Annotated in this window: 103 protein-coding genes, 1 pseudogene, 1 riboswitch and 2 other annotated features (1 of these 107 running past the window's edge); of the genes and pseudogenes, 31 read left to right on the plus strand and 73 right to left on the minus strand. The window is 38.9% G+C overall.

The window, feature by feature from the left end; genetic code table 11:
- From nrdR to citZ, 14 genes are all read right to left on the minus strand, one after another.
- Window positions 1-241 carry the 5' portion of a transcriptional regulator NrdR gene (gene nrdR / locus DKZ56_RS11885; RefSeq protein ID WP_208650186.1) on the minus strand. 227 nt of this gene lie to the left of the window's left edge, so 241 of the gene's 468 nt are visible here — the first part of the coding sequence; the start codon lies at window positions 239-241; its stop codon lies beyond the left edge, outside the window.
- A gap of 256 nt (window positions 242-497) precedes the next feature.
- Window positions 498-1517: a glyceraldehyde-3-phosphate dehydrogenase gene (locus DKZ56_RS11890; protein WP_208650187.1), complete on the minus strand. Its 1020-nt coding sequence runs from the start codon at window positions 1515-1517 to the stop codon at window positions 498-500.
- Window positions 1518-1727: 210 nt separating this feature from the next.
- On the minus strand, window positions 1728-2321 hold the full coding sequence (coaE, locus tag DKZ56_RS11895; RefSeq protein ID WP_208650188.1) for a dephospho-CoA kinase: 594 nt from the start codon (window positions 2319-2321) through the stop codon (window positions 1728-1730).
- 13 nt (window positions 2322-2334) lie between these two features.
- The gene (mutM, locus tag DKZ56_RS11900) at window positions 2335-3207 is read right to left on the minus strand and encodes a bifunctional DNA-formamidopyrimidine glycosylase/DNA-(apurinic or apyrimidinic site) lyase (RefSeq protein ID WP_208650189.1); all 873 of its coding nucleotides are present in this window, start codon (window positions 3205-3207) and stop codon (window positions 2335-2337) included.
- 12 nt (window positions 3208-3219) lie between these two features.
- Window positions 3220-5847: a DNA polymerase I gene (polA, locus tag DKZ56_RS11905; protein ID WP_208650190.1), complete on the minus strand. Its 2628-nt coding sequence runs from the start codon at window positions 5845-5847 to the stop codon at window positions 3220-3222.
- 124 nt (window positions 5848-5971) lie between these two features.
- Entirely contained in the window at window positions 5972-6394 is a 423-nt protein-coding gene (locus DKZ56_RS11910) for a DNA polymerase I (protein WP_208650191.1), read from the minus strand.
- A gap of 421 nt (window positions 6395-6815) precedes the next feature.
- Window positions 6816-7823: a protease modulator HflC gene (gene hflC, locus DKZ56_RS11915; protein ID WP_208650192.1), complete on the minus strand. Its 1008-nt coding sequence runs from the start codon at window positions 7821-7823 to the stop codon at window positions 6816-6818.
- On the minus strand, window positions 7820-8791 hold the full coding sequence (gene hflK / locus DKZ56_RS11920) for an FtsH protease activity modulator HflK (RefSeq protein ID WP_208650193.1): 972 nt from the start codon (window positions 8789-8791) through the stop codon (window positions 7820-7822). Before hflK ends, hflC begins: the two co-directional genes overlap by 4 nt.
- A 356-nt stretch (window positions 8792-9147) precedes the next feature.
- Window positions 9148-10599: a two-component system histidine kinase PnpS gene (gene pnpS, locus DKZ56_RS11925; protein WP_208650194.1), complete on the minus strand. Its 1452-nt coding sequence runs from the start codon at window positions 10597-10599 to the stop codon at window positions 9148-9150.
- Complete coding sequence (locus DKZ56_RS11930; RefSeq protein ID WP_208650195.1) at window positions 10596-11303, minus strand: response regulator transcription factor; 708 nt, start codon at window positions 11301-11303, stop codon at window positions 10596-10598. The genes pnpS and DKZ56_RS11930 overlap by 4 nt, the downstream gene beginning before the upstream one ends.
- A 48-nt stretch (window positions 11304-11351) precedes the next feature.
- A complete protein-coding gene (locus DKZ56_RS11935; protein ID WP_208650196.1) occupies window positions 11352-11801 on the minus strand; it encodes a MaoC/PaaZ C-terminal domain-containing protein in 450 nt (149 codons plus the stop codon).
- An 83-nt stretch (window positions 11802-11884) separates the two neighbouring features.
- On the minus strand, window positions 11885-12823 hold the full coding sequence (gene mdh, locus DKZ56_RS11940) for a malate dehydrogenase (RefSeq protein ID WP_208650197.1): 939 nt from the start codon (window positions 12821-12823) through the stop codon (window positions 11885-11887).
- A 134-nt stretch (window positions 12824-12957) separates the two neighbouring features.
- Complete coding sequence (gene icd / locus DKZ56_RS11945; protein ID WP_208650198.1) at window positions 12958-14223, minus strand: NADP-dependent isocitrate dehydrogenase; 1266 nt, start codon at window positions 14221-14223, stop codon at window positions 12958-12960.
- Between the two features lie 104 nt (window positions 14224-14327).
- On the minus strand, window positions 14328-15443 hold the full coding sequence (citZ, locus tag DKZ56_RS11950; RefSeq protein WP_208650199.1) for a citrate synthase: 1116 nt from the start codon (window positions 15441-15443) through the stop codon (window positions 14328-14330).
- A 274-nt stretch (window positions 15444-15717) separates the two neighbouring features.
- On the opposite strand from citZ, the gene DKZ56_RS11955 reads away from it, so the two are divergent.
- Complete coding sequence (locus tag DKZ56_RS11955; RefSeq protein WP_208650200.1) at window positions 15718-16686, plus strand: AI-2E family transporter; 969 nt, start codon at window positions 15718-15720, stop codon at window positions 16684-16686.
- Here the strand turns inward: DKZ56_RS11955 and DKZ56_RS11960 are convergent.
- The 8 genes from DKZ56_RS11960 to DKZ56_RS11995 all read right to left on the minus strand — a co-directional run bounded on the left by DKZ56_RS11960 (window position 16673) and on the right by DKZ56_RS11995 (window position 27144).
- Entirely contained in the window at window positions 16673-17062 is a 390-nt protein-coding gene (locus DKZ56_RS11960; RefSeq protein WP_208650201.1) for an FxsA family protein, read from the minus strand. The genes DKZ56_RS11955 and DKZ56_RS11960 overlap by 14 nt on opposite strands.
- Window positions 17063-17537: 475 nt before the next feature.
- On the minus strand, window positions 17538-19298 hold the full coding sequence (gene pyk / locus DKZ56_RS11965; protein WP_208650202.1) for a pyruvate kinase: 1761 nt from the start codon (window positions 19296-19298) through the stop codon (window positions 17538-17540).
- Between the two features lie 19 nt (window positions 19299-19317).
- Window positions 19318-20277, minus strand: a complete 960-nt coding sequence (gene pfkA / locus DKZ56_RS11970) for a 6-phosphofructokinase (RefSeq protein WP_208650203.1) — start codon at window positions 20275-20277, stop codon at window positions 19318-19320.
- 159 nt (window positions 20278-20436) lie between these two features.
- Window positions 20437-21402, minus strand: a complete 966-nt coding sequence (gene accA / locus DKZ56_RS11975) for an acetyl-CoA carboxylase carboxyl transferase subunit alpha (protein WP_208650204.1) — start codon at window positions 21400-21402, stop codon at window positions 20437-20439.
- Entirely contained in the window at window positions 21395-22267 is an 873-nt protein-coding gene (accD, locus tag DKZ56_RS11980; RefSeq protein WP_208650205.1) for an acetyl-CoA carboxylase, carboxyltransferase subunit beta, read from the minus strand. The genes accA and accD overlap by 8 nt, the downstream gene beginning before the upstream one ends.
- A gap of 20 nt (window positions 22268-22287) precedes the next feature.
- The gene (locus DKZ56_RS11985; RefSeq protein ID WP_208650206.1) at window positions 22288-22935 is read right to left on the minus strand and encodes a FadR/GntR family transcriptional regulator; all 648 of its coding nucleotides are present in this window, start codon (window positions 22933-22935) and stop codon (window positions 22288-22290) included.
- Between the two features lie 176 nt (window positions 22936-23111).
- On the minus strand, window positions 23112-26180 hold the full coding sequence (dnaE, locus tag DKZ56_RS11990) for a DNA polymerase III subunit alpha (RefSeq protein ID WP_208650207.1): 3069 nt from the start codon (window positions 26178-26180) through the stop codon (window positions 23112-23114).
- Window positions 26181-26199: 19 nt separating this feature from the next.
- On the minus strand, window positions 26200-27144 hold the full coding sequence (locus tag DKZ56_RS11995) for a DHH family phosphoesterase (protein ID WP_208650208.1): 945 nt from the start codon (window positions 27142-27144) through the stop codon (window positions 26200-26202).
- Window positions 27145-27245: 101 nt separating this feature from the next.
- On the opposite strand from DKZ56_RS11995, the gene DKZ56_RS12000 reads away from it, so the two are divergent.
- Entirely contained in the window at window positions 27246-27554 is a 309-nt protein-coding gene (locus tag DKZ56_RS12000; protein ID WP_208650209.1) for a YtpI family protein, read from the plus strand.
- Between the two features lie 61 nt (window positions 27555-27615).
- Here DKZ56_RS12000 and DKZ56_RS12005 read toward each other — a convergent pair whose 3' ends face one another.
- Both DKZ56_RS12005 and DKZ56_RS12010 read right to left on the minus strand, forming a co-directional pair.
- Window positions 27616-28923, minus strand: coding sequence for a DRTGG domain-containing protein (locus DKZ56_RS12005; RefSeq protein WP_208650210.1), 1308 nt, complete (start codon window positions 28921-28923; stop codon window positions 27616-27618).
- Between the two features lie 163 nt (window positions 28924-29086).
- Window positions 29087-29767 carry a metal-dependent hydrolase gene (locus DKZ56_RS12010; RefSeq protein ID WP_208650211.1) on the minus strand — a complete coding sequence of 227 codons (681 nt, stop codon included), beginning with the start codon at window positions 29765-29767 and terminating at the stop codon, window positions 29087-29089.
- A 128-nt stretch (window positions 29768-29895) separates the two neighbouring features.
- Between DKZ56_RS12010 and DKZ56_RS12015 the strand changes: the two genes are divergently transcribed.
- Complete coding sequence (locus DKZ56_RS12015) at window positions 29896-30990, plus strand: M24 family metallopeptidase (protein WP_208650212.1); 1095 nt, start codon at window positions 29896-29898, stop codon at window positions 30988-30990.
- Between the two features lie 61 nt (window positions 30991-31051).
- Here the strand turns inward: DKZ56_RS12015 and ald are convergent, their stop codons facing one another.
- Entirely contained in the window at window positions 31052-32176 is a 1125-nt protein-coding gene (gene ald, locus DKZ56_RS12020; RefSeq protein ID WP_208650213.1) for an alanine dehydrogenase, read from the minus strand.
- 284 nt (window positions 32177-32460) lie between these two features.
- Between ald and DKZ56_RS12025 the strand changes: the two genes are divergently transcribed.
- Both DKZ56_RS12025 and DKZ56_RS12030 read left to right on the plus strand, forming a co-directional pair.
- Window positions 32461-32907 (plus strand): universal stress protein, encoded by a 447-nt coding sequence (locus DKZ56_RS12025; protein WP_208650214.1) that lies wholly within the window; start codon window positions 32461-32463, stop codon window positions 32905-32907.
- A 216-nt stretch (window positions 32908-33123) separates the two neighbouring features.
- Entirely contained in the window at window positions 33124-34107 is a 984-nt protein-coding gene (locus DKZ56_RS12030) for an acyltransferase family protein (protein ID WP_208650215.1), read from the plus strand.
- A 44-nt stretch (window positions 34108-34151) separates the two neighbouring features.
- On the opposite strand, the gene DKZ56_RS12035 is transcribed toward DKZ56_RS12030, so the two are convergent.
- The 9 genes from DKZ56_RS12035 to ezrA form a co-directional block, all read right to left on the minus strand.
- On the minus strand, window positions 34152-35096 hold the full coding sequence (locus DKZ56_RS12035) for a class I SAM-dependent methyltransferase (protein WP_208650216.1): 945 nt from the start codon (window positions 35094-35096) through the stop codon (window positions 34152-34154).
- 142 nt (window positions 35097-35238) lie between these two features.
- Window positions 35239-35742 (minus strand): thiol peroxidase, encoded by a 504-nt coding sequence (tpx, locus tag DKZ56_RS12040; protein WP_208650217.1) that lies wholly within the window; start codon window positions 35740-35742, stop codon window positions 35239-35241.
- Between the two features lie 124 nt (window positions 35743-35866).
- A complete protein-coding gene (locus DKZ56_RS12045) occupies window positions 35867-36559 on the minus strand; it encodes an RDD family protein (protein WP_245989456.1) in 693 nt (230 codons plus the stop codon).
- A gap of 13 nt (window positions 36560-36572) precedes the next feature.
- Window positions 36573-37583, minus strand: a complete 1011-nt coding sequence (gene sppA, locus DKZ56_RS12050; protein ID WP_208650218.1) for a signal peptide peptidase SppA — start codon at window positions 37581-37583, stop codon at window positions 36573-36575.
- A gap of 163 nt (window positions 37584-37746) precedes the next feature.
- Window positions 37747-39333 carry an acyl-CoA synthetase MbcS gene (mbcS, locus tag DKZ56_RS12055; protein WP_208650219.1) on the minus strand — a complete coding sequence of 529 codons (1587 nt, stop codon included), beginning with the start codon at window positions 39331-39333 and terminating at the stop codon, window positions 37747-37749.
- 168 nt (window positions 39334-39501) lie between these two features.
- Window positions 39502-39714, minus strand: coding sequence for an alpha/beta-type small acid-soluble spore protein (locus DKZ56_RS12060; RefSeq protein WP_208650220.1), 213 nt, complete (start codon window positions 39712-39714; stop codon window positions 39502-39504).
- 100 nt (window positions 39715-39814) lie between these two features.
- Entirely contained in the window at window positions 39815-41023 is a 1209-nt protein-coding gene (gene thiI, locus DKZ56_RS12065; protein WP_208650221.1) for a tRNA uracil 4-sulfurtransferase ThiI, read from the minus strand.
- Window positions 41024-41027: 4 nt separating this feature from the next.
- Window positions 41028-42167, minus strand: a complete 1140-nt coding sequence (locus DKZ56_RS12070) for a cysteine desulfurase family protein (RefSeq protein WP_208652250.1) — start codon at window positions 42165-42167, stop codon at window positions 41028-41030.
- A gap of 168 nt (window positions 42168-42335) precedes the next feature.
- Window positions 42336-44057 carry a septation ring formation regulator EzrA gene (gene ezrA / locus DKZ56_RS12075; RefSeq protein WP_208650222.1) on the minus strand — a complete coding sequence of 574 codons (1722 nt, stop codon included), beginning with the start codon at window positions 44055-44057 and terminating at the stop codon, window positions 42336-42338.
- A gap of 134 nt (window positions 44058-44191) precedes the next feature.
- On the opposite strand from ezrA, the gene hisJ reads away from it, so the two are divergent.
- The 6 genes and pseudogenes from hisJ to istB all read left to right on the plus strand — a co-directional run bounded on the left by hisJ (window position 44192) and on the right by istB (window position 48694).
- The gene (gene hisJ / locus DKZ56_RS12080; protein WP_208650223.1) at window positions 44192-44983 is read left to right on the plus strand and encodes a histidinol-phosphatase HisJ; all 792 of its coding nucleotides are present in this window, start codon (window positions 44192-44194) and stop codon (window positions 44981-44983) included.
- 14 nt (window positions 44984-44997) lie between these two features.
- Entirely contained in the window at window positions 44998-45477 is a 480-nt protein-coding gene (locus DKZ56_RS12085; RefSeq protein WP_208650224.1) for a GAF domain-containing protein, read from the plus strand.
- A gap of 255 nt (window positions 45478-45732) precedes the next feature.
- Window positions 45733-46335: a 30S ribosomal protein S4 gene (rpsD, locus tag DKZ56_RS12090; protein ID WP_208650225.1), complete on the plus strand. Its 603-nt coding sequence runs from the start codon at window positions 45733-45735 to the stop codon at window positions 46333-46335.
- A gap of 92 nt (window positions 46336-46427) precedes the next feature.
- Window positions 46428-46667 (plus strand): annotated as a pseudogene (locus tag DKZ56_RS12095) (transposase domain-containing protein); the annotation flags it as partial.
- 180 nt (window positions 46668-46847) lie between these two features.
- Window positions 46848-47987, plus strand: a complete 1140-nt coding sequence (istA, locus tag DKZ56_RS12100; RefSeq protein ID WP_208650226.1) for an IS21 family transposase — start codon at window positions 46848-46850, stop codon at window positions 47985-47987.
- On the plus strand, window positions 47975-48694 hold the full coding sequence (gene istB, locus DKZ56_RS12105; RefSeq protein WP_208650227.1) for an IS21-like element helper ATPase IstB: 720 nt from the start codon (window positions 47975-47977) through the stop codon (window positions 48692-48694). Before istA ends, istB begins: the two co-directional genes overlap by 13 nt.
- 93 nt (window positions 48695-48787) lie before the next feature.
- Here the strand turns inward: istB and DKZ56_RS12110 are convergent, their stop codons facing one another.
- On the minus strand, window positions 48788-49078 hold the full coding sequence (locus DKZ56_RS12110; protein ID WP_208650228.1) for a hypothetical protein: 291 nt from the start codon (window positions 49076-49078) through the stop codon (window positions 48788-48790).
- A 560-nt stretch (window positions 49079-49638) separates the two neighbouring features.
- On the opposite strand from DKZ56_RS12110, the gene DKZ56_RS12115 reads away from it, so the two are divergent.
- Window positions 49639-50211, plus strand: coding sequence for a hypothetical protein (locus DKZ56_RS12115; protein WP_208650229.1), 573 nt, complete (start codon window positions 49639-49641; stop codon window positions 50209-50211).
- Between the two features lie 310 nt (window positions 50212-50521).
- On the opposite strand, the gene DKZ56_RS12120 is transcribed toward DKZ56_RS12115, so the two are convergent.
- Window positions 50522-51700, minus strand: a complete 1179-nt coding sequence (locus DKZ56_RS12120) for a phospholipase D family protein (protein WP_208650230.1) — start codon at window positions 51698-51700, stop codon at window positions 50522-50524.
- Window positions 51701-52386: 686 nt separating this feature from the next.
- Between DKZ56_RS12120 and DKZ56_RS12125 the strand changes: the two genes are divergently transcribed.
- From DKZ56_RS12125 to DKZ56_RS12135, 3 genes are all read left to right on the plus strand, one after another.
- Window positions 52387-52599: a hypothetical protein gene (locus tag DKZ56_RS12125; RefSeq protein WP_208650231.1), complete on the plus strand. Its 213-nt coding sequence runs from the start codon at window positions 52387-52389 to the stop codon at window positions 52597-52599.
- Window positions 52600-52802: 203 nt separating this feature from the next.
- Window positions 52803-53513 (plus strand): hypothetical protein, encoded by a 711-nt coding sequence (locus DKZ56_RS12130; protein ID WP_208650232.1) that lies wholly within the window; start codon window positions 52803-52805, stop codon window positions 53511-53513.
- Between the two features lie 276 nt (window positions 53514-53789).
- The gene (locus DKZ56_RS12135) at window positions 53790-54104 is read left to right on the plus strand and encodes a hypothetical protein (protein ID WP_208650233.1); all 315 of its coding nucleotides are present in this window, start codon (window positions 53790-53792) and stop codon (window positions 54102-54104) included.
- Here DKZ56_RS12135 and tyrS read toward each other — a convergent pair.
- Entirely contained in the window at window positions 54036-55307 is a 1272-nt protein-coding gene (tyrS, locus tag DKZ56_RS12140) for a tyrosine--tRNA ligase (protein ID WP_208650234.1), read from the minus strand. The genes DKZ56_RS12135 and tyrS overlap by 69 nt on opposite strands.
- A gap of 98 nt (window positions 55308-55405) precedes the next feature.
- Window positions 55406-55592, minus strand: a binding site (T-box leader).
- Window positions 55593-55755: 163 nt separating this feature from the next.
- On the opposite strand from tyrS, the gene DKZ56_RS12145 reads away from it, so the two are divergent.
- The 3 genes from DKZ56_RS12145 to DKZ56_RS12155 all read left to right on the plus strand — a co-directional run bounded on the left by DKZ56_RS12145 (window position 55756) and on the right by DKZ56_RS12155 (window position 60228).
- Window positions 55756-58593 carry a transglycosylase domain-containing protein gene (locus tag DKZ56_RS12145; protein WP_208652251.1) on the plus strand — a complete coding sequence of 946 codons (2838 nt, stop codon included), beginning with the start codon at window positions 55756-55758 and terminating at the stop codon, window positions 58591-58593.
- Between the two features lie 143 nt (window positions 58594-58736).
- Window positions 58737-59582, plus strand: coding sequence for a transposase (locus DKZ56_RS12150; protein WP_208650235.1), 846 nt, complete (start codon window positions 58737-58739; stop codon window positions 59580-59582).
- A gap of 19 nt (window positions 59583-59601) precedes the next feature.
- Window positions 59602-60228 carry a transposase gene (locus tag DKZ56_RS12155; RefSeq protein WP_245989659.1) on the plus strand — a complete coding sequence of 209 codons (627 nt, stop codon included), beginning with the start codon at window positions 59602-59604 and terminating at the stop codon, window positions 60226-60228.
- Here the strand turns inward: DKZ56_RS12155 and DKZ56_RS12160 are convergent.
- The 5 genes from DKZ56_RS12160 to acsA all read right to left on the minus strand — a co-directional run bounded on the left by DKZ56_RS12160 (window position 60225) and on the right by acsA (window position 66316).
- The gene (locus DKZ56_RS12160) at window positions 60225-61361 is read right to left on the minus strand and encodes an acetylornithine transaminase (protein ID WP_208650236.1); all 1137 of its coding nucleotides are present in this window, start codon (window positions 61359-61361) and stop codon (window positions 60225-60227) included. The two genes, DKZ56_RS12155 and DKZ56_RS12160, sit on opposite strands and share 4 nt — an antisense overlap.
- A complete protein-coding gene (argB, locus tag DKZ56_RS12165; RefSeq protein WP_208650237.1) occupies window positions 61358-62137 on the minus strand; it encodes an acetylglutamate kinase in 780 nt (259 codons plus the stop codon). Before argB ends, DKZ56_RS12160 begins: the two co-directional genes overlap by 4 nt.
- Window positions 62100-63320, minus strand: coding sequence for a bifunctional ornithine acetyltransferase/N-acetylglutamate synthase (argJ, locus tag DKZ56_RS12170; protein ID WP_208650238.1), 1221 nt, complete (start codon window positions 63318-63320; stop codon window positions 62100-62102). Before argJ ends, argB begins: the two co-directional genes overlap by 38 nt.
- Before the next feature lie 39 nt (window positions 63321-63359).
- Window positions 63360-64394, minus strand: a complete 1035-nt coding sequence (argC, locus tag DKZ56_RS12175; protein WP_208650239.1) for an N-acetyl-gamma-glutamyl-phosphate reductase — start codon at window positions 64392-64394, stop codon at window positions 63360-63362.
- 191 nt (window positions 64395-64585) lie between these two features.
- Window positions 64586-66316: an acetate--CoA ligase gene (gene acsA, locus DKZ56_RS12180; protein WP_390261389.1), complete on the minus strand. Its 1731-nt coding sequence runs from the start codon at window positions 66314-66316 to the stop codon at window positions 64586-64588.
- 165 nt (window positions 66317-66481) lie between these two features.
- Between acsA and DKZ56_RS12185 the strand changes: the two genes are divergently transcribed.
- The 3 genes from DKZ56_RS12185 to DKZ56_RS12195 are packed head-to-tail and all read left to right on the plus strand — an operon-like array spanning window position 66482 to window position 68940.
- The gene (locus DKZ56_RS12185) at window positions 66482-67114 is read left to right on the plus strand and encodes a GNAT family N-acetyltransferase (RefSeq protein WP_208650240.1); all 633 of its coding nucleotides are present in this window, start codon (window positions 66482-66484) and stop codon (window positions 67112-67114) included.
- Window positions 67115-67129: 15 nt separating this feature from the next.
- Window positions 67130-67777 carry an acetoin utilization AcuB family protein gene (locus tag DKZ56_RS12190; protein WP_208650241.1) on the plus strand — a complete coding sequence of 216 codons (648 nt, stop codon included), beginning with the start codon at window positions 67130-67132 and terminating at the stop codon, window positions 67775-67777.
- Entirely contained in the window at window positions 67774-68940 is a 1167-nt protein-coding gene (locus DKZ56_RS12195; RefSeq protein ID WP_208650242.1) for an acetoin utilization protein AcuC, read from the plus strand. The genes DKZ56_RS12190 and DKZ56_RS12195 overlap by 4 nt, the downstream gene beginning before the upstream one ends.
- A 45-nt stretch (window positions 68941-68985) precedes the next feature.
- Here DKZ56_RS12195 and ccpA read toward each other — a convergent pair whose 3' ends face one another.
- Together ccpA and DKZ56_RS12205 are read right to left on the minus strand one after the other, a co-directional pair.
- Complete coding sequence (gene ccpA / locus DKZ56_RS12200) at window positions 68986-69996, minus strand: catabolite control protein A (protein ID WP_208650243.1); 1011 nt, start codon at window positions 69994-69996, stop codon at window positions 68986-68988.
- Between the two features lie 175 nt (window positions 69997-70171).
- Window positions 70172-71260: a bifunctional 3-deoxy-7-phosphoheptulonate synthase/chorismate mutase gene (locus DKZ56_RS12205; protein ID WP_208650244.1), complete on the minus strand. Its 1089-nt coding sequence runs from the start codon at window positions 71258-71260 to the stop codon at window positions 70172-70174.
- 173 nt (window positions 71261-71433) lie between these two features.
- Here DKZ56_RS12205 and pilM point away from each other — a divergent pair, with 173 nt between their 5' ends.
- Window positions 71434-73587 (plus strand): pilus assembly protein PilM, encoded by a 2154-nt coding sequence (pilM, locus tag DKZ56_RS12210; RefSeq protein WP_208650245.1) that lies wholly within the window; start codon window positions 71434-71436, stop codon window positions 73585-73587.
- Between the two features lie 244 nt (window positions 73588-73831).
- Here pilM and DKZ56_RS12215 read toward each other — a convergent pair whose 3' ends face one another.
- The 8 genes from DKZ56_RS12215 to DKZ56_RS12250 all read right to left on the minus strand — a co-directional run bounded on the left by DKZ56_RS12215 (window position 73832) and on the right by DKZ56_RS12250 (window position 82973).
- Entirely contained in the window at window positions 73832-74257 is a 426-nt protein-coding gene (locus DKZ56_RS12215; RefSeq protein WP_208650246.1) for a YtxH domain-containing protein, read from the minus strand.
- Window positions 74258-74272: 15 nt separating this feature from the next.
- Window positions 74273-74728 carry a DUF948 domain-containing protein gene (locus tag DKZ56_RS12220; protein ID WP_208650247.1) on the minus strand — a complete coding sequence of 152 codons (456 nt, stop codon included), beginning with the start codon at window positions 74726-74728 and terminating at the stop codon, window positions 74273-74275.
- Between the two features lie 138 nt (window positions 74729-74866).
- Complete coding sequence (murC, locus tag DKZ56_RS12225; protein ID WP_208650248.1) at window positions 74867-76174, minus strand: UDP-N-acetylmuramate--L-alanine ligase; 1308 nt, start codon at window positions 76172-76174, stop codon at window positions 74867-74869.
- A 163-nt stretch (window positions 76175-76337) separates the two neighbouring features.
- The gene (locus tag DKZ56_RS12230; RefSeq protein WP_208650249.1) at window positions 76338-79292 is read right to left on the minus strand and encodes a DNA translocase FtsK; all 2955 of its coding nucleotides are present in this window, start codon (window positions 79290-79292) and stop codon (window positions 76338-76340) included.
- Window positions 79293-79522: 230 nt separating this feature from the next.
- Window positions 79523-80140, minus strand: a complete 618-nt coding sequence (ytpR, locus tag DKZ56_RS12235) for a YtpR family tRNA-binding protein (RefSeq protein WP_208650250.1) — start codon at window positions 80138-80140, stop codon at window positions 79523-79525.
- 15 nt (window positions 80141-80155) lie between these two features.
- Window positions 80156-80947 carry a DUF1444 domain-containing protein gene (locus tag DKZ56_RS12240; protein WP_425471027.1) on the minus strand — a complete coding sequence of 264 codons (792 nt, stop codon included), beginning with the start codon at window positions 80945-80947 and terminating at the stop codon, window positions 80156-80158.
- A gap of 111 nt (window positions 80948-81058) precedes the next feature.
- Window positions 81059-81574, minus strand: a complete 516-nt coding sequence (locus DKZ56_RS12245) for an LptM family lipoprotein (RefSeq protein WP_208650252.1) — start codon at window positions 81572-81574, stop codon at window positions 81059-81061.
- Window positions 81575-81896: 322 nt separating this feature from the next.
- Window positions 81897-82973 (minus strand): M42 family metallopeptidase, encoded by a 1077-nt coding sequence (locus DKZ56_RS12250; RefSeq protein ID WP_208650253.1) that lies wholly within the window; start codon window positions 82971-82973, stop codon window positions 81897-81899.
- A 228-nt stretch (window positions 82974-83201) separates the two neighbouring features.
- Between DKZ56_RS12250 and DKZ56_RS12255 the strand changes: the two genes are divergently transcribed.
- Complete coding sequence (locus DKZ56_RS12255) at window positions 83202-83516, plus strand: hypothetical protein (RefSeq protein ID WP_208650254.1); 315 nt, start codon at window positions 83202-83204, stop codon at window positions 83514-83516.
- 313 nt (window positions 83517-83829) lie between these two features.
- On the opposite strand, the gene DKZ56_RS12260 is transcribed toward DKZ56_RS12255, so the two are convergent.
- The 5 genes from DKZ56_RS12260 to pepV all read right to left on the minus strand — a co-directional run bounded on the left by DKZ56_RS12260 (window position 83830) and on the right by pepV (window position 88934).
- On the minus strand, window positions 83830-84699 hold the full coding sequence (locus DKZ56_RS12260; RefSeq protein ID WP_208650255.1) for a YtnP family quorum-quenching lactonase: 870 nt from the start codon (window positions 84697-84699) through the stop codon (window positions 83830-83832).
- A gap of 80 nt (window positions 84700-84779) precedes the next feature.
- Window positions 84780-85427 carry a tRNA (guanosine(46)-N7)-methyltransferase TrmB gene (gene trmB / locus DKZ56_RS12265; RefSeq protein ID WP_208650256.1) on the minus strand — a complete coding sequence of 216 codons (648 nt, stop codon included), beginning with the start codon at window positions 85425-85427 and terminating at the stop codon, window positions 84780-84782.
- A gap of 95 nt (window positions 85428-85522) precedes the next feature.
- On the minus strand, window positions 85523-86518 hold the full coding sequence (locus DKZ56_RS12270) for a nuclease-related domain-containing protein (protein WP_208650257.1): 996 nt from the start codon (window positions 86516-86518) through the stop codon (window positions 85523-85525).
- A 159-nt stretch (window positions 86519-86677) separates the two neighbouring features.
- Window positions 86678-87529, minus strand: a complete 852-nt coding sequence (dat, locus tag DKZ56_RS12275) for a D-amino-acid transaminase (protein ID WP_208650258.1) — start codon at window positions 87527-87529, stop codon at window positions 86678-86680.
- A gap of 13 nt (window positions 87530-87542) precedes the next feature.
- A complete protein-coding gene (pepV, locus tag DKZ56_RS12280; RefSeq protein WP_208650259.1) occupies window positions 87543-88934 on the minus strand; it encodes a dipeptidase PepV in 1392 nt (463 codons plus the stop codon).
- Between the two features lie 277 nt (window positions 88935-89211).
- Between pepV and DKZ56_RS12285 the strand changes: the two genes are divergently transcribed.
- Complete coding sequence (locus tag DKZ56_RS12285; RefSeq protein ID WP_208650260.1) at window positions 89212-89433, plus strand: DeoR family transcriptional regulator; 222 nt, start codon at window positions 89212-89214, stop codon at window positions 89431-89433.
- A 61-nt stretch (window positions 89434-89494) separates the two neighbouring features.
- Here DKZ56_RS12285 and DKZ56_RS12290 read toward each other — a convergent pair whose 3' ends face one another.
- The 3 genes from DKZ56_RS12290 to asnB all read right to left on the minus strand — a co-directional run bounded on the left by DKZ56_RS12290 (window position 89495) and on the right by asnB (window position 93900).
- On the minus strand, window positions 89495-90220 hold the full coding sequence (locus DKZ56_RS12290) for a pseudouridine synthase (protein ID WP_208650261.1): 726 nt from the start codon (window positions 90218-90220) through the stop codon (window positions 89495-89497).
- Between the two features lie 9 nt (window positions 90221-90229).
- Window positions 90230-91843, minus strand: coding sequence for a putative polysaccharide biosynthesis protein (locus DKZ56_RS12295; protein WP_208650262.1), 1614 nt, complete (start codon window positions 91841-91843; stop codon window positions 90230-90232).
- Window positions 91844-92046: 203 nt separating this feature from the next.
- Window positions 92047-93900, minus strand: coding sequence for an asparagine synthase (glutamine-hydrolyzing) (gene asnB / locus DKZ56_RS12300; protein ID WP_208650263.1), 1854 nt, complete (start codon window positions 93898-93900; stop codon window positions 92047-92049).
- A 247-nt stretch (window positions 93901-94147) separates the two neighbouring features.
- Here asnB and DKZ56_RS12305 point away from each other — a divergent pair, with 247 nt between their 5' ends.
- Window positions 94148-95404 carry a BaiN/RdsA family NAD(P)/FAD-dependent oxidoreductase gene (locus DKZ56_RS12305; protein WP_208650264.1) on the plus strand — a complete coding sequence of 419 codons (1257 nt, stop codon included), beginning with the start codon at window positions 94148-94150 and terminating at the stop codon, window positions 95402-95404.
- Between the two features lie 120 nt (window positions 95405-95524).
- Here the strand turns inward: DKZ56_RS12305 and cysI are convergent, their stop codons facing one another.
- The 6 genes from cysI to leuS form a co-directional block, all read right to left on the minus strand.
- The gene (gene cysI / locus DKZ56_RS12310) at window positions 95525-97264 is read right to left on the minus strand and encodes an assimilatory sulfite reductase (NADPH) hemoprotein subunit (RefSeq protein ID WP_208650265.1); all 1740 of its coding nucleotides are present in this window, start codon (window positions 97262-97264) and stop codon (window positions 95525-95527) included.
- Window positions 97254-99056, minus strand: coding sequence for an assimilatory sulfite reductase (NADPH) flavoprotein subunit (locus tag DKZ56_RS12315; protein ID WP_208650266.1), 1803 nt, complete (start codon window positions 99054-99056; stop codon window positions 97254-97256). The genes cysI and DKZ56_RS12315 overlap by 11 nt, the downstream gene beginning before the upstream one ends.
- Before the next feature lie 30 nt (window positions 99057-99086).
- Window positions 99087-99233: a YezD family protein gene (locus DKZ56_RS12320; RefSeq protein WP_208650267.1), complete on the minus strand. Its 147-nt coding sequence runs from the start codon at window positions 99231-99233 to the stop codon at window positions 99087-99089.
- 1 nt (window position 99234) lies between these two features.
- Window positions 99235-99978 (minus strand): sirohydrochlorin chelatase, encoded by a 744-nt coding sequence (locus DKZ56_RS12325; protein WP_208650268.1) that lies wholly within the window; start codon window positions 99976-99978, stop codon window positions 99235-99237.
- Between the two features lie 14 nt (window positions 99979-99992).
- The gene (gene cobA, locus DKZ56_RS12330; RefSeq protein WP_208650269.1) at window positions 99993-100760 is read right to left on the minus strand and encodes a uroporphyrinogen-III C-methyltransferase; all 768 of its coding nucleotides are present in this window, start codon (window positions 100758-100760) and stop codon (window positions 99993-99995) included.
- Window positions 100761-101180: 420 nt separating this feature from the next.
- Window positions 101181-103595, minus strand: coding sequence for a leucine--tRNA ligase (gene leuS / locus DKZ56_RS12335; protein WP_208650270.1), 2415 nt, complete (start codon window positions 103593-103595; stop codon window positions 101181-101183).
- A 135-nt stretch (window positions 103596-103730) separates the two neighbouring features.
- Window positions 103731-103945: a binding site (T-box leader), on the minus strand.
- Between the two features lie 262 nt (window positions 103946-104207).
- On the opposite strand from leuS, the gene mnmL reads away from it, so the two are divergent.
- Both mnmL and mnmM read left to right on the plus strand, forming a co-directional pair.
- Window positions 104208-105164 carry a tRNA modification radical SAM protein MnmL/YtqA gene (gene mnmL, locus DKZ56_RS12340; protein WP_208650271.1) on the plus strand — a complete coding sequence of 319 codons (957 nt, stop codon included), beginning with the start codon at window positions 104208-104210 and terminating at the stop codon, window positions 105162-105164.
- Window positions 105161-105736 carry a tRNA 5-(aminomethyl)-2-thiouridylate-methyltransferase MnmM gene (mnmM, locus tag DKZ56_RS12345; RefSeq protein WP_208652254.1) on the plus strand — a complete coding sequence of 192 codons (576 nt, stop codon included), beginning with the start codon at window positions 105161-105163 and terminating at the stop codon, window positions 105734-105736. Before mnmL ends, mnmM begins: the two co-directional genes overlap by 4 nt.
- Window positions 105737-105755: 19 nt before the next feature.
- Here mnmM and DKZ56_RS12350 read toward each other — a convergent pair whose 3' ends face one another.
- Window positions 105756-107216 (minus strand): alanine/glycine:cation symporter family protein, encoded by a 1461-nt coding sequence (locus tag DKZ56_RS12350; protein WP_208650272.1) that lies wholly within the window; start codon window positions 107214-107216, stop codon window positions 105756-105758.
- A gap of 141 nt (window positions 107217-107357) precedes the next feature.
- Entirely contained in the window at window positions 107358-108155 is a 798-nt protein-coding gene (locus DKZ56_RS12355; protein WP_208650273.1) for an alpha/beta hydrolase, read from the minus strand.
- A gap of 117 nt (window positions 108156-108272) precedes the next feature.
- On the opposite strand from DKZ56_RS12355, the gene DKZ56_RS12360 reads away from it, so the two are divergent.
- Window positions 108273-108785 (plus strand): gamma carbonic anhydrase, encoded by a 513-nt coding sequence (locus DKZ56_RS12360; RefSeq protein ID WP_208650274.1) that lies wholly within the window; start codon window positions 108273-108275, stop codon window positions 108783-108785.
- A 330-nt stretch (window positions 108786-109115) separates the two neighbouring features.
- Here DKZ56_RS12360 and metK read toward each other — a convergent pair whose 3' ends face one another.
- Window positions 109116-110312 (minus strand): methionine adenosyltransferase, encoded by a 1197-nt coding sequence (gene metK, locus DKZ56_RS12365; protein WP_208650275.1) that lies wholly within the window; start codon window positions 110310-110312, stop codon window positions 109116-109118.
- A 218-nt stretch (window positions 110313-110530) separates the two neighbouring features.
- A riboswitch (SAM riboswitch) is annotated at window positions 110531-110645 on the minus strand.
- A 242-nt stretch (window positions 110646-110887) separates the two neighbouring features.
- On the opposite strand from metK, the gene pckA reads away from it, so the two are divergent.
- Window positions 110888-112474, plus strand: coding sequence for a phosphoenolpyruvate carboxykinase (ATP) (gene pckA / locus DKZ56_RS12370; protein ID WP_208650276.1), 1587 nt, complete (start codon window positions 110888-110890; stop codon window positions 112472-112474).
- A gap of 82 nt (window positions 112475-112556) precedes the next feature.
- On the opposite strand, the gene DKZ56_RS12375 is transcribed toward pckA, so the two are convergent.
- From DKZ56_RS12375 to DKZ56_RS12390, 4 genes are all read right to left on the minus strand, one after another.
- Window positions 112557-113354: an alpha/beta hydrolase family protein gene (locus DKZ56_RS12375; protein ID WP_208650277.1), complete on the minus strand. Its 798-nt coding sequence runs from the start codon at window positions 113352-113354 to the stop codon at window positions 112557-112559.
- Window positions 113332-113805: an NUDIX domain-containing protein gene (locus DKZ56_RS12380; RefSeq protein ID WP_208650278.1), complete on the minus strand. Its 474-nt coding sequence runs from the start codon at window positions 113803-113805 to the stop codon at window positions 113332-113334. Before DKZ56_RS12380 ends, DKZ56_RS12375 begins: the two co-directional genes overlap by 23 nt.
- Window positions 113806-113855: 50 nt before the next feature.
- Window positions 113856-114176, minus strand: a complete 321-nt coding sequence (locus DKZ56_RS12385; RefSeq protein ID WP_208650279.1) for a transposase — start codon at window positions 114174-114176, stop codon at window positions 113856-113858.
- Between the two features lie 103 nt (window positions 114177-114279).
- The gene (locus DKZ56_RS12390; RefSeq protein ID WP_208650280.1) at window positions 114280-114723 is read right to left on the minus strand and encodes a Dps family protein; all 444 of its coding nucleotides are present in this window, start codon (window positions 114721-114723) and stop codon (window positions 114280-114282) included.
- Between the two features lie 174 nt (window positions 114724-114897).
- Here DKZ56_RS12390 and DKZ56_RS12395 point away from each other — a divergent pair, with 174 nt between their 5' ends.
- On the plus strand, window positions 114898-115062 hold the full coding sequence (locus DKZ56_RS12395; RefSeq protein WP_222837114.1) for a hypothetical protein: 165 nt from the start codon (window positions 114898-114900) through the stop codon (window positions 115060-115062).
- A complete protein-coding gene (yidD, locus tag DKZ56_RS12400) occupies window positions 115059-115292 on the plus strand; it encodes a membrane protein insertion efficiency factor YidD (protein WP_208650282.1) in 234 nt (77 codons plus the stop codon). The genes DKZ56_RS12395 and yidD overlap by 4 nt, the downstream gene beginning before the upstream one ends.
- The last annotated feature ends 51 nt before the right edge of the window (window positions 115293-115343 follow it).

Consider the following 115343-nt stretch of genomic DNA (forward strand, 5'->3'; position numbering starts at 1 on the left):
ATGGCACAGGGCGTTTCTCGCAAGCCCGAATCAGTCCGCGAAGCACCTTTTCCCGGCTGAATTCTTCCCTCGAACCATCCTTTTTTACAACAATTAAAGGCGTTTCTTCCACTTTTTCAAAGGTGGTGAAACGATATCCGCACGATTCGCATTCGCGACGTCTACGAATCTCTTTATTATCATCAACGGGTCTAGAATCGACGACACGTGTTCCATTATAGTGACAACTTGGACATCTCATAATTAATTCTCCCTGTCTAGTTTCTTAATTGTTATTATATCAAAATCCATACAACGTGACACTTTTCCTAAATACTCGAGTTTCGAAACAAGCAGATAAGTTATAATTCTAATACACTTTCAACAAAAAATCGAGAAGAATTGCAGTGAAATCCATTGACGAGATTGTTAATATTTTCATTTTGGCAAGTGTACATTCGCTGCTCCAAATAAAAAGTGTAGACAAAGTCAAGAGACAATGTCTACACTCTCATCATTTAAGCTGTTACTGCTTCCAATGCTTTGACAACTTTTTTCGTTAAATCTACTACACGTGCAGAATAACCCCATTCATTGTCATACCAAGCCATCACTTTTACTTTTCTTGTGCCCATCACCATTGTTAATTGAGCATCAATTGTGGATGAATAAGTTGTTGTATTGAAATCCACCGAAACAAGGGGCTCTTCAGTATAATTTAAAATGCCTTTCAAAGGACCTTCACTTGCTTTTTTGAAGGCTTCGTTAATTTGTTCTGCCGTTACATCTTGTTTTAAATCTACCACTAAGTCAACTAAAGAAACGTTAGGTGTTGGTACACGCAGAGCTAAACCGTGGATTTTTCCTGCCATTTCAGGAATGACTTTGCTTAACGCTTTTGCGGCACCAGTTGTTGTAGGAATGATGCTTTGGCCGCAAGCACGGGCACGGCGCAAATCTTTATGCATGTTATCTAGGTTTTTCTGATCGTTTGTATAAGCATGAACTGTTGTCATTAAACCGTTTTCAATTCCAAACTCTTCATGGAGCACTTTGACAACAGGGGCTAAGCAGTTTGTTGTACAAGAAGCGTTTGAAATAATATCGTGTTTTGATACATCTAATACGTCATCGTTAACGCCAACTACAATCGTTACATCTTCATTTTTCCCTGGCGCTGTTAAGATAACTTTTTTTGCACCCGCTTCCAAATGAAGAGCCGCTTTATCGCGCTCATTAAATTTACCTGTTGCTTCAATAACAACATCTACGCCAAGCTCTTTCCAAGGAAGTTTTGCAGGATCACGTTCAGCTACTAATTGAACACGCTTACCGTTAACGATTAAAGCGTTTTCTTCGTATTCAACTGTTCCTTCGAAATGACCGTGAACAGTATCATATTTAATCATATGTGCTAATGTTTTAGCAGGATAGCTGGCATTAACTGCTACTATATTTAAATCGTCTTGAACAATTGCTTGTCGGAACACCATACGACCAATTCGACCAAAGCCGTTGATAGCAATAGAAACTGTCATTATATATCCTCCTATTTTACTTCAATTATGTTTACTTTTTCTCAATTAGTATAGCACATTCTAATAAATAGTGTACCATTATTTATAGGAATAAAAAATTTGTTATTTTCAGAATAATTGGAGAAAAGTAGTTTTATTAAAATTTCCTTTCGGACCATAGAGAATTCCTATGATCCAAATGGAGATTTCCTCAGTTTCGTTATCTAAAATTTACAAAACATCCCATTCATTTAATATTTGTTCCAACTGCTTTCTTGTTTCGTCGATGGTGCCATTATTGTTGATGACTGCATCCGCTCCTTGTTCTTTCACGGATAGGGGCAGTTGGGATTGGATGCGCGCCTTTGCTTCTTCTTCCGACAATTGATTTCTTTCCATTAATCTTTGCAATTGAACATCTTCCGATACAGACACTACTAAAATTTTATCAACAAAATGTTGAAGCTTGCTTTCAAATAATAATGGAATGTCCATAATGACCGTTTTTTCTCCATTTGCAAGATGCTCATCACGCTGGCGAAGCATTTCTTTTCGAATAGCCGGATGAATAATGCTGTTTAATAACTGCCGCTTCTCTTCATTATTGAAAATGATAGCACCGAGTTTTTTTCGATCCAGCTCTCCATTTTCCGTTAAAATTTCTTTGCCAAAAACTTCGGCAATTTTTTGCAATGTTTCACTTCCTGGCTCTACGACTTGCCGCGCCACCAAATCTGCATCCACAATTGGAAAACCATATGCTTTCAACATATTGCTCACTGTGCTTTTACCGCTTGCAATGCTTCCTGTTAATCCAATAATCATCTTTAACACCTTCTTAATGTTGACATTTTGGGCAATAGACGCTCGTTCTTCCTCCGATGGTCATTGTCTTTGTATTGGCCGAACAGTTCGGGCAAATCTTTTTCCCGTACATTTTCAGCCGATGCTGCATTCCACCGGCTTCTCCGTTGATATTGCGGTAATCTGAGATCGTTGAACCACCCATTTCAATGCTTTCCAATAACACTTTTTGAATGGCTTCAAATAAAGCAATTTTTCGCTCTTTGCTGATTCTTCCTGTTTTTCTTGCAGGATGAATTCCTACATGGAATAAAGCCTCCGTTGCATAAATATTGCCGCATCCTGAAATCACTTGGCCATCCATAATGACTTCCTTAATCGGCTTATTAGCATATTTCGGAAGTTCGCATTTTGCTAAAAAGTAGTTTAATGCATTCTGATTAAATGGTTCCGGCGCAATTTGCAATAATGGCGGATGTTCATCAATAGTATGTAATAACCGAAACTCCCCAAATCTTCGAATATCGGAAAAAATGAGCAATTCACCAGTCGTTAAAGAAAAGCGGGCATGGATGTGTTTCTTGAATTTTTCTTCCAATATGTCTTCTTCCTTTTGAACGACAAACCATGCCCCGGTCATCCCTAAATGATTCACTAAGAGAAAGGGATTGCCATCTTTTTCTAAATCCATAAAAATATACTTTGCCCGGCGATGGACCCTTTTAATTTCCATCCCGCTTAAAGCCAATTCAAATGCAGCCGGCTCCATATTTTTGACAATGCACTGTTTCCCTAACTGATGGGATTGATAAATCGTCTCAGACAAGGATGCCCTTGAAATAACTTTGCCTACAATTTTCGGGGACAGCGCCCGAACAACCCCTTCTACTTCCGGTAATTCAGGCATAATTTCACTTCCTTATTTCGCATCATACCAAGTCTTTCCATAAGAGATGTCCACTTTTAATGGTACCTCAAGGGTGATGGCGTTTTCCATTACTTCCGGCACCATTTTTTCCAGCTTTTCAATTTCTTCTTTCGGCGCTTCAAAAATCAATTCGTCATGCACCTGGAGAAGCAGCTTTGCCTGCATTCCTTCTTGTTTTAACCTCGCATCAATATCAATCATCGCTTTTTTGATGATGTCTGCGGCGCTTCCTTGAATGGGCGTGTTCATCGCCGTGCGTTCTGCAAAACTTCTTAAGTTAAAGTTTTTGCTCGAAATATCAGGCAAATATCTGCGGCGATTTAAAAGTGTTGTAACATATCCTTTCATTTTCGCTTCTTGTACGATGTTGTCCATATATTCTTTAACACCTGGGAAGCTTTGGAAGTACTTTTCAATAAATTCGCCCGCTTCTTTACGGGAAATATCCAAGTTTTGGGATAATCCATAATCGCTGATTCCATAAATAATGCCGAAGTTAACCGCTTTAGCTGCCCTTCTCATATTCGATGTGACTTCATCTTTCGAAACGTGGAACACTTCCATCGCCGTCCGCGTATGAATATCCATTCCTTGTTTGAAAGCATCCACCAAATTTTTGTCCTTTGACATATGGGCCATGACGCGCAATTCGATTTGCGAATAGTCGGCGCTAAATAACAGCCAGCCTTCATGGGAAGGAACAAATGCTTTTCGTATTTTTTTTCCTTCTTCCAAGCGAATCGGGATGTTTTGCAAGTTTGGATCTGTAGAAGAAAGGCGTCCCGTAGACGTCAATGCCTGCATAAAACGAGTATGCACTTTGCCGTCTTCCGGATGGACTTCTTTCATCAATCCTTCAATATAAGTGGATTGCAGTTTCGCAAGGGTACGGTATTGTAAAATCGCTTGAACAATTTGGTGATGATGTTTTAATTTCTCCAGCACATCTGCCGCAGTAGAGTAGCCGGTTTTCGTTTTCTTAATAACCGGAAGACCCAACTTTTCAAACAAAATGACGCCCAGCTGTTTTGGCGAATTAATGTTGAATGTTTCCCCCGCAAGTTCGTATATTTCTTTCTCCAACGCCGCGATTTTTTCTTGCAATTCTTTTCCCATTTTTTCAAGGGCGGAAATATCCACTTTAATACCTTGGCTTTCCATCTCGCCTAAAATCACCGCTAAAGGCAATTCTAAGTCATGGTACAGGTCAAACTGCTCATTTTCTTTTAGCTTTTTTGTCGCCGCTTCTTTGCAGTGCCAAATGGCAAGAGCTTTTCGGCAAACGTGTTCTGCAAGATCATTTTGTTCTGGCAAGGCCCATTTTGCGCCTTTTCCGTAAACAGCTTCATTGGAATGGACATTGGTATAGCCGAATTCTTTTGCCAATGTCGCCACATCATCCCTTGAAATGGCAGGATTGAGGATGTAGGAAGCTAAAAGCAAATCAAATTCCACGCCGCGCAAAGTGACGCCTTGTCGTTTTAAAATGCATTGAGCCGCTTTTAAATCAGACATATATTTTTTTTTCGTTTCATCTTCCAAATATGCCTTTAATAGTTCGCTTTCGTTCAAGACATCCGCCGGTACAAAAAAAGTCTTTGTTCCATCTGTAAAACCGAATCCTAAAATTTGGCAAGTATGATATTGCTCATTTTCCATTTCTACATGAACCGCCATAGAGTCGCTAAAATGCTCTTTTGTCAGTTCACGGACAATTTGATAATCAATTTCAGCTGTTTCTTTTTCTTTAGCTTCAAAGTCCGATTTTTCAATAAGGGATTTAAATTGCAGTTCTTTCCAAACTTCAAGCACTGCTTCTTCATCAGGGCCTGGATAATCCAAATCTTCCAATGTAATCGCAATCGGCGCTTTCGTGTTGATGGTTGCCAGTTGTTTGCTCATCTTTGCCTGTTCTTCGTTTTCAATGAGCTTTTCTTTCATTTTAGATTTCTTCATTTGTCCGATATTTTCATATAAATTTTCGATGGAACCGTATTCCTTTAGCAATTTAATAGCCGTCTTTTCCCCAATGCCCGGAACGCCTGGTATATTGTCAGAAGCATCTCCCATCAGACCTTTCATATCGATAATATGTTTTGGAGATATGCCGTATTTTTCTTGGATGTGTTCCGGCGTATATTGTTCAATATCGGTCATTCCTTTGCGTGTCACATACACCTTCACTCGTTCCGTAGCTAGTTGCGTCAAGTCCTTATCCCCCGACACGATGATGACATCAATCCCTTCTTCTTCCGCTTGGCGGGCTAAGGTGCCAATGATGTCGTCCGCTTCATACATTTCCAGCTCATATCTTGGAATACGGTAAGCATCAATTAACTTTTGCAAATACGGAAATTGTTCCGACAACTCTGGCGGCGTTTTTTGGCGGCCGCCTTTATAGTCCTCAAAAGTTTCATGGCGGAATGTCGTTTTCCCTGCATCAAAGGCAACGAGCATTTTCGTCGGCTTTTCTTCCTCCAATATTTTTTGAAGCATCGTTGTAAAACCGTAAACCGCGTTTGTATGAATTCCGCTGTCGTTTGAAAGAAGCGGCAATGCAAAAAAGGCTCTATATGCCAAGCTATTTCCATCTAACAATAATAATTTTTCTTTTCCCACTCATGAGCACTCCTTCAGTAAAACAATCATCTTCCATTACTTTTACACAGTTAACTCCATTATAAAACACGTATCTGTCGAAAAACGACCGATACGTGTTATTTTCCAAACTTTTATTTCATTATTAACGGGGTTGATGAATCTCCTCCACATAAAAAATTTCTTCGTAAATAACTGTCATGATAAAGGCATTTAAAAAAGAAATGACAAGGTATAAAGGCATGCCTCCTAATTCCGGTTCCATCCAAGAGCGGAAAAACACTTCTACAATCCCGACTTGCGAAAAATAGAAAAGCATGCCGACTCCCACTTGCCAAATAGAACGTTTATCTTTTCTTTGTTCATAACGGAACACTTTTTTAAAACTATTTCGAACATCCTCCGCCACTAAGATGGAGAGAATGAAAAATACAATCATTGATGCAGGAATTTGCAATACTTTGATTTTTAAGAAAGCGTAAGGAGTTGAAAAAAATAATGCTGTCAAGCTGGAAGACATAATGAATGCCAGCAAAAGATTTTGAATCCACTTATTTAGCTTATGCATCCTTTCGCCTCGATTCTAATATTATATGTGTATCAATTATATAATGGGGCGAATGGAATGAGAAAGTTGTAATTATTGCTAGTATTGTATGTTCATATAAAAAGTTGGGACAAATCTAAAAAACGGGGCTGTCCACTTTTCAGACGCCCCCTTTAAAAATTGATTTCCGTTCCGGGGACGCTTTCCGCATGCCCGGCTAGACTCTCCTCTGAGTCATCCCTTCGCTCCTCGTGGTCTCGAGAGGGATTGTTGCAGGAAAGCTTTGAATTTACTTCCTTGAACTTGCTCCGCTTAGCAACTAAGCGTGCACGACAGGAACTCGCCCCGTCACCCCAATCAATTTTAAGTTAGTTCAATTTTTTATTAAAACTCTTTCAAGAGCCCCTTTAATTTTTGTTTATATCTCATCCTCTTTAAGTGATTAATCAATATAGCCAGATAATATTCTTGCGTATGGCGAGTCTGCTGGGAGCACAATGACTGTTTCATCGCCAATAGTTTTCTTATATGTTTCCAGTGTACGATATAATTGATAGAATTCCGGGTCTTTTGAGAAAGCTTCATTATAAATTCTTGCTGCTTCCGCTTCCCCTTCTGCAATAATCAACGCCGCTTCTTTTTTCGCTGTGGAAATCATTTCTTGCACTTGGCGGTCAGTGTTTGCTTCAATACGATTTTTCTCTGCATCCCCTTCAGATAAATATTTTTGGGCGATGGATTCCCGATCGGAAATCATTCTCTTATAAACAGACTCTTCGTTTTCCTGAGGCAAATCTGTGCGGCGAATGCGCACGTCCACTACTTCAATTCCATAATTGTCTTTTTGCAATAATTCGTTTACACTTTTCGTAATTTTTTCTGAGAGGCTGCCGCGGCCGGAATTTTCATCATTGATAATTTCATCATAATTCGTTTGCCCAAGTTCTGTGCGCAACACGGAATAAATGAATTCTTCCATGCGGGCTTCTGCATTCACCAAGGATCGGGCGTTGGAAATTAAAGCTTTTGGATCCGTCACACGCCAAACAGCATAGTTATCAATAATGATGCGTTTTTTATCCAACGTGTTGATTTCTTCTTCCGACATATCATAAACCATTAAATTTTTCGGCAATGTCGTTACACTTTGAATAAATGGAATTTTCATATATAGACCTGGTTGATCTTGATATTTCACCACTTCCCCGAATTGCCGAACAATTTTATATTCATTCTCTTTAACTACATATATATTGGAAAGCAGTATGATGAGCACAGCAGCAATAGCTGTGAGAATAATTGCGGTCTTTACGTATTTTTTCGGATTGAATGGCGGCTTTTCTTTGACAATTTTCGCATCTTGCACACTTTTCTTTTCTTTATTTTTATTGTTTCCGAAAAGGTTTTTTACAAATTTTTCTAAATCTCCGTCAAAGTTATTGTTGCTCATGAATTTCCGCCCCCCTCTTTGCTTTTCTCATCTTTGCTTTGAGTAGTTGTTTGCTGCGGCACTAATGGCAAATATTTTAATGTTTCTCCATCATCGTTCATAATGTAAATTTTTGCACCAGGCAATACTTCTTCCAACGTTTCTAAAATGAGGCGTTGGCGGGTAATTTGTTTATTGCCTACGTATTCATTGTACAGTTTGTTAAATACCGCCACATCCCCCTCTGCCTGCTGGATGCGTGCGATTTTTTCAGCTTCAGCTCGGGAAATAATCGCATCTTTTTCCCCTTGTGCCTCGCTGATTTTTTGGTTTTCATATTTTTTGGCTTCATTGATTTTCGTATTTTTCGTTTCACGCGCATCGGTTACTGCTGTAAAAGCAGCGCGGACTTCCTGATTCGGCAGCTCCACATCCTGCAATTTCACGGCTAAGATAGTAACCCCTATATCATAATTTTCCATTACCGAAACTAGTAAATCCCTTGTTTTTTTCTCAATTTCCGCCTTCCCATCTGTCAGCGCTTCATCAATCGTTGAACTTCCAATGATGGAACGGATGGCGCTGGATGTGGCATGATGCAATAATTGCTTTGGATTTTCTGATTGGAATAAATATTTCACAGGGTCAGAAATTTTATATTGTACAACTAAATCGGTTAATACAATATTTTCATCTCCCGTAATCATCTTTGTTTCACTGTCTTTTGTGATGATTTCCCCATCTTTTGTCGTTTCATAGCCAAATTGAAGGCTGTATGTTTCTTTTGACAGGACTTCAACTTTTTGAATTGGCCATGGCAATTTAAAATGCAGACCGGCATCTGTTATGGTCTCCGTTGCTTGTCCGAAAGTGATGACAACGGCTTGTTCAGATTCATCAACTGTATACCAAGTAGTAAAACCTGTAATAAGTACAATGATAGCAAGAATAACTAATCCTGTCGTTAATAACGTTCTTTTTACACTCATCACTTACCCTCTCTTTCTCTTTTTTATATCACTAGCTAATTTACGTAATATTTAGAATAAAAGTTTCATAAATATGAAAAAATTTTTAAAAAAAGAGGGGCTGTCCAGAAAGTCGAACACTTTCGGAAACAGCCTTACTTCTTATAGGAATATTCTCTTAAAAACTTTCCCTGCGGTGGTTACAAAACGCGCCTTTTTGTCGCAATTTATCTGCGGCAAAAACTCTAGCGACAGCCGCAAAGGGGCTTTTTTCTGACGCCCCCTTTTTAAGCGTATACTGATTTGAAAAAGGGAGTTTCTCTTTGAAGTCTAAAGGAGGAATATATAGTTTCCATAACAAGATTGTAAAAAGATTGTTAAGTTTCTTTATAAAGAGGAATCTTGACTCTCATACAAGTTCCTATTCCTACCGTGCTTTCCACTTCAATTTTTCCTCCGTGGGCGTCCACTAAATGTTTCACGATGGCAAGGCCTAAACCGGTGCCTCCAGAATTTCTGCTGCGGGCTTTGTCAATCCGATAGAAGCGTTCAAAAATACGTGGAATTTCACTTGGCTCAATTCCGCTGCCTTCATCCTCAACTTCCACAATGCCATAATCATCATCTTCTTTAATGCGCAATGTAATGGTAGTATCATTTGGAGAGTATGTGATGCTGTTCATTATAAGATTAGTAAAAATTTGGATTAAACGGTTTTCATCGCCAAGCACTTTTACATCCCGCACAATATCTACATCAAAATCCATATTTTTCTGATCCATTTTCGGGCTTGTCACTTCTACCGCTCGGATTAACACATCTTTTAAACTAGTCGGCAAGAACTTTACTGTAAATCCGTGTTGTTCAATTTTAGATAATTCCAGTAAATCTTGAATGAGCATTTGAAGGCGATTGCTTTCCTGATAAATAATTTCCAAAAAGGAAAGGAGCATTTTTTCATCTTTATAAGCCCCATCGAGCAAAGTCTCCGAAAAACCTTTTATGGAAGTAATCGGTGTCCGGAGCTCATGGGATACATTGGCCACAAAGTCCTTGCGAATTTGTTCAAGACGAATCAGTTCGGTAATATCATGCATAACGATGATAATGCCAAGCCACCTGCCATGCTCCCCCACAACAGGCGCCCCATACACTTGTTTATACATTTTTTCATTTTCTATTTCAATTGCAATTTGTTTGCGATAAGGCAATTCTGTCAAAAACACATGGTCAATAAACCGTTCCAGTTCCTTTGGCAAATCAAGGGTTAAAAAATTTCTTCCCTTCACGTCGCTCATCGATAAATGAAATTCGTCCAAAAAACGCGCATTGGCGATAAACACATTGCCTTCCCGGTCAATCATCATGAGTGCACTGCCCATATTTTCAATCAACGTGTTAAGCCGCTCATCTTCTATTTCCCGCATCATATCCATTTCTTGAAGATTTCGGGCCAATGTATTGACGGAATTGCGCAAATCAACGATGACGGAAGGGCCGCTTGCATACGTCCGGGCTCGATAATTTCCCTTAATTAATTCTTTTGCCGTATGGATGACATTTTCGATCGGTTCCAGCAGTTGATTCGTTAAACGATTGGCCACATAAGCAATTAATAAAAAAGCTAATGTAAATAAAATAACCAAAATAAAGGCAAGCTGGTATTTAATTTGTTCAATTTGTTCTTCCGTAAACGGAATGTTATGTTTTATAAAAAAACTTTCCATATAGAAAGGAAATAGCTGACCTAGAACAACGCCAAGGACAGCTATTATCGAACCAGTGATTAAAATGAAAATGAAAAACAATCGGTGATTGCGCACTTTCATAGCTTTGGCTCCTCAAATTTATAACCGATTCCTCTTATGGTTTTTATAAACTTTGGTTTGCGGCTATTTTCTTCAATTTTATCTCGCAAATGGCTGATATGAACGTCAACGATTCGCGTATCCCCTACAAAATCATAATTCCAAACAGCACTCAATAATTGTTCGCGAGTCAATACACGATTTTTATTTTCCACTAAATACACAAGCAATTCGAATTCTTTCGGAGTAAATTCAAGAGGAATTTTATCTAAAAAAGCTTCAAAACGCTCTGGATAAACTTCTAAATTTCCAAATTGATAATATTTCCTTTTTTCTTGTTCATGAGGAACGGATTGGAATCGGCGCAAAACAGCTTTAACACGGGCGATGAGTTCCCTAGGGCTAAAAGGTTTTGTCATATAGTCATCTGCCCCTAGTTCAAGCCCCAAAACTTTATCAAATTCTTCATCCCGAGCCGTTAGCATTATGATGGGAATATTTTTCTTTTGTCTTCTCAATTCTTTGCAAATCTCCATCCCATCCATCGAGGGCAGCATTAAATCCAGTAAGATTAAATCCGGAGATTCATTCAGTGCGAGCTCGAATCCTTCCTTTCCATCATTCGCCACTAATACATCATATCCAGCACGTTCTAAATTGTACTTAATCAATGTTGCAATCGATGTTTCGTCTTCTACAATTAAAATGGTTTTATTCGATGTCATTTTTTCCTCCATAATTTCTTAATGATTTGAAACTCCCTATATTTCAAATCAGTTCGCTTTTTCAGAAGGAGGCAGAACTTTCAACATACCTTGCATGACGATCTGGTTATTTTGATTGATTCCATTGACTTGAATGGTTACTAATTGATTTTCATAATCAATGTTCTGTACTTCCAATAAAACTTCGATTGTTTCATAGTGGTACACTGGTTGCAAATATTTCAAATTTTGTTCCCAAATATGCGACCCCGGACCAGGCAAGAGCTTGGAAACGGCACTCGTCACAATCCCATTCAGCATGATTGGCGGGACAATCGGTTTTTTAAAAACTGTTTCTTTCGCATATTCATGTTGAATATACAATGGGTTATTATCATTTGTTAATCCTAAATATAAAAGCAAGTCTTTATCTTCAATTGTTTCTACTAAGTGAACCCTCTCGCCAATTTCAATTTCATCAATTTTTTTCCCTATCTTGGTTCTAGTCCCTTTTAACAATTGAATAATTCCTCCTAAATAAAATCCGTTACACTTCCATAGTATCAATTTTTTCAGAAAATAGCCACAATCACAACATTGGATTATTTTAATGCTTGCATGACGTTTATGACGGATTCAGCTGATTTTTTCAATGCAGCTTGCTCTTCCTCTGTTAATTCCAATTCATAGATTTTTTCCACCCCGTTGGCACCTAAAAGGGTTGGCACACCTAAGAAAATATCTTGAAATCCGTATTCCCCTTCTAAATAAGCAACTGTCGGCAAAATGCGGCGCTGGTCTTTGATGATGGCTTCTGCCATTTCCACAAGGGCAGCTGATGGAGCATAATAAGCAGAACCATTTCCTAATAAATTAACGATTTCACCGCCGCCAACCCGTGTTCTTTGAACAATTTGCTCTAATCGTTCTTTTGGCACTAATGTTTCAACTGGTATTCCTCCCACATAAGAATAGCGAGTGAGTGGCACCATTGAATCCCCATGGCCGCCTAAAACAAAGCCAGTCACATCGTTTACAGATACGTTTAATTCCTCTGCAATAAAGGCGCGGAATCTGGCTGTATCTAAAATACCGGATTGCCCCATCACTTTATTTTTTGGAAGGCCGGATTCTTTATATGCGACGTATGTCATGGCATCTACAGGATTCGTTAAAACAATGATTGTCGGGTCTTTTGAATATTTCATAATTTCTTTCGTTACGGACTTTACGACATTTTGATTGATTTGCACTAAATCATCGCGGCTCATGCCAGGCTTTCTTGCAACACCGGCTGTTATAATCACCAAATCGGAATTGGCCGTTTTTTCATAATCGGAAGTGCCGATCACATAGGAATCGTAGCCTTGGATTGGCGCGGCTTCCCACATATCCAACGCTTTTCCTTTTGTTGGATTTTCCGCCTCCGGAATATCAACTAACACCACATCACCTAATTCCTTTTGAGCCAATAAAAACGCTGTTGTTGCGCCTGTAAAGCCTGCCCCAATAACAGAAATTTTTTTTCTTTTTAAAGACATATGTATGACCCCCATTATGTTTTTGATATATAAAAAGGGTCGTCCCTTTCTGGTGATTGAGACGGCCCAATTTATTATAGAAATTCAACAACAGCTGTTGAAAATCCTTCTAACTATTTACTCTTTTTTAAGAATTAAAGGTTTTTAATAACTGCATCTGCAAATTCAGAGCATTTCACTTCTGTCGCGCCATCCATTAAGCGTGCGAAGTCATATGTTACAACTTTAGAAGCAATTGTTTTTTCGATTGCTTTAATAATCATATCAGCTGCTTCTTTCCAGCCAAGGTGTTCGAACATTAATACACCAGAAAGAATTACTGAAGATGGGTTCACTTTATCTAAACCTGCATATTTAGGAGCAGTACCGTGAGTTGCTTCGAAGATCGCATGTCCAGTTACATAGTTGATGTTTGCTCCTGGAGCGATACCGATACCGCCAACTTGTGCAGCTAATGCATCAGAAATGTAGTCACCGTTTAAGTTCATTGTTGCTACTACATCGAATTCTTTTGGACGAGTTAATACTTGTTGTAAGAAGATATCAGCGATTGTATCTTTTACGATAATTTTGCCAGCTGCTTCAGCTTCGGCTTGTGCTGCATTCGCTGCTTCAACACCTTTTTCTGCTTTAATGCGGTCGTATTGATCCCATGTGAATACTTTATCGCCGAATTCACGTTCAGCTAATGCATAACCCCATTTTTTGAAGCCGCCTTCAGTGAATTTCATGATGTTACCTTTATGAACTAATGTTACAGATTTGCGGCCTTCGCGGATTGCATATTCAATTGCAGCGCGGATTAAGCGTTCAGAACCTTCGATTGAAACTGGTTTAATACCAATTGCAGAAGATTCTGGGAAGCGGATTTTCTTCACGCCAAATTCATCTTGTAAGATTTTGATTAATTTTTTCGCATCATCTGATTGCGCTTCGTATTCAATACCTGCGTAAATGTCTTCTGTATTTTCACGGAAAATTACCATGTCAACGTGTTCAGGGTGTTTTACAGGAGATGGGACACCTTCGAAGTAACGAACAGGGCGTAAGCATACGTACAAGTCTAATTCTTGACGCAATGCAACGTTTAGAGAACGAATTCCTCCACCTACTGGAGTTGTAAGAGGACCTTTGATTGCGATTAAATATTCGCTGATTTTATCTAATGTTTCTTGTGGTAACCATTCACCAGTTTGATTAAAAGCTTTTTCACCCGCAAGAACTTCTAACCATTGAATTTTTCTTTCACCATTGTAAGCTTTTTCAACAGCTGCATCGAATACGCGAACAGCAGCAGCCCAAATATCTGGTCCAGTACCATCTCCTTCGATGAAAGGGATGATTGGATTATTAGGTACTATTAATTTACCATTTTCTACTGTAATTTTACCGTTAGTCATGAATGTTGCCTCCTATATTCATAAGTCTAGGACTGTGTTATATAAAACACAGTCCTAGTGTATTTTAGCATATTTTCTAAAATTTTTTCATTCTAATTTATTCATTATCTTTCTTCAATTGGAACATATTGTTGATGTTTTGGACCAACATATTCAGCACGAGGACGGATTAAGCGGTTATTTGCATATTGTTCAAGAATGTGTGCAAGCCATCCTGATGTACGAGATACTGCAAAGATTGGTGTGAATAGGTCATGTTCAATGTCAAGTGAGTCATATACAGATGCTGAGAAGAAGTCAACGTTTGCTGGAAGTCCTTTTTGACCAACAACAAGGTCATGGATTTTCACTGACATTTCATATAATTCTGGTTTACCTCTTAATTTAGTTAATTTTTCGCTCATTACGCGCAAATGTTTTGCACGTGGGTCGCCTTTGCGGTATACGCGGTGACCGAAGCCCATGATTTTTTCTTTGTTATTTAATTTATTCATGATATATGGTTCTACATTTTCAATTGAACCGATTTCAGTTAACATTTTCATTACTTGTTCGTTTGCTCCACCATGAAGTGGTCCTTTTAACGCGCCGATTGCAGCAGTGATTCCAGAATATACATCTGAAAGTGTAGCTACGCAAACGCGTGCAGTGAATGTTGAAGCGTTTAATTCATGGTCTGCATGCAAAACTAATGCTTTGTTGAATGCTTCAACTTCGATTGGATCTGGCTCTTTTCCGTGCAACATGTATAAGAAGTTTGCTGCATAGCCTAGTTCAACTTTTGGAGCAACTGGCTCTAAACCTCTACGGATGCGAGAGAATGCTGCTACGATTGTGCCGATTTTTGCTTGAATGCGGATTGCTTTTCTGTAGTTTGCTTCTTCGCTCATTACATCCGCTTCATCATCGTATGAAGCAAGCAATGAAACTGCTGTGCGCAACGCAGCCATTGGATGAACTTTATCGATAGGCATTGATTTAAATAAATCGATAATTTGTTGAGGAATTTCAGCATTTTCAGCTAATTGTTGTTTAAGTTCATCTAATTCTTCTTGTTTTGGTAAACGTTGATGCCATAATAGATAAACAACTTCTTCAAATGAAGAGTTTTCCGCTAAGTCATCGATGCTATAACCTACATATGTAAGATTATCATCGATTATTGAACTGATTTTGGATTCAGCAGCAATAATACCTTCTAATCCGCGTGTTGCTGTCATAAAAAATCGCTCCCTCTCTTAAAAAGATTTAATAAAAAATGTAAGTTCTGTTTGTAAGTGCTTTCTTTTTCTTTTATACCACTTACGGTCGTTTCGCTCAAAATGAACCTATTATTAAATCGCTTACAATGAACATTATAATAAATTTTGACGGCATTGTGAATATTTTTTCAAAAATAAAGGAAAAAAAGTGTTTCGAAGAAAAGTGAAATTTTTCGACGAATATTTTTTCGTGTTCGAGATTATATTTACTTAAAATTAGGAGTGATGATTGTTGCAATTGAATAAATTTTCAGATTATACCAATCAAAATAAAATTCAATTTTTAGTCTTGATTCTATATTTTGTTTTCCTATGGCTTGTGCTCCCAATCTCGCTTGCAATACTTTTTGCATATTTATTATACCCAATTATCCACTTTTTCCATCAACGATTGAAACTTCCTTATATCATTAGTGCCATCATTATATCTATATTAATTTTCCTATCTTTTTATTCCTTCTTTTATATCACCATCCAAAGCATTATTTCCATTTACCCAGAAGTAAAGAAACAAGTAGAAGATCTTCAATTGTTTAATTCCGAATATTTATTCATATTGGAAAAACTTTTCAACGAATCATTAAAATATATTGATACAGCCATTATGGGCTTAGCAAGTTACTTGCAAAATATTTTTCAATATTTATTTGAAATCTTTGTTTTTTTCGTCGCCTTTTTCTTTGCTTTATTTGAATCTAAAAGAGATCGGTACTGGTTTTTTATCTATGTTCCTAAATCTTACCGCAATGCTTGGAAACAATATTTCGAGAAAGCTACAAACCTGTTTAGCTATTTTTTATACGTAGAATTTCAGTTGTTCATCATTACTTTTTTTCTTCTAAGTATTGGACTTGCATTGCTTCAATTTGATAAGCCATTGAATAAAGCCTTTTTAATTTCTTTTGCCGATGTGCTTCCGTTTTTCGGAATTGGTTTATTTCTCATTCCGATTGCCATCTACTTTTTCGCCATTGGAGAAAAGTTTTTAAGTTTTGCCTTGCTTTTGCTTTATATTTTTATTCAAATTACAAGGCAGCTAACTGAATCCTTATTGTGGGCATCCACCTTCCAGCTGCGAACGGTCCACACATTTTTCATCAGCGCTGCCTCCATTTTGTTATTCGGCGTCTATGGGATTTTGCTCAGTCCGTTTTTGTTGTTGGTTGCCGTCAAGCTCAAGCAAAAAACTATCTCCGGATGATAATGACTTGATTGTTCTCCATTCTTTTTCGAATCCATTCCACAATCATAGGCTTGTACAATTGTCTAGTCCAAGGGAGAGCCATTGTAAAAGCAATCAAATCAGAAATAAAACCAGGAAGCAAAAACAAAACACCCGCTAAAAATACGAGAAATGCATCTACCATGGCATATCCAGGCGGTTCTCCCCTGTTGATGCTGTCCCGAATATTTTGTAGAGATTTTAACCCTTGTTTTTTCGTAATGGCAACGCCTAACACGCTTGCAAGCAAAATAAGCAATAATGTGCTTAAAACGCCCAACCAATTACCGATAATGATGAACATCGCAATTTCTATTAAAACAAATACAATGCTAATCAAGAAGAATTTTTTCAACGAATACCCTCCATTAGAGTCATTTTCTTATACTTTTTATATACGAAATAATAGGAAAAAAGTTTCACCAAATTTCTATTGGCAATGCTAAGTTATTTTTCAAATCTGATTGCTCCTTAGTTCATTTTCAAGCAAACAAAAAATATAAGAGGTTGGGACAACTCTAAAAAAACAACATTTTCTCCAAGGAGAAAATGTTGTTTTTTTGATATGTTATTAAAATTGATTTCCGTTCCGGGGACGCTTTCCGCAGGCCCTCCTCTGAGTCATTCCTTCGCTCCTCGTGGTCTCGAGAGGGATTGTTGCAGGAAAGCTTTGAATTTACTTCCTTGAGCTTGCTCCGCTTTGCGACTAAGCGTGCGCGACAGGAATTTGCCCCGTCACTTCAATCAATTTTTCGTTCTATCAATTTTTATCAAAACTCTTTCAACTGCCCCTTTCATTTTTTGTTTATGTCCCAGCCTCCTTTTTCTCATTACAAGACGCTTGCATGTCCTTTATAAATAACTCCCGTTTCCGCATCCATTGTAATTTCTTGACCGTGGCGGATCAGGGATGTGGCTTCTTTGACCCCAACGATGACTGGGATGCCCAAGCTTAAACCTACAACGGCGGCATGGCTTGTTAATCCGCCTTCTTCCGTAATAATGCCGAGGCATTTTTCAATGACTGGCATCATTTCCCGGTCCGTTCCAACCGTCACCAAAATACATCCTTCTACATCATAAGCTAACGCCTCTTCTGCGTTTTTCACAACAACCGCTCTTCCAACGACGGATTGTTTGCCAATACCTTGTCCACGGGCTAAAAGGTCGCCAATCACATGGACTTTCATCAAGTTCGTCGTTCCAGATTCTCCCACTGGCACGCCTGCTGTAATAATCACGACATCCCCATGGTCCACATAGCCATGTTTCAATGCTTCATCAACGGCTAACTCCAAAATTTCATCCGTTGTTTTAACTTTATGGGTAACAATTGGTGCAACTCCCCAAACAAGGGTTAATTTTTGAGCCGTTGATTGATTATCTGTAATTGCAATAATCGGCACACCTGGGCGGTATTTGGCAATTATTTTGGCTGTTGTGCCGCTTGCAGTTGGGGCTAAAACCGCTTTTACTCCTAAATTAATGGAAGTGTATGAAACAGCCTGGGAAAGGGCTTCTGTCATCGTTGTTCCCTTTTCTCGGCTCCGTTTTTGAACAATGGAACGGTAATCCAAAGAGTTTTCTGTAAATTCCGCAATGCGGTTCATCGTTTTTACTGATTCTACCGGATACATACCTGCAGCTGTTTCGCCTGAAAGCATAATTGCATCGGTGCCATCGATGATCGCATTTGCTACGTCGCTTGCTTCCGCACGAGTTGGCCGAGGATTTCTCTGCATCGAGTCGAGCATCTGAGTTGCCGTGATAACCGGTTTTCCTAATTGATTGCATTTTCTAATTAGCGTTTTTTGCACGAGCGGAACTTCTTCTGCTGGAATTTCTACCCCTAAGTCTCCACGGGCAACCATCAATCCATCGGAGACTTCAATAATTTCATCAATGTTTTCAACGCCTTCCCGATTTTCGATTTTCGGAATGATTTGAATATGTCCTCCGCCGTTTTGTTCAAGCAGTTCGCGGATTTCTAACACATCTTTTGCCGTTCGGACAAAAGAAGCCGCGATAAAATCGACTCCTTGCTCAATTCCAAATAAAATATCTTTCGCATCTTTCTCTGTAATGCCAGGCAATTTGATGGAAACGCCTGGGACATTGACACCTTTTTTATTTTTTAAAATACCGGCATTTTCAACAATTGTATGAATCAGCCCTTTTTCGTAATCCTTTGCTAATACGCGCAATTGAATAAGTCCGTCGTCCAGCAAAATAATATCGTTTTGATTCACATCATAAATCAACCGATCATAGGTAATAGAAAAACAAGTTTCATCCCCTAGTACTTCCTTCATTGAAATGTCAATGACTTGTCCAGTTTGCAAATGCACTTCCCCATTTTTCATATTATGGGTTCTAATTTCAGGACCTTTTGTATCAAGCAAAATGCCGACAATTTTATTTAAACGATTCGCTACATCCCGAATTGTCGCAATGCGCATTGCATGTTCCTCATGGGTACCATGGGAAAAATTTAATCTTGCTACATTCATCCCCGCCTTCATTAGTTCCTCAAGAACTTCAGGGGATTCGCTTGCAGGTCCAATGGTACATACAATTTTTGTCTTTCTCATATCCATTCGCTCCATTTTTTTAGATTGAAAGTTCTTTTGATAATGTATATAAACTAATATCAGCTTTATGTTTTGTTGTCATGATGTCCATTAAATCATAATCGTAAACTTGATAATTTTTGATACCTACTGCGCGGCGAGTTTTGCCTTCCAGCAACAACTCGACAGCTCGGGCACCAAGTCTGCTTGCCAAAACCCTGTCAAATGCAGTTGGAGAACCTCCCCGTTGAATATGGCCCAGAACGGTAATTCTCGTTTCAATGCCCGCCTTTTCTTTTAGCATCTCGGCAAGCTTTGAAGCCGGCATAGCTCCCTCTGCCACAATAATGATGCTGTATTTTTTCTTGCGCGATTCTCCCCGCTTTAAACGCTCCACAATTTCATCTAAATCATAAGGCTCTTCAGGGATAATCACCGTTTCCGCTCCGGCAGCAAGCCCCGACCATAGGGCAATGTCACCGGCATTTCTCCCCATTACTTCTATAATGAATGTATTCTCATGGCTTGTGGCCGTATCGCGGATATTGTCAATGGCATTCACAACCGTATTAATTGCCGTATCAAAACCAATTGTAAAATCCGTACCCGGTACATCATTATCAATCGTTGCAGGAACACCGATACAGTGGAAGCCTAATTTTGTAAGTTCAATCGCGCCGCGGTATGAACCATCGCCTCCAATGACGATTAATCCTTCAATGCCTGCTTCTCTCATTTTTTGGATTCCTTGCAATCGGTATGCTTCTTCCATAAATTGAGGGCAGCGGGATGAAAAGAGCTTTGTTCCCCCTCGCTGAATAATACCACCAACTGAGCCTAAATCCAATAATTTCATTTTACCTTGAATAAAACCTTCATATCCATGATATATACCATACACTTCAACACCATGGTAATTCCCTTTTCGAACGACCGCACGGATGGCCGCATTCATACCCGGTGCATCACCGCCGCTTGTTAATACACCAATTCGTTTCATTTTTCTCCCTCCAATCTCTAATAATGTTAACAATATCATAAAAAAATTCCATTGGAACAAGAAAATTGAACCATTTCTTTTCATTAAATAAACGAATAGTGGAAATGAAAATGACAAAATCCTCGCAATTGGATTTTGTCATTTTCAAGGGACGGAAAATTAATGAGCCTTTTCCTCGATATAATCTCCTATTTGGCGGAATTTCTCATAGCGATCTTGGATAATGTCTTCTTCCGACATCACCGTTAATTCTTCAATCCCCTTTTTCAAATATTCTTTTAATATTTGCGCTTGTTCTGCTGGATTACGATGAGCTCCCCCAGGCACTTCAGGAATAATTTCATCAATGATTCCCATTTCTTTCAAGTCTTGGGCAGTGATTTTCATTGCTTCCGCCGCTTGTTTTGCTAGGCTCGCATCTTTCCATAAAATAGACGCCGCGCCTTCTGGAGAAATCACAGAGTAAGTGGAATTTTCCAGCATATAAATTCGATTCGTCACTCCTAATGCCAAGGCGCCGCCACTTCCACCTTCGCCAATGACCACACTGATGGTAGGTACTTTAAGTCCAGCCATTTCAAATAAATTTTTGGCAATGGCTTCACTTTGCCCGCGCTCTTCCGCTGCTTTTCCTGGATAAGCCCCTTTTGTATCAATAAAGCAAATAATCGGGCGGCGGAATTTTTCTGCTTGTTTCATTAAACGCAGCGCTTTGCGATACCCTTCTGGATGAGGCATACCGAAATTCCGACGAATATTTTCTTTTGTTCCTTTTCCTCGCTGATGGCCAATGACTGTTACCGGCTGTCCTTCAAAAGATGCAATTCCGCCGACGATGGCTTCATCATCCGCAAAATACCGGTCCCCATGCAATTCAATAAAATCAGTAAAAATGTGATTTATATAATCAAGGGTTGTTGGACGTTCCGGATGTCTTGCCACTTGCACCCGATTCCATGGCTCCATGTGGGAATAAATTTGAATTTCCAGTTGTCGCAGCCGGTCTTCCAATGTTTGAATTTCTTCAGACATATCTACATCCGCCGTTTTCGCTAATTCCCTTAATTCTTCAATTTTTTCCCTCAGCTTAATAATTGGTTCTTCAAAAGCCAATGGTTTAGACATGGGAAACGCCCCCTCTCTTATGCAATTTCACAATCGTTGCCACTTTTTCACGCAATTCTTTACGGTGGAAAATGGCATCCAATTGTCCGTGGGCAAGCAAAAATTCTGCTGTTTGGAAGTCATCCGGCAATTTTTCTCTCACCGTTTGTTCAATGACCCTTCTTCCCGCAAAGCCAATGAGCGCTTTTGGTTCAGCGATATTGATGTCACCTAATGATGCAAAGCTTGCGGAAACCCCTCCTGTAGTCGGGTCTGTCATGATGGAAATAAAGAGCAATCCTTTCTCGCTATGGCGTTTTAATGCCACGCTCGTTTTAGCCATTTGCATTAAGGAAATGACCCCTTCCTGCATTCTTGCGCCACCGCTAGCTGTAAAGATAATGAATGGCACTTCCAATTCCGTTGCTTTTTCAATGGCGCGCGTAATTTTCTCGCCAACAACAGAACCCATGGAGCCCATACGAAAATGGGAATCCATCACCGCTACAACCACTTTTTCACCTTTTAATGTTCCTACTCCCGTTAGTACCGCTTCGGATAAACCTGTTTTATTCATATCCGCTTCCACTTTTTCAATATAAGATGGAAAGTTTAGCGGGTTCGTCGTGCGCAAATGCTCATCAAAAGGCGTAAAAGATTCTATATCTAAGAATGAGTCGATGCGTTCCCATGCAGTCATTTTGAAATGATGGTCGCAATTCGGACATACTTTTAAATTGGATTCTACTTCTTTTGTTAAAAAAATCTTTCGGCATGACGGGCATTTCGTCATTAAATCTGCAGGAAAGGAGCTTTCATTTTTCGGATTTACGACGGCTCCCTTCGTTTTTTTCCGATTTAAAGAGAGCAAATTTTTTATCTCCACGATTTTTTCCCCCTAATAATTTATTCTTCATGTGTTTTTAAATAGTCCAGCCAATCGGCATATGCTTTAAGGGCTTCCTTTTCATATCCAAGCTGCAATGAAGTCAAAAGCCTTTGCAAAATAGGTTTTTCTTCCTCCGTTGTTTCTTTTTTCAGGGAACTTGCGCTATATGCTGCAAGTTGTATCCAAATTCTCAATGCCAAACGGTTTCCAGAGGCAATCAAAAGTTCACGCAAAATATGATCTCGAATCACAGCTGTTTCCAATTCGATTTTCAAAAATAAGCTTTCCCAGACTGGAAGTTGTCTTAATCTTCTATCCGCACAAATGATTCGGATCGCTTCCCTTTCATGAATTTCCCTCGTTTTATGAACGTCTGTAATCGATTGATTTTCCTGCAAAATAAATGTCGCAAGCAATTCTACTAAACGATATTGCTGAGAAGATGCTAAAAAGGTGCCGCCACCATGTCGGGTTTCAATAATTCCCAACAGTTCTAAACTCCTTAGAGCTTCCCGCACGGAAGAACGGCCAACGCCTAACATTTCTGATAAAACTCTTTCAGAAGGGAGTTTGTCTCCTGGCTGCAATTTTTCTTTAATGATGATGTCCTTCAATTTGCTGACGATTTCTAAAAACGCCTTTTTATTTTCTTGTTTCTTGTTCATGTCCACCTTAATACGTTCAACAACCCCTTGTTTCGTTCAATTGGAGAATCATTCACATTTTTGTCGAAAAGTGGTCAGACCACTTTTGTATCAGTTTACAAAATGTTTTCTTCTTTGTAAAGAAAAAACTGTGCAAAAATGCACAGTTTCTGTAAAATCTGATGAATACTATCTCGTTATTGAAGCATTTTTATGACTTTTACGATGATTTGATGCTGATTGTAGCGGTATTGCACTTTCCCCTCTAAATAAACAAGCACATCTTCTTTAATCCAACCAACGCATTCATGATATTGTTTCGGAAAAATGGTTGTGGAGATAGAACCAAATTCATCCTGCACTTGCACAAAGGCCATTAGCTCCCCATTTTTTGTGCGCAGCTGGCGAATGGACTCCACCATTCCCACCAGCTTAACATAGGCATCTTTGGGGGCGCTTTTCAGTTGAAGACTATTGGTATTCACCGGAATTTGTTTGCGTACATTCGCCACAGGATGTTCCGTTAAGTAAAAGCCTAATACTTCCTTCTCAAATTGCAGCTTCATTTTATTTGGGATTGGCGGAACTTCCATATACTTTGGCTTACCAAAAAGGGAAGCCTCTGATGAAAATAAATCCTCTTCTTCTGTCGGACGTACGATTTTGGCATGTTTTTCCGCCGCTTCAATCGTTGCAAGAAGCGTTGCCCGATCCTTTCCAAAATCATCCAACACCCCAGCTTTAATTAAAGGCTCAATGGATTTGCGGTTAAAATATTTTCCGCTTAAGGCAACGGCTAAATCGAATATATCGTGGAATTTTCCTTGTTCCTTTCGGGCTTCTATCAATTTTTGCAAAACAGTTTGGGAAACGCCTGATATAGCTGATAAGCTGTATCGAATGCTTCCTTTTTCCACCGTAAACACGCGGTTGCTGTGATGTAGGGAAGGGCGCAAAATGGTGATGCCTTTGCTTTTTGCTTCGACGATGAAAGAAAATAACTTTTCTTGATTTCCCGTAGCAAAGGTCATCATCACCGCATAAAACTCCATAGGATAATGGGCTTTTAAAAATGCCATTTGGTAGGAAATCATGCTGTATGCAACGGCATGGCTTTTGGCAAATCCATAGTCGGCAAATCGAACAATCTGTTCATAAACAGAATCTGCCGCTTCCTTGCTGTAGCCCTTTTTCACAGCGCCATTGACAAAGGCGGCTCTTTGCTCCTCCAATACTTCCCTTTTTTTCTTGCTGACTGCTCTTCTTAACAAGTCAGCTTGTCCCAACGAGAATCCCGCCATTGTATGGGCGATTTGCATGATTTGCTCTTGATACACAATGATGCCATAAGTTTCTTTTAATATCGGCTCTAAATCCGGATGGGGCATCACAACCGGTTCAAGCCTTTTTTTTCTTTTCGCATAAACTGAAATAAATTGCATTGGTCCCGGACGGTAAAGGGCATTGACCGCCACAATATCGGAAAATTGGGTCGGCGCAATTTCCCGTAATGCCTTTTTCATTCCTTCCGATTCCAGCTGGAAAATTCCAAGGGTATCCCCTTTTTGCAAAAGTTCAAAGGTTTTCTTGTCATCAAAAGGAATTTTATTTAAATCAATATATTGATTCCGAGTGTAATAAATCATTTTTTGTATTTGCTCAATCATCGTTAAATTGCGCAACCCTAAAAAGTCCATTTTCAATAAGCCCATTTGTTCCACTTCTTGCATCGGCCATTGGGTTAGAAAAATGCCGTCGTGCCCTTTTTCAATTGGGATAACCTCTACTAACGGAACAGGACTCAGCACCACGCCGGCAGCATGGGTAGAAGCATTTCGAGGCAATCCTTCCAATTTCAGCGCCGTTTCAAACCAACGTTTCCGGATTTCTTCCCCTAACACCCAAGTTCTAAAAGGTTCACTGGATTGATAGGCTTCCATCAAGGTGATGCCTAATTTATTTGGAATAAGGCGGGAAATCATTTCAAGGGTTTCCGATTCAAAATTGAACATCCTTGCCACATCCCGCGCAACCGCTTTTGCTGACAGCGAGCCAAAGGTAATAATTTGGGCTACATGCTTTTCTCCATATTTTTTTGCCACATATTCAATGACTTCCTGCCTTCTCGTATCCACAAAGTCTATATCGATATCAGGCATCGTCACCCGCTCAGGATTTAAAAATCGCTCAAATAAAAGTCCATAGCGAATCGGGTCAACTTGGGTAATATAGAGGGAATATGCAACTAGAGAACCGGCGGACGAACCCCTTCCAGGCCCTGTTAAAATACGACGTTCCCGGGCATACTTCATAAAATCCGCAACGATTAAAAAATAATCGGCAAAGCCCATGGAACAAATCATTTGCAGTTCATCATGCAGCCTTTTCATGTAAATCTCATTGGGGGAATTCGTCTCTAGCCTTTCTTTTAATCCATCAAGCGCCAACTCCTTCAACACTTGTTCGGCGCTTTTTCCCTCTGGCACAGGAAATTTTGGCATGATATGTCCCTTATGTTCAATTTCCACTTGGCAGCTATAAAGCATTTTCCTACTTTCTTCCAGCCATTCTTTACGGTCTTCGAACCACGCAATCCATTCTTTTTGAGTAGGTGTATAATGGTGTTCGTCTTCTTTCATCCTTTGTTCGCTTAATTTTATGCCCTGATCGATGCTGCGCGCAACCCGGTAACTAAAGGCATCCTCCCTCTTTAAATATAAACATTCATGAATTGCCATAATGGGAATATGGTATTCTTCGCTTAGATGAATCACCTCGTTTTCAAAGGCTGATTTTTCTCCTCCCATTCTTGAAACGCCCAACCAAATTCGCCCATTGAAAATGAGTTTTAATGTTTCGATTATCGAAACATTTTCCATCCAAATTCCTTTTTCATCCGTTGCAGGAATCACAATACAAATTCCATTCGAGTAGCCTTTAAGCCACTGGATCGGCAGGCGTTCATCATCTCTTATGGCAATGCTGCTTGATATTTTTAATAAGTTTTTATAGCCATCGTTGTTTTGGGCATAAATCAGGAGGGGCAGAACAGTATGGTCGAATTGTATTTGTGCAGTCAAACCAAGAACCGGATGAATTCCAGCCTTTTTTAAACCATGGTAAAAAGGCAAAAGCCCGTACAATTTCGTATTGACGATTGCACAAGCTTCTGCCTTTTGTTCAACTAAAAAAGGGATGAGTTCTTCCATACGAATCGTACTTTTCAGCAAATCTGCACTTGTTCGTATTTGCGGATAAATGGACAATCTGCATCCCTCCTAACGTTTATTGATACTCTTTGCAAAGCTGCTTTAAATCGGCAATGACTCGGTCCACTTCCTCCCAAGAATAGGCCGTTGCACCAGATGCGAGAGGATGTCCGCCTCCATGGTATTTTTTGGCGAGTTCGTTGACAACTGGGCCTTTTGAGCGAAGTCTTACGCGAATTTCATTGTCTTCCTCAACAAAAATCGCCCATGCCCGAACGCCTTTAATGTTGCTTAAAGAACCTACTAAAGAAGACGTTTCTGAAACCGTAACATTGTATTCTTTCAGCAATTCTTTCGGCATTTTAATATAAGCCGCGCCATTTTCATCCATTGTAAAGTTTTGATACACATATCCTTGCAGTTTCAACAAATTTTCTTCCATTTCATACATGCCATTGAAAATTTCATTCCGGTTAAAAGGATATTGAATCAATTCTCCGGCAATTTCAAAAGTTCTTTTCGTTGTGCTAGGGAATAAAAATCTTCCCGTATCCCCCACAATTCCTGCAAAAAGAAATCTCGCAGCGTTCTCGGTCATTTGCCAATTTTTATACTGGCGTCCTTCTTCATAAAGCTCATATATCATTTCGCTGCAAGAGCTTGACTTAGTGTTCACCCATAACAATTCGCCATAGGCATCATCATTTGGATGGTGGTCAATTTTGATGAGAAAAGCCCCTTTTGAATATCTCTCATCATCGATTCTTCCCGTGTTTGCCGTATCCGTCACAATGACAAGGGCTCCATGATATGCCTCATTCGAAATGATGTCTGGACGGCCCAAATAAGACAAGGTTTCATCATGGGTGCCGGCCGCATACACTTTTTTATTCGGATAATTATCTTGAATTAATGCTTTCAATCCCAATTGGGAACCATATGCATCCGGATCTGGACGGATATGCCGATGAATAATGATGGTATCATATTGTTCTATTGTGTCGATGATTTGTCTTTTCAAATTATTACCCTCCAAATATGATTAAAAATTTTAATTAGTATATTAGCATTTTTATAAAAAAATCGTTACAATAATTTTAGTTTCTTTAGGAGGTTCTGAAAATGTTAAATGCATTATTTGTTACACTTATTATTGCTTCATTTGCTGCTTATTTTTACTATAAAACAAAACAGTTTCGCTCCACATTGCCGATCCAAAAAAAATGGTATAAAGCAAAAGCAGGCATTGCATTAGGTCTTTTCGTTGTATTTTTCGGATTAAATACGTTCGTTGTGCAAGATTCCACTTTAGGCTATGTTGTTGGAGCTGTCTTTATCATTGTAGGTCTTATGGAAGCTTACAGCAGCTATAAACGTGCAAAGCATGAAGGAAAATTTGTTCAACAAGAATATGAATTAAACAAACAGTAATTGTAAGAAATATAATGATGAAAAAGTTGTCCAATCCCGTTGGACAACTTTTTTATGCAGTTTAACGATCGAGCAATTGGAAGGTAGCCATTGCTTTTCCGACAAGGGCATCCTCATGAAATACATCGAAGTCCATTTTCACGAATTTACGGCTCATGTCCAAAATATGTGGGACGATTCTTAAAACATTATCCATTTGAATCGGTTTGATATAATATGTCGTAATATTTTCCAGCACCGCATCTCCGCGTTTTCTTCTTTTTAGGGCAATCAATCCTACTTCTGTAAGAAGCGTAGTAAAAGCGCCGTATGATACTGCACCATACTGGTTTGTCATTTGAGGCGTTACTGTGAATTCTACAAGGATGTCCTCTTCGCCGAGCACTTTCATTTCGCTTTTGACAATATCATCAATCGTCTCGCCATGCTGCGGCTGATGTTGGGCCGTTTGTAGCGCTTTCAAAACATCTTGGCGGCTTATGACTCCTTGCAAGTATCCATCGTCATCCACTACTGGAAGCAAATCAATTCCTTCCCAAACCATGCGATGCCCTGCAGAAGCAACACTCGTTTTCATTGACACGGAAATCGGATGTTTCGTCATCACTTTATCAATTAGCTCATGCTCTTCTTTCCCAATCACGTCTTTTACTGTGACAATTCCAACTAATTTATTATTTTTTGAAACGACTGGGAAAGCTCCATGGGATGTATTGGCATTTAAAGCATGGAAATCTGCAACGGTTTGGCCTACTATGAGTTTTGCTGTATCTTCTAATTTCACATAAATATCTTCTATTAGCAAGATATCTTTTTTAATAAGTTGGTCGTAAATGGCACGGTTAATCATTGTAGCCACTGTAAATGTATCATAGCTGGATGAAATGATTGGCAATTCCAATTCATCAGCAAGCCGTTTATTTTCTTCCGTCGTATCAAAACCGCCTGTAATCAGTACAGCCGCCCCTGTTTTTAACGCATTGTAGTGGGCTTTAATGCGGTTTCCTACAATCAATAAGCTTCCCGGATCGGTATAGCGCATCATATCTTCAAGCTGCATTGCCCCAATGACAAATTTATTTAAGGTTTTATGTAGTCCCGCTTTTCCACCGAGCACTTGTCCGTCGACAATATTGACAATTTCTGCGAAAGTGAGGCGTTCGATATTTTCTTTCTTTTTCTTTTCAATTCGAATCGTTCCCACACGTTCAATGGAGCTTACTAGACTCCGATTTTCTGCTTCTTTAATTGCCCGATATGCAGTGCCCTCACTTACCTGCATTTCTTTTGCAATTTGGCGAACGGATATTTTTTCTCCAATGGGTAGTGACTCGATATATTGCAATATTTTTTCATGTTTTGTCGACATCGATATCACCTATTTTCATCGTACTTTCTTTCTACTCCCATAGTGTACCATATTTTCAATTATGTATAGAAAAAAATCGAGAAAGCTGTTACGGATATTTTTCGATGAAATGGCCTTTTCCATAACGAGCTTTCTCTATGGTTATTCATTTCAACCGTTCGATTTAAGGCAATTCTACCTTTTGCCCCGCCTCTAAAATTTGCACTTTAGCGTTTTTCACTAATTTTGCGAAATCGTTCGGATCTTGTTTAATGAGCGGGAATGTATTGTAGTGAATTGGTACAACCGTTTTTGGTCTTAATAATTCCACTGCATATGCCGCATCTTCAGGACCCATTGTGAAGTTGTCGCCAATCGGCAAGAAAGCAACATCGATGTCATTTCGGTCTCCAATCAATTTCATATCGCCGAACAACGCCGTATCACCGGCATGATAAATCGTTAAACCTTCTGCATAGAATAAGATTCCGCCAGGGTTTCCGGCATTAACAACTTCCGTTTCCGTTTCATAAGTGGAGCCATGGAAAGCAAGTGTATATTTTACTTTACCGAACGGGAACTGATACGCACCTCCAACGCCCATTGGATGCGCATTCACGCCTTGTTTTTGCAAATACACAGCCAATTCATTTAAGGCAACTACTTGTGAATTATTTGCTTTTGCAAGGGCAATCGTATCCCCCACATGGTCATTATGACCGTGTGTAAGCAAAATCACATCCGGCTTTTCTTCTTCCGCTTTTAAATCGGTTAAAGGGTTTCCCGTAATAAATGGGTCGATTAAAATCGTTGTACCATTTGTTTTTATTTTTACGACCGCATGACCATGGTATGAAATTTCCATTAACAATTCCCCCTTAAATTAAATTTCATCTTCATAATTTCTACACAACCTTCCTTTTTCCTTCTTTTTGCTATACTAATACTGTAAATATTTCGTATGTTTACAAAAACAATGTTGGAGGAAATTTCATGAAAAACCGAATTGAAAAAATTCAAACCTACTTAAAAGAACAACAAATTGATTTCGCCTTTATTACAAATCCAGACAATGTTTTTTATTTTTCAGGGTTCCACTCAGATCCCCATGAAAGATTGTTAGGCGTTGCGATTTTTCAAAATAGAGAGCCATTCATAATTTGTCCGAAAATGGAAGTGCCAGATGCAAAAGCTTCCGGCTGGCCTTATGATGCAATTGGACATGCCGATACAGACAACCCTTGGACAATCCTTGCGAAAGAAATCCAATCCCGCACAAGTGAAGTTGCAACAATCGCCATTGAAAAAGGGCACTTAACTGTTGAACGGTATGAAGCTTTATTATCATTCTTCCCTAAAGCTCGCTTTGTTTCCCTAGATCAAACAATCAACGAACTGCGGGTAATAAAAGATAACGTTGAACTAGAGAAATTAAGAAAGGCTGCTGAACTTGCCGATTATGCCATTGAAGTCGGTGTAAAAGCCATTAAAGAAGGAATGACAGAGTTGGAAATCGTTCAAATCATCGAAAGTGCCATTAAGGAAAAAGGCTATTCCATGTCCTTTGAAACAACCGTATTATCCGGCCCGAAAGCAGCCTCTCCACACGGGACCCCTGGCAATCGAAAAATTCAAAAAGGGGATTTCGTTTTGTTTGATTTAGGGGTCATCTATGAAGGCTACTGCTCTGATATTACACGCACCGTCGCCTTTGGAGAAATCAGCGACGAACAGCGGAAAATCTATGAAACGGTAAAAAAATCCAATGAACAATCCATTCAAGCTGTAAAACCGGGTGTACGCTGCATGGAATTAGATAAAATTTCCCGGGACATTATTGCTCAGGAAGGATACGGCGAATTTTATACCCATCGATTAGGCCATGGACTCGGCATCTCCATCCATGAATTCCCTTCCGTTACCGGAACAAATGAGTTGGAATTAAAACCGGGTATGGTCTTTACCATCGAACCTGGCATTTATAAACCAGATGTGGCAGGAGTCCGCATTGAAGACGATGTGGTCGTAACAGAAGATGGGGTGGAAGTATTGACAAAATATCCAAAAGAATTAATCATTCTTCATTAAAATGAAAAAAGCTTGTCAATCGTCGGCAAAACGATGACAAGCTTTTTCTTTTGATAAAACATTATTCGTTTGCAAGCAATGTTTCTACGGATACATATTCCCGCTGCTGCGCCTCAGCAACCGCTTTGTAGACAACGTGTCCATTTAACGTGTTGATTCCTTTTTTCAATGCTTCATTTTCTAAACAAGCTTTTTTATATCCTTTATTTGCAATTTGCAATGCATATGGAACTGTCACATTTGTTAATGCCATCGTTGATGTTCTTGGCACTGCCCCTGGGATGTTCGGAACGGCATAATGAAGTACGCCGTATTTTTCAAAGACCGGTTTGTCATGGGAAGTCGGATGGTTCGCCGTAATTTCCGTGCTTCCACCTTGGTCGATGGCAATATCCACAATGACAGAACCAGATTTCATTTGTTTCACCATTTCTTCTGTCACAAGTTTCGGCGCTCTTGCTCCAGGGATTAATACAGAACTGATAACAAGATCGGATTGTTTCACAGATTCTGCAATGTTATATGGATTGGACATCAATGTTTGAACGGAATTGCCGAAAATATCTTCCAGTTGACGCAAACGGTCTGCATTCACATCGATAATCGTTACATCTGCTCCCATGCCAATGGCAACGCGGGCAGCATTTGTACCAGCCACTCCTCCGCCGATAATCGTCACTTTGGCGCGAGGTACGCCAGAAACGCCACCTAATAAAATTCCGTTGCCTCCATTCAATTTTTCTAAGAAATGGGCGCCTATTTGAATACTCATTTTCCCTGCTACTTCGCTCATCGGCGTTAATAGCGGAAGCGAGCCATTTGCAAGTTGCACCGTTTCATAAGCAATTCCTGTCACTTTTTTATCAAGGAGCGCCTGTGTCAATTCATATTCAGGTGCTAAATGCAAATATGTAAATAGAATTTGCCCTTCATAGAAATATTGATACTCGCTTTCTATCGGTTCTTTCACTTTCAATACCAATTCCTTTGACCAAGCTTCTTCAGCAGTACTAACTATTTTAGCACCCGCTGCTACATAATCCTCATCAGTAAAAGATGACCCAAGCCCAGCACCGGTTTCAATATATACTTCATGTCCTGCATTTGTTAAAGTAACGACTCCTGCTGGCGTCATCGCTACACGATTTTCATTATTCTTAATTTCTTTTGGTATGCCTATTTTCATTTAAAACTCCCATCCTTTTCTGAACTATTTTAAAATTTAGAATTCATCAAATTTTATTCTAACATAATATAATAAAAAATAAATTCTGTTGAAGAAATTTTCCAAAAATGGAGAATATGCAAATCTGCGAAGTTCACATTAATTTTACAAAAAAATTATTTTTTCAACAAATTTTGTTCAAGGTTTAGCGATATTTGTGAAATTTTTTGTATTTTTCTGTAATTACTATTCCCATATTCTGATAATTTGTTATAATGTTAATAAAGTTAAAGGAGGTAGGTTTTATGGTAAACTACAAGAATATTGTTGTGGCTGTGGATGGTTCAAAAGAAGCTGAATACGCTTTCAAAAAAGCCATTGACATCGCAAAACAAAGCGACGATTCTAAATTACATTTAGTAAACGTTATTGATACTCGTTCATTTGCTGCAATTGAAGCATACGACCGATCAATTGCTGAGAAAGCACAAGCATTCTCTGAAGAGTTGCTTGATGGATATAAAAAACAAGCAGAAGAAGCCGGCGTAAAAAATATTAATGTGATTATTGAATACGGTTCTCCAAAAACGATTATTACAAAAGAATTATCAAAATTAGTAGATGCAGATTTGATTGTCTGCGGTGCGACTGGTTTAAATGCGGTTGAACGTTTCTTAATCGGTTCCGTATCTGAAGCGATTGTTCGTTCTGCAAAATGCGATGTACTTGTTGTCCGCACTCCTGAAAAATAATTTTTTCTATCTAAGGCTGCCTGGAAATTTTTCTAAGCAGTCTTTTTCTTTTCCCCTTCATCAATCATTTCCAATTCCCCCATATTATTTGACGGATTCGGCTGTTCTTTTCATAGCAAATTTTGTCGAAATATGTTAAAACTATTACTGGCTTTATTTCAGATAAACTATTTTTCTTTCACAATCCTTGAAATTAGAAAGAAAGAATGATTCCGTTTGAAAAGAATTCCTTTTTTTGATAACGCTAGAGCAATTCTCATTTTTTTAGTCGTGTTTGGCCACACAATCAGTGAATATATTGAAAATAGCAACCTTCTTGCGGATATTTATTTATTCATTTACACCTTTCATATGCCTGCATTTATCTTGATTTCAGGATATTTTGCAAAAAAGGTGTATGAGCGAGGATATTTTAAAAAGCTCGTAAAAAAACTGATTATTCCTTATGTATTGTTTCAAGTATTCTATACTCTTTACTATGAGTTTGTGTTCCATGATACCATCAGTTATAGTTTGTTTATCCCAAGATGGGGACTTTGGTTTTTAATGAGTTTATTGTTCTGGAATATTCTTTTATATTTCTTCGGCAAGCTAAAATATGGGCTGCCCCTTGCCATTATCTTTTCCTTATTAATAGGTTATGATGCGGAAGTTGACGAATTTTTAAGTTTGTCCCGCACCTTTTTCTTCTTTCCATTTTTCTTAGCCGGGTATCATTTAAAAGCTGAACATTTTGAAAAATTGAATTTCCGCTATCAAACAGTCATCGGCATCATTGGCGCTGTTTTGGGATTTATACTCATCGTCCAATTCGTACCTACCGACTATCGATTTTGGCTACTTGGGAAAAGACCGTATGAAGAAATTATTGACACCGTTGAATATTCTGCGCTAATAAGACTCGCAACATATGTCGTCCAATTTTTGGCTACTTTTATTTTTCTTTCCTTAGTGCCAAGAAAACAAAGCTTTCTTACTCACATCGGCCAATGCACAATGGTGATCTACTTGCTTCATTTAGCCATTGTAAGGATTTTTCAAGAGCCAATCGTAAAACAATACATCTTGGAAACAAACCAATATTGGCTTTTGGTGGTTTCTAGCTTCATCATTGTCCTTTTATTATCCCGCAAACCAGTCGTCAAAATGTTTCAACTGTCTTTACATCAAATTACTCAAATCATTAAAAGGTGCGCCTAATGGAATAGGCAGCACCTTTTTCATTTTCTCCGCACATCCCGATTTTAACGAGGATTGTTCAAATTATTTTCTTTCCACGTTTTTATTTTTTCAAAGAATAATGAAAGGGCCTGTTTGTTGGACAGTTTCGGTACTTTGGCAAGCAGCACTTCTTTTGGAGGGCGCAGCTGGTCGCATTTCTTTTGCAAAATAAAAATGCTTTTTTCATGCTGTTTGGATTTAAACATAGTTTCCGGCAATTGCATCACAGCCTGAATCCACGCATGCTTTTTCAAAAATTGGTGAAGCTTTTCCGCCTGTTCTGATTCAAATAAAGTAGCAGGGATTAAAAAAATTAAATATCCGCCTTCTTTTATATATCTTAGCGACTGTTCAATATATAAATGGTGTGCATAGCTCATCTCATTTTGGGCTCGCAGCTCATAATCCTTGGCTACTTCATTATTTGGATAATAGCCAACCGGCAAATCGCAAACAACTAGATCAACCGGTTCAACAAGCAATGGTCTTAAGGCATCTTGATGATAAAGTTCGATTGGCTGTTCAATCAATTCTGCAATTTCGCCAGCCAGTTGAATTAACAATTCGTCCACTTCCACCCCTGTTGCCAATATTTTCCCATCCAATTTATTCATAATGGTAAACATTAAATTCCCAGTGCCTAAGGCTGGATCAAGAATGGATATCATGCCTTTTTCCAATTTTTCTTCAAATAATTGCTCAATGATAAAGGCGATTAGCAGCCCAAGGGAATCCGGCGTCATCTGATGATTTGGCTGGGAGGATTCGCGCATTCCTTTTAAAATCGCAAGCTGGATGGCTTTGCGCACTTCCTCTTTCGTTGCCACTTCCACTGGAAAAGGGTAGTCTCCATCCAAAATGCCTCTTAGTGTTGCAAGGACGGCTTCTAAATAGGTGGACTTTCCTGATTTCTCTATTTCCTCTGCTTTATGATCAATAAACGTAAAAATTTGCTCCATCTTCTCCATTCTGTTCTTCCTTTCAACGAATCCCAATCTATAAAAACGAGCGAAAAATGAGTGTAGACAAAGCCAAACATGACTTTGTCTACCATAATAAGCCCATTATAATCATAACCGAAAAATGCGAGAAAAGATATGTCCCTTTAAATTAAAGAAGTTCTTTCACAGCCGCAATCGCTGCTTCATAATTTGGATGATTTGTTGTTTCTGAAACATATTCCACATAGCGGACAACGCCTTCACGGTCCACAACAAACACCGCGCGGGCAAGCAAGCGCAATTCTTCAATCACGACACCGTAAGCCTTGCCAAATGAAAGATCTTTATGGTCGGATACTGTAATGACACGGTCAATGCCTGCTGCCCCGCACCAGCGTTTTTGAGCGAAAGGCAAATCAACCGAAACCGTGTAAACAACAACATCTTCACCTAATTTGGACGCCTCTTCGTTAAAGCGGCGAGTTTCCGCGTCACAAACGCCTGTATCAAGGGATGGAACTGTTGCAAATAAACGAATTTTTCCTTCTGAATCTTTTAAAGTTACTGGAGATAAATCATTGGCAAGCACTGTAAAATCCGGTGCTTTATCGCCAACTTTTACTTCATTGCCTAACAAAGTTACTGGTTTATTTTTAAATGTTACTTGAGCCACTAAAATCTTCCTCCTTTATTTCTACTATGTTCATCTTACTAAACAATTTCCCCACTAAGCAAATAACTGAACTTGAAAATTAAAAAACCATTCAGCATCTTTTAGATACTGAATGGCCATCTCGTTATACCGCCTGTTCATTGGAAGGGTTTATGTCGATAATTTTTTCTTTAAAGATTTTTTGTTCGTTTTTCACATATACATTTTCATGGACAACTATGGTGTCTGCGATAAAGTCTTGGATGCCTTTGTTTTTCGGGGCAATGACAACGAAAAGATAAGTAATCCAAATCGTATTGTTGATGAAACGGGAGACGAATTCCCGGAACAAAACAGTTCCCCACGAAAGTTTTTCTTCCTTCAATGGCTTTACTTTAATGCCAAAAATCATTTTGCCGATTGTTTGCTGCCAGAATTTTGTCATGAGGATGAAGTATCCATAATAGATAATTCCCGACACGATGGTAATGGGTGCATACCAATCCGAACTGAATAAATCCAAGCCGAGAAAATAAAAGATAGGCTTGATGAAAATGGAGATAATGGCGCCGACAATCAGGCCATCTGTGAGAAAGGCCCAAAAACGAATCCAAAAACCAGCCGTCTTTTCTTCGTATTGTTCCACAATCTCCATTTCTTTTACAATGTTTCTTTCTTGCGCTTCTTCCTTTGCGTCTTCTCCATGTTCCGCTAAAGGCTTTGTCTTTATTTCTTTCTCATTGGAAGATGTGCCAAGCGCTTTTTCCTGTTCAACAACATTTTCTTCATTTGTTTCATGGGCAGAAGTTTTCCGTTCATTATCTGGATTGATCGTCATATTTCAGCCCTCCTTAATTTTGGCCATACAAATACATTAATCGAGGTGAATCATAAGAAGACATTAATTTTGTCAGCATCCGTTCTTCAGCTGAAGGGCCAAAGATAGTGCCCAATTTACTCATAAATAAAGATGTGAAAGTACCGAAATCCCGGTCATATTCAAACAATTCAGCATCTTCCAATCCATAATCTTCTCTTAATGACTGGATGGCCTCCTCAAGGCTTCCCAGTTCATCCACCAACCCGGCTCTCATCGCTTGGCTGCCGCTTAAAATTCGTCCATCAGCAATTTTCTTCACATCTGCTTCAGAGATGCCCCTACCTTGTTCTACCACATCCACAAATTCCTCATATGATTCATTAATCATTTCTTGAAGCATTGCTTTTTCTTCATCCGTAGCAGGTCTCGTGCCATTGAACATATCTTTATGTTCGCCAGATTTGATTGTTTCAAATTCAATTCCTAATTTATCTGCCAGTTCTGAATAGTTGTAGCTTTGCATAATCACGCCGATGGAACCTGTGATCGTTTCGCGATGGGCAAAGATTTTATCTGCAGGGGCGGAAATATAATAACCGCCTGAAGCTGCCATTGAACCCATGGAAACGTAAATCGGTATTCCTTTTTCTTCTTTAATTTGCACTAATTTTTTATGAATCTCTGCTGATTCAATGACTCCACCGCCTGGAGAATCAACAGATAATACAACGCCTTTTACTGTATCATCCTCCAAAATTTGTTCCAAAGATGCAAGAAACATTTGGTGGTCATATCCCACTGCTGACCAAGGCGTGCTTGACCCGACATCCTGAATAACTCCATCAACTGTCAGTAAAGCAATCCGTTCATTAAAAGAGCCCGGTTCAACAACTGTTTCCGTCAATTGGGATTCAAGTTCTACAAAAGAATCAAATCCGCTGAATAAGTTCGTTTTCACAATAACCATTAATGTATTGACTCCAATTGATATAATGAGCAAAACTATTGCTGCAATGAGAGCAGCCCACCTTTTTATATTCATCTTTTCAACCTCCTCCATATTACATACGTTTTACCAATCCAATTGTTTCAAAAATTTATAAAATTATTCTGTTCTTGTATAAGATTACATGAAAAAAGGCATTCAGAAAATGAACTTTTTCTGAATGCCTTTTTGATTTATTGATGGACGGAAAAGGTGTGAATTACTTTGTTGTTTGCTTTTGCCATTCTCTTTGGCGCAATTCTACCCGGCGGATTTTTCCGGAGGCCGTTTTAGGGAGTTCATCCAAGAATTCAATGGCTCTTGGGTATTTATAAGGCGCTGTAATATTTTTCACATGCTCTTGCAATTCTTGGACAAGTGTTGGACTGTTCTTTAAAGAAGGGTCTTTCAATACGACGAAAGCCTTTACAATACTTCCCCGAATTTCATCAGGGCTCGCTACAACGGCACATTCTTTTACCGCAGGATGTTTTACAAGGGCATCTTCTACTTCGAAAGGTCCGATAGTATAGCCGGAAGAAATGATGATATCATCGCCGCGGCCTTCAAACCAGAAGTAGCCTTCTTCATCTTTATAAGCCTGGTCTCCCGTTAAAAACCATTCGCCGCGATATTGCATTTGCGTACGTTCAGGGTCTTTATAATATCCTTTAAAGAGTGCCGGTGTGGATGAATGAACGGCAATATCCCCAACTTCTCCAGGTTTTGTCGGCTCTCCGTTTTCATTAATAATTTCGACAATATTTCCTGGAGTCGGTTTACCCATGGAACCTGGTTTTGGCTTCATGCCAAGAAGCGTTCCAACGAGCAATGTATTTTCTGTTTGTCCATATCCATCGCGGACTTGAATGTTAAAGAGATTTAAGAATTTATTGATAACTTCACTATTTAATGGCTCCCCTGCGGAAACGGCGCTTCTTAAATTGGATAAATCATAAGATTCAAGCCCATCCACTTTTGCCATTAATCGATATTCCGTCGGCGTGCAGCATAATACATTAATTTTATAATCTTGCAGCAATTGCAAGTATGTCTTTGGATCAAATTTTCCTGTATACACAAAAGCTGTTGCGCCGCTGCCTAAAATGGCGAGGAACGGACTCCAAATCCATTTTTGCCAGCCAGGTGCAGCTGTCGCCCATGCCAAATCGTTTTCTTTTACACCGAGCCAGTGCTCAGCGGTTGTCCGCAAATGGGCAAAACCCCAGCTATGAGTATGGATGACTCCTTTAGGATTTCCTGTTGTTCCACTTGTGTAAGATAAGAAAGCCATATCGGAGCTTTTCGTTTCAACATCATTAAATTCATCGGATGCATTTTCAATGGCTTTTTCCATTTGGATCCATGGCTCTTCCGCTTCCCCGTAAACGAATAATTTCAAGCCATCCAACGATTTGACATCATCAAATTGGGAGATTTCATTGGAGAAAGCCACAATCCCTTTTGCATCTGAATGCTCAATGCGGTAGTCAATATCTTTTGCCCTGAGCATTTCAGAGCTAGGGATGATTGTAAGTCCAGCTTTTAATGCGCCAATGTATGTAGCATAAGCTTCTACAGAACGCGGAACCATCACCAACAGCACATCGCCTTTTCCTAGGCCATGGCTTCTAAATACATTCGCTACTTTGTTGGCTCTTTTTAAGAGTTCTACAAAGGTAATTTGTTCTGTGCTGCCATCTTCATGCCGTACTAATAAGGCCACTTTGTTTTCATCTTTTGACCATTTCTCAAACTCATCTACAATGTTATAAATTTCTGGTGCAAGTAAATCTTCCCGCTTCAAGCAAATTCCCCTTTCCTTGGAAAATATTATTGTTTTTATAATTATATACTAACAAAATAGAAAAATATTCTACTTAATAGAAAATTTTTCGTTAAATTAACAAATGATAAAAATAAATCCAACGTAATAAAAAAAGGCTAGCAGCAATATGCTACTAGCCCGAATCAGTTATTGTTGTTGAGTTCCGCGTAATTGAGATTCTGCCATTTGTACAAGACGTTTAGTAATTTCTCCTCCGACTGACCCGTTTGCACGAGCAGAAGCTTCAGGTCCGAGTTGAACACCAAACTCTTGTGCAATTTCATATTTCATTTGATCTAAAGCAGCGTTTGCACCAGGAACTAATAATTTGTTGCGTCCGCCTGTGTTGTTTGTTGCCATTTCTCTCACCTCCTTGTGCAATTAGAATGTGCGGGAATTATTTTTTAATACACAAAAGGTGAGAGGTAAATTGTACTACTATTTCCGATTGAAGGTGAGATTATAATAGATGTTTAAATTTATTTTCTGCTATGCGTTTTTCAGGGAACGTATAAACTTCTCTATTTTTCACGGCACGTTCTATATACTCATCGAAATCTACTTGAGATTCAAAATGAGTCACACGCTCTAATTTTGGTCTTGTTTTTGGATTGGCTGGTGTAAAGATTGTACAGCAATCTTCATAAGGTTTAATGGATATTTCATACGTGCCAATTTGCTGTGCAATATCAATGATTTCTAGCTTATCAAAGGAAAGCAACGGGCGCAAAATCGGCGTATTGGTTACCGCATTAATGGCAGTTAAACTTTCCAATGTTTGGCTTGCCACTTGCCCTAAACTTTCTCCGGTAACAAGTCCAAGAGCGCCAATTTCTTCACGCACTCGATCCGCGATTTTCATCATCATTCTGCGCGTTGTGGTCATGAGCATTTCTGCAGGCACTGTATCTTTAATCAATACTTGCAGCTCTGTAAATGGAATCACATGCAAACGGATGGAAGAACCAAATTTGGTTAATTCATTTGCTAAATCCTTTACCTTTTGCAAAGATTGTTCGCTTGTATATGGAGGGCTGAAAAAGTGAATGGCATCAATTCTTACGCCCCGTTTCATCATTAAATAACCGGCTACAGGGCTGTCAATTCCGCCGGATAGAAGAAGCAAGGATCTTCCGTTTGAACCGACTGGCATGCCTGCTGCTCCATAAATTATTTCGGACATCAAATAAGCGGCTTCTTTTCGGATTTCCACCCGAAGCTCCACATCCGGATTTTTCACATCAACGGATAAATTTGGATTATGTTTTAATAAAAAGCCGCCAACCGCTTTTTGAATATCATAGGTTTGATAAGGGAAAGATTTATCTGAACGGTGCACTTCCACTTTAAATGTGATGGATTTGTCTTTATAGCGGTCCATAATTTTTTGGGCCGTCTGTTGTATAACTCCCAAGTCTTTTTCACACATAGCCACAGGACTGAAGGATTGAATGCCGAACACTCTAGGCAATCTTTCCACGATTTTTTCAAATTGCTCTTCATTTTCCAGTTCAATATGCATTCGATCCCGCTCTGAACGAATCGTTAGAGAGCCAATATCAGAAAAAATATATTTGATATTGTGTTTTAATTGATGGATAAAATCTTTCCGGTTTCGTCCTTTTGTCGTTAATTCGCCATATCTAATCAATATTTCTTTCCAAAGCATATGATTAAACTCCTTTTAATTCTTTCATTACGTCTTTAAAAATTGCTTTAAATTGTTCAATTTCTTCTTCTGTATTTTTTGCACCAAAACTGATTCGAATAACCCCTTCTTTAAAGTGAGGATCCACTTTTAGCGCTTCCACCACATGGCTTGTTTTTTTCTGTTTTGACGAACATGCGCTGGATGTGGATACAATTACTCCCCGTTTCTGCAGCGCATTAATAATGACTTCTCCTTTTAAATCTCTGATGCTGAAGGACAAAATATGCGGCGCGCCTTCTTTTGAAGAGAGTATATAGATATGATTTCCAAAAGTCTTGAAATAATCAATGAGGTCGTCTCTCCATTTTGTAAACTTCCCATGATTTTCTTGTAAATTTTCAAAGGCAATTCTGCATGCTTTTGCCAATGCAACGGCTTGTGGAACAGCAACAGTTCCGCTTCTAAGTCCAAACTCTTGTCCACCGCCGACGATATATGGAACGATGTTTAACTTTCTTTGAAAAGCGATGATGCCTGTGCCTTTTAAGCCATGAATTTTATGCCCTGAAATGGAAATGATATCCGGCCCAGCTTCCCCGTTAAATTGTATATTTAACTTTCCGAAGCTTTGCACCGCATCTACATGGAAAATAGCGCGGGAATGTTCATGAATGATTTTCGCCGCTTCTTCAATCGGCTGAATGGCACCCATTTCGTTATTGACATGCATCATCGTCACAAGAATAGTGTCTTTGCGCAGTTTTTCGCGCAATTCATCCAAAGAAATGACCCCGTTTTTATTGACGGATAAATAATCGACTTCATAGCCTTCTTTTTCCAACGATTTATAAGCTTCTAGAACCGATGCATGTTCAATTTCCGTTGTAATAATATGTTTTCCGATATGTTGATTCGCCTTGGCAACACCAAAAATAGCAAAGTTATTGGATTCCGTTCCACCGGAAGTAAATAAAACATATTCCGGCTTCGTATTGAAAATGCTCGCAATTTGGCTTCTTGCTGCATCCAACAATTCGTTTACTTCCACACCAAAAGCATGAATGGAAGCCGGATTGGCATAATAGTTTTTATTGACTTCCACAAATGTTTGTAATACTTCGTCATGCGCTTTAGTAGTTGCACTATTATCAAAATAGATCATCATTACCAACCTTCTGTTTTTTTGATATTTCAAAAGAAAAGGTTGTACAGAAAGCCAAAACACTTTCCGAACAACCAACCATTTTAATACTTCTTATAACAAAATAAAAGCAACTCACAACAAAGAAATTGAAAATCACATTTTATTGTTTATTATACCCCGAAAATGTCATCCCTGCATAAAGGATGATTTCGTTTTTTCGAACATTTCCTCTTGCACAAGTTCCTCTATGCGCTTAATGGCGCCTGGTTCCGCCATTTCCACCGCTTCTGCCGCAATTTCCAATGCTTTCATATAGCGGAAACGGTGAAATGCTTCTTCTGCTTGCATCAGCATTTCATGAACTCTTGGGTTGGAGCGATAACGGTTTCCATATTGAATAATCCGTTCAATTAACATTACATTTTCGATCATTTCTTTTGCTTGTTTTTGCACATTTTGAATGCATTTTTCCGCCTTATCTAAGTTGCTGTTGACTAAACTCATATTTAATGGAACTTCTTGGAGGCTTTGCATTACGATAAATAATTGCTCTTCCGCTTCCTCAAGCCGCGCATCCATTTCTTCAGGAATGCCTGGAATATTTGCTTTATGTAGCATTCGATCAGTTTCTTGCAAGATTTTCTTTAATGAATTTAATTTGGCTCGGGCCTTATTTTCATCGATTCGCAAATTCTTTAATCGATTTGAAAATTCTTCTTGCACTTCCTGAATTCGTTCAATTTCTTTGCTGATTTCCATCAGCTCTTCTTGCAAACTGGAATAAGCGGATTTTTCCTCTTTCACGCGGGCAAGCAATACTTCAAATCGCTTTTGAATTACTTCCAACTGTTTCAAGCCGATTTTTGGAATTTCCGCTTCTTCTTTCGGTAAACGGTAGCTATTTTGAACGTATTCGGCTTCTGTGCTGACATCTTGAGTTACTTTCAATACTTGATTTAATGTGGCATATGTACGGTCGCAATTTTTATCTACAAAATCCTTTGCATATACTTCTTTTTCAAGCAAATCATAGAAATTGTCAATTTCATCATTCATCTGTTGAACCTTTTCTGCCACAAGTGAAACATTTAGATTTGCCAATTCTTCTTCTAATTTCTTTAATTCTTCTTCGATTCTGTCTAGGTTTTCCGTCAATTCGAGATGTTTTAAGTAGTAGGATTGTTCTTCCATTTCCCGCTGCCCTGTTCTTAATTCATGGATGGCCGCTGGAATTTTCGTTTGAATTTCCGCAAGCAAAGCTGGAATTTCATTAATTAGTTCATTCATTTTTCTCGATTTATCATTTAAGTAAAGAACTATTTCACGGGCATTTAAATAATTGCCTTCTTCCGTCATCTTTTCATATTCTTCTAATTTCTGAGGGATTTCTTCCAGCATTTTTTCTAGATTCGTCAACGCAGGTCCAAATGAATATTGATGGGCAAGCAAGGTTTTGCGGGCAGAACGGAATTGATCTCTGATTTGTTCTATTTCAATGCGGTTTTTTTCTTCACTGCCAATTAATTCATTTAATTCAGCTAAAATTTCATTTTTGATTTTGTCGCATCGATTAATATAATCTTCAATATCTTTTTCAATCATTGAAGCCTTTTTAAATTTAAAGCGATCTATGTATTCTTCCGCATCGAATAACATGGAATCTATTTTGATGATGTCGACATCCACGACTTCCGTCCATCGGTTGCGCCAACGTTCAAATAATTCTTCCGTTTGTCCGTTCATATTTAAATTTTTTACTTTTGTCAATTCTTCAAAAATAGGATAATGTTGAATTTGTAATTTCTTATTTTCCAGCTTTTCGATTTCAGCAGTATGTTTTCTTCGAATGACGAGCCCGACTATTAATAACACTAATAGTACGATGATGATGGAAATGATATACTTCATCGTAAGCCTCCTATTCCACACTCACGCAAATTGGCTATATGTTATATAATATACCATGTTTTTGAACTTTTGTTTTAAAAATTAAAGTTATTTAATAAAAGTTATTCATTTCTTTTTGATGAGGGGTTGAAAAAATGAAAAAAGACGGCCATATTCACACACCCTTTTGTCCACATGGTACAAAAGACCCGTTGGAAAAATATATTGAAAAAGCAATCCAACACCAATTTACCGATATTACATTCACTGAACACGCACCGCTTCCAGCAAATTTTGTTGATCCTACTCCCGAACAAGACAGTGGAATGAAGCCGGAGCTGCTTTCAACATACATAGAAACATTATCACAATTAAAACAACAATATAAAAAGGATATTAACATCCATATTGGTTTGGAAGTGGATTATATTGTTGGATATGAAGAAGAGACGAAAAAATTTTTAAACGAAATCGGCCCTTCCCTTGATGATGCGATTCTTTCCGTTCACTTTTTAAAATGGAAAGATGAATATGTATGCATTGATTATTCGGAAACAGAATTTCTAAAATTCGTTGAAACCGTTGGAAGTGTAGAAGCCGTTTATCACTTATATTACGATACAGTACTTCAATCCTTGGATGCGGATCTCGGTCCATATAAACCAAAAAGAATCGGCCATCCAACGCTCGTTCATAAGTTCCAGCATGCCCATCAAACAACGATTCAGGATGAACATCGCATGAAAGAAGTGCTACATAAAATGAAGGAACTTGGCTATGAGCTGGATGTAAATAGCGCAGGGTTGAACAAGAAATATTGTCTCGAACCATATCCGCCGCTACCAATAATTGAGTATGCCAAATCTATCGGCATCCCGCTTGTATTTGGCTCTGACGCCCACTGTGTCAATGATTTGCATCAACATTATGAGAAAATTTTTTCATAAATAAGGAGGCCATTATGTTTACAAAAATCGAATATCAAGGTTCATTGGAAGAACAATACAATGCTTTATCAAAACAGCTTTCTGCTTTGCTTGAAGGAGAAGAAGATTTCATCGCCAATTTAAGCAATGCCAGTGCGCTATTAAACCAATTTTTAAAGGATATTAACTGGGTTGGTTTCTACATTATGAAAAACGGGGAGCTCGTTCTTGGCCCATTTCAAGGGTTGCCTGCCTGTGTTCGCATTCCCGTTGGACGAGGCGTCTGTGGAACGGCCGCAGAAAAAGGAGAAACTGTTGTCGTTGACGACGTGCATCAATTCCCTGGACATATCGCCTGTGATGCCCGTAGCAATTCAGAAATCGTCATTCCTCTTATAAAAAACGGGGAAATTATAGGTGTTCTTGATATTGACAGCCCAATCAAAAATCGTTTTACAGCGGAAGATAAAAAAGGATTAGAAAAATTTGTCCAAACATTAATTCACTATATTTAATATAATTCCCCTTGTAAATGTTTTTCTCTTGACGGCAATGAAAAAACCTTATACAATGGACATCGTGTAAAATAAAAGCAGCAGTTGTATAAACTTGTGGTTGTATTTTATTCCTCTAATAATCTTGGATTATTAGATGGTGTATGAGTAACCCTAAAGGCTGCTAGGGCGAAAATACATAAAAATAAAATACCCATAAGCCCGGGTACAACTGGTTTTTGTTTTACAACAAAAAAACCAAAAGGAGGAGACACGATGTCTCGTTATACAGGACCAACTTGGAAAATTTCCCGTCGTCTTGGCATTTCACTAAGCGGCACTGGTAAGGAATTAGCAAGACGCCCTTACCCACCAGGTCAACATGGACCAACTCAACGCAAAAAATTAACTGAATATGGTTTACAACTTCAAGAAAAACAAAAACTTCGCCATATGTACGGCTTAAACGAACGCCAATTCAAAAACTTATTCGTAAAAGCGGGTAAAATGAAAGGGGTTCATGGTGAAAACTTCATGATCCTTCTTGAATCTCGCTTAGACAACCTAGTATATCGTCTAGGTCTTGCTCGTACTCGCCGTGCAGCTCGTCAATTAGTAAACCATGGCCACGTTACAGTTGATGGTAAACGTGTTGATATTCCATCATATACTGTAAAACCTGGTCAAGTAATTTCTCTACGCGAAAAATCTAAAAACTTACAAGTTGTAAACGAAGCAATCGAAGTTAACAACTTTGTACCAGAATACCTTTCTTTCGATCCAGAGAAAAAAGAAGGTACTTACGTTCGTTATCCTGAACGTTCTGAATTACCAGCTGAAATCAACGAAGCTCTTATCGTTGAGTTCTACTCTCGTTAATCTTTTTGCTCAAAAAAGACAAAATTTTATCTACCCCCAAAACATCAGAAATGCCTTTGTTTTGGGGGTTTTTCGTTGTTTTGAAATATTGGCCGAATGTCATTGGACGAAAAAACTGGCTGTTTTCCGTGAGTGAATCGGGAGCCGATGCAAATGCCATCTGTTTAAGCTTGGCTGAAACGGCAAAAGCTAATGGAATTGATTTTTATCAATACTTAGTGAAAGTATTGTCGGAACTTCCAAGTTTACCAATCCATCAACAGCCAGAAATATTAGATCGCTATTTGCCATGGTCGAAAACAATTCGTGAATCATGTGCAATGGCAAAATAGCCCTCAATCCGAAAAAACTTGGGATTGAAGGGCTATTCATCGTGCGTACCAGAAGGGTGCGCATTTTTTTATTTATCTCACATATTTCGGGCTTACAAACAAAAAACCACTTGCCAACATTCCCCAAATACACTACCCTCCTAGTTGGACAAAACAGTTCAACGGGAGGTATTCAAGGAGATGTTAGCAGTGGCTGAAATTCATTATATCAGATATGAAGCAAACCAAAAAGGATGTTCCTATTCCGATATTGCCAAAAGAATGAATCGTGATCCAAGAACAGTGAAGAAGTATGCGGAAATGGAAGACTTCAATCCCTCAAAAGTTAAACAAACGAGAAAAGCGAAAGTGATGGATCCAGTGAAACCGATATTGGATCAATGGATTAAAGAGGACTTGACAAAGAAGAAAAAATATCGAAGAACTGCGAAACGAATGTATGAAATCTTAAAAGAAGAATATGGATTTACAGGTTCAGATCGTTCTGTTCGGCTCTATGTATCAAAAAGAAAACAAGAACTGCTCGAACAAAGTGAACCAGCTGCGTTACCTTTAGAATCGAAACCTGCAACGGCTCAAGTTGATTTTGGAGAAGCTCCTTTTCTCTATCAGGGGAAATACGTCGATTTTCCTTACCTGGTCGTTTCATTCCCTTACAGTAATGCGGCCTATGTGCAAGTCATGCCAGCTCAAAATCAAGAATGTTTCTTGGAAGGATTAAAACGAATCTTTCACTATATAGGAGGAGTTCCACGGGTTATTCGATTTGATAATCTTACTCCTGCAGTGAAAACGATTTTGCCAAACGGAGAACGAGAGCTGACAGAGACGTTTCAACGATTCGTTTTACATTATGGCTTTGAATGCGAGTTCTGCAACCCAGCCAGCGGAAATGAAAAAGGGAATGTCGAATCAAAGGTGAAATATATTCGAAACAATTTCTTTTTACCTGAACAAACCATCTATCAACTTGAAAGTTTTAATGAATCTTTATGGGAGAAATGTGAGAAGGACTGGAATCGTCCGCATTATGAGAAGGAGCGACTCATCGCTGAATTATTTGAAGAAGAACAAGCGTTATTTCTTCAATTGCCAGCCAAAGAATTTGAATGTGTCCGATATGAGCAGGTCACGGCTGATAAGTACGGTTTCATCCATTTAGAAAACAAGGTATTTTATCAATTAATCAATGGAAGAGGTATACGAGAGCCAATTGAACCGAAAAAACACGTTCCAGATATGCCGGAAGCCATCCGAGGAGTAAGGCATTATGACCGCCTATTCGAATCCCAAGGAGATGTGGCATCATGGAACAAATGATGAAGGAATATGCCAAAAGACTAAAATTAAGCTGGATTCCAGCCAATTACCATACCATCCATGCGGAAACAAAGGAGGAATTTTTACTGAAGCTGTTTGAACGAGAAGTGCAGCATCGAGATGAGAGAAGGATAAATTTACTACTAAAACAGGCGACATTGCCGAAAATTCCAAATAAACCTTATGATTGGCGGGAGATTCAACTAGCCCCAGGTATCACAAAAGATTATATTTTAGAAGGTGAGTTTACGAAAAATCAGGAAAACCTTATCTTCTATGGCGGAGTGGGAACCGGTAAAACATTCCTTTCCACTCTCATCGCCCTCAATTTGATGAAAAAACAAGGAAAAAGAGTGAAGTTCTATACGGCCGCCTCCATTGTCAATGCTTTATTGGAGGCCAATGAAAAAGGTGACCTTGGTAAATTTCTCAATCAAATCGAAAAGTTGGATCTCTTGATTCTTGATGAATTGGGCTATATTCCATTGCATAAACAGGGGGCAGAGTTATTATTTCAAGTTATTTCCATGTGTTATGAAACCAAAAGCATCATTGTGACAACCAATTTACCATTTAGCCAATGGAATAATGTCTTTGGCGATCCCATTTTAACAGAGGCCGTCATTGATCGGCTGATTCATCATTCTCATTTAATCATCTTCAATGGTGAAAGTCACCGATACAAAGACTCAATCTCTCAACGTTAACCATGGAATTTGGCAAGTGTGTGTATGCATTTTTAATTGCCATTTCATACAATTTCTACTTGCCAAAAACAAAAAAGGCTATCTCTTATGTATTTACTTTTGTTCTTCCATACCTTTAAGAATTAGCTGCTTAATTTCGTCCAGCAACACATCAGAGTAAAGACCCTTAATTTCCTCTAGCCGCTTCGTTTTCTCGTTCCAAATAGCAAACGAGTCAAAAAACCATTCTCCCTTGGATAGTAGCGGTCTTTTTAAACGAATACGAGAATCATATACGAAGGGGAAGGAATGAAAGGAAGCCCTTACTTCCATGAATTGATACAGTTTCTTCATTACCACATCCTTCTTAATAAAAACTCGTTCCAACTCCACTCCATCGATCATGTGAGATTCACCCGCTTTATGGTTTATTCGTTTCACCGCTTTCTGCTGTTCCCATCACATAGTGTTTGCTACTTCTAAGAAACCATCGACTTTTTCTGTTTCGACACTAAATTCAGACAACAATTCCGCTATCTCTTTTACTCGATACAGAGAATGCTTTCTGTCCCCCTTCCCTGACCCGTTTTCCCCCTCTTTTCCAATTATTCACTATAACGTCTAGAAAATCCTTCCACTGAACATCCTATAAATAGAAAAAAATCAAGCAAGATCTTTAGCATCATCAGCGGATTCCTTGTTGTCGTAGCCATATTCTGTTTAGAATACTCTCACTACAAATATAGATACAAAACTTTTCGTTTTAGTTAGAGCATGTATCTAATACAATTATTTAAAAATGAAAAATGATTAAGAATTAGACTTGGCAAATCACTTCGCGTGATGATCGCTACTATCAATTTGCCGGATGAGATGATTAAATAATTCTAGATGAGGCAAAAACATAATAAAACCAACCAATCGATCCGGCAGCATTAATAAAACAAGCATAGAGGTGTATTCAAATGGATGCTTTACTAAGAATTGATGCCCAAATAAAACAATGCATCGAAGACTTTAATAACTCTATAAAAAAACAAGAGCATTTAATGGAACAATTAAATCAGTTAATAAAAGAAAAAGAAGAACACACGATACCTCTAGTATCAACTGTTAGAAAATTAATCGAACACGGTCTAAGCCGAGATGAAATTCTAGATATAACGAATATTTCATCAGAAGAATTGGATCGCATTGTTTCTAAAGATAGACGCTGCCAACTACCGTATATTTATTTAAACGATGAGGAATCGAAAGAATTTGAGAAACTGCTTGAGGATATTCATAAGTCAAAGGATATATATGAACTAATCAATGCAGAAAAAGAAAGAGAAAGGATCAAGTTCATTCATCGCGTCTTGCTTCGATATCAGAAAGAGATGGATCTATTATCCCCACAAGAAAAAGAAGATAGCGGCGAAAAGATGGTGAAATACTTGGAAAGAGCAGTTAAAAGCGAACAGGCTAAAAGTGCTTATTCTTCACTGGTCCGTTTTTGGAAACGAGATAAAACGGAAAAGAGAAGAAGTTTTGATTAAAGTCTCAGATAACTAGATATCATCCATTTCAGGGGAAAGCCATTGTCGCTTTGCCTTTTTTCTTTTTAATTGAAGAAAGGAAAAAGAAAAGCCCCGCAGAGATTTCTCTCCGCAGAGCTTTTCGACATATTTTGATAATCTTCGGGCGGTGACAGGCACCTATTCCAGTGACAGGCACAGATCAAAGAAAAGGAAAGGAATCAGAGCTGTTTAGCCCTGATTCCTTCGGGTTAACCGATTTTATATTGTCTACTTTTGGGATCGCAATGCAAAGGCACCGATCCCAATCGCCTTTTACTATTATTGATACTTATCCTAGCTGAATATACCCATATTTAGTAAACAGCTTATCTAGCTCTTTCATCAGATAGTCTCTCGCTTCACTTGTAATACGAATGTGTGACCTTCTAAAATGCATACTGTGTAATGTTTTTAAGCTAACATTTGACTTTTGTTGCAATGAAGGATACGTTGCTTTTCCAAGGCTGGCATATAAGTCAATTAAACGAATGCCATTCTTAATCGGAGCCTTAACTGCTTTACCACCTGTAAACTCTACAAAGTATGGAAACCTTTCTTTCCAAGGTTCTTCTTTTATTTCACTAGCATCAGCAACATTGTCATGATGATATCCATCTGTTCGAGCATACCCAACAATCATCGGGGTTGGCTGGTTATTTTCATCGAAGCTAACAATAGTCAAAAATAACAAATCGCCTTTTTTGATACCACTTGGTCTTGTTGGAAAAAATGTTCGATTAAGATCTCTTTTCCGTACACCCTTCATTTCTTGATAATCCAAATGATTAGGAATGCGGTCTTCCCCAGTCCCTTCAAATTTCAGCCAAACTTCTTCCTGTGTTAAGCTAATCTTTGGCGTACTTTGGATAAACTCTTCAAAAGAATCTAGTTTAACAATCTTAGAAAGCTTCACACCCTTTTTTGCTTCATTCGAGTAAGTAACGGATTTATCCTTTCTATTAGGGGCTATTTTACGAATTGCCTCTTTTTCCTCATCAATCCATTCTTGTATAACTAAACCGCCCCCTGCATTTTCAATCCTTGATAACAAATCATTAAAGTATTCTATACATTTGGATGCAATTTCTGGCTCATTGCTCAGTAAAACTGCAATCTCATGGTTTGATACAAAACCACCGTGAGTAAAGTTTGCCGAACCAATAATGACAGAATGAGAATCAAACATATACAGTTTAGAATGCAAATCTATCAAAGCATATATTTTCGCCCCAGCGTGCAGTAACTTTTCAAGACCAAAGACACTACTGACATTTTCAATGAATTCTTCTCGATAAAATCGGGTGATTATGTTACATTTTACATTAGGATTTTGAATAAGCCAATCCGCCAACCTAGAAGCAGTCTGCATACCAATAAAAGGAGAAATAATATTGAGTTTCGCTTCGGTCATATCCAACAACTCATTAAATTGATCTAATAAATCATTGGTAACTAAATGAACTGACATAGTTTGACACCTCTTTTTACCCTTAATTTGCAACAAGCATTTCCTAAAGCCTAATTCAACAAGATATAGCTTTAATCCTTCCATTATTCGTGCATCGTTACTTTTCCAGAAGCCATGTCGCTTTGCCTTTTTTCTTTTTAATCGAAGGAAAGGAAGGAAAAGGAAAAGCCCCGCAGAGATTTCTCTCCGCAGAGCTTTTCGACATATTTCGATAATCTTCGGGGCGTGCCAGGCACGCATCCCGAATAAAACAATGCATCGAAGACTTCAATAACCTTATAAAACAACAAGGGCATTTAGTCGAACAATTAAATCAGTTAATAAAAGAAAAAGAAGAACACTCGATACCTCTAGTACCAACCATTCAAAAATTAATCGAACACGGTCTAAGCAGAGATGAAATTCTAGATATAACGAATATTTCATCAGAAGAATTTGATCGCATTGTTTCTAAAGATAGACGCTGCCAACTACCGTATATTTATTTAAACGATGGGGAATCGAAAGAATTTGAGAAACTGCTTGAGGATATTCATAAGTCAAAGGATATATATGAACTAATCAATGCAGAAAAAGAAAGAGAAAGGATCAAGTTCATTCATCGCGTCTTGCTTCGATATCAGAAAGAGATGGATCTATTATCCCCACAAGAAAAAGAAGATAGCGGCGAAAAGATGGTGAAATACTTGGAAAGAGCAGTTAAAAGCGAACAGGCTAAAAGTGCTTATTCTTCAGGTACTTGTCCAAATGGTGTGGCGTTTCTAAATTGTTGCACGGTCCATTGTGCAGTAGGATTAGTTGTAACGCCAAATGAAACAATTTCACAAGCTTTTCACAATAATTTAAATCCTTTGTATAAGAAAAAATCTTGTACAAAGGATTTTTTATTTTCATCCTAATTACTGAAATAATAGTATTATTAATGAATTGAAACTATATATTCTAAAAGTTACATATGTGACGGAAATCATTGAAGATTGTACTTTTGTTAGATTTATCCATATGTACTGTATGAAATTTGTTATAATTTATATAAAGATAACTGGAGGAAAAGTTATTTCTATTTCTAGAAGAATTGTATTAGCAAGGGGTTGAAAAATAATTGTCCAAAATCATAACGACCACTCCTATTCTAATAAAATTTACTACTTTTGAATTTGCAAAGAGTTTATGCAATGGTGAGATTTATATGAATCCTCTTAATTACTTTAGAGGAATAGATGATGGAAATGTAAAAGGTGATCTTTATGAAGGGACAGATGGCATCATTGCAAATGATGATATTGATAGAACTTTACCATCATTAGGACTAAATCTATCTAGACAATTTAAAGAGCATATAATTGGTGGTATTTCGATGTTAAGTGAAGAACAAAAGTACTGTAAAATATTTTGCATGTATGAATTAAATGTTGATTTTGAGAATAATTTTGTTGCCCCAATTGATGAGAGAATAAAAGACTTTGGGGATACATTTTTATTAATTACCGATTTCATCGAGTTCCGTCATAGAATCGTTCATGCATTAAATACAGGTAGTTATAATGTTCGATCATTTACAGGAGATAGGGTTAACTATTATAAACCTAATTGTTCTACTGATAATTTAGGACCTTTTGCAAAATTAGATTTATATAGTTGGCAAAATGAGTTCAGATTACTTGCCGAACCGATTGATTATTCATTGGAACCCCTTGTTCTTAAAATCGGAGATATTTCAGATATTTCGATTATCGGTTCAACTGATAGATTAATAAATGAAATAAAATTTAAGCAAGATCGTCAGCTATATATACCGAAATATGAATTATAGTAGCAGAGGTGCATGCGCAATGAGAACAAGGCTAATATTGCAGAAAGAAGGTAAAACTGTATTTTCCCTGAAATGTAAAACACCTGTAACCGTCAAGTAGAATTAAACAATTTTCCACAAATAATTTTAAACAGTTTTCTACAATTAAGATTCAACAGTTTGCTAAATTAAAATAATACCTTCCGCACGAATTATGGGGGCATCCGCACGAATTGGGATTGTATCCGCACGAATTATGGGGCATACTCACGAATTGGGATTGTATCCGCACGAATTGTGGGGGCATACGCACGAATTGGGATTGTATCCGCACCAATTGTGGGGGCATACGCACGAATTGGGATTGTATCCGCACGAATTATGGGGATATACGCACGAATTGGAATTGTATCCGCACGAATTGTGGAGGCATACGCACGAATTGGGATTGTATCCGCACGAAATAATGCAACCTCCCCTGCTCCCGTTACAAATAAAAAAAAGCGAATAGGAATTTTACCCATTCGCTCTTACCTTCTTACTTTATCCAATAAATTTCACCATATGATATTTCTTTTTGCCGCGGCGGATGATGGTAAATTCATCATCTAAACGGTCTTTGGCAGTCACCACGTAATTCAAATCCGTCACTTTATCGCCATTGATGGAGATGGCGCCATTTGTCACATCTTCCCTCGCCTGGCGTTTGGATGGGGAAATTTTTGCTTCCACCAATACATCTACAATATTTTTATCTTCTTTTGCCATTTCTGCAGTTGGTACATCTTTAAAGGCATCACGCATTTCGCTTGCGGATAAAGATTTTAAGTCGCCTGAGAATAACGCTTCTGTAATCCGTTTTGCCGTCTCAAGGGCTTCTTCGCCGTGAATCAATTTTGTCATTTCTTCTGCCAACACTTTTTGCGCTTTGCGTAAATGCGGTTCTTTTTCCACAGATTCAGCCAACTCTTCAATTTCCTCTTTGCCCAAGAACGTGAAGATTTTCAGATATTTCACTACATCGGCATCAGCTGTGTTGATCCAGAATTGATAGAATTCATAAGGACTTGTTTTTTCGGGATCCAACCATACGGCGCCGCTTGCTGTTTTTCCGAATTTCGTACCATCCGCTTTTGTAATCAAAGGCATAGTGATTCCATAAGCTTTTGCTTCTTCATCATGAGTTTTTCGGATGATTTCTAAACCTGTTGTAATATTTCCCCATTGGTCGGAACCACCGACTTGCAAACGAACACCATAATGGTCATATAAATGATTAAAGTCAATTCCTTGCAATAATGTGTAAGAAAACTCCGTAAAGGAAATGCCAGTTTCAAGACGAGAAGCAATCGTATCTTTTGCCAGCATATAATTGACATTAATCAATTTTCCATAATCCCGCAAAAAGTCAATGACATTCATTTTGCTGATCCAGTCATAGTTATTCACTAAAATCGCGCTGTTTTCTTGGTCGCCAAATTCAAAAATGCGCTCCATTTGTTTTTTAAGTCCAGCTACGTTTTTCTCAATTTGTTCTTTTGAAAGCAAGTTGCGCTCTGTTGATCTTCCAGACGGGTCACCAATCATCCCTGTCGCTCCACCGACAAGCAACACCGGTCTATGGCCCGCTTTTTGGAAGCGGCGCAATGTAATCAATGGCACAATGTGGCCAATGTGCATGGAGTCAGCTGTTGGGTCAACCCCGACATATAATGAAATTTTTTCTTCATTTAATAGTTTTTCAAGACCTTCTTCATCTGTTTGTTGGTAAATTAGCCCACGCCACTTTAATTCTTCTAATAATTCATTTGTCATATTGGATTCCTCCTACTTGATTGTTTTCGTCAAAAAATGGGATATATCGTAAATAGACTTTCCAAAATAAAATAAAAAAACTGCATGCAACAAATGCATGCAGGGACGCTCATCACGTGGTACCACCCGGCTTGGAGAAAATCTCCCACTCCTTGTTCCTTATCGCGGAAAACGTTCAAGCTCCAAGAACGTAATTCATGTTTTCATTATGACTGGCTTGCACCATCCGCCAGCTCTCTAAAACAGGGAATGAAAACACTACTGCAATCTCTTCAACGCTTGAAAATGTTGATTTTACATACAAAGCTTCATCAAATATTCTACATGTAAAATTTTCTTTGTCAACAACTATATTCTGAGTATATGGAATTATGCTATAATAAACAAGATTTCAGGAGGGGTGTGTGTGGGAGAAAAGTTTCAACAATTAATTCAAAAAATTATACACATGAATGAAAAAATCGATACGATAGCCACATCCAATCGAATTCGAAAACTGCGCATTACATTAGGCGTGATATGGAATCTTGGACTTGTCTTTTTCATTATGTTTCTAATCGGTTTTGTTTTTATGTTTTCCATCGGAGTAGGCTATTTTGCTTCCTTAGTGAAAGATGAACCTCTCTATACGAAAGAACAAATGCGAAAACAAATTTACAATTATGAAGAAACAAGCGAAATGTATTTTGCAGGCAATGTATATTTCGGCAAAATCCGCACCGATTTAGAAAGGAAAAAAACAACCCTAGATCAAGTATCGCCGATTTTAATAAAAGCTGTATTGGCAACGGAAGATGAATATTTTTACGAACATAATGGCATTGTTCCAAAAGCAGTTTTTCGCGGATTGCTGCAAGATTTCACCAATGCTTCGACTCAAACAGGCGGATCAACATTAACGCAGCAGCTCATTAAAAACCAAATTTTAACGAATGAAGTATCCTATGAACGAAAAGCAAGGGAATTGCTGCTTGCGCTGCGCCTCGAACATTTTATGACAAAGGATGAAATTTTGGAAGCTTATTTAAATATTATTCCTTATGGCAGAAATGCATCCGGCCGCAATATTGCAGGAGTGGAAACAGCCGCTCAAGGAATTTTTGGCATAAGCGCCAGCGAATTAAACTTAGCTCAAGCTGCCTATATCGCAGGAATTCCTCAGGCGCCTTTTTCATACACGCCTTACATGCAAAGCGGGAAATTAAAAAGCGAAGAAGGATTGAAACCGGGAATCGAGCGGATGAAAACCGTTTTATATCGTATGAAGCAAGCAGGCTATATTACGGAAAAGGAATACGAAGAAACGCTCAAATATGATATTACGAAAGATTTTAAAGAGCCCGAAACCCAAAAAGTCAAATATCCTTATTTAACCTTTGAAATTGAACGCCGGGCAAAAGAAATTATGGCAAGAATTTTGGCTGAAAAAGACGGCATTGATCCCGAGCGGCTAGATGAAGAAGAAAACCTTTACGAAAAATATATTATTCTTGCAGACCGGGATATTCGTTCAGGCGGCTACCGGGTATATACAACAATCGATAAAAAATTATATGATGCCATGAACAAAGCTGCGGAAGATTTCAAATACTACGGACATACCTATACGAAAAAGGAAATCGACCAGGAAACGAAGCAAGAAATGGAAGTTCCAGATCCGGTGCAAGTAGGAAGCATTTTAATTGAAAATAAAACGGGAAGAATCTTAAGCTTCGTCGGCGGCCGAGACTTTGAGATCACCGAGTTGAACCATGCAACGCAAGCTTATCGTCCAAACGGTTCTACAATGAAGCCGCTTCTTGTCTACGGTCCCGCTATTGAATATGGTTTAATTGGTGCGGGAAGCCCGGTAGTGGATGTGAAATTCTCGTATCGAGGCTGGGCGCCGACAAACTATATCGCCAGCGAAGAAAGGGGCATTATTCCGGCACGTGAAGCATTGGCTCACTCCCAAAACTTAACCGCCATTCGTTTATATGACCAAATCATCGACAGAAGGCCAGCAGAACTTTTAGAGAAAATGGGATTCACCAAATTAACAAAAGGCGACTATGAAAACTTGTCTGCTGCGATTGGCGCAATTGAATACGGAACAACAGTGGAAGAAAATACAAACGCCTTCGCTACCTTTGCAAACGGCGGAAAATTTATCGACGCTTATATGATTGAAAAAATTGAAGATGTAGGTGGCAATATTATTTACCAACACGAACCTGAACCGGTGGAAGTATTCTCTGAGGAAACATCTTACATCATTACAGATATGATGAGAGATGTATTTGAATATGGTACAGGAATGAAGGCGCGCTCAACATTAAAATTCTCCTCAGACTTTGCGGGGAAAACCGGGACAACCCAGGAATATAAAGACGTATGGCTTATCGGTTACAATCCGAACGTGTCTTTAGGGGTTTGGTTAGGCTACGATCAGCCAAGAACGTTATATCAATTCAATAATATTTATTTCCAACCAAGCACGCGGATCAATTTATTATGGGCTTCTTTAATGAACGCGGCATATGATGTAAATCCAGAGTTCATTGGTACAAAAGAGAAATTCCAAAAACCTGAAGGAGTTGTCAATGCATCTTTCTGCGGCATTTCGGGAATGGCGCCTTCTAAAGCTTGCAGTGATGCCGGACTTGTACGCAGCGACTTATTCATACGCAAATTTGTTCCGACTGCAACAGACAATAGTTTCATCTCATCGGATACAAAAACTGTTAATATTAACGGTGAAACATATTTAGCCTTGGACTCAACACCGCAAGAATTTACTTATCCAGCAAGCGGCATTTCATTGAACCAAGAATTCATCAAAAAAATACTGGGACGACTTGGAGGAAATCCGGAAAAACTTCTAGGCAAGGATATACTAAAAGTGGCAAATGCGAAAACTTTTCATCCGGATCAAACTGCCCCTCAACCGGTCAGTGTGATAGTGCAGGGCAATGTTTTATCTTGGTCTCCTTCCGCATCCAATGACGTTGTTGGATACCGCATTTATGACTTGACAGGAGGAGGCAAAAAGCTTCTTGCTTCCGTCAGAAGCGGCGCAACCCGAAGCATCACGGTTGGCAATGGCCTGTTTGGCGTTGTGGCTGTTGACATTACTGGATTAGAATCTCCAATCTCCCAAACTCAAATAACAAGCGATGGTATAGAAGAAAATCCAAAAACCAATGAACCGATTGAACATGAACAACCGGCAAATGAAAACGAAAATCAAGAGTTACAGCTGCAATCATACCATTCAAACAGCCAAAAAACTCAACATAAACGATAATAAAAAATCATGGGGCTGTCCGAAAAGTCGATTGAATCGACCTTGGGCTCAGCCCTTTTTTCTGTTTTTAGGGTACAAAAAAATCGTCCTTTTTTATAGAATGAAATTGACCAAAAAACATTCTAAAGAAAGGACGATTTTTTATGAATAATCAAATGACTATTCAAGAAAATTATAACACGCAATTAGAAATGACTCTAGAGGGTATTCAAAAAATAGAGGTTCAAAAGAACAAGAAACGCAAAAAGCTAGTTTTCCAACCTTATTGCAATCGTCAAGTCATGAGCATTTTAGATATCGAAATGTATATTCCTGAAAATCATGTCGCCCGTTTAGTGGATGAAATGGTGGAATCGATTCCGGATGAAGTGTTGTATACTCATTATGTTGGTGGGGGTCGTGCACCCTATCACCCTAAAATGTTATTGAAAGTGATTTTATATGCGTACACTCAAAACGTTTATTCAAGTCGGAAAATGGCGCAAATGGTGAAAGAAAATCTTCCGATGATGTGGTTGGCGGGATTGCAAACCCCTGACCATCGCACAATAAATGATTTTCGTAGTGTTCGTATGTCAAACATGATGGATTCTGTATTTGAACAATTTGTCCTTCAACTAGTAGAACAAGGATTTATCGACCTCGACCATATTTTTGTGGATGGTACGAAAATAGAAGCGAATGCCAACAAATATACGTTTGTATGGCGAAAATCCGTAGAAAAATATGATCAGAAACTACGAGCCAAAATTCAATCGTTTCTACAAGAAGCGCACCAAATCGCCTTGGAGGAATTAAAAGAAGAACAATTAGAAGAAGAATTAGAAAAATCATCGGCACAACTTTCTGAGAGAATAGAAGCTTTGGAAAAAGATTATAAACAGGAAGAAGACAAAGAAAGAAAAAAAGAACTTCGCTCTAAAAAATCCCAACTCACCGAAGGAAAAGAAACTCAAGTATGTCATTGCCGATGCAGGATATGCGAGTGAAGAAAACTATTTATATGCGATTGGCGAAGAAAAAGAACCTCGTTTTGAATTATTAGCCCCATACCAAACCTATTTGAAGGAACAAAGTAAAAAGTTTAAAAAGGATTTATCAAAAGTACAAAACTGGAAATACATCGAAGAAGACGATTGCTTTATCTGTCCGAACAATCGGAAAGTCGTATTCAAGTATTATCAAAAAAGAAAAAATGCATCTGGATACATACAAGATTTGAAAGTGTACGAGTGTGAAGATTGTACGGATTGCCCGTTGAAGAATGGGTGTACGAAAGCCAAAGGAAATCGTCGAGTATATTGGAACACGATTTATGAAGAAATGAAAGCGAAAGCCAAAGCAGCTCTTGGTGACGAACAAAAGGCAGCTCTTTATGCGAAGCGTAAAGTGGATGTCGAAAGTGTGTTCGGGAACATCAAGGGCAATTTGCGTTTCACTCGATTTCTGTTACGGGGGCTTCATAAAGTCCGCACAGAATTCGGGATTGTGGCAATGGCCCACAACATACTGAAAAGGGCCGCAAATTCCCAAACCAATTTCAAAAATAAGGAAACAGAGCGAATGGAAAAACTCATTGTTTTCTCCATTCGCTCTGTTTTTATGGACTTTTTAGACAAGCCCATGATTTTTTAGTTTTCCAACAATCCCTTTTTCAAAATCGCAACTGCTTGATCGATTTCTTCATAACTTACAGTCAACGGTGGAAGTAAGCGAATCACTCTTGTGCCGGCTGCGCAAACCAAGAGTCCAGCTTCCTCCAATTTGCCGATATATTCAGCCACTTCATTTTCACTTTCCAATCCTAGCAGTAAACCTTTTCCTTTTACTTTAAACTCGCCATTCGGGAAAGTTGCTTTTAACTGTTCTACGAAATAGGCAGATTTCTTTTTCACTTCATTTAAAAACTCTTCTTGAAATACAATGTCAATTACTTTTTGGGCAACCGCAACGCCTAACGGATTGCCACCAAAGGTTGTACCGTGTGTTCCCGGACCAAAAGAATCATACAATTCTTTTGTGCCTAAAATTCCTCCGATTGGGAATCCGCCGCCAAGCCCTTTAGCCATAGTTACAATATCCGGTTTTAACGGCGTTTGTTCAAAAGCAAAACGAGTACCCGTTCTGCCAATGCCTGTTTGAACTTCATCGACAATCAATAAAATATTACGATTTGAACAAATTTCTTGAATTGCTTCGGCCAATTCATCAGTCACCTGATTTACTCCGCCTTCCCCTTGAATCACTTCAAGCATGATGGCTGCCACCGAATCATCAACGGCATTTTTCAATGCTTCCACATCATTGAAAGGCAAATAAGTGAATTTTTCCACCATTGGGCCAAAGCCTTTTTGGATTTTTTCTTGTCCTGTCGCACTCATGGAGCCAAAAGTGCGGCCATGAAAAGACTGTTTAAAAGTGATGATATGATGTTTCCCTGTATGTTTGCGAGCCAATTTAATAGCCGCTTCATTGGCTTCTGCCCCGCTATTGCAGAAAAACGCATAAGAAAAATGCGTATCTTTTACTAAAGACTCAGCTAGTTTTTCTTGCCATGGAGCTTGGTAAAGATTGCTCGTATGCCAAATTTTTTCACTTTGCTCTTGAATGGTTTTGACTAGTTCTGGATGAGCGTGCCCTAAGGATAAAACCGCAATGCCGCTCGTAAAATCTAAATATTCTTTGCCATTTTGGTCTTTCACAATGGTTCCTTTCCCTTCTACAAGGGCGATTGGTCTTCTTGCATAGGTATTAAATAGCGCACTCATTTCACTAACTCCTTGCTTGTTATAGTCGTTCCCGTCAACGTATCGTCGACAATTTCCACTTTTGGTATGCCTGCATTTAAAACACGGATGGCTCCTTCCACTTTTGGAATCATCCCGCCTGTAATTTCTCCTTCCTCAATCCATCGATGGATTTGTTCAGGTGTGGCTTCTTTTTGATACTCGCCGCCAATGCGAATGCCAGAAACATCCGTTACTAATAATAAGCGTTCCGCACCTACAGCTAATGCAATTTCACTGGCCACTGTATCGCCATTGATATTTAATGATTGGCCCTCTTCCGTTACACCAATGCAACTAATTACCGGTACAATATTGTGAGCCGTTAAAACATCAATAATGGCCGTATTGATTTTTTTAATTTCTCCAACATAACCATAAGTTTCATAGTCTAATAGTTCGCACAAAATCAAATTCATATCCAATCCGTTTAGGCCAATTGCTTGAATGCCTGCCCGATTTAAATCGTTGACGAGTTTTGGATTAACGAGGCCGACTAAAGTCGATTGAACGACTTCCATTGCCTCTTCATTCGTTACCCGGATGCCATTAATTTTTTTCGAAGCGATTCCTCTTTTTTCCAGCTTCTGATTAATGGCTGGCCCTCCACCATGGGTAATGATAATTTCATATCCTTCCTCTTGGAGCGTTTTAAAATTGGAAAAGAAGGCATTATTTAAGCCTTCTAATGTGCTTCCGCCTAATTTAATGACAATCCGTTTATGAGCGGTAGCTTGCGTTGATTTGGACATAGTCATAGGTTAAATCGCACCCCCATGCAAAACCGTGGCCGTTTCCTTGACCTAACGAAACATGAATTTTTACTTCATTCGCTTTTAAAATTTTAATGAGTTCATCTTCATCAAATGGAATCGGTTCTCCATTTTCAACCATTTTCTTATCGCCAATTTTGATTGTAATTTTGTCAGGGTCTACTGTAGCCCCGCTGTAGCCTACTGCCGCAATAATGCGTCCCCAATTGGCGTCGCAGCCAAATACCGCCGTTTTTACTAAAGGAGAACCTACAACTGTTTTGGCAATTTTGCGGGCTTCATCATCTGAAACCGCCCCTTCCACTTCCACTTCGATTAGCTTCGTGGCGCCTTCACCGTCGCGGGCAATGGCTTTTGCCAAATCTTCTGCCACCATTTTCAATGTTTTATAGAAGTTGTTCCAATCTGGATGCTCCGGTGTCAAAGGTTGATTTCCTGCCAAGCCATTTGCCAACACTAATACCATGTCATTTGTGGAAGTATCGCCGTCCACTGTAATGCAGTTGAATGTTAAATCGGTAATGTCAGATAAAGCTTTTTGCAATACATCGGATTCAATATTGGCATCGGTTGTAATAAAGGCAAGCATTGTAGCCATATTCGGCTCAATCATGCCAGAACCTTTCGCCGTTCCTGATATGATGACCTCTTTCCCATCAATGATGGTAGAATAAGTTGTATTTTTCATCACGGTATCTGTTGTTAAAATCGCTTGAGCGAAATCAATGCCATTTTCAAGTTGATTGCCAAGTTCAATCTTTTTGACACCTTCACGGATGCAATCCATTTTCATTAATTCACCAATTACACCTGTTGAAGAAACACCAACTAACTTTGGATCAATGCCTAATTTTTCAGCAGCTAATTTTTGCATTTCATATGCATCAAGAAGTCCTTGTTTTCCAGTGCAAGCATTGGCATTTCCAGAGTTAACAATCACTGCTTGCATTTTTTTCGTTTCATAAACAACTTCCTTTGTGACTTTAATCGGAGCTGCTTGCACTTTATTAGTTGTAAACACTCCTGCTACACTGGCAGGCACTTCGCTGTATAAAAGAGCTAAATCCTTTTTCTTATGCTTGATGCCGCAATGAATTCCTGCAGCTTTAAATCCTTTCGGAGATACGATATTCTTGCTGGATAATTTCATTTCTACGATTGACGACATTATAATTCCTCCATTTCTCCCATTACCGGCTAATTAATATTAAATAAATAATGGCACCACATCTAATCCTGTAGTTTGCGGTAAACCAAATTGAACGTTCATATTTTGAATTGCTTGGCCGGCCGCTCCTTTTACTAAATTATCAATTACACTTACTATTGTAGCTCGATTTGTCCGTTCATCTACTTTTGCGAACACATCGCAGTAATTGGAACCTTTTACCCGGCTTGTGCCGATTGTATTGGCATCCGAAATAATGCGGACGAACTGATGATGTTTATAGGTTTCTTGCAAACAATCTGTTAAATCTTTTGTTGTTACTCCATCCTTCACAGGAGCATAAGAGGTTGCCAAGATGCCTCTTGTCATTGGCACAAGATGGGTATTAAAAGTGATGGATGTTTTAACATTGGCAAACATTTCAATGGCTTGCTCAATTTCAGGAATGTGTTGATGCTCATTGATTTTATAAATTGAGAAGTTTTCGTTTGTTTCACTGAAATGCGTCATTTTCGTCGGCTTATTCCCTGCACCAGACACGCCGCTTTTGGCATCTACGACTAAAAAAGAAGGATCGATTAAATCTTCTTTAATAAGTGGAAGGATAGATAAGAGCACCGCTGTCGGGTAACAGCCTGGATTGGCAATGAGTTCTGCCTCTTTTATATTTTTTTCATTCCACTCGGTTAAACCATAAACACTTTTATCTACAATTTCTTGTGGAGCAGGCTCTTTTTTATACCATTTCTCATAATCTTGTAAATTCTTTAAACGGTAATCTCCCGATAAGTCGATAATTCTCGGCCCTTTTCCTACGAGCGGCGGCAATAGTTTACTTGTGACTCCGCTTGGCGTACTCGTAAAAACGACATCATAGTTCATCAATGTCTCGTAATCTATTTTTTGAAGGGGTACATCATGTATATTCAATAAATGACCGAATTTTGATGAAAAAATAACGCCCTCTTCAGAAGATGTAAATAAATCCATTTGTTCCACTTCAGGATGGTTATGTAAAAATCGGATTAACTCTAATCCGCCATATCCTGTGGCTCCAACGATTCCAATTTTCAACCTAGTCACCTCTTCCGTAAGATATTGTTAGTATAAACTTGTATAATTATAAAGTCAAATGTATGTTTATATATTTTTTAAACTTTCAATAAATAAAAAATGAAGGATATTCATTTGTGAAAAATGAAATATCCTTCGGTGGATGCATAATTATAATCTTGCTCAACAAATCACATGGTGGAGGTTAAAAATTAATCATCTTCCATTGTAGATAAATCGCCTGTTGGAAGATTTAATTCCCATGCTTTTAACACGCGGCGCATAATTTTACCGCTTCGTGTTTTCGGAAGTTTATCTTTGAATTCAATTTCTCTAGGCGCTGCATGGGCAGCTAATCCTGTTTTTACAAATTGTCGAATGTTTTCTTTTAATTCTTCAGTTGGTTCAACGCCAGGCCGTAGTACTACAAAGGCTTTAATGATTTCTCCGCGTACCGGATCCGGTTTTCCGATTACCCCCGCTTCAACTACATCCGGGTGTTCAATGAGTTTGCTTTCTACCTCAAATGGGCCTACCCGCTCACCGGCTGTCATAATCACATCATCGACACGACCTTGGAACCAGAAATAGCCATCTTCATCTTTATACGCGGAATCTCCGGAAACATACCATTCACCTTTTAAGAAATACTTTTCGTAGCGCTCCGGATTTTTCCAAATCGCTCTCATCATGGATGGCCAACCTTTTCGAATTGCTAAGTTACCCATCGTATATGGCGGCAATTCATTTCCTTCATCATCAACAATCGCCGCATAAACACCTGGAACTGGTTTACCCATAGAACCTGGCTTAATTTCCATGCAAGGATAGTTGCAAATCATATGTCCACCAGTTTCTGTCATCCACCAAGTATCATGAATACGATGGCCTAATTCATTCATACCCCATCGAATTACTTCTGGGTTTAATGGTTCTCCTACTGAGAGTACATGCCGCAATGAAGACAAATCGTATTGTTGTAAAACAGCTGTACCAGCACCCATTAACATTCTGAATGCCGTTGGGGCACTGTACCATACAGTAACACCATATTCTTCAATTGCACCATACCAATTATCAGGACTAAAGCGTCCTCCAATAATAACATTCGTTACTCCATTCAACCATGGACCAAAAATACCGTAAGCAGTACCTGTCACCCATCCAGGGTCTGCTGTACACCAGTAAATATCGTCATCACGCAAGTCTAATACCCAACGAGCAGTTTGATAATGTTGAATCATTGCATTATGAACATGCAATACTCCTTTTGGAGCCCCCGTTGAGCCGGATGTATAATGTAAAAGCATTCCGTCTTCTCGATCAACCCAAACGATGTCGAAATCGCTGGAAGCTTCTTCTAATTTTTTATTAAAGTCAACAATTTTTTCATTTTCTTCTACTTGTTCCCCAACAAGAAAGACCGTTTCTAAGTGCGGCAATCGATCAAGCGGCACACGGTTCAACAATTCTTTTGTTGTAACGATTGCCTTTGCTTCGCTATTGGACAATCTGTCATATACCGCTCCTTCCATAAATGCTTCAAAGAGCGGACCTACAATTACACCGCATTTCAATGCTCCCAATAATGCAAAATATAATTCCGGAGATCTTGGCATAAAGATAAATAAGCGATCCCCTTTTTCCAAAGTGGAATATTGCTTGAATACATTTGCCGCCTTGTTCGTCATGCGTTTCATATCAGCGAAAGTGTAAGCTTCTTTACGATCCCCGTTACTAAAATAAAGAGCCACTTTGTCGCTTCGATCTGATTCAGCATGACGATCGATAGCTTCATACGCAGCATTTACTTTCCCCGTCTTATACCAAGTAAATGCTTTCTCGACTTCTTTCCAATCGAAATTAGCGTAAGTTTCTTCATAATTTTTTAAATTATAATCCCCTTGAACGACGGCTAATTTCTCAGTCGTTTTCATCCCCATTAAATATCCCCTTTCTTTCTATGATATTTTACATTTTACAATGAATTATTATAATTAGCAAAATATTTTTAAGATTTCATGAATTTCTTTTTTTTTCTTAAAATTTCTGCTTTTTGTGTGTATTTTATCATATAATGTAATTAATAGATGACGGGGGTGAAGTAATTGAAGCATATTAAAACCTATCATTGCATGCAAATGGAGACACGGCATGGCACTGTGGTGGTGGAGGGTCCTATTCTACCTGAAAATTTAGAAAAGTTTGATTTTCATGAAGGCTTAACTTCCTTTCGACAGCCAGATCAGCAAAAAAAAGCATTGGTTGAAATTGCCGGACTAGAAGAAGGAAGAATTATTATTGCCCGCAATAACAATACAATTATCGGCTATGTAACATATCTCTATCCTGATCCCCTAGAAAGATGGTCTGAAGATAAAATTGAAAATGTTCTAGAACTTGGAGCCATAGAAGTAGTACAATCATATCGAGGGACGGGAGTAGGAAAAAAGCTATTAGAAGTGTCATTTATGGCAGATGAAATGGAAGATTATTTAATTTTTACAACAGAATATTATTGGCATTGGGATTTAAAAGGCACTGGATTGAATGTTTGGGACTATCGAAAAATGATGGAGAATCTAATGAAATCGGTCGGCTTTGAATATTGTGCAACAGATGATCCTGAAATTACATCACATCCTGCCAACTGTTTAATGGTGCGCATCGGCAAACGGGTTAACGAGGAAACGATTACACGTTTTGACAGACTGCGCTTTAGATACAGGTATATGTATTGACAAAGGGGGAAAAACATGATAGTCGAACAAATTATGCAGACAAAAGTGTATACGCTTACACCGAAGGACACTTTAAATGATGCTTTAAATTTGATGCGAGAAAAAAATGTCCGACACATTCCCATTGTTGATGAGGCAAAAAATGTAGTTGGCCTCATTACTTCCCATGATGTGAAAAATGCGCTGCCTTCCTGCCTGAAAGAAGAAAATAATAAAGCCATTTACGATACACCAATTGAAAAATTTATGGTAAAAGATATTATTTTTGGCCATCCCCTTGATTTTGTAGAGGATGTGGCTATGACCTTTTACGAATCCAAAATCAGCTGCTTGCCCATTGTGTCAGGAGGAAAGCTTGTCGGAATCGTTACAACATCAGATTTGCTTACTGCCTATATAGAGCTGACAGGCGCACATCAACCTTCCTCCAAAATTGATATTCGGTTGAAAGATCAAGTAGGCACCCTAGCGGATGTATTAGCCATTGTTAAAAAACATCATGCCAATGTATTAAGCATTCTAGTTTTTCCTGACACAGAAAATGAAAATAGCCGCATCATCACAATCCGGATTCGAATGATGAATCCATTGCCAATCATTAAAGATTTGCGAAATCATGGCTATGAAGTACTATGGCCTAATTTGCCAGGGGTGAATTTATGAAAAATGCCGTATTTATCTATTCGAAAGAACAGCTGAGCTACAAATTTTCCGACACTCATCCCTTCAATCATAAGCGGCTAATATTAACGATGGAGTTATTAAAAAATATTGGTGCCCTATCGGATGAAGATATTATTCCTGCTAGAATGGCGACGGAAGAAGAAATTAGGCTAGTCCATGATCCAAGTTATATTGAAATTGTAAAAAAAGCTGGACAAGGCCTTTTAACCCCTGAACAGGCAGAACCTTATGGGATTGGAACAGAAGACACACCGATTTTTCCAAATATGCATGAAGCTAGTTGTTTGCTTGTAGGAGGCACCTTGCAGGCGGTTGATTATGTCATGGAGGGAAAATCTAGACATGCCCTCAATCTCGGTGGAGGCTTGCATCATGGATTCCGCGGAAGAGCAAGCGGATTCTGCATCTATAATGACAGCTCCATCGCAATTCGTTACATACAGGAAAAATATCAAGCCCGCGTTTTATATGTGGATACCGATGCCCATCATGGAGATGGCGTGCAATGGACATTTTATGATGATCCAAATGTTTGCACTTTTTCCATACATGAAACCGGAAAATACCTCTTCCCAGGTACAGGAAACGTCAGTGAAAGAGGAAATGGACAAGGGTATGGTACATCCTTTAATTTTCCCCTTGAAGCCTTTACGGAGGATGAAAGCTTCTTGATGGTATATGAACAAGCCTTAAGGGAAGTAATCGAATATTTTAAGCCGGATGTGCTTTTTACCCAAAATGGAGCCGATGCCCATTATTTTGACCCATTAACTCACTTAAATGCTTCTATGAAAATTTACCGGGAAATACCAAAACTTGCCCATGAATTAGCCCATGAATATTGCGAAGGACGTTGGATTGCCGTTGGGGGCGGTGGATATGATATGTGGCGGGTTGTACCGAGAGCATGGTCTATGATTTGGCTTGAAATGACCGATCAGCCCATCCCAACAGGGAATCTCCCTGATGAGTGGTTAAACAAATGGCAAAAAGAATCGCCTGTTCCGCTCATTCCAACTTGGGAAGATCCAAATCCTTTGTTTGAGCCGATTCCACGAAAAGCAGAAATTGAAGAAAAAAATGCACAAATGCTCACAAAAGCATTAAGTATTATCCGCTCTGAAAAAAATAGCGGCCTATAATGAAAAAGTGTAGACAAAATCACAAAAGACTTTGTCTACACTTTTTTATTTATCTTTTGCTTTTACTGAATCTCGTTTTTCTATGCGATAAGGCAAAATTACATTTTGATCTTTTACTTCTTCTTTGTTTAAGAATTTTGTTAGAAGCCTCATAGCTACTGCACCGATTTCATATAACGGCAGCACAACACTTGTTAATTGCGGCCGAACCATGCGGGCTAGTTTAGAGTTTTCAAAACTGATCACTTCGATTTCTTCAGGGACTTTAATGCCATGATCCTGCGCCGCATGAATGACACCAATTGCCAGCTCATCGCTTCCAGCAAAATAAGCAGTTGGTGGATGTTCGAGGTCATTTAATTCTTTCCATGCTTCCATGCCGCCATCATAAGAATCATCTTCTGCTACAATCAATGCTTCATCCACTTTTAATCCGGCATCTTGCAAAGCTTTTTTATACGCTTCAAGCTTATATTTGGCATTGATAGTATAACTTAATGGTCCGCTGATGAAAGCAATGCGTTTATGGCCATTATCAATTAACATTTTTACCGCTTCATAAGTAGCTTGGAAATAATCAATATTCACTGAAGGCAATTTTTGTGTTTCATCGATGGAACCGGCAAGTACGATTGGTACAGGAGAACTTTCCATTGTTTGGAGTAGTTTTGGAGTAACAGCGTCGCTCATCATTACGATGCCATCCACTTGTTTTCCTAACATCGTATCGAGCAAGGATAATTCTTTTTCTTCCTTTTGGTCAGAATTGGCCAAAATAATGTTGTATCGATACATTGTTGCAATATCTTCTATGCCTCGAGCTGCTTCTGCATAAATATTATTTGAAATATCAGGAATAATGACCCCTACCGTTGTCGTTTTTTTGCTCGCCAGCCCTCTTGCCACCGCATTTGGACGATATTCGAGGCGCTCAATGACCTCAAGCACTTTTTTGCGGGTAGAAGGTTTTACATTTTGACTTCCGTTCACCACCCGGGAAACTGTAGCCATAGAAACATTGGCCTCTCGGGCAACATCATAAATTGTAACTGTCAAAGATCTCCCTCCCTTTTTAATTATTATTTTCTTCATAATACGATATTTTGCTTTAATTTTTCAATACATAGGAAAAGTTCAAAAAAATATAATATTTATCGAACATGATTAGGATTTTCTCACTATCTTTTCAAAAGAAAAACTACCCAATCAAGAAGATTGGATAGTTTCTCCATTATGCTTTATACTCATATTGCTTCATAAATTTTTGAAGTTCTTCAAAGAATTCATCGAATTGTTTTAAATCCATTTGCTGTTGGGAATCGGATAATGCAACCGATGGATCTGGATGCACTTCCGCCATCACACCATCTGCCCCGATGGCAATAGCTGCTTTAGCGCAAGGCAATAATAAGTCTCGGCGTCCAGTTGAATGAGTTACGTCAACAAATACAGGCAAATGTGTTTCTTGTTTTAAAATTGGAACCGCTGAAATGTCTAGTGTGTTGCGTGTTGCTTTTTCGTAAGTGCGGATTCCGCGTTCGCAAAGCATGATTTTATCATTGCCTTTTGACATAATGTATTCAGCTGCATGAATGAATTCATCGATTGTTGCTGCCAAGCCGCGTTTTAACAATACCGGTTTATTCGTTTCACCAACTGCTTTTAACAATTCGAAGTTTTGCATATTTCGTGCACCGATTTGGATGACATCTACATAATCTAACGCTTCTTCAATATGACCAGGTGTTACAATTTCAGTTACAACCGCTAAACCATATTCTTCTGAAATGCGTTTTAAGATTTTTAATCCTTCCAGGCCAAGACCTTGGAAATCGTAAGGTGATGTACGTGGTTTGTAAGCACCGCCGCGGATGAATTTTAACCCTTTTGCTTTGATGGAAGCAGCAACTGCCGCTGTTTGTTCGTAAGATTCTACAGAACATGGACCAAATACGAATGTTGGCTCGCCGGCACCAATTTTTTCGCCATTGATTTCGATGATTGTATCTTCAGGTTTTTTCTTACGGGATACAAGCAATTCCTTCTTTGTATCTGCTTCCAATTGTTTCAAAGCGGTTTTAAAAATAGTTTTAAAGATATAATCAACCGTCATTTGATTTAACGGACCTTTATTGTGCTTTCTCAACAAATCTAACATATGACGTTCGCGCAATGGATCGTATCGGTTAACACCTTGTTTTTCTTTAATTTTTCCAATTTCGTTTACAATTTCGGCACGTTCGTTAATCAATCGAAGAATCTCTAAGTTTAGTTCATCAATTTGTTGACGAAGCGCTTCTAATCTTTTTTGCTCACTCATGAATACGACTCCTCCCTACTTAAATACAACACTTTCAGAAGACTGAAATGTATGTTACATTTTAAGATAATATCCATATTATAATCAAGAAAATTCAGAATGTCACGTCTTTTTAATTTAGCGCTTCAACTCGTGAAAGTATATAAAAAGATGATAGAAAGGAAGTGTTACTATTGAGTTCCAAAATTTTTGCCTTAGACATCGGAACTCGGTCGGTCGTAGGAATCATTTTAGAAGAAGAAAACGACCATTATCATGTTGCGGATATGCTCATAAGAGAACATAAAGAGCGGGCTATGCTCGACGGCCAGATACATAACGTATTATTTGTAGCTGAGTTAATTAAAGAAATAAAAGTTGAATTAGAAAAAAAACATGGCCCTTTAACAAAAGTCAGTGTAGCTGCTGCCGGCCGCGCACTTAAAACCGAACAAGCCCGCGTATCAATTGACATTTCCAACCGTCCAATTTTTACTCAAGAAGATATCAACCGATTGGAATTACAAGCAGTGCATCAAGCGCAAGCACAGCTCGTTGAAAAACAATCCCATGATTCAAGCCATTATTACTGTGTGGGCTATTCCGTCCTCCACTATCTATTAGATGGACAAGAAATTGGAAGCCTTTTAGATCAACGGGGCCAAGAAGCATCCGTTGAAGTTATTGCTACCTTCCTGCCGCGCACTGTCATTGAATCATTGCTGGCCGCATTAAAAAGAGCAGATTTGGAAATGGAAGCACTCACACTGGAGCCAATTGCTGCCATCAATGTCCTAATTCCTCCGACTATGCGTCGATTGAACGTTGCATTAGTCGATATAGGTGCTGGCACATCCGATATTGCAATGACAAATAACAATACCGTCATCGCTTATGGAATGGTGCCAACCGCCGGGGATGAAATTACAGAAAGTTTATGCGACCAATACTTGTTGGACTTCCCGGTTGCCGAAGCCATTAAACGAAAATTAAATACAGAGCAAACCGTTGCCATACAAGATATTTTAGGATTTGAACAAGAAATCCCGACAGAAGAAGTAATTCAAACGATCGAACCTGCCATCAAGCAATTGGCAGCAGCGATTGGAAATGAAATTTTACGGTTAAATAATCAAGTGCCTCCTAAAGCGGTCATGCTCATCGGCGGAGGAAGTTTAACCCCTAGATTGCCTGAAGAGCTTTGCGAAATTCTTCAACTTCCGAAAAATCGGGTAGCTGTCCGGGACATTAGCGCCATTCCAAATTTAACGAAAGAAGAATCCATTGAAGCAAGACCGGATCTTGTAACGCCGATTGGCATTGCCATTGCCGCCAAAAAATATCCGATCCATTATATTTCTGTTACAGTAAACAACCAAGTTGTGCGGCTATTTGAAGCAAAAGAAATGACCGTCAGCGATGCCTTTTTAGCCGCAAATATCAGCGCAAAACATTTATATGGAAAACCCGGACAAGGATTTTCCATCACCATTAATGGGCAAGATATTTTCGTTCCTGGAGAGCATGGAAAGCCTGCGACCATTTTAGTCAATGGACAAGAGGCGACATCTAAAACGCCGATTCAACATGGGGATGAAATTACGATTATCCCTGGGGAAAATGGTGGAGATGCTCAAGCAACTATTCGGGATCTCATCGACCAAGCTGCAAAAAAAGTTCAGTTAAACGATCAAATCTACTATGTAGAACCGATTGTAAAATTAAACGGTGAAACCGCTTCCCTTGATGCGCCACTAAAAGACCGGGATGAAATCACATTTGAACCAATTGAAACGATTAAAGACTTTTTAGAGCATATACAGCGGCAAGATATTATTGAAACGCAAACATTCATTGTGAAAGTGGATGGACAGCCTGTATTTTTGCATGATTACACATCAAAGCTGATGTTAAATGAGAAACCGGCAAAGTTAACTTATCCAATTGAAGATGGTGATGTGTTAACCATCCAAACATCAACGACAATGCCAACCGTTCAGGCAGTATTAGACCACTTAAACATTCCATTAGAGGATTCCATTTCGGTAACGTTCCAAAACCAGCCGCTGCAGCTGAAAAAGATAAGATATGAAGTGCTTATGAATGGAGTCGTGGTGCAGCCTACCTCTACCGTATATAATGGGGCAAATCTACAATTGATTGAAAAAGATGCAAGCCCGTGGATTTTTCAAGATGTCTTTAAATTCTCCAACTGGAAAATTCCTCAAGACTTCAAAGGACAATTTGCCATCTTGCGAAACGGCCAGCCGATCTCCTTTGACACTCCAATTTTTGGCGGAGATATTTTGGAAATTCAATTGATTGACAATCCGATATTCCGTTCATAGACGCTATCATAAAAAGAGCAATGGGGTTTGGACAAATCCAAAAAAAACATCATTTTCTCCAAGGAGAAAATGATGTTTTTTTGATATGTTAATAAAAATTGATTTCCGTTCCGGGGACGCTTTCCGCGGGCCCGGCTCGAGCCTCCTCGTCGCAATTTATCTGCGGCGAAAGAATAGGAACGCCGTAAAGGGGGTGCGTCTTAAAATGACTTTTCAGACGCCCCCCTTTGCTCTTTTTAATCTATCAGATTGAGGATGGACGAGCTACTTCCGAAATATCTTCCCCTTCATAAGCATCCTCATAAGAAACGGTACCATCGTCGATAACTTGAGGAGATTTTTCTTTCTTGCTTTTCACTTTTTCTACTAAATTGGATGACTGCTCTTTAATTTGGCTTGAAAGCTGAACTGTTTTTTCTTTTGCCGTAGATGTTAGAACAAGCCCTTTTTGTCGGATTTGGCTAGCTTGATATACAACATCGCTTCTTAAATCTTTTCCCGTCTTTGGAGCAAGCAACAAACCGACTGCAGCGCCGACGATTCCTCCGACCAGTGCACCAATCACAAAATCTTTCATATTAATTGTTTCCTCCCCGCTCATTTCGTGAACAACAGCTTCTTGTGTCAATGTTTCTTTCACTTCATTGAAATTTGTTTTTTCTCCCGTCATTTTGCTTCCCCCTCATTACTTTTTCTTGCGCTCATCCACCGCTTCAATGACATCTTGCTGCGCTTTTCGTTGTTTCCAGCGTTCTGCGATGTCCATCACCACATTGCTCCATTGAACAACTTGGGCAATTTTTTCTTCGTTTTTATCAACTTCTTTCGAAATGGAATCTGTAATTTTATTAATGGAATTGTTTAAATTGTTGATGGAAACACCTATATTTTTAACCGCATCCACTACAGTGTTGAGTTTCTCGGATTTTTCTGCAATATCAGCAGCTAAAGTATTAGTTTTTTCCAATAGATGAGTTGTTTCACGAGTGATTCCTTCCATTTGCTTTTCTATTCCTGCAGCTGTTCCTGCAATGCTTTTTAAGATGCCTTTTAAAGAAAATAATGTGGCACCGATGCTAATGCAAAGCACTAGAAAAGCGATTGCTGCAACGAGCGCTGAAATATATAATATCACTTCCATGTAGAAGACCTCCTAGTATGTTAGGTTGTGTAATAGTATTCGACAAAATTTTTAAAATTCCTTCTTGTGTTAAAAAAAGGAGCCGTTGTTCGCTCCTTTTTTATCCATATTGAAATATTTTGACACATTTCAAACAGGTTATGCACCCATTTTCAACACGGTTTCAAATGCTTTTTGGAATTTATTCACATCTCCTGCCCCCATAAATAGAAAAACAGCATCATGATGTTTCTTCAATTTTTCCACCGTATCTGTATGAAGGATTTCGCTTCCATCAATCAATGCTCTTAAATCTTCAATTGTCAGCTTGCCATTTTTTTCGCGGGCGGAACTGAAAATTTCACATAAATAAACCGCATCAGCCAATTTCAAACTGTCTGCAAACTGCTCTAAAAAAGCTTCTGTTCTGCTGAATGTGTGAGGCTGGAAGATTGCCACGATTTCACGGTCAGGATATTTTTGTCTTGCAGATTGAATCGTTGCAATAATTTCGGTTGGATGATGGGCATAATCATCAACAAGAACATTATTGCCAATTTTCGTTTCTGTAAAACGTCTTTTTACACCATGAAACGTTTTCAACCGTTCTTTCATCATCTCTACAGGAACACCTTCATAGTGGCATAAGGCAATCACAGCTAACGAATTCAAAATCGCATGATCTCCAAAAAGCGGTATGAAAAACCGATCGAAATATTCATTGCGGATATATACTTCAAAACTGGATCCTTCTGTTGTTTTTTCAATATTTTTTGCAATAAAATCGTTGCGTTCGCCAAATCCGTAATAAATCACTGGTACAGTGGCTTTGATTTTTTGCAGATTTTCATCGTCGCCGCATGCGATGACGGCCTTTTTCACTTGCATCGCCAAGTCTTGGAATGCTGAAAATACATCTTCAATATCTGCAAAATAATCTGGGTGATCAAAATCGATATTCGTCATGATTGCATAATCTGGATGATAGGCAAGGAAGTGTCTTCGATATTCACAAGCCTCCAAAACGAAATACGCTGCACCTTTTTTTCCTAATCCGGTACCGTCGCCAATTAAGTAAGAAGTCGGCTTATAACCTCCAATTGTATGGCTCATTATGCCGGTTGTCGTTGTTTTTCCGTGAGCGCCCGTAATGGCAATCGAAGTAAATTTCTTTATATATTCCCCTAAAAATTTATGATAACGAATGACTTCAACGCCTAGTTCCTTTGCTCGAACAATTTCCGGATGAGTATCAGGAAACGCATTCCCTGCGATGACCGTCATTCCTGGCTGGATATTGTCAGGATCAAATTTTAAAATTTTAATATTTCTTTCTCTTAAAGGCTGTTCGGTAAAGTAATATGTCTCCACATCTGAACCTTGCACTGTTTCACCGGAGTCAAATAATATTTGAGCAAGGGAACTCATTCCCGAACCTTTAATGCCTGTAAAATGATAAATTGTCATATTCAAAAACCTCCCAGGGTTAAACCCTAATGAATAAATATTAACTTTATGTCTAGTTTATACATTTTTAGTAAATCAAAAACCTATACCATTATAGCACGGTTTTTTTTATTCGTTCGAAAAAAATGAGGGGGCTAGCCCCTCTAAATTTCAGTAATAACAATCAATCGAATAGTTCCGCCAAGTCCGATTCGGTGATGTATACTTCCCTCGGTTTGCTGCCTTTTTGCTCTGATACAAAACCATAGCTCTCGAGCATTTCGATTAATCGTGCAGCCCGATTGTAGCCGATATGGTACTTTCTTTGAATTAAAGAAGTGGATGCAGCGCCTTGCTCGTACACAAAGCGGCAAACATCTTCAAACAATTCATCCTGCTCTTCCACCATTTCCACTTTTTTTAAGAGTTCCTCTTGCTCAAAGAAATAATCAGGCTCTCCCTGCTTTTTGACGTGTTCAATGATTTCCTCAATCTCTTCATCCGTTACATAAGTGCCTTGCAAGCGGATGGGGTCGCTCATTCCGTTTCCTAAATAAAGCATATCGCCTCTGCCAAGCAATCGTTCTGCCCCTTGGCTATCCAAGATGGTACGGGAATCAATCTGAGAAGATACAGAAAAGGCAATGCGCGTCGGAATATTTGATTTAATTAAACCGGTAATGACGTCAACGGATGGGCGCTGTGTAGCTAAGATTAAATGAATGCCGCAAGCCCTCGCCTTTTGGGCAATCCGGCAAATGGATTCTTCCACGTCATGTGGAGCCATCATCATTAAATCAGCCAATTCATCAATAACGATTAATATATAAGGCAGTTTTAAACGTTCATTTCCATTTTGTTCTGCCAGTTTATTATACCGCGGCAAATCTCTGACACCGGCATTCGCAAACAATTGATATCTCCGCTCCATTTCATCCACCGCCCACTTCAAAGCAGCAGTAGCCGCTTTTACATCGGTAATCACCGGGCTGACAAGGTGCGGAATATGATTATACGGCGCCAGTTCCACCACTTTTGGGTCAATGAGCATCAATCGCAATTCACTAGGCTCAGCCTTTAACAGAAGACTCACTAAAATGGAGTTAATGCACACCGATTTTCCGGATCCGGTAGCCCCTGCAATCAATCCATGGGGCATTTTGCGCAAATCAATTGTAATCGGCGTCCCTGTTAAATCTAATCCTAAGGCTGCCTCTAATGGCGAATCAGAATTTAAAAACGGTTCGCTATTGACTACTTCCGATAATCGAACTGGCCGGGAAATGCGATTAGGAATCTCAATCCCAATCGTGTTTTTCCCCGGAATCGGCGCCTGAATGCGAATATCTTTTGCAGCCAAAGCCAGCTTCAAGTCATCAGCCAGGTTGCGAATTTTACTTACTTTCGTTCCATGGCCCACAGTAATTTCAAACTGTGTGACAGCAGGGCCTTGCATGATAGACTCTACATTTGCACTAACTTGAAAATAGGATAAAGTTTCTACCAGTTTTTCCGCCTGGCTCTCCATCCATTCCCGATCTTCCGTTGATGTTTCCGGCGGCATTAAAATGCTTAATGGCGGTTTCGTGTATGAAGATTTAGTCTTTTTCTCCGATTGGAAAAGCGTTACATCGTCGGCTGCTTCATTCTCCTTTTTTTCATTGGTCAAAGATGAATTTTCCATAGGTTTTTGTTGATGTTCCTCATTTATCGGCTGGCTTTGTTGTTCGTTTTTTTCTTTTTCAGCCATTTGGGACTGCAATCGTTTTGCCAGCTTTTCTTTATCCGACTTTAACATAATCACGTTAAATGGAATTGGCTTTTTCTTCTTTTCTTTGATTGGCTGCGCTTCGTTGGATGAAGCTCCCTCATCGGATAATCCAGCAGTCTGTTCATTCGCTTCAATATTTTCTGTTGAAAAGCTGCCCAATTGTTCCTCTAAAATGCTTTCTTCAAAAGACTCGCCGTTCTCTTTTTCATTTTCTAATTCCGTCATCTGCTCGTTGGCTTGAGCATCTATACTTTCTTCTTTCAACGGATTTTCTGCTGTGCTAACAAAAAATTCCTTTTCTTCTACGGGTTCATTTTGAAGAAGGGTTCTTTGCTCTTCCTGAATGTCCTTTGCTTCAAGGCTATGCGCTTCTTCCTGCGCTATTTGCAACAAATCATCCACATTAGTTGACTCACTGGCGTTGTTGTGGGTTTCAATACTTTCCTGAAGATCAGCCTTTTTGGTTGAATCAAAATTTGCAATTTCAGAAACTGCTTCTTTTGTGTTTGGATCTGACGCTTCATCAAGCGGTTCCGCCAAAATCGGAACCCTTTCTAAATTTTCTTTAGCAGCTTCTTCTACAGGAGAAGATGATCTAGCTGCACTTTGTTGTTCTTCTATCGTAATAGACAGGCTTTCTTTCGTATGGTGAAGGATTTGTTCCACTTCTTCCTTCACTTTCTCAATTTGTTTATCCAGTTCTTCTACTACACGTGTACTTGGACCTTTTTCAATGGTTGCTGAAATTTCTTCTGTCTGAGTTGATAAAGACTCATTTTCATTCTCAACTTTCTGTTCAGTTGTCTTTTCTTTTGTCTGAAACACTCCATTAATTGGTTGTCTTTTTTGAAAACCATAGACCGGTGAAGGTACATCGGACGGAATAAATCTTCTTCGGTTTGTCGGCAGCTGCACTTTTTCTTTTTCAATTGGCTTTTCTTTCTGTATTCGTATCGGTTCACCCGTTATTTCTTTTTCCACTAATCGTTTACTGTGCTTTGGAATCGATTTAGTATGGACTACTTTTGTTGTTTTTTTCTTGTTCTGTATGCGCATTTCTAATAGTTCATGAATTCGGGAAACTTCCACATCATAAACTAGCGAATTTTTTAATTGTTGGGAATCCGGCAGTAAGTTTAAATGATGATTTGTCCCTGGTGATAGATTTGTTTGTTCTTTATTTGTCGGTTGCAATTCTTCATCGGGAATAAGCGGAAATCGAAATTTTGGCTGTTGCTCCTTTATATAAATCTGTTCCGGAATCGGTTCTTTTTCCGGCATTGTTTCTTCTAATACAACATCTTCATAATCTTCTTCCACATCATCTAGAAAAAACCATTTGTTCAATGTTTTCTTGAGCCATTTCATTGGTCATCACTCTTTCTAACATTTACCTCTCTATTATTATATGACAATGTCCTATGCTGAAACTACAATGATTATAGATTTACGTCTTTCATATATGTATTCTTGTGCAAAATCATGCATTGGATTTCATATGTTCTAAAAGAATAACATAAATGGTATTGCAAAATCTTTACAAACCACTAACAATACATTAAAAAAGGCTAGGACGTCTATGTCCTAACCATTTTTAATTATAATTCGGAAGGAATTTGGAAAGGAGATCCAACTTCAGCATCATCATCTAATACTAAAATTCCTTTTTCTTGAGGGGCATTTGGAATAGCCAACTCTCTTGCTGAACAAATCATGCCGTAAGAATCCACGCCTCTAAGTTGAGAAGGTTTAATCACCATTCCAGATGGCATCACTGCTCCAATTTTCGCAACAACTACTTTTTGGCCCGCATCGACATTTGGCGCACCGCAGACGATTTGCAGCACTTCATCGCCCACATTTACTTTACATACGCTTAATTTGTCTGCATTCGGATGTTTTTCCTTTTCTTCGACGTAACCGACAACAAATTTCGGCGAAAAATCCACATCAAGGGATAATTCGACGCCATTTTCTTTTAATGCCCCTTGGATTTTTTCAACAAGCTCTTCAGTTACTTCTACGTTGCCGCTCACATCTATTGCTACATATTTGCTTGCATGAAATAAATTAAATCCTTTTACTTCACCAGTCGTTTTTTCTTTAATTAAAGCAACATCTCTCACTCGTTCCACTTCAACGGCCATCACATCTTCAGTCGTTAATTGAACGAGTAGTACATCTCCAACATGTTCTTTATTGTATGCTACTATCATGAATTCGTCTCCCTTTCATCGATTTTTTGCTAATATAAAGATCGGCGTTAGTTCCCCATTTTCATAGATAAAGGATAAAGATGTAATCGGCACACGCCCAATGGAAAAGAAGTGCATCGTCATTTTAGCCAACACATCATAGCCGGTTTCATTTCGAATGTCTCCGATAATAAGAACATCTTGATGGGGAACGGAAATCGCCATATCTCCTTTAATTTTTTCTTTCATTTCTTTTAAAAATCCATCATTCAATATGCGGCTTGCATCATAGCCATCGTTTTCATTGACAAAATAATAAATATTTCCTGCCACTTCATCTTTTTTCACGTTTGTTGACAACTGTTTAACGGAAAATCGGGCAACTTCCCGTATTTGTTCGGCTGTGGCATTCAGTTTTGGAAGCATGGATTCATCAATCAACCGATAAGTAGCGCCTAAATCCAGTGCATAAAAAATGCGGGTTTCTGCCGTATGATCTGTCGTTATAAAAGCATGGCCATCTTTGGATTTCAATGGGAAAGAGGTAGAACGAATTACCGGAAAGATTTTTTCCAAGCTGTAAATTGCTTCTGTTTGTTCTTTCTCCATTGCGTTGAAGGTTTGTTCAATTGTATATACAACCTCTTCTATTGCCTGCTCTTTTCTTTCATTGTATTTTGCTAGAACTCCTGGAAGTTGGATTTCCATGCCTTTTTGAAGAGTTTTATGGTCTAAACGCAATGTATCATCTTTGCGGTTATAGGAGAAATCAAATTTATCCGTACCTAATCGTTTTTTTAATTCTTCCACAAGCTGTTCTGGTTTCACTTTCATCACTTCCTTATACACACAAATAAACGGCTCACCACCGTGAACCGTTATATTCCTTTGTTTTCATTGTATCAGAAGTGATGTCCATTCGTCGAAGAAATGAACCGTTTAATGGATTACTTCGACAGATCGGGCAATCCGCATCATTTCTTCCAATTTATTATCTATCTTTCGGTCGTTTGAGATCGTAGAAACTTTGACACCACCGCTGCTTGCGACCAATTCAAATTGATTTTCCCCATGTTCCAGCACCATTGTAAATCCAAAAATGCCATCCAATTCCAACGGTTGTTCTTTTACAATTGCCTTTGACATATTTTTTTTCAATAATTCATAGTGAAGCTTGCTATCTTCTTTTTCATTCACATTGACGAATAAAATATACTTGTCTTTTCCTTTTGTTAAAACGTAGTTATTTACATCATCGGTATCTTGAATTTTATAACCGGATGGCAAATAAAGCTCAATTTGCCCCATTTTTTTATTTGCTTCTTTTGGCGATTCTTCAAATACGGTTTGACTACTAGCTACACCCATATTGATTTGCTCTTCCACAGATTTCCCGCAGCCGGATAATCCAAAAAGCAAAAGGGCGCTAATGGTTAAGAACAACCATTTTTTCATTTATAGTTCACTTCCTTTACCAAACTTTATTTTAGTCTTAGTTCAAACAGCGTGCAATCTAAAAATTTAGTGGAAAGGAAGCAAAACCGATTATCATTTCTGATTTTGCGCAAAGCGGAGCAAGTTCAAGGAAGTAAATTCAAAGCTTTCCTGCAACGAGCCCTCTCAAGAGACCACGAGGAGCAAAGGAATGACTCCGAGGAAAGCGTCCCCGAAACGGAAATTAATTTTAATAACATATCAAAAAACATCATTTTCTCTTTGGAGAAAGTGATGTTTTTTTTGATTTGTCCCAGCCTTATTTTCACCCATTTCCATTCAATTATGGATTTTGGAGAATTGTATCTACCGTTGTACGATCGAATTTGCGGACTAACGCAACAAGCAATTCTTTTGCGGCAAGATAATCATCTACATGCATAATGGAGGCTGATGTATGAATATAACGAGAACAAATGCCAATGACCGCACTTGGAATGCCGCCATTCATCGTATGGACTCTTCCAGCATCGGTGCCGCCGTTAGAAACGAAATATTGATACGGAATATGGTTTGATTCTGCCGTATCTAAAATAAAATCTCTCAATGTCCGGTGGGTTACCATTGTCGGGTCGAAAATGCGGAGGAGCACCCCTTTACCCAATTGGCCAAATTCATTGCGGTCTCCTGTCATATCATTGGCAGCAGATGCATCCAATGCAAAAAATATATCCGGCTGAATCATATGGGCAGATACTTGAGCGCCGCGAAGTCCAACTTCTTCCATCACATTGGCCCCGGAATAAATGTGGCTTTTCACTTTTTCATCTTTTATTTCTTTTAATAGTTCAATAGCCAGTCCACATCCATAACGATTATCCCAAGCCTTTGCCATAATTTTTTTTGGATTTGCCATCACTGTAAATGGACAAACAGGGATAATCGACTGCCCAGGACGAATTCCCATTTGCATGGCATCTTCTTTGCTTTCTGCCCCAACATCAATCAGCATATCTTTTATATCCACCGGTTTTTTCCGCTGTTCTTCTGTCAATAAATGCGGAGGAGTGGATGCAATCACACCTGGAATTTCCCGCTCATTTGTATAAACCATCACCCGCTGCGCCGGCAAAACTTGCGGATTCCAGCCGCCTAACGTTTGAAAGCGAATCATGCCGTTATCTGTAATGCTTGTGACCATAAACGCCACTTCATCCATATGGCCTGCAACCAAAATTTTTGGCGCATTCTCCTCTTCTGACTTGCGCACTCCAAAAATGCCGCCTAAATTGTCTTGTACAATTTCATCCGCATATTTTTTCAGTTCTTTTCGCATAAATGCCCTTACCTGATGTTCATTGCCAGGCGCTCCTGGAAGTTCTGTCAATGTTTTAAATAATTGCAAAGTTTCTTCATTCACTATGGAACACTCCTTCATCTGCTACTTGCTTTATTTTAGCATAATTCAAAAATGTTGGTACTTCTTAAGAAGGACAAAAAGATTTAACTATTTTACGCTAGGAAATAAAAAGGAAAATCCAAGTATTTTATAGAAATGAGTATATAATCGGGAAAATATTTTATCCTGCTTTCAGAAGACTTTAAAAAGAAATTAATGGTACAATGGTTTTTGAGGAGGGAATTGGAAATGAATTTACGTGATTTTATGTTAGGAGTAACAACAGGATTAGCGGCAGCAGTTATTATAAAAGAAGCTTCAGAACGCATTCAGCCTTATATGAATCCAAATCAGATTTTGGAAAACATTAAAGAAGAATTCCGAAAAGAAAGCCCAATTGATGGTTCATGGATTTATATGAAACCAGAATCTTTCCATAACGGCATTACAACCGTTCCTGTTTATAGAGGCGGAATTTCAAGAGTCGTTGATGGTCAAGTGGAAAACTTCGAATTTGCTGCAGATGCCCGCTCCGGCGTGATCGTGGAATTACACAAAGTGTAAGAGGTTGGGACAAATCTAAAAAAAACATCATTTTCTCCAAAGAGAAAATGATGTTTTTTTAGATTTGTTATTAAAAATTGATTTCCGTTCCGGGGACGCTTTCCGCAGGCCCTCCTCGGAGTCATTCCTTCGTTCCTCGTGGTCTCTTGAGAGGGCTCGTCGCAGGAAAGTTTTGAATTTACTTCCTTTCTTTGCGACTAAACGTGCGAGACAGGAACTCGCCCCGTCACGCCAATCCATTTTTCGTTAGTTCAATTTTTTATCAAAACCCTTTCAGCTACCTCTATCATTTTTTGTTTATGTCCCAGCCTCTTTATTTTACCGGAATTGAAATTTTTGCTTCTTTTCCCCGCTTCAAGGAATCGATGATTTCTTTGCCGTTTTCATCCCACTGAACCATGCGGTAGTAGGCATCATGATAAAAGATAAATTTATAGCCGCCTGCATAGGCTTCTTTTAAAATTTTCTCTTTTGCAAAAATGCTTGTCATTGGATAGTCGTCATATGCCATTACCCATAAAGGATTTTGATGGGCATGGGTTGGCATTAGATCTGCCATGTGAATGAGAGTCTCGCCCTTTTGTTTTAATAGGATGATGGCATGTCCATCACTGTGGCCGCCTGTATGAATCATTTCAATACCTGGGACAATTTCAATAGAGTCTTTGAAAGTAACTACTTGGTCTTGAATCGGCTCCCAATTTTCCACCCAGTATGTAGCCTTTGAGCGAATATTTGGATTGCGCATTTCATCCCATTCAATTTGAGTCACATAAATATTAGCATTTGGAAAAGTGGAGACTAATTTGTCCCCCTCATATTTCGTTAATCCACTGGCATGATCAAAATGCATATGGGTCATTAATACCCCATCAATATCGCTTGTTGTTAATCCGAGTTTTTGCAAGCTTTCATCCAGATTAGAAAGCTCCGTTACCCCATAATTGCGAATTTGCTTTTCATTTAATTTATTGCCAATGCCGCTGTCAATCAAATAATTTCTTCCATTGTACTGAATCAAAATCGGTTCACAAGATAATTCGATTTGATTCTTTTCATTGGCTGGGTATTTCCGCGACCATAATGGTTTTGGTACAACTCCAAACATCGCACCCCCATCTAGACCAGTCACTCCGCCGTCTAGCCATGTTAATGTCATATCGTGAAATTGTAATTGATCCATTATTTCTCCCCCCTAAATATATATCTATATCAATTGAAACTTCTCCCTTCTGAAGGGAAGAGTTTCAATGAATAGCACCCTTATTTCTTTGGAAATTTTGCTTCTAAACGGTAAATTGGCTGTCCCATTGCTGAGAACTTTTCTTCATATTCTGTTCGGATATTATCTTCCGGTTCATTGGCATGCAAATCTAAAGAAACGTATTGGAGCACCATGCCATATTGGGACATGGAAACCAATGAATATTCAAAAAGCCCGCGATTATCCGTTTTAAAGTGGATTTCCCCTTCATCCACTAAAATCGATTCATAAATTTTTAAAAATCTCTCATGAGTAAGTCTCCGTTTGGCATGGCGCTTTTTCGGCCACGGATCGGAGAAATTTAAATAAATGCGTTGAACTTCGTTTTTTTTGAAAAACTTCTCTAATTCTTCTGCATTGATTTTTAATAATCTTAAGTTTGGAGGTGACCCCGCTTCCAACGCTTTTTCCAATGCTTTTACGATGACTTTATCATATAATTCGATTCCAATGTAATTAATTTCTGGATTTGCTTGAGCCATGCCAACAATAAACTGGCCTTTGCCCGATCCGACTTCGATATGAAGAGGATGATTATTTCCAAAAAGTTCATTCCATTTTCCTTTATAATTTTCTGGATTTTGGATGATTATTTCAGGATGTTGTTCAATAAATTCCTTAGCCCAAGGTTTATTTCTCATTCTCACGATAATACCCTACTTTCTATGTTGTTCATTTCTTTTAGTTTGTTTCAGTATGTAATGAATGATGATGAAAGGAAAATTTATTTCCCTATGTTTGTTTAATCTGCCTGATTTTCGTTTAATTGCTGCTGAATTTGCGCTTCCCAAAGCGAACGGCTAAAAGCAACCGTATCCACATTGCTAATAATGGCTTGTGCCGCTTCTAGTTGATTTTTTTTAATGGGCGAAGGCGCATACTTTAAATGCTTTAACCAATCAGAATATCTTCGCCGATCAATCAACTGAATGTTAAATAACGACATCGATTGCGGAAAAAAGCCATTGCGTGAAAGCAATATTTTTCGAATGGGGAATTCTACTTGATGATTTTTGAAAATCTGTGCGACAATCGCTTCCATCCGGTTCAATTGAATGATAGGATTTAAAATTTTCTCATTTCGCTTTCCGATTTTTTTTGTCCAAAATCGGTCGCCATCAGCCACATATACGGCATCTTCTTCCTGCTCCAAAAGAGTGATGCACAAACAGTCGGTTGGCGTTAAAATGATGACGTCCAATTCAATCGGAGCTTTTTTAATTTTGATAATCGGATAGTAAAATACTAAATAATTATCAGGCAACTGTTGTAGAACCGTTCTTAAAAAAGTGTCTCTATAGAAACGTGAATCAATATATGATTTTTCTAATAACGTAGAACTCGCCCATTTCAATTGAAAATGAAAAAATTGATCAAGAAACATTCGTTTCAATTCATCCAGACTTTCAGGATGATACACAATATTTGGCTCAAAGGATAAAATCGTTTCCGACTCAAATTGCCCATCCATTGCTTCATGGGACACATCAACGGATTCAATATCCTCTTCTTCTTCCGCAACACGTTTTTTATGCAGCCATTTTTTGAGGAAGTTGAAGCGTTTTGGTTCTTCTTCCTCCTCAATATGTTTCCAAACAATCGGTTCTTCCCCTGTCATCCATTGATGTTTCACTTTTTCCCATTGTGTTCTTTTCAAACGAACAAATTGGGTTGGGTATCTAGTTAAATCGATTTGATATCTTGAAATATAGTCTTGCAATTTTATTAGTTGAGCCATTAAAATCTCTCCTACTAACTCTCTTCCATCCATTTTACATGACGGAATAAAAAATTCATAGTAACCCCTTCTGATGAAGCATTAAAATTTCCCACTAAAAAAGTACCCTCTAATAAAGAGGATACTTCATTCATAAAGATTCACTCTATCCAGCAATAATCAAATATGAAGGGCTTTCGGAATTTTTGTTTCAAATTGTTGCTGTAATTTTCGTGTCCATTCTCCTACTTTTCCATCGTTGATAAACTTGCCATCGATTTCAATGACAGGGGTAATTTCTGATGTTGTACTTGTGACAAATAATTCATCCATTTTCAATGCCTCATAAGTTGTAAATGGAATTTCTTTTACCGGCATATTAATTTCTTCTGCGCAAGCAATCACCACATCCCGAGTAATACCTTTTAAAATTAAGTTGTTTGCAGGATGCGTATATAAAATGCCGTCTTTAATGCCAAAAACATTTGTTGAAGCCCCTTCTGTCACTGTGTTATGGCGATGGAGAATCGCTTCATAGCAGCCTTTTTCATGGGCTTCTTGTTTTGCAAGAACTGCTCCAAGCAAATTCAAAGTTTTAATGTCGCAGCGCAGCCAGCGAATATCTTCCACAAAAGTTGCTTTTACGCCCTTTTCAAGATTCTCCATTGGTCGTGGATTTTCCCGCGTATATCCAATTAAAACCGGCTTCACATCGCCTTCAGGAAATTGATGGGCTCTTGGAGCAACGCCGCGAGAAACTTGAAAATAGATAATCCCTGTGCCTAATCCGTTCTTTTCCACTAACTCTTTTAGCAGTTGATGAAGTTTTTCTTTTGAATACGGAATAGACATGCGGATTTTTTCTGCCGAAGCATACAAACGATCTATATGTTCGTTAATCGTGAACATTTCACCGTTATAGACTTTCACAACTTCATAGATTCCATCGCCAAACTGATAGCCTCTGTCTTCTTTATCAATAATTACTTCATCATCTTTTACAATTTTGTCATTCCATAACGTAAATCCCATTTTCCCACTTCCTTTATTTTTTGCCTGCTAATTCAACAATTGCTTCTGCATAAATCGCAGCAGCTTTCACCAAATTGTCAATCACCACATACTCATCTTTTTGATGAGCTACGTCAGGTTCCCCAGGAAATAAACTGCCGAATGCCACCCCTTTTTTCAACGTTCTAGCATAAGTTCCTCCACCGGTTGATAGAGGTTTTCGATCATCGCCAGTATAACGTCGATAAACTTTTAGCAATGTTTGAATGAATTCATCATCTTCCGGAATGTAATGGGGGCTCGAATTCGATACGACGTGTAATGAAAAAGAAGAATTTTTCAAAAGTTCTTTAGCCATTTGAATTTTCTCTTCATATGGATAGGTCACAGAATATCGCATGCTGACGAGAATGTTTCCCCCCTTTTCAGCATCGAAAGAAACCACCCCAGCATTTAATGTCGTCTGCCCTGACATTTCATCTGCATAATCCAGACCGAGAGCTTTCCCATATACATCGCTAAAAGCATCCTCAACAAAAGAGACAAAAGCTTTGCTTGATTCCGTTGTTAAATGAAGATTTAAAAATTTGGCAAGCATCACTGCCGCATTTTTTCCCTTTTCAGGTTCCATTGCATGGGCAGATATTCCTGTTACCGATATTATAACTCTATCTTCCTCCCGAGCAAAAGCTACTTCTTCACCAAACTGTTTAAAATATTCATAGAATTTCTCCTCAAAATCGGAGGAAACATTTTTCACTACGGCTTTCGCTAAATCCGGTACCATATTGTGGCGATTTCCTGCCTGAAAAGAGACAAGTTGCTCTTCTTCGCTTAAAGTGCTTTGTTGAGTAAATTCCAATAGCGCTATTCCTTTTTCAGCGTTGATGAGAGGAAAATCCGCATCCGGTGCAAAACCGATGTCAGGCATCGCTTCTTTTTGAAAATAATGCTCCATGCAGCGGAAACCGGATTCTTCATCAGTGCCAATAATCATGCGAATTCGTTTAGAAAGCGGGATTTGTGCATCCCTTACCATTTTCATTGCAAGGTAAGCTGCCATTGTCGGTCCTTTATCATCGATGGCGCCGCGTCCATATAATTTTCCATCTTTGATAACTCCTTCAAAAGGAGGATATGTCCAATTTCCTCCTGCTGGCACTACATCTACATGGCAAAGAATGCCGAGAATTTCTTCTCCTTCGCCCATTTCAATATGTCCTGCATAATGGTCTACATTTTTTGTTTTAAATCCTTCCTTCGATGCTTTTTCTAGCATCCACTCCAACGCTTTTTTAGGCCCTTCTCCAAAAGGGGCGTCTTTCCTTTTGCTTCCTTCATCCAAAACACTTTCAATTTGAATTAACTGTTTTATATCTTGAACCAACTCTTCTTTTCTCTCTTTTGCCAATTGTAAAAAATCCATATTTTTCACCTCGAAAGTAGTATAATAATAGTTGATAATATACTTGTATATTTGACATAATAGAAACGTATCTTATATAATAAGCAGAAATTTTTATCATTTCGAATTATAGAAAAATTAATAGTTTATTGCTATAATAAGCATGTCAAAAAAATTTTTTAACAAAAAATTCTGATAAAGGGGATGTCTAGGACAGAAATTTAGACCTCTCATTCAAAAGTTTAGTCGTCCGCTAGTCTTTGCCATGTGAATAAAGATGAAGGAGTGGTTCATTTAAATGAAACCCGCGACAGACAGAATGCTTACACGCATTAAAGACGTGTACTTGTTCATTCGGGAGAATGGAACTGTAACGACACAGGATTTAGTTGAAGAATTCAACATCACTCCTCGCACCATTCAAAGAGATTTGAATGTGTTAGCCTTTAACAACTTGGTGGAAAGCCCAAGTAGAGGCAAATGGACAACGACGAACAAGAAAGTGAAGTTATCATCATAGAGACAGATAGAAGAACAATTGCCTACGTTAATATAGAATGAACGAGTGACCTAGAAAAAGGTCACTCTTTTTTATGCACATATTCTTTTAACGCCTTCAATTCTTCATCTGTCAACTCACGATATTCGCCGTATTGTAATGTTGGGTCTAAGTTCAAATTCCCCATCGACAATCGTTTTAAAAAAACGACCTTTTTGCCGACTGCTTCGAACATCCTCTTTACTTGATGAAATTTTCCTTCATAAATCGTTAGTTCTATTTCCGATATATCCCCGGATGTTATAATCTTCAATTCCCCCGGTTTTGTGATGGTGCCGTCATCCAAGACAACCCCTTCTTTAAAGGCCTTTACGTCTCTTTCTGTAACTTCCCCTGCAATTTTTGCATAATACGTTTTTGGCACATGCTTTTTCGGAGACAACAATTGATGGGCCAAGTCGCCATCATTTGTTAAAAGCAATAGTCCTACGGTATCTTTATCCAATCGTCCAACAGGAAAGGGCTGATAATGCCTCAAGATAGGGGAGAGTAAATCCACCACTGTCTTTTCCCGCAAATCTTCCGTTGCTGAAATGACTCCTTTTGGCTTATTTAGCATTACATAAATAAATTCTTTATAATCCAATTTTTCTCCGAATACATAGATTTCCTGCCGCTCCGGGTCTACGTGCATCGCCGGGTCTTTTGCCACTTTCCCGTCGACCGTGACCTGTTCTTTTTTCAACAATTGTTTAACCTCTTTCCGAGAGCCGTATCCAGAATTGGCGAGCAGCTTATCTAAACGCACTAACAACACCTACTTTAATCCGAATTTCCCAGAAATCCGAGAAATTCGTTCACCTAATAATTTTTGGGCAAGACCCACTTTAAAGCTTAAAAAGGCATATACATATACCCCAACGGCAACACAAATGAGCGCCACCATTAAACTAGAAAATCTGCTTTCGACCGCACCAAACAATAAAATAAGACCTTTATGGGCTAAGAACACGCAAATAGACATCACAGCAGTTAAAATTACAATCAACAAAATGCGTCTTACTACCATTTTGGATTTGTAATTTAACACTTTCTTTAAAACCATGATGTTAATTACAATCGAAACGGTATATCCAATCGCTGTCGAAAGAATCGCCCCATCAGTTTGCAGCCATTCAATGAGCGGCGTATTCAACATTAACTTCACAAGAATACCGGTAAGCAAACTAAAAACAATCCATTTTTGATAATCAATTCCTTGAAGAAGCGCCGCCGTTACTTGGAATAACGCGAATAAAATAGCCACCGGCGCATAATGGGCGAGCACTGTTGCCCCCATTTCACTCTCTTCATATAAAAGGAAATAAATTTCATAGGATAATAAGGAAATTCCAATGGCTGCCGGCAATGTAATGAAAAACAAAATTTGGTAGGACTTATCCATTGCCCCTTTCAATGATTGAAACTCTCCATTGTTATAATATTTCGTAATGGTCGGAACAAGGGCCAAAGATAAGCTCGTTGCAAGCATAACCGGAATGATCACAACTTTATGCGTTGTAAAATTAACCATGCTCAAATATAAGTCTGATACTTCTGACATGCCAATATTCTTCATGGCATTATTAAAGGTCAACATATCTACAAGTTGGAACAAAGGATTGGCGATGCCGACGAAAATCATCGGGATGGAATATTGAATTACTTCCCAATAGATTTCCTTTAATTGAATATTGGAGTTTCCTTTGCTTTGGCTTCGAAGGGCATTAAATTCTGAAAGATGTTTTTTCCAAAAATAGAATAATACGAACAACCCGCCAAGGGCTCCAATAAAGGCAGCAAATACGGACAATGCAATAGCTGTTTCAGCTTTCCCTTTTAAAAGCACCATCACTGTGAAGGATGCGCAAAGCAAGAAAACAATCCGCACAATTTGTTCAATAAGCTGGGAGTAAGCGGTAGGCTCCATAATTCCGTATCCTTGGAAAAAACCGCGCCATAAGCTCATAAAAGGAACAACGATTAATGCGAAGCTCACCCATCGAATGACGGAAGAGACTTGTTCCACTGTGAAGGCTTGATCTTTGCTTCGGATGACGATTTCTGCAATTGGCGTCGCAAGAAGGTTTAATAGCAGAAAAGTCAAAAATCCTGTCACCATCATCGTCAAAAGTCCAGATTTTAGCAATCTTCGCCCCGCATCATAGTCGCCCAAGGAATTATATTTTGAAACAAACTTCGACACCGCCACCGGAGCACCGGAAATCGCTATGGACAACATAATCGTGTACGGGATATATGCATATTGATAAAGAACGACATTTTCACTACCAACAATTGCATAAAAAGGGAAAATATAAATTAACCCGAGAACTTTGGATAAAAACATTCCAATTGTTAAAATCGCTGTACCTTTCATTAAAGAGGACATTCAATTCATCCATTCTTTTAAGAATTTCAAATATGTATTGATTTTTGTATTTTTAACAGTTCAATGGATAAATAGGTTCTAAAAAATAGTAAGCAACAAAAATAAGCACTACCTCCAAATGAGATAGTCCTTTAAAAAGACTTCGTACATGAAAGAAATCGCACCGGTTTTCAAAAAAATGAAAACCGGTACTACTTGTTCATTTATTTCACATCAATAAAGAAACGTTTATACCATACGAGGAATACATAGACTGTCCAAATATATCTCGCGTAGTTGGCTTTTTGTTGATAATGGTCATCTAAATATTTCATTAATTGATCTGTATCGAAAAATTCCTTCGCGTATTCGGATTGGAAAGCTTCTTTTACTAAATTATAATACTTTTCTTCTCGGAACCAATGGCGGATTGGTACAGGGAAACCAAGTTTTTTCCGCTTTGCCCATTCTTCTGGAAGCTCTTTTAGGGCAGCTTGTCGCAATGCATATTTTGTATCTTCCTCATTGACGCGATACGGCGTTGGAATGTTTTTAGCCAACTCCATCACTTTTTTATCTAAAAACGGTACGCGCAATTCAAGGGAATGGGCCATGCTCATTTTATCTGCTTTTAATAAGATATCTCCAGGCAGCCAAAGATTTAAATCTAAATATTGCATTTTCGTTACATCATCTTCATAAGGCACTTCTGCGTAAATCGGCTTCGTGATGGAATGGACGCTTGGACCGCTGCGATAAGGAGGTTTTAACACATTCAGAGCATCTTCTTCATCCCATACAACGGCCTCGCCGATAAAACGCTCTTCAATCGTTTGTCCGCCTTTGACAAGGAAATTCGTATATTTATTTTTCGGCAATTTTTTCGCGATGTTTGAAATGATTCTTCTTAGGCCAAATGGAATTTTTTCATAGGCTTCCATACGTTTGGATGGCTGATACCATTCATATCCGCCGAAAATTTCATCGGCCCCTTCACCGGATAATACAACCGTCACGTCTTTGCTTGCCAATTCGCAAAGGAAATAAAGCGGTACGGATGATGGATTGGATTGAGGTTCATCCATATGCCATTGAATGGTTGGCAATTTTTCAAACACGTCGTCGGCGGAAACAAAAGTCCGCTTGTTTTCAATATTTAATAACTCCGATAATTCCTTTGCATGATCGGTTTCATTAAACATTTTTTCATAATTTTTAAATCCGACAGAGAAGGAAGTATTTGGACGTAAAAGGGCTGTAACATAGCTTGAGTCAATTCCTCCAGATAAAAAAGAACCGACTTTTACATCACTGATTTTGTGAGCTTCAACGGATTCTTTCACCGTTTTGCGGATTTCTTCCACATAGTATTCAAGGGTATTGTCTTTCGCATGATATTTTTTATCCCAATACTTCTCCATTTTTACAATTTTTCCCTCTTTTACAATCATGTAATGGGCAGGGCGCAATTTATAAACGCCTTTAAAGAAGGTTTCATCCATAGCTGAGTATTGGAAGGTTAAATATGGACGCAACGCATCTTTATTCATTTCTTTAATAAAGGATGGATGTGGTAAGAAGGATTTAATTTCTGATCCGAAAATGAATGTATTATCTTTTGTATGATTTGAATAATATAGAGGTTTTATTCCAAAACCGTCCCGGGCAAGCATCATTTGATTGCGATTCTTGTCCCAAATACAAAAGGCAAACATGCCGCGCAGCTGTTTTACGAACTCTTCCCCATACTCCATGTAGCTGTAAATTAGCACTTCACTGTCGGATTTCGTTTTAAAATGATATCCTTTTTCAATCAATTCTTCCCGCAATTCTTGGAAGTTATATATTTCCCCATTAAAAACCAGCACGATGCTTCCATCTTCATTATAAAGCGGCTGGTTGGCTGCATTTGATAAATCGATAATGCTCAAGCGGCGAAAGCCAAGTGATACTTTTTCATCCACATGCTTGCCTCCGCTGTCAGGTCCTCGATGAATAATTGTATCCATCATTCGTTCAATTGTTTTGTGATGATCGATCTCATCCGTTCCATGTATATATCCAATAAATCCACACATATTTTCTCGCCTCTACTTTCTGCATAACAAAATTATTTTATCAGAAATTTTTCCGCAATCATACTAAATAATGATTTTAAAACGATTCCTTTTAAGATTCAATGAATCTTTCCTATTGTACTATTCTAAACAGAACTGGACAATTTGACTAAAAATTTGACTAGCTATGAGAAAGACATTTTTTATTTCTTTTCTCTTCTGTGTATAATATGGAAAGAAAAATTAAAAGGAAAGAGAGATTCAATTTATGTACGACTGCATTGTCATCGGTGGAGGGCCGGCCGGTTTAATGGCCGCTATAGCAGCTGGAGAGCAAAAGAAAAAAGTGCTGCTTCTTGAAAAAGGAAATAAACTCGGAAGAAAGCTTGCTATTTCCGGCGGAGGTCGCTGCAATGTGACAAATCGTTTGCCGATAGATGATATCATCAAACATATCCCTGGCAATGGCCGATTCCTATACAGCGCCTTTTCCATTTTTAATAACGAAGATATCATTAAATTTTTTGAGAAATTGGGTGTTCCTCTTAAAGAAGAAGACCATGGGCGCATGTTTCCAGTTTCCAATCGGGCGCAAGATGTGGTGGATGCCTTAACAAAGGAATTGAAGCGGTTGAATGTAGAAGTTCGGTTGCAAACAGCGGTGAGCAAGTTATTGATGGATGATGAGAAAATATTGGGAGTGCGGCTTCAAGATGGTTCTGAAATTCGTTCCAACACCATCATCGTGGCTGTCGGGGGAAAAGCGGTGCCTCAAACTGGCTCCACCGGGGATGGCTACGCATGGGCCGAGCGGGCAGGCCATACGGTAACGGAATTGTATCCAACAGAAGTTCCAATTGTATCAAAAGAATCTTTTATTCAATCACGGGAATTGCAAGGTTTAGCTTTAAGAGATGCGGCCGTTTCTGTATTAAATCAAAAAGGAAAACCGATTGTCACCCATCAAATGGACATGCTCTTTACCCATTTTGGTTTAAGCGGACCGGCTATACTCAGATGCAGCCAATTTGTCGTGAAAGAATTAAAGAAAAACGGCGGCGCTCCTGTTCAAATCCGCATTCAAACATTAACAGATTTCAATGAAGAATCTTGTTTCCAATATTTAAATCAGCTCGTAAAAAAGGAAACGAAAAAATCTATCAAAAACGTATTGAAACCTATAGCTCCTGAAAGATGGCTGTTGTTTTTAATGGAAAAGTCAGGAATTTCCCCATCCAAAACCTGTGCAGAAATTTCCCAAGAACACATCCGCAAATTAGCCCATGAGCTGGTTTCCTTCACCATGGATGTACATGGAACACTTCCTTTAGAGAAAGCTTTTGTTACAGGGGGAGGCGTATCGATCAAGGAAATCGATCCAAAAACGATGGCTTCAAAGAAAAAGAAAGGATTATATTTTTGCGGTGAAATTTTAGATATCCACGGCTATACAGGAGGATTCAACATAACAAGCGCCCTTGTAACCGGCCGGATTGCCGGAATGAGCGCTGGAAAAGAGAGTTAATAAAAAAGGCTTCTGCCATGTCATTTAAGGGTTAAATTAATATTGGCGAATACATGAATTGACGCAAAAAAGAAGTTAAACAAAATCCCTTGATAGACATGACAGAAGCCTATTTTTTAATTATTTATGGAACTCTCTTCCATCTGTAACCGCATCTATATAGCCAGCTCGAATTACAAAATCTCCAAAATGTTCCCCTTCAAGCCGCTCTTTTGCATAGTGCTCAAAAATCGGTCTTAACGTTGCTAATATTTCTTCTTCTCCAATGTTTTCTTTATATATTTTGCTAAGGCGAGTACCTTGGAAGCTGCCGCCTAAATGCAAATTGTATTTTCCAGGCCCTTTCCCAATAAATCCAATTTCCGCCATTGCTGCTCTTGAACAGCCATTTGGGCATCCTGACATACGAATCACAATATCTTCGTCATATAAGCCAAATTCTTTCAACATTGGCTCAATTTTTTGGATGAGGGTTGGCAAATAGCGTTCCGCTTCTGCCATTGCCAAACCGCAAGTTGGCAAAGCGACACACGCAATGGAATTTCGTCGAAGAGCTGAATAGTTTTCACTTTCAGTTAATTGATATTTATCAAGAATTTGCTGTATGCTTTTTTTCGCTCTTGGACTGACATTGGCAATAATTAAATTTTGATTTCCCGTAAAGCGGAATTCGCCTTTATGAATCTCGGCAATTTCCCGCAATGCTGTTTTTAATGGATAGCCTTCAAAATCCCGAACACGGCCGCTTTGAATAAATAGGGTGAAATGATATTTTCCATCTTCTCCTTTCACCCAGCCATAACGGTCGCCGGTATGTTCAAAATGGAAGTCGCGCACCTCTTCAAATTCATAGCCTAGCCGGTTTTCAATTTCCTTCTTTACATTCTCTAAGCCTAGGCGGTCAATTGTATACTTGAAGCGGGCTTGCTTTCGGTCGGAACGGTTGCCATAGTCCCGCTGTACCGTCATAATTTTTTCGCAGACGTCGACGATTTTATCTTTTGATACATAACCTATTACTCTTGCTAATTGAGGATAAGTCCGCGTATCGCCGTGGGTCATACCCATTCCGCCGCCAATGGCCACATTAAAGCCGACTAATTCATCCTTCTCTACGATGGCAATTAAGCCGATATCTTGCGAGAACACATCCACGTCGTTGGCTGGCGGAACAGCGATGCCGATTTTAAATTTACGCGGCAAGTAAAGAGCGCCGTAAATTGGCTCTTGTTCTTCTTGAGTGTCCACTACTTTCTCATGGTCCAGCCAAATTTCATAATAGGCATTTGTTCTTGGCAATAAATGTTCGCTGATTTTTGTGGCATATTCAGATACTTCTTTATGCAATTTGGATTGATATGGATTGGCATTGCACATGACATTGCGGTTGACGTCCCCGCAGGCAGCGATTGTATCAATTAAAATTTTATTTAACTCTTGCATATGTTTTTTCATATTCCATTTTAAAATGCCATGGAATTGTATCGTTTGGCGAGTTGTAATTCTTAATGAACCTTCGCCATATTTATCCGCCAATTCATCCAATTTTAGCCACTGTTCAGGTTTGGCAACACCTGCTGGCAAACGCAAACGCACCATAAATTGATAGGCAGGCTCCAATTTTTTTCTGTCTCTCTCTACCCTTTCATCACGATTGTCCTGCAAATAGCTGCCGTGAAATTTTAATAGTTTATTATCCCAATCAGGAATGCCGGCTGAAAGTTCATCCTGCATTGTTTCAGCCAACGTTCCACGCAAATAGTTGCTAGCTTTCTTTACTTCCTCCACATCGCTTGGTTTTCCTTCTTGTGGTGGTAACACAATTTTTTTAGTCACGTATGTTTCCTCCTTAATAAACATCCCGCTGATAACGTTTTTGTTTTCTCAATTCTTCTAAATATGCTTCTGCTTCTTCCCGGGATTTGTTTCCTTGTTCCTGAATGATTTGGATGATTGTTTCCTGCACATCCTTTGCCATTCCTTTATCGCCGCAAATATATACGGCAGCTCCCTTTTCTAGCCATTCATAAAACTCTTTGGCTTTTTTCAGCATTTTATGTTGTACATACACTTTTTCCTCTTGATCTCGGGAGAATGCAACATCCAATTTAGTCAGCACTCCGTTTTTCAGCCAATTGAGCCATTCCTTTTGATAAAGGAAATCGGTCATAAAATGTTGTTCTCCAAAGAACAGCCAGTTTTCTCCGCTGGCGCCTCGCTCTTCCCGCTCTTGAATAAAGGCGCGGAAAGGTGCAACACCCGTACCAGGCCCGATCATAATGATAGGTGTTTCATCATCCGGAAGTTTGAAGTTCGGATTTTTTTGTACATATACTTGCACACAATCGCCGACTTCCAGCTGGTCTGCGATATAAGTTGAACATACGCCAAGTCTTTCTCTGCCATCCACTTCATAGCGGACAACGCCAATCGTTACATGGGCTTCGTCCGGATAGGCTAACTGGCTGCTTGAGATCGAATATAGGCGCGCAGGGATTTTTCTTAAACAATTGACGAAGCCTTGCGCATCCCATTGGAACGGCCCGAATTGTTCCACTACATCCAACAGGTCGCGGCCTTCGATATATTGTTTTAAAGCCTCTGAATCTACCATTAGGGCATGGAATTTTTCGTTATTTGTAAATTCTGCAAGCTTTTTCATCAATGGTTTGGTAAGCAGCGTGATTTCTAAAGTGTTTAATAACGCTTCTTTCAATGAAAGAGTTGCACCATCTACATCAACAGTTTCATTAGGTTCAAATCCTAATGCGGAAATTAAAGAATCTACAAGGTTTTGATTATTAACTGGGATAATGGCTAAACAATCTCCCGGTTCAAAAATAATCCCTGAATCCTCAAGGGAAAGTTCCAAATGGATGGTTTCTTTATTAGAACCTGTTGCATTCAAATTTATTTTTTCAATAATTTCTGCATGGAAAGGATTTTTGCGGGAATATTCCTTTCCTTCTTGTGCTTTAGAAACTGCTGCTTCTTGATTGCTGGCAGGAGTTGTTAAGGTTTCTTCAAGAAGTTTCTCTTTCACTGCTGCAAACCATTTTTCTGCCGGTTCTTGATAATCCAGATCGCAATCCACTCGTTCCACTAGACGCTCAGCACCTAGTTTTTCAAGCTGCAGATCGAACTCTTTCCCTGTTTGGCAGAAAAATTCATAGCTGGAATCCCCTAACGCCAGCACTGCAAATTTGACATGGTCTAATTTTGGCGCCCGCTTTCCATGTAAAAAGCTGTGGAAAGCGATGGCATTATCCGGCGGCTCCCCTTCGCCATGGGTACTTGCAACGATGAGTAAATATTGAGCTTTTTTCAATGCATTCGTTTTATAATCGCTCATGGATGAAACCGAAACATTCAAACCAGATTGCTGCAGCTGGTTGCCGAATTGTTCAGCTAACTTTTGGGCGTTTCCTGTTTGACTGGCGTAAAGAATCGTTACATGTTTTTCTTTAGGCGATGGTGACTGGACTACGGATGGAGCTGCTGCATTTTTTGGAGCATCAACAACAGCAATGTTTGCAGTTGCAGTTAAATATCCGGTAAGCCAAATTTTTTGTTGGGGCGTTAAAGTGGCCAACAATTCATTTAACTGCTGGACTTGTTTTTCATTAAAAGGACTATTGATGACTTCTAACACACTATACACCTCGATAAATAAATATTTTTCTTACTTTAAACGAATCTTTTCGTTTTTTTCGATTTGAATAATTAAATTATCTTGAACCACTAAAGTGATGGAGCCATAACTCATTGTACTAAGCATTTTTTTCAAACTTTCGACTGCCTTCTCGAAATTTTGTTGTCGTTTATCCATTTCAATCACTCCTCACATTTGAAGATAACGACTCTTTGATTCTCTCAATTAATACTTGACGCACGTTTTCGTCATACCCTAAACAGCCGCACAGCACAACTTGTTCGGAAAAACCTTGTTGTGCAACCTTTTTCTGAATGCTCAATTTCAATAACCCTGTAAACAGCAAATACGGAATGATTAATACTCGATTTTTGCTATTGCATATGGTCATTAATTTTTCATCAAAGGATGGACCGTTCCCATATAAAAAACAAGTATCAACTTTCGCATAATCATATGTTTGTTGCAGGAGTTCGGCAATTTGACCTAAATCCCTTTGTACGCTTTGGTCGCTGCTTCCCCTGCCAACTAACAAAATATCTGTTTTTCTCGGAGTAACAGGCCCTTGTTCCAATGCTCGCCGGTGCAAACTTTGAATCAACTTTTCATGAACGCCTAGAGGTTCTCCAATGGTAAAGGTGACGGAGGGGTAACTCATCTTTGCTTTTTCGATTTCAGAAGGAATATCGACTTTTCGATGATTGGCAGAAAGCAATAAAATGGGAATGACTACAATGCTTTTCGCACCTTTTGAAATACATTGTTCAATCCCTTTTATGATCGATGGCTCTGCCAGTTCCAAAAAGCAATGTTCCTGTATCTCCACATCAAAATACGGTTTTACCGATTCAATAAACCGAATCGCTTCTTCATTTCCTTCTTTCACCCGGCTGCCATGGGCCACATACAACAATGCCTGCAATTTTATCCCTCCGTTTACACGGTCTCCTGCAACGCTTGTTGATATTGTTCAAACCAAGCAATTTTGTCGCGCATTTTCACCACTTCTCCCACAATAATCATGGCGGGATTTTGAATGCTTTCTTTTTCCACAATATCTACAATCGTCTCCAATGTACCTGTTACAACTCGTTGATGTTCGGTTGTTCCCCACTCTATTAAAGCGACAGGAGTAGTTGGTTTTCGATTATATTTAAGCAGTTGTTCTGTAATATATGGCAAATTCCCTACACCCATATAAATTGCTAACGTATCAACAGATTCCGCCAAACCTTTCCAATTGATGCCTTCATCTTTTCCATCTTTCAAATGTCCGGTGATAATGGCAAAACTTGAACCTAATTCTCTATGAGTAACAGGAATCCCAGCATAGGCAGGCGCCGCAATGCCGGATGTGACGCCCGGCACAATTTCAAAAGGAATGCCGGCTTCTCTCAACACTTCCGCTTCCTCTGCTCCCCTGCCAAAAACGAATGGATCCCCGCCTTTCAATCTCGTCACAATTTTTCCTTTTCTTGCATGCTGTATAAGGAGCTTGTTGATACGCTCTTGAATCACATGATGCAATTTTGGCAATTTTCCAACAAAAATGAGTTCTGCATTTGGTTTGGCATAGGAAAGCAATTCTTTTGAAACAAGCCGATCGTATAAAATAACGTCTGCTTGTTGAATACATTTCAATCCCTTTACTGTGATTAAATCAACACTTCCAGGACCAGCTCCAACAATATATACTTTTCCCATTTTATTCCCTCACATTTTAAGACATTTAAATTCATGAATTCTTATTAATCAACTTAGTATTGTTATTTTTATATATTAAGCAATATGGCGCCTCCTTTTCAATACTTTTTTAAAAAAGATAATTAATGAAACTTTCGAAGTTCATTAATTCAAAAAGCGAAACATTTGCGTAAATTTTTATGTATTAAGCAAAAAAGGCCTCAATATTCCCATTTAGAAAGTGGCTGGTGAATTGAGAATATTACGGGCCTCTAGTTTGTCTAGTCAGCGCTATTAATTCTTAGTATTTTGATACAAATAATAAAATTATTCATGTTATAAGTCAATGATTTTTTTATAATTCTATTAATTTAGTAAGAATTAACGAAAAATAAAACGTGACTCAAAAGGAATTTCCTTCTGAGCCACGCTATATACATTTTATTTCACCACCATATTAACTAGTTTTCCTGGAATGACAATAACTTTGACAATGTCTTTTCCTTCAATATGTTCTTTTACTCTTTCGTCTTCTTTTGCGATTTGTTCCAATTGTTCCTTCGTTGCATCTTTTGCCACTTTCACTTTGGAGCGGACTTTGCCGTTTACTTGAACAACGACTTCCACTTCATCATCCACAAGTTTTGATTCATCATATGTTGGCCAAGGTTCATATGTAATCGTACCCTCATGGCCTAAAATGGACCAAAGCTCTTCGCCGATATGCGGTGTAATTGGATAAAGCATTTTTACAAAGCCTTCTGCATATTGTTTTGGCACCACTTCGACTTTATAGCATTCGTTAATGAATACCATCAATTGAGAGATGGCTGTGTTGAAATGCAATTGATTGAAGTCTTCTGTTACTTTCTTCACAGTTTGATGGTACACTTTTTCCAATGTTTGATTGTCGGATTCTTGAATTTTATTGGAAAGTTTTCCGTCTTCTGCAACAAATAATCTCCATACGCGGTCCAAGAAGCGTCTTGCTCCATCAAGCCCTTTTGTGGACCATGCAACAGAAGCATCAAGAGGACCCATGAACATTTCATAAAGCCGCAATGTATCAGCACCATGGCTTCGTACAATATCGTCTGGATTTACAACATTTCCTCTTGATTTAGACATTTTTTCGTTATTTTCACCTAAGATCATTCCTTGATTGAACAATTTTTGGAATGGTTCTTTTGTAGGCACTACACCAAGGTCATATAAGAATTTATGCCAGAAGCGGGCATATAGCAAGTGAAGAACGGCATGTTCTGCCCCGCCGATGTAAATATCCACTGGCAGCCAACGTTTTAACAACTCTTCATCCGCGATTTTTTCTTTGTTGTGCGGATCGATATATCTTAAGAAATACCAGCTGGATCCTGCCCATTGAGGCATTGTGTTTGTCTCGCGGCGGCCGCGTTTTCCTGTTTTCGGATCAACTACATTCACCCATTCTTCTATGTTTGCAAGAGGAGATTCCCCAGTACCGCTTGGGCGAATGTCTTTTGCTTTTGGCAATCGTAATGGCAATTCTTCCTCTGGTACCGTCGTCATTGTGCCATCTTCCCAATGGATGATTGGAATTGGTTCTCCCCAGTAACGTTGACGGCTGAATAACCAGTCGCGGAGACGGTAAGTCACTTTTCTTTCGCCAACGCCTTTTTCTTCCAACCATTCGATGGCTTTTTTGATGGCGTCTTCTTTTCCTAAGCCGTTTAAGAAATCTGAATTGATATGTGGTCCATCACCAGTAAAGGCTTCTTGTTCAATGTTTCCGCCCTCAAGAACTGGGATGATTGGCAAGTTGAATTTTTTCGCAAATTCATAGTCTCGTTGGTCATGGGCAGGAACCGCCATAATGGCACCTGTTCCATATGATGCAAGCACATAGTCGGCAATCCAAATTGGAATGGCTTTACCGTTTACTGGGTTAATGGCATAAGCGCCGGTGAACACGCCAGTTTTTTCTTTCGCTAAATCTGTACGTTCCAAATCGGATTTTGTTTGCACTTGTTCAAGATAAGCTTCCACTTGTTCTCTTTGTTCAGGCGTTGTAATTTCTTTGACTAAATCATGCTCAGGCGCAAGAACGCAGTATGTCGCACCGAAAAGCGTATCCGGACGAGTTGTGAACACGCGGAATTTTTTATCTGTACCTTGCACAGTAAATGTAACTTCTGCACCTTCTGATCGGCCAATCCAATTCCGCTGCATTTCTTTGATGCTTTCAGGCCAATCAAGTTCGTCCAAATCTTTAAGCAATCGGTCAGCGTATGCAGTAATTTTTAACATCCATTGTTTCATAGGTTTACGGATGACCGGATGTCCGCCGCGTTCGGATTTACCGTCAATGACCTCTTCGTTTGCAAGCACTGTACCAAGAGCTGGACACCAGTTGACAGGCACTTCATCAATATATGCTAAGCCGTTTTTATATAATTGAATAAAAATCCATTGAGTCCATTTGTAATATTCCGGATCTGTTGTATTAATTTCCCGATCCCAGTCGTAAGAAAAGCCGAGTTCTTGTATCTGTCTTTTAAATGTAGCAATATTTTTTGCCGTGAATTCAGCTGGGTCGTTTCCTGTATCTAAGGCATATTGTTCAGCAGGAAGGCCGAATGCATCCCATCCCATCGGATGAAGCACGTCATAGCCTTGCATGCGTTTAAAGCGGGATAATATATCCGTTGCCGTATAACCTTCGGGATGTCCTACGTGAAGACCTGCTCCAGATGGATAAGGGAACATATCCAATGCATAAAATTTTGGCTTTGAATCATCATTTAATGTTTTAAAGGTTTTATTTTTCGCCCAATATTCTTGCCATTTTTTCTCAATCTCTCGATGATTGTAATTCATGGGTACTTACTTCCTCCTTGATTTAATGATTGCAACATTTTTTGATATGAGTAATTCTTTATTACCAGATTATCCTAAAGGTGCCAGAATTAACGGAATATTTTTATCAATAAAAAAACTCGCCCCAACCGAAAGAGAAGGGACGAGAGTGTTGTACTCCCGCGGTACCACCCAAATTAGTGACACATGCACTCAGCTCAAACCCTTAACGCGGAGAACGGTTTTAGCTACTATATTCTTTCGCTAAAACAGACTCAAAGGCGAGTTCGATTCTTCCACTTGCTAGCTTGCACCAACCGCTAGCTCTCTGTAAAGCTTCAGAATCTACTATTCCTTCTCCTAGTCGTACGTATATTCAATATACATATTTTAAAGGAAATACAAAAAATATACAAGGCTCATTGTTTATAACAAAATTTACTAATAAATATTCTAGACCAATTTTTTCTTTATGGCTAGTTTTGTACTTGTTAATTTGAAAATTTTATGCACTTTCTTTTCTTGTAGATGAATCAGATTACATCAAGTATTTTCAATGATATAATGTGTAATGGTATTTCACGCAAGAACTTTCCACATTTAGAACGTGAATACCAGTAAGGAGTGAAATCATTGACAGAACAGCAATTTCCATTTCCATCAGATGGAAAACGTTATTATACATGGAATCGTTATTTGCGGGACCTATTTGGAGAAAAGGTATATAAAGTTGCGTTAGATGCAGGATTTGATTGTCCAAATCGGGACGGCACTGTAGCCTTTGGGGGATGCACTTTTTGCAGCGCAGCCGGCAGCGGAGATTTCGCCGGCAATCGGGTTGACCCGATTCCTGTCCAATTCGAAAAAATCAAAGCGAAAATGCAAAACAAATGGAAAGACGGCAAAACGATTGCGTATTTCCAAGCCTTTACCAACACTCATGCCCCCCTTCCTGTCATTAAAGAAAAATTTGAAGCTGCCTTAAATTGTGAAGGGGTCATCGGCCTTAGCATCGCAACACGGCCCGATTGCCTGCCTGATGATGTGGTCGAATATTTGGCAGAATTAAATGAACGAACTTTTTTATGGGTAGAGCTTGGCCTGCAAACGGTTCATGAAAGAACAGCCAACTTAATCAACAGAGCCCATGACTATCAAACATATGTAGAAGGAGTTGAGAAGCTCCGCAAACATAACATCCGCGTTTGCACGCATATCATTAACGGATTGCCGCTTGAAGATTACGATATGATGATGGAAACAGCTAGAGAAGTAGCAAAATTGGATGTGCAAGGCATTAAAATCCATCTATTGCATTTATTAAAAGGGACGCCGATGGTTAAGCAATATGAAAAAGGTATGCTGCGCTTCCTTGAGCAGGATGAATATATTCAACTGGTGGCGGACCAATTAGAGATTCTTCCGCCGAATATGGTAGTTCATCGCATTACCGGGGACGGCCCAATTGAATTGATGATCGGTCCGATGTGGAGCGTCAACAAATGGGAAGTGCTGAACGGCATTGATGCGGAATTGGAGAGAAGAAATTCTTGGCAAGGAAAATATTATAAAGCGGAAGTGAATCAATAATGCTTGAACGAGTGCTTCCTTATGCGAAAACATTGTTGTCCTCTTGCATTCAGGAAGGGGATGTTGCCGTTGATGCCACCGCAGGCAATGGCCATGACACTTTATTTCTCGCTCAACTTGTGGGAGAATCTGGCTTCGTTTATGCCTTTGACATCCAACAGCAAGCGGTCGATGCAACTATTGAACGTTTAAAAGAGCATGGGCTGGAAAACAGGGCCCGCGTCATTTTAGATGGCCATGAACATCTTTCTAAATATGTAGAAGATGAAGTGGCGGGAGCAGTTTTTAATTTAGGCTACTTACCTGGAGGAGACCACAGCATTATCACAAAAGGAGAAACAACGATTTCTGCCATCAAACAGCTGCTTTCAAAATTAAAAATTGGCGGAATCATCGTTTTAGTCATTTACCCTGGGCATGAAGGAGGAAAAGAGGAAAGGGATGCAGTTATTGAGTTTGTGAGCAAGCTTCCTCAAAAATGTGTCCACGTCCTCCGCTATGAATTTATTAATCAACAAAACAACCCGCCCTTTCTTATTGCTTTGGAGAAAATGAAAAAACTGCCGGACTAAAAATGCCGGCAGTTTTTTATTATTGATGATTTTGTTTATTGCGTTCCACCCAGAAATCTGCATTTTTTATTCCTAATTTAATAGGGTCAAATACCGGATCTTTCCCTGCTCTTCTTTGTTCCTCATAGTCTTTTAAGGCAATGAATGCTGGTTTGGCTAATATGATGATTCCAATAACATTCGTCCATACCATCAAGCCAAGTCCAATATCCCCTAAGAGCCATGCCAAATCGGATGTTCTGACAGCACCGTAGAAAGCTGACGCAAGCAGGGCAAATTTTAAAATCCAAGTGACAATGCCTTCTGTTTTTCCTGAGAAAAGATAAGCAACATTTGTCTCTGCAATATAATAGTAGGCCATTAATGTTGTAAAGGCAAAGAAGAACAAAGCAAGGGCAACAAAAGTTGAACCGAAATTATTTAAACCTGGGAATGCATTCGTTACTGCAAGCTGCGTAAATTCTGTATAATTGTGGCCAGGCACATGCTCAACAATCAATTCGCCATCTGCATTATTCACATTTGTATTATAAGTTCCCATAAACAAAATCATGAGAGCCGTTGCGGAACATACAAGCAATGTGTCAATATAGATTGAAGCCGCTTGAACTAACCCTTGTTTTGTTGGATGGGAAACTTCCGCCGCCGCTGCTGCATGCGGTCCTGTTCCTTGCCCAGCTTCGTTGGAATAAATGCCTCGTTTTACTCCCCAGCTAATAGCGGCACCAAGCATACCGCCAAATGTTGCGTCCAGATTAAATGCGCTTCGGAAAATTAATCCGAACACAGCAGGAACTTCTGTAATATTGATGATAATCACGATCAACGCTACCAACAAATATGCAAGCGCCATAAATGGAACAATAATTTGAGCCGCATTGGCGATTCGTTTTACCCCACCGATAATAATGAAGGCAAGCAAAATAATTGTAATTAAACCAGTAATCCAAGGTTGAATATTAAAGGCATTATCCATCGCACTAGCAATGGCATTGGATTGAACCCCTGGCATCAAAATAGCCATCGCTAAAATTGCCGCAATCGCAAAGACGATACCGAACCAGCGCTGCCCAGTCCCCTTTTCGATATAATACGCCGGTCCACCACGGTAAATTCCAGCTTTCTTTGTTTTATAAATTTGAGCTAAAGTAGATTCCACATAAGCTGTAGATGCTCCAATAAAAGCAATTAACCACATCCAAAACACAGCACCTGGACCACCGAAGGCAATAGCGCTTGCTGTACCGATAATATTCCCGGTACCGACGCGTCCTGAAAGTGCCACTGTTAATGCCTGGAAGGAAGAAATTCCGGCTTCTGATTTTTGCCCTTTGAACATTAAAATGAACATTTCTTTAATTTTTCGAATTTGCACAAATCGGGTCATAATGGAAAATACAAGTCCGACAAGCAAAATCCCGTAAATCATAATTGGACCCCAAAGGATATCATAAATCCAGTTTAGAACATTCTCGAACATACCCACACCCCTTTTTCATTGAATAATTATTTTAATATTATTTGAAATAATATATCAATATTACAAAAATTAATAATATCAATCAATATTTCTGATATCTTTTTTGAAATATTTTATAAGAATTAAGAAAAATCCAATAGTTCAAACAATATAACCAATTGATCGAAGCACATTATTGATAAAATCTCTCATATACAAAAAAACTTCTTCCCGCTCTACATCGTGGAAAATATTATGATAGCTATATGGCCAATCTTTATATTGAAATTCATTTGTTTTTTGCAATAGCAACCATTTTCTCGCCGCATCCGAATCTGCTATTTTATCTTGATTGGAAGTAATGAGCAAAATCGGCAATGTCAATGTCCTGTCCTGCTGGATGCTTAAATTTTTCATGAGTTGATGAATATCACGATACCAACGAACCGTAACATTGGAATGATAAGGCACATCATCCTCCATCTCTTTAAGCCCTTCTGGACTCCGAGACAGCATTCGTAGATTAAAATCTAATGATATTCTTTTATTGGATGCCAAATTCATACTGGCTAAAGCGCTTGCAAGCAAATTGGAATGTTTCTGCAATTGAAACCAAGGGGATGTTAATATGAGCCCCGCACATTCTAATTTTGTTTTTCGCAAAAATTGTATTGCCAAAGTTCCCCCTAAACCATGTCCAATCACAAATACTGGCAAATGGTACTGAAGAGCGCTTAGCATTAATTGTTTGATGAAAAGCAAATATTCTTCAATTAGTTCATCATGTACTCTTGTATATCTCGAGCCTTTTTCATGGCCTGGCAAATCCCCCATGACCACATGAAAGCCTTCTATTCTTAATTTTTCTATTAACCATGCATACCAACGATGATGTTCAAAAGCGCTATGGACGATGACTACAACAGCTTTTGGCTGTTCATCGGTTTCCCACTTCCACATAGTGTTCCTCCTATATCTAGCAAAACTTCTATAGATGCTGTAGTGTATTTTCAAAGATTTTCTGATTTGTTAGGATAAATATACATAAATAATACATTAGAAATGGGGAGCTTTGCGATGATTTATCCTTACCACGATAAAGAACCAAACATTCATCCATCTGTATTTATTGCAGACCATGTAACCATAACTGGAGATGTGACAATCGGCGAAGATACGACCGTCTGGTTTGGCACGGTCATCCGTGGAGACGTTGCACCAACAATCATTGGAAAACGCTGCAGCATTCAAGATTTAAGCTGCCTGCATCAAAGTCCAAATAACCCTCTCATTATTGAAGATGAAGTTATTGTTGGTCATCAAGTGACTTTACATAGCTGCATTATTCGCAAACGGGCTTTAATCGGTATGGGTGCGATTATTTTAGATGGTGCAGAAATTGGGGAAGGAGCCCTTGTTGCCGCTGGAAGCTTAGTCCCTCCCGGCAAAAAAATTCCGCCTCATTCCGTAGCAATGGGAAATCCTGCAAAAGTCGTCCGGAATGTGACGGAAGCGGAACGGAAAGATATGGACCGCATTATCAACGAATATGTTCAAAAAGGAAAATACTATCAATCTTTGAAAAAATAATAAAAGAGGCTGGGACATAACGAATAAAGTGAATGAACTGCAAAAAGATTTTTTGTAAAAAATTGATTGGAGTGGCGGGGCGAATTCCTGTCTCGCACGCTTAGTCGCAAAGGGGAGCAAGTTCAAGGAAGTAATTTCAAAGCTTTCCTGCGACGAGCCCTCTCGAGACCCTGAAGGAGCGAAGGAATGACTCAGAGGAGAGTCTAGCCGGGCATGCGGAAAGCGTCCCCGGAACGGAAATCAATTTTCTTCAATTATCAAAAAAACACCATTTTCTCCCGTGAGAAAATGGTGTTTTTTATCTTTTGTCCTAGCCTCTTCTTATTTATTTTATAGCCCCGCTTTTTGACGCAATTTTTCTGCCACGTCCGTTCTTTCCCATGGCAAATCGATGTCTGTGCGGCCAAAATGACCATAAGCAGCTGTTTGTTTATAAATTGGTCTACGCAAATCAAGCATTTTGATGATTCCGGCAGGACGCAAATCAAATAGCTCTTCCACCCATTCAACAAGCTGGCTTTCGCTCACTTTGCCTGTTCCAAAAGTGTCGATGGAAATAGACACTGGACGGGCAACGCCAATGGCATAAGCAATTTGAACTTCCACACGGTCAGCAAGCCCTGAAGCAACGATATTTTTCGCTACATAACGAGCGGCATAGGCAGCAGAGCGGTCCACTTTTGTTGGGTCTTTTCCAGAAAATGCTCCTCCTCCGTGGCGGGCATAGCCTCCGTAAGTATCAACAATAATTTTGCGGCCTGTTAATCCTGCATCTCCTTTTGGTCCACCGATGACGAAGCGGCCAGTTGGATTGATGAAGTATTTTGTATCTCCATCTAATAATTCAGAAGGAATAATGGCTTTAATAACTTTTTCCATAATATCTTCTTTAATTTGTTCTTGACTGACGCCTTCATCATGTTGTGTAGAGATGACAATCGTATCAATGCGGCGAGGAACGTTGTTTTCATCATATTCAACCGTTACTTGCGTTTTTCCGTCTGGACGCAAATAAGGAATTTCTTTTGATTTGCGGACTTCCGTTAATCTTCTAGCCAATTGATGGGCCAAACTAATAGGCAGCGGCATGAGTTCAGGCGTTTCATTGCACGCAAATCCAAAGATTAGCCCTTGGTCCCCAGCGCCAATTGCCTCTATTTCCTCATCTGTCATCAATCCTTCTCGGGCTTCTAATGCTCGGTCCACCCCTTCCGCAATATCAGGGGATTGTTCACCAATCGCTGTGAGCACCGCCAAGTTTTCCGCATCGAAGCCATATTTGCCTCGCGTATAGCCAATTTCTGCGACAGTATCACGAACGATGGTTTGGATATCTACATATGTTGTTGTTGTAATTTCTCCCGTTACAAGAACCAATCCTGTCGTCGCAATCGCTTCGCAAGCAACCCTTGCATTTGGATCTTCTGCGAGTATGGCATCTAATATGGCATCTGAAATTTGGTCGCAAACTTTATCCGGATGCCCTTCTGTTACGCTTTCTGATGTAAATAGTCGACGATTTGACATTCATTTTCCTCCTAAATTGTTGAGACAAAACTCTTATGATACGGTACTCATTATCCATGATCCTTTTTTGACTTTCGCCCGTAAGGAACATTACGAGGATAATGAAAGGTAAACTTGCTAATCTATTTTAGCTTGAATCATTTCATTTTAAAATTCGAATAAAAAAAGTTCCTATCCACATCTGTCATGAGGAAAGGAACTAAAATCTCTACCTTTCACTCTTATCGTTCAAGGTAATCCCTTGCATCAGGTTAGCACCACGCATTATTATATAGATAATGCAGGTTGCCGGGTTTCATAGGGCCTTAACCCTCCACCAGCTCTGGATAAGAGTATCCGTTCATCCAACATGTTACGTAATCTATACTATTATGTCAAATATTTTTTCTTTATTCACTTATAGTGCATATTTCTTCCATTTTCTTGCAATAATAGGCAAGAGATGTCAAAAAATTTCATAAATAAATTTTCGAATTAGTATAGATTATTCCATCTAATGTGTTATACTAATTTTTGTATTATATATAAATTAAAGCTAATTTCCCTAAAAATAAAAAAAGGATGGTATTTAATCGATGAATTCAGTAGAAGTTGCAAATGAACTGAAGGAATTATTAAAAGGTAAGAACATAAGCAACCAATTGTCTGTGCCTCAATTAATTGAAAAAGCAGTGATTCGCGGTGAAGCAAGACTCACTGTAGACGGCGCAATTGTTGCTGAGACTGGGAAATATACAGGCCGTTCCCCAAAAGATAAATTTATTGTGGAAGAAGAAAGCATAAAAGATAAAATCGATTGGGGTAATGTGAACCGCCCGATTTCTTCTGAAGTATTTGATAACTTGTATTTGAAAGTTTTGAATTACTTAAAAGAAAAAGATGAGCTATTCGTATTTAAAGGCTTTGCCGGAGCTGATAAAGAATCGCAATTGTCAATTCAGGTTGTCAATGAATACGCTTGGCATAATCTATTCTGCCATCAATTATTCATCCGTCCAACAAAAGAAGAATTAGCTTCTCATCAAGCTGAATTTACAATTGTATCTGCTCCTGGTTTTAAAGCTGACCCATCTGTTGATGGAACAAACTCAGAAGCATTTATCATCATTTCTTTTGAAAAGAAAATCATTCTAATCGGCGGTACAGAATATGCTGGCGAAATGAAAAAATCCATCTTCAGCATTATGAACTATCTATTGCCTGAAAAAGGAATTCTTTCTATGCACTGCTCTGCTAATGTTGGCGAAGATGGCGATGTAGCATTATTCTTCGGTTTATCCGGTACTGGTAAAACAACTCTTTCTGCAGACAGCGACCGTAAATTGATTGGTGATGATGAACACGGTTGGTCAGACAACGGTGTATTCAACATCGAAGGCGGATGCTATGCAAAAACTATTAATTTATCTGCTGAAAAAGAACCAGAAATTTACAATGCCATTCGATTTGGAACTGTATTGGAAAACGTTGTAATCAACCCAGATACGCGCGTTCCTGATTATGATGACAATACGTTAACTGAAAATACGCGAGCTGCTTATCCAATTCATTTTATTGATAATATTGCAATACCATCGATAGCTGGTCATCCAAAAACAATAATCTTCTTAACTGCAGATGCTTTTGGAGTGCTTCCTCCAATCAGCAAATTGACGAAAGAACAAGCAATGTACCATTTCTTAAGCGGATTTACTTCTAAATTAGCGGGTACAGAACGCGGTGTTACTTCACCAGAACCTGTATTCTCAACGTGCTTTGGTTCGCCTTTCCTTCCGCTTCCAGCAACAAGATATGCTGAAATGCTAGGCGAGAAAATCGACAAGCATGATGTGCAAGTATTCTTGGTGAACACTGGTTGGACTGGCGGCGAATACGGTGTTGGAAGCCGTATGAAACTTTCTTACACTCGTGCAATGGTACGCGCTGCTATTGAAGGCAAATTAAACGATGTGGAAACAAAACAAGATGCATTTTTCGGATTACACATCCCAACAAAAATTGACGGAGTGCCTAGTGAAGTGCTAGATCCACGCGATGCTTGGGAAGATAAAGAAGCATACGATGAAAAAGCCCGTTATTTGGCAAATCTTTTCAAAGAAAACTTCAAAAAGTTCGATAATGTTTCAGAAGAAATTTTGAAAAAAGGTGGACCATTGGTTTAATCTTTAATAAAAAAGGGGGCGTCTGAAAAGTGGACACCCCCTTTTTTTATCTCTTAAAAAGATTGAAAAGAGCTTCTGAAAGTCAAAAACTTTTTTCACTTCCCTTATCTTTCATCCACTTGCAAATAGATTGCACCGTTTCTCGATTAAGATTTGGCGGAAAATGATGGGCAAGCCCCGACATATACCATGTTTCCACTTCTTTTCCCGCCTCTTTCAACGCCTTTTCTAATCTTTTGGATTGTTCTATGCTTACATTTTGGTCTTCCGTTCCATGAATAATAAGAACCGGCGCTTGAATGCGTTCCACTTCATATATAGGGGAACGCTCTTCATAAATTTCAGGATATTTATTAGGCGAGCCGCCAATAAGCCGCTTTAATGTCCTCCTTAAGTCGACCCTTTCATAATATAGTTCAGTGAGATTGGATACGCCCGACCAAGTGACAACGGAGCGAATACTTTTGCTTAAAATGGCCGTCCATAATGCCATCATGCCGCCTCGGGAAAATCCAAAAAGATGAACTTTATCCACTTTCGCAAAAGTTTTTACAATTTCAATTCCATAAAGGGCATCCAAGCGGTCATCTCCCCCAAATTCATCCCGGCCTTCTCCGCCGCGGTTCCCACGGTAATATGGGGCAAAAACAACGAAGCCATTTAAGGCAAATTGAGCAATCCGGGCAGGTCTTACCATACCGACCGACTGCAATCCTCCCCGCAAATATAAAAGCCCTTCATAATGCCCTTCTTTAATGGGCTTTGCAAGCAATCCTTTTACTCGCAAACCATTCGACCAATAGATAATTTCTAAAAGTTCCACTTGAGGATTAGGGGAAGGATATTTTCGAATTGATTCAATGCTGCCATTTTCTTTCAAATTTCTTCACTTCCTGCATCATTATTTTCATTCCTTCATCCTTCATATAAAAACTGGCGCAAGGATGATTCACTGCTTCGTCCATCGTTAAAAACAGACGTCCAGTTGTTTCATATTGCCCCAAAAACGAATCGATTTTCTCCACTTTTGCTAAATACACAACTTTGCAAAAAGGTTTACGTGCATATACCATATAGTGGGCAAACAATTTTAAATCCTTTATATGTACAAAGGTTTCTTCATATACTTCCCGTTTTGCTGCTTCCTCGAGCGTTTCCCCAGGTTCTACCTTGCCTCCTGGAAACTCCACCCCTCGCTTTTCATTGAGGGCACAAAGCCATTTTCCGTCCTTTTGAACAAGCACTAAAACATGCTTTGGCTCCATTGGAAAGGGAGGACCGCCAAAACTTAATTCCACTTTATTGTTGTTTAAATCGTAAAATGTAAACATCCCTTCAACTCCTATACATACCTATAGTGTAGCGAAGGGATGCGGATTATTCAATTGCGGAAGTAGGGCAATTGTTCTACGAATTCTTTCACTTTTTCATCGCCAAACTCATGGATTAAAGCATAAATTTTTTTCAACCGCGTATCAATTTCATCATTTTCATCGTCTAAATGATATTGCAGATAAGGCAAGTGAGCCCTCACAAAATTATCAAACTCCAATGAGTTCAGCTGGTTAAACAGCTTTTGAAAAATAAAAGCTTTTTCCGGCTCCAATTCAATTCTAAATTCGCAAGGCTCCCCCGTTGGAATATAGTTGTATGATTGGTTGAAAACACTCACATAAAGCGTTGTCTTTTCGATAGAAATCACCCTCCTTTTACTTTCATTATGGAGTAAAAAGCCGCTACTATACGATGAAATTAAAAAACCTCAAAAGTTCTACGAAAGAACTCTTGAGGATCGCCGTTCAAATTTATTTTCCTAAGAAGGCTGATAGCATCCATGTATGTTTTTCTAAACTTTGGAAAGTAGCATTTAACATATCTTCCGTGCGGTCGTCCCCTTGATTTGCTGCCTCTTCCATCGCTTCCTTAATCAACTTCATTGTGGCTTTGAAATCGTCGATAATTGTTTGAACCATTTCTTCAGCGCTTTCTGAACCTGCAGCTTCTTTAACGCGAGATAATTCCAAATGCTCTTTCATTGTGGCAACAGGTTTTCCGCCTTTTGTTAAAATCCGCTCTGCCACTTCATCTAAATTGGTTGTAATTTCATTGTATAATTCTTCAAATTTTTCATGCAAAGTAAAAAAGCTTGGACCCGTTACATACCAATGGTAGTTGTGAAGTTTTGTGTATAGCACTGAATAAGTAGAAACAAGCTCATTTAACTGCTGAATAAGTTTATCGTTTTCCATATTGTCACCTCATTTACATATTTTTCATTGCTTATTTTTATTATACTGGTTGTGGCAGGCTGAAACCATAACAACTTCTTGAAATTTCAAAAAGCTCTCAACAAGTAGTATAGGTTTTTTCATTGGAATTATTCTAAATGTTCATTTATGATAGTGTTGTTAGAGGTGATTATGTTGGACAGTGGAATACTTGTCGTAGTGGGAATTATTTATCTCATCTTTATGATTGGAGCGATTGCTCTTTTTATTCATTTCAAAAGAAAAGGCGCTTTCAAACAAACCGTTGATACGAAACAAGAAAAAAACATGAATATAGGGAATGAGCAAGTAAAAAAATGAAACACCTGTTTATTTGGCTGATTCGATTTTATCGAAAATTTATTTCTCCTTTGACGCCGCCCACTTGCCGATTTTATCCAACTTGTTCTCAATATGGACTTCAAGCCTTTGAAAAACATGGCGCCATAAAAGGCTTGATTTTAACAACGATCCGCATTTTAAAATGCCATCCTTTTCATCCAGGCGGCATAGATCCTGTCCCTGACAAATGGCCTTCGAAAAAAAAATAAATTTCGAAGGTTTTTCTTATTGTCTTTTTACCCAAATTCATGGTAATATTA

This window comes from Ureibacillus thermophilus (assembly GCF_004331915.1).
In the GTDB taxonomy this organism is placed as follows: domain Bacteria; phylum Bacillota; class Bacilli; order Bacillales_A; family Planococcaceae; genus Ureibacillus; species Ureibacillus thermophilus.

What these genes read in the sequence shown, in the direction of transcription:
- DKZ56_RS11890 (WP_208650187.1), bottom strand. Translation starts at nt 1,517, where the DNA reads ATGACAGTTTCTATTGCTATCAACGGCTTTGGTCGAATTGGTCGTATG.
- coaE (WP_208650188.1), bottom strand. Translation starts at nt 2,321, where the DNA reads ATGATTATTGGATTAACAGGAAGCATTGCAAGCGGTAAAAGCACAGTG.
- mutM (WP_208650189.1), bottom strand. Translation starts at nt 3,207, where the DNA reads ATGCCTGAATTACCGGAAGTAGAAGGGGTTGTTCGGGCGCTGTCCCCG.
- DKZ56_RS11910 (WP_208650191.1), bottom strand. Translation starts at nt 6,394, where the DNA reads ATGCATAAGCTAAATAAGTGGATTCAAAATCTTTTGCTGGCATTCATT.
- hflC (WP_208650192.1), bottom strand. Translation starts at nt 7,823, where the DNA reads ATGAGCAACAATAACTTTGACGGAGATTTAGAAAAATTTGTAAAAAAC.
- hflK (WP_208650193.1), bottom strand. Translation starts at nt 8,791, where the DNA reads ATGAGTGTAAAAAGAACGTTATTAACGACAGGATTAGTTATTCTTGCT.
- pnpS (WP_208650194.1), bottom strand. Translation starts at nt 10,599, where the DNA reads ATGAAAGTGCGCAATCACCGATTGTTTTTCATTTTCATTTTAATCACT.
- DKZ56_RS11930 (WP_208650195.1), bottom strand. Translation starts at nt 11,303, where the DNA reads ATGACATCGAATAAAACCATTTTAATTGTAGAAGACGAAACATCGATT.
- mdh (WP_208650197.1), bottom strand. Translation starts at nt 12,823, where the DNA reads ATGTCTTTAAAAAGAAAAAAAATTTCTGTTATTGGGGCAGGCTTTACA.
- icd (WP_208650198.1), bottom strand. Translation starts at nt 14,223, where the DNA reads ATGACTAACGGTAAAATTACAGTAGAAAATGGTAAATTAATAGTACCT.
- citZ (WP_208650199.1), bottom strand. Translation starts at nt 15,443, where the DNA reads ATGACAGCAACACGCGGATTAGAAGGTATTATTGCTGCTGAATCCAAA.
- pyk (WP_208650202.1), bottom strand. Translation starts at nt 19,298, where the DNA reads ATGAGAAAGACAAAAATTGTATGTACCATTGGACCTGCAAGCGAATCC.
- pfkA (WP_208650203.1), bottom strand. Translation starts at nt 20,277, where the DNA reads ATGAAACGAATTGGTGTATTAACAAGCGGCGGTGATGCACCGGGTATG.
- accA (WP_208650204.1), bottom strand. Translation starts at nt 21,402, where the DNA reads ATGTCTAAACCATTGGCTTTTGAAGAACCAATTATTAAGCTGAGGGAA.
- DKZ56_RS11985 (WP_208650206.1), bottom strand. Translation starts at nt 22,935, where the DNA reads ATGAACAAGAAACAAGAAAATAAAAAGGCGTTTTTAGAAATCGTCAGC.
- DKZ56_RS12000 (WP_208650209.1), top strand. Translation starts at nt 27,246, where the DNA reads ATGTTAAATGCATTATTTGTTACACTTATTATTGCTTCATTTGCTGCT.
- DKZ56_RS12005 (WP_208650210.1), bottom strand. Translation starts at nt 28,923, where the DNA reads ATGTCGACAAAACATGAAAAAATATTGCAATATATCGAGTCACTACCC.
- DKZ56_RS12010 (WP_208650211.1), bottom strand. Translation starts at nt 29,767, where the DNA reads ATGGAAATTTCATACCATGGTCATGCGGTCGTAAAAATAAAAACAAAT.
- DKZ56_RS12015 (WP_208650212.1), top strand. Translation starts at nt 29,896, where the DNA reads ATGAAAAACCGAATTGAAAAAATTCAAACCTACTTAAAAGAACAACAA.
- ald (WP_208650213.1), bottom strand. Translation starts at nt 32,176, where the DNA reads ATGAAAATAGGCATACCAAAAGAAATTAAGAATAATGAAAATCGTGTA.
- DKZ56_RS12025 (WP_208650214.1), top strand. Translation starts at nt 32,461, where the DNA reads ATGGTAAACTACAAGAATATTGTTGTGGCTGTGGATGGTTCAAAAGAA.
- DKZ56_RS12035 (WP_208650216.1), bottom strand. Translation starts at nt 35,096, where the DNA reads ATGGAGAAGATGGAGCAAATTTTTACGTTTATTGATCATAAAGCAGAG.
- DKZ56_RS12045 (WP_245989456.1), bottom strand. Translation starts at nt 36,559, where the DNA reads ATGACGATCAATCCAGATAATGAACGGAAAACTTCTGCCCATGAAACA.
- sppA (WP_208650218.1), bottom strand. Translation starts at nt 37,583, where the DNA reads ATGAATATAAAAAGGTGGGCTGCTCTCATTGCAGCAATAGTTTTGCTC.
- DKZ56_RS12060 (WP_208650220.1), bottom strand. Translation starts at nt 39,714, where the DNA reads ATGGCAACAAACAACACAGGCGGACGCAACAAATTATTAGTTCCTGGT.
- thiI (WP_208650221.1), bottom strand. Translation starts at nt 41,023, where the DNA reads ATGCTTTGGAAAGAAATATTGATTAGATATGGCGAATTAACGACAAAA.
- DKZ56_RS12070 (WP_208652250.1), bottom strand. Translation starts at nt 42,167, where the DNA reads ATGATCTATTTTGATAATAGTGCAACTACTAAAGCGCATGACGAAGTA.
- ezrA (WP_208650222.1), bottom strand. Translation starts at nt 44,057, where the DNA reads ATGAAGTATATCATTTCCATCATCATCGTACTATTAGTGTTATTAATA.
- hisJ (WP_208650223.1), top strand. Translation starts at nt 44,192, where the DNA reads ATGAAAAAAGACGGCCATATTCACACACCCTTTTGTCCACATGGTACA.
- DKZ56_RS12085 (WP_208650224.1), top strand. Translation starts at nt 44,998, where the DNA reads ATGTTTACAAAAATCGAATATCAAGGTTCATTGGAAGAACAATACAAT.
- rpsD (WP_208650225.1), top strand. Translation starts at nt 45,733, where the DNA reads ATGTCTCGTTATACAGGACCAACTTGGAAAATTTCCCGTCGTCTTGGC.
- istA (WP_208650226.1), top strand. Translation starts at nt 46,848, where the DNA reads ATGTTAGCAGTGGCTGAAATTCATTATATCAGATATGAAGCAAACCAA.
- istB (WP_208650227.1), top strand. Translation starts at nt 47,975, where the DNA reads ATGGAACAAATGATGAAGGAATATGCCAAAAGACTAAAATTAAGCTGG.
- DKZ56_RS12110 (WP_208650228.1), bottom strand. Translation starts at nt 49,078, where the DNA reads ATGATCGATGGAGTGGAGTTGGAACGAGTTTTTATTAAGAAGGATGTG.
- DKZ56_RS12115 (WP_208650229.1), top strand. Translation starts at nt 49,639, where the DNA reads ATGGATGCTTTACTAAGAATTGATGCCCAAATAAAACAATGCATCGAA.
- DKZ56_RS12120 (WP_208650230.1), bottom strand. Translation starts at nt 51,700, where the DNA reads ATGTCAGTTCATTTAGTTACCAATGATTTATTAGATCAATTTAATGAG.
- tyrS (WP_208650234.1), bottom strand. Translation starts at nt 55,307, where the DNA reads ATGACAAATGAATTATTAGAAGAATTAAAGTGGCGTGGGCTAATTTAC.
- DKZ56_RS12145 (WP_208652251.1), top strand. Translation starts at nt 55,756, where the DNA reads ATGAATGAAAAAATCGATACGATAGCCACATCCAATCGAATTCGAAAA.
- DKZ56_RS12150 (WP_208650235.1), top strand. Translation starts at nt 58,737, where the DNA reads ATGAATAATCAAATGACTATTCAAGAAAATTATAACACGCAATTAGAA.
- DKZ56_RS12160 (WP_208650236.1), bottom strand. Translation starts at nt 61,361, where the DNA reads ATGAGTGCGCTATTTAATACCTATGCAAGAAGACCAATCGCCCTTGTA.
- argB (WP_208650237.1), bottom strand. Translation starts at nt 62,137, where the DNA reads ATGACTATGTCCAAATCAACGCAAGCTACCGCTCATAAACGGATTGTC.
- argJ (WP_208650238.1), bottom strand. Translation starts at nt 63,320, where the DNA reads ATGTCGTCAATCGTAGAAATGAAATTATCCAGCAAGAATATCGTATCT.
- acsA (WP_390261389.1), bottom strand. Translation starts at nt 66,316, where the DNA reads ATGGGGATGAAAACGACTGAGAAATTAGCCGTCGTTCAAGGGGATTAT.
- DKZ56_RS12190 (WP_208650241.1), top strand. Translation starts at nt 67,130, where the DNA reads ATGATAGTCGAACAAATTATGCAGACAAAAGTGTATACGCTTACACCG.
- DKZ56_RS12195 (WP_208650242.1), top strand. Translation starts at nt 67,774, where the DNA reads ATGAAAAATGCCGTATTTATCTATTCGAAAGAACAGCTGAGCTACAAA.
- DKZ56_RS12205 (WP_208650244.1), bottom strand. Translation starts at nt 71,260, where the DNA reads ATGAGTGAGCAAAAAAGATTAGAAGCGCTTCGTCAACAAATTGATGAA.
- DKZ56_RS12215 (WP_208650246.1), bottom strand. Translation starts at nt 74,257, where the DNA reads ATGACGGGAGAAAAAACAAATTTCAATGAAGTGAAAGAAACATTGACA.
- DKZ56_RS12220 (WP_208650247.1), bottom strand. Translation starts at nt 74,728, where the DNA reads ATGGAAGTGATATTATATATTTCAGCGCTCGTTGCAGCAATCGCTTTT.
- murC (WP_208650248.1), bottom strand. Translation starts at nt 76,174, where the DNA reads ATGACAATTTATCATTTTACAGGCATTAAAGGTTCGGGAATGAGTTCC.
- DKZ56_RS12230 (WP_208650249.1), bottom strand. Translation starts at nt 79,292, where the DNA reads ATGAAATGGCTCAAGAAAACATTGAACAAATGGTTTTTTCTAGATGAT.
- ytpR (WP_208650250.1), bottom strand. Translation starts at nt 80,140, where the DNA reads ATGATAGTAGCATACAATAAAGAACATGTTGGAGATGTACTACTCGTT.
- DKZ56_RS12245 (WP_208650252.1), bottom strand. Translation starts at nt 81,574, where the DNA reads ATGAAAAAATGGTTGTTCTTAACCATTAGCGCCCTTTTGCTTTTTGGA.
- DKZ56_RS12255 (WP_208650254.1), top strand. Translation starts at nt 83,202, where the DNA reads ATGAATTTACGTGATTTTATGTTAGGAGTAACAACAGGATTAGCGGCA.
- DKZ56_RS12260 (WP_208650255.1), bottom strand. Translation starts at nt 84,699, where the DNA reads ATGGATCAATTACAATTTCACGATATGACATTAACATGGCTAGACGGC.
- DKZ56_RS12270 (WP_208650257.1), bottom strand. Translation starts at nt 86,518, where the DNA reads ATGGCTCAACTAATAAAATTGCAAGACTATATTTCAAGATATCAAATC.
- dat (WP_208650258.1), bottom strand. Translation starts at nt 87,529, where the DNA reads ATGGGATTTACGTTATGGAATGACAAAATTGTAAAAGATGATGAAGTA.
- pepV (WP_208650259.1), bottom strand. Translation starts at nt 88,934, where the DNA reads ATGGATTTTTTACAATTGGCAAAAGAGAGAAAAGAAGAGTTGGTTCAA.
- DKZ56_RS12285 (WP_208650260.1), top strand. Translation starts at nt 89,212, where the DNA reads ATGAAACCCGCGACAGACAGAATGCTTACACGCATTAAAGACGTGTAC.
- DKZ56_RS12295 (WP_208650262.1), bottom strand. Translation starts at nt 91,843, where the DNA reads ATGTCCTCTTTAATGAAAGGTACAGCGATTTTAACAATTGGAATGTTT.
- asnB (WP_208650263.1), bottom strand. Translation starts at nt 93,900, where the DNA reads ATGTGTGGATTTATTGGATATATACATGGAACGGATGAGATCGATCAT.
- DKZ56_RS12305 (WP_208650264.1), top strand. Translation starts at nt 94,148, where the DNA reads ATGTACGACTGCATTGTCATCGGTGGAGGGCCGGCCGGTTTAATGGCC.
- cysI (WP_208650265.1), bottom strand. Translation starts at nt 97,264, where the DNA reads ATGTTTATTAAGGAGGAAACATACGTGACTAAAAAAATTGTGTTACCA.
- DKZ56_RS12320 (WP_208650267.1), bottom strand. Translation starts at nt 99,233, where the DNA reads ATGGATAAACGACAACAAAATTTCGAGAAGGCAGTCGAAAGTTTGAAA.
- cobA (WP_208650269.1), bottom strand. Translation starts at nt 100,760, where the DNA reads ATGGGAAAAGTATATATTGTTGGAGCTGGTCCTGGAAGTGTTGATTTA.
- leuS (WP_208650270.1), bottom strand. Translation starts at nt 103,595, where the DNA reads ATGAATTACAATCATCGAGAGATTGAGAAAAAATGGCAAGAATATTGG.
- DKZ56_RS12350 (WP_208650272.1), bottom strand. Translation starts at nt 107,216, where the DNA reads ATGTTCGAGAATGTTCTAAACTGGATTTATGATATCCTTTGGGGTCCA.
- DKZ56_RS12355 (WP_208650273.1), bottom strand. Translation starts at nt 108,155, where the DNA reads ATGTGGAAGTGGGAAACCGATGAACAGCCAAAAGCTGTTGTAGTCATC.
- DKZ56_RS12360 (WP_208650274.1), top strand. Translation starts at nt 108,273, where the DNA reads ATGATTTATCCTTACCACGATAAAGAACCAAACATTCATCCATCTGTA.
- metK (WP_208650275.1), bottom strand. Translation starts at nt 110,312, where the DNA reads ATGTCAAATCGTCGACTATTTACATCAGAAAGCGTAACAGAAGGGCAT.
- pckA (WP_208650276.1), top strand. Translation starts at nt 110,888, where the DNA reads ATGAATTCAGTAGAAGTTGCAAATGAACTGAAGGAATTATTAAAAGGT.
- DKZ56_RS12380 (WP_208650278.1), bottom strand. Translation starts at nt 113,805, where the DNA reads ATGTTTACATTTTACGATTTAAACAACAATAAAGTGGAATTAAGTTTT.
- DKZ56_RS12390 (WP_208650280.1), bottom strand. Translation starts at nt 114,723, where the DNA reads ATGGAAAACGATAAACTTATTCAGCAGTTAAATGAGCTTGTTTCTACT.
- yidD (WP_208650282.1), top strand. Translation starts at nt 115,059, where the DNA reads ATGAAACACCTGTTTATTTGGCTGATTCGATTTTATCGAAAATTTATT.